We start from the raw sequence: 85,536 nt of genomic DNA, 5'->3' as shown, positions 1-85,536 counted from the left end.
CCCTCTTGTTTTCGTCGCGCGGCGGTGTGCGTGTCTGCGCTCCTCTCTTTTCCCCGGCCCCCCCCCCGCCCCCGGCGCGGGGGGGGGGGGGGCCCCCCCCCCCCCCCCCCCCTTCCGTGCTCCGGGTCAGGGAGTGATCATCACCTTGAGCGCGCTGCGGTCGTCCATCGCGCGGTAGCCGTCCGGGACCCCGTCGAGGGTGACGGACCGGTCGAAGACGGGCGCCGGGTCGATCGCTCCGCTGAGCACGTCCGCCAGCAGCTCCGGGATGTACGCCCGGACCGGGGCGACGCCGCCGCGCAGGGCGATGTTCCGGTCGAACATGACACCGAGGTCGAGGCCGGTGCCGCTGCCGTGCGGGACGCCGACGTAGCCGATGGCCCCGCCGTCGCGGGTGATGTTCACGGCGGTCCGCATGGACTGCTCGGTGCCGACCGCCTCGATGACGCCGTGGGCGCCCTGGCCGCCGGTGAGCTCGCGCACGGCCGCCTCGGCGGCCTCGCCGCGCTCGGCCACCACGTCGGTGGCCCCGAAGAGCTTCGCGATGTCCGTACGGGCCGAGTGGCGGCCCAGGGCGATGATCCGGTCGGCGCCCAGGCGCTTGGCGGCGAGCACGCCGCACAGGCCGACCGCGCCGTCGCCGACGACGGCCACGGTCGAGCCCTTGCGGACGCCCGCGCCGAGCGCGGCGTGGTGGCCCGTGCCCATGACGTCGGACAGCGCCAGCAGTGCGGTGAGCAGGTGGTCGTCGGAGACGGCCTCGGCGGGCAGCTTCACCAGGGTGCCGTCGGCGTGCGGCACGCGGACGGCCTCGCCCTGGCCGCCGTCGTGGCCGACCGAGCCCCAGAATCCGCCGTGCTCGCAGGAGGTGTAGAGGCCCTCGGAGCAGTAGGCGCAGGTGCCGTCGGACCACATGAAGGGGGCGACGACGAGGTCTCCGGCACGCAGGCCGGAGACGGCGGATCCGGTCTCCTCGACGATGCCGAGGAACTCGTGGCCGATCCGCTGGCCGGGCTGGCGCGCGGCCTCGCCGCGGTAGGCCCAGAGGTCGCTGCCGCAGATGCAGGCGCGCAGGACGCGGACGACGGCGTCCTCGGGGCGCTGGATCGCAGCGTCGGGCACCTCCTCCACGCGGATGTCGTGCGGGGCGTGGATGACCGTGGCGCGCATGGTGGTGCAGTCCTCCGGCTAGGGGGTGGTGGAGCCCTGTAGGGCCTCCTTACCGTACGCCTGCACCGGAGCGGCTGCTTCCGCGGCCAGCAGGTACTGGGCCGCCAGGTACGTGGCCATGATCCAGAAGTCCGGGCGGGGCAGTTGCGGCCACTCGGCCACCCCGGTGGCGATGAGCGTGTCGGAGAGCAGGAACAGCGCCCCGCCGAGGCCGGTCGGCCACCCGAGGGCGCTGGAGCGGTACGCCATGGCCGTGAGCAGCAGGCTGTACCCGGCCACGGGGATCCGCAGCTCGGCGGGCAGGTCGCCCCAGAGCAGGGCGACCGTGGAGAGCAGCGCGACGGCGTACACGGCCCCCAGCGCGGGTCCCGTGCGGCGGCGGCCGAAGAGCACGAGGTAGCAGACGTGCCCGGCGGCGAAGGAGCCCATGCCGATCAGGAAGGCGGGGTCGGCGTCGGAGAGCAGGGCCAGGTCCCCGCCCCAGCCGAACAGCAGCGCGGCGACGAGCAGCCGCGGCGCGGCGCCCCGCGCGATCACGTGGGCGACGAGCAGCGGCATCAGCAGCGGCTTGGCGATCACGTGGCCGAGGTGCCAGCCGGCCAGCAGCGAGCCGAGGTCGAAGGCGGTGGCGAGGGCGAAGGCGGCGAGCAGCAGCGGGGCGGCCCGGCCGGTGCTCCGCGAGGCGGCGGGGCGCGCCCAGGAAGGCGTGCGGGAGCGCGCGTCCGCGGCGGGACCGGACTCGGTTCCGGCGCTCACGCGGCGGGTTCCGGGGTCTTGGCGGATGCGGCCGATTCGGCCGGGGCGGCCGGGGCGGGCTGCCAGCCGGGGCCGCGCAGGACGCGGCCGGCGCGCTCGCGCCAGCTGCGGGCGGCCCGGACGTCGCGGGCGATGGAGGCGTACTCGTGGGTGGCGACGCGCAGCGGGTTGTACGTGGAGATGTTCTTGGTGAGGCCGAAGACGGGCTTGTCGGTCTCCCCCACCCAGGAACCGAACATCCGGTCCCAGATGATCAGGATGCCGCCGAAGTTCCGGTCCAGGTAACCGCCTTGGGAGGCGTGGTGGACACGGTGGTGGGACGGGGAGTTGAAGACGAACTCCACGGGGCGGGGCAGCTTGTCGATGCGCTCGGTGTGGATCCCGAACTGGAAGACGAGGTTGATCGAGTAGCAGAACGCGACGGCCGCCGGGTGCACGCCGAGCGCGATCATCGGCAGGTAGAACGGCCACGAGGTGGCGCTCGTCCAGGGCTGGCGCAGCGCGGTGGTGAGGTTGAACTTGCGGCTGCTGTGGTGGACGACGTGACAGGCCCACAGGATCCGGATGACGTGGTGGCCGCGGTGCTGCCAGTAGTACAGGAAGTCCTGGGCGAGCAGCATCAGCGGAACGGTCCACCACAGGACGGGGACGCGGAGCGGGGTGAGCTCGTAGACCGCGGTGTAGATCGCGACGATCGGGATCTTCCAGAGGAAGTCGAAGACGAGGCTGCCGATCCCCATGCCGAGGCTGGTGACGGCGTCCTTGGTCTCGTACCCGGCGGCGTCCTCGTCGGGATGGATGCGGTAGCTCACCAGCTCGATGACGGTGAGCAGTACGAAGGCGGGTATGGACCACAGCACGACATCGGGCAAGTTCGGCATGTCCGCACCATAGAGCGGGGCTCGGGGGCTCGGCTAGAGGTTGTTACCGATCGGTATCCATCGGGGTTACCGGCGGTTCGGAGGATGATGTCCGGTTCGAGGGGGAGGGCATGGGGATGACGGGTATCGAGACGGCCGCCGTACGGGTGGCGAGCGCGGTCGCGGCGGCGGCCGCGGGTGCGGGCACGGGAGCGGCCGCGGCCGCGAGTGCAGGAGCGGGAACGGGTACGGGTGCGGCCGAGCCGACGCGGGCGCCGGCCGGGGAAGGGGCGGGCCCGGAGTTAGCGGGCTTCGCGCGCGAGCTGGCGGCCCGCCTGGCCGCGGCCTGCGCGGGGCTCCCCGAGCCCGAGGCCCTGGCCGCGCTGGCGGCGGCCGGCGAGGCCTTCGCCGTGCCGGGTCCGCGGGACGCGCGGGCGTTCCCCTCGGCGGACCCCGGCCCGGCGGGCCGGCCGGCGGGCACCGACGGCGCGGACCCCGGCCCCGGAGACCCCACGGCGGATACCGCCCCCGGCCCCGGAGACCCCACGGCGGACCCCGGCGGGACCGGCCCCGACGGCCCCGGCCCCGGCCCGGCCCCGGGGGCCGTGTACCGCGAGCTGGTCGCGCTGTGCCTCACGGCCGCCGCGCGGTACACGACGGCCCTGCCGGCCGGGTTCGCGGCCGCGGCCTTCGAGGAGCGGTACGCCCACTACCTGGTCAGGACCCAGGGCCGGGTCCAGCTCTTCGGCCTGACCTTCAGCCAGGCCCGGCAGGAATGGCCGCTGGACCTGGCCTACATCAGCCTCGCGGTCAGCGGCGGGGAGCTCCTGGAGGAGCCCGGTCTGCAGACGCCGATGAAGGCCGAACTGGCCCTGGACGCCGCGGAGCGCGTGCTGCTGCGGGGCCCGGCCGGCTCGGGCAAGAGCACCCTCGTGCAGTGGCTGGCGCTGAACGCCGCCCGCCGCAGCTTCGGCACCCAGCTGCGGCGCTGGAACAGCCTGGTCCCCTTCGTGCTGCCGCTGCGCTCCTTCAACTCCCCCACCGGACTCCCCCGCCCGGAGGACTGGCTGCAGGCGACCGGCGTGCCGCTGGCGCCGCCGCCGGGCTGGGTCGAGGGCCTGCTCTCCGCGGGCCGGGCCCTGGTGCTGGTCGACGGGGTCGACGAGGTGCCGCCCTGGCTGCGCAGCCGGACGAAGTCCTGGCTCCGGGAGCTGCTCCAGGCCTATCCCGCATCCCGCTTCGTGGTCACCACCCGCCCTTCGGCCGTCCCCGAGGACTGGCTGACCGCCCAGGGCTTCTCCTCCCTCGCCCTGCTGCCGATGGAGCGCGACGACGTCAGCGCCTTCATCACGCACTGGCACGACTCCGCCCGCGCGAAGGCGGACGCCGACGGCGCGGACGACGGGGCCGGGGACGGTGCGGACGGCGCGGGCGGCGAAGGCTCGGAGCGGGCTCGGGAGCGGGACCTGCTGGACCGGTACGAGAAGGCGCTCCTCGACGCGGTCGGCTCGCGCCGGGACCTCGGCAGGCTCGCGACGAACCCGCTGATGTGCGCCCTGCTGTGCGCGTTGAACCGGGACCGCCGGATGCACCTGCCCCGGGCCCGCAAGGAGCTCTACGACGCCGCCCTGGACATGCTCCTGATCCGCCGTGACAGCGAGCGGGACATCTCCGGGGTCGAGGGCGTCTACCTCAGCCGGGACGAGCAGACCCTGCTGCTCCAGCGGCTCGCGTACTGGCTGATCCGCAACGGGCAGGTGGAGGCGGCGGCCGACGAGGCCATCGGGATGATCGCCGAATCGCTGGACGCCATGCCGCAGGTCAAGGCGCAGGGCACCGACCCCCAGACGGTGTTCCGGCACCTGCTGATCCGCAGCGGACTGCTGCGGGAGCCGGTCCCGGGATCGGTCCACTTCGTCCACCGCACCTTCCAGGACTACCTCGGCGCCAAGGCGGCGGTGGAGGCGCGGGACTTCGGCGTCCTGGTGCGCAACGCGCACGAGGACACCTGGGACAACGTGGTCCGGATGGCGGTGGGGCACGCCCGGCCCGACGAACGCGCCTATCTGCTGCGCCAGCTGCTCGCCCGGGCCGACCAGTCCGAGCCCGACCGCAGCCGGCTGGTGCTGCTCGCGGCCGCCTGTCTGGAGCACGCGCCCGAACTGGACCCGGAGGTCTGGCGCGAGGTGAAGGCCCGTACGGCGTGCCTGCTGCCCCCGCGCTCCCCGGGCCAGGCCGAGGAACTGGCGAAGGCGGGCGAGCTGGTACTGGAGCTGCTGCCGGAGCCCGCCGGACTCACCGAGGGCGAGGCGGCCGCGACGATCCGTACGGCGGCCCTGGTCGGCGGCGACCGGGCGCTCCAGGTGATCGCGGGCTTCCGCGCGGACGACCGCTACGAGGCCTCGCGCGAACTGTCCGACGCCTGGGGGCGGTTCCCCGTGGACGTGTACGCGGACACGGTGCTGGCGGGCACCCCCCTGCGCGCGGCCCACCTGCACGTGCGCACGCGCGACCAGATGCGGGCGCTGGAGCGGCTGCGGCACGTCCGCCGGCTGCACGTCACCTGGGACGGCCCGATCCCGCCGGAGATCGCGCGGCGCCGGGACCTGGAGTCGCTGATCCTGCACCGCAATCCGCGGCTGGCCGATCTGTCCCCGCTGGCCGGGCACCCCTCGCTGCGGCACCTGGGCGTGCTGGACTGCCCGAAGGTGGCCGGGATCGAGGTGGTGGCCGAACTGGGGGTGGACAGCCTCGCCTTCGGCTACCTGCGCGACTACCTGTCCCTGGCCCCGCTGGAGGGGGTCGCGGGCCTGCGCTCCCTGGTCATCGGCTTCGAGCCGGAGCAGCGGCGGATCGGGGACGTCCCGGCGGCGGACTCGCTGACCGAGCTGCACCTGTGGCAGGGCGCCCGGCGGATGACCCTGGACGGGATCGAACGGTGGCCGCACGTGCGGATGCTGACGGTGGCCGGGAGCGGCCAGTACCGGCAGCTGGTGCGTTCGCTGCCGCTCAGGGGCCTGGACGGCCTGCAGATCCGGCACGCGGCGCCGGTGTCGGCCGGGGCGCTGCTGCCCTACGAGCGGCTCGCCCGGCTCGTGCTGATCCGGTGCGCCCTGGAGGGGTCGCTGAAGCCGCTGCGCGAGTTCCGGGAGCTGCGCCGGCTGGTGCTGAGCGAATGCCTGGGGACCGTGGACCTGTCCCCGCTGGCCGGCCTGGACCAGCTGGTGATCGAGGTGCGCGGGGGCACGCACGTGAGCGGGGCGGAGCGGATCCCGCCGGAGCGGCTCGTCCGCAGGGACTGAGCCGCGCCGGCGGGGTCTCAGACCGTCACCAGACCCGGACCGAGCCGCCCCGGGCGAAGGCCGGGCTGGTGGCGGCCGGCGGGACCTCCGTCAGGGGCTGCGCGATCTCCGAGACGAGGGGACCGTGCTTGGCGGCCACCGCGTCGAGGAGGGCGAGGTCGAAGCCGTACACCCGGGCCGCGTTGCCGCCGACCATGGCGGCCACCTCCTCGCGCGGCAGGCCCGCGTAGGCGATGCGCAGGCCCTCGCGGGAGTAGGGCGTCGTGCCCTCGTCGTGGGGGTAGTCGCTGCCCCACATGATCTTGTCGAGGCCGATCCGGTCCCGCAGCGGGACCTCGTGGGGGCGCATGAAGCTCGCTCCCACGAAGCAGTTGTCGCGCCAGACCTCGCTCGGACCCTTGCCCATGGACTCCGCCAGGCCCGCCCCGAACTTGGCCTCGGCGGTGGCCGAGGCCGCGACCAGGCGGCCGTGGTAGTAGTCCAGCATCTCGACCACGCCGGGGATCCAGCCGGATCCCTGCTCCGTCAGGACCAGCTTCAGCCCCGGGTTGCGGCGGAAGGCCCCGCCGAAGATGAGGTGCCACAGGGCCCGGTGGGAGAACCAGGTGGTCTCCACCATGAAGACGGCCCGCGCCGCCGGTTCGTCGCCGAGCGGCGGCGAGGCCGAGCCTCCGTGGTGGTTGACCGGGACGTCCAGCTCGTCGCAGACCGCCCAGATCGGGTCGTATGAGGCCGAGTAGAGCTCCGGAACGGTGGAGCCGGGCGGGACGCCGGGCAGCAGGATGCCGCCGGTCAGGCCCGCCTCGCGGGTGCGGCGGATCTCCGCGACCGCCGCGTCCACGTCGTTCAGCAGGATCTGGACCACGCCCGCCCGGCGGCCCGGCGCGTCCGCGCAGAAGTCCGCCAGCCACCGGTTGTGGGCCTGGAGCCCGGCCCAGCGCATCTCGTACTCGGCCGCCGTCGGGGGCTGGGCCATCAGTGAGGCCTTGGGGAAGAACGGCGGGATGGTGTTGGGGAAGAGGACTTCCGCGACGATCCCGTCGGCTTCCAGCTCGGTCAGGCGGCGCTGCGAGTTCCAGTTGCGGTCCGCCGTGTCCGCGAGGAGGTCCTCGTACGGGTTCACGTAGGTGGCGGCCCAGGCGTCGAAGTCCGCGTGGTGGCGCTTCTCCAGGTACGGCTTGTAGTCCAGCAGGTCGGCGCCGGCGTGGCAGTCGGCGGAGATGACCGTGTAGCGGTCCTCGGAGCCCGCGGAACCCGCGGCGCTCACGGAACTCGACGAACTCACGGGTTCACCCCCAGCACCGGGAAGTCGTTGTCCGTCAGCCAGTGCCGGCCCACGTCGCGCGAGCGCGCCCAGGAGGCTTCGACGGCCGCCTGGTCCTCGCTCTGCCCCAGCTCGGCCGGGGTGGGTCCGATCCGGCGGGCGATCGGCGCGAGCTTCGCCGTGTCGAAGCCGAAGACGTCCGCCGCGGCCAGGCCCAGCATCCGGCGGGTCTCGTCGACCGGGATGTCGTGGAAGGTGTTCTTCAGCCAGTTGCGGGTGCTCGGCCACGTCCCCTCGGGGTGCGGGAAGTCCGAGCCCCACAGGATGTTGTCCACGCCGATCTCGTAGCGCTGGGCGAGCTCGCGCCGCTTGGTGTTGGTGGCGCAGATGAACACCTGCCGGTCCAGGTACTCGCTGGGCGGCCGCTTCAGCTCCTCGAACGGCGAGAGCTTCTTGCCGCCGTGCGCGCCGAGGTAGAGCCGGTCCATGAACCACAGCTGGTTCGGCAGCCACCAGCAGCCCGACTCGGCGACGCCGAACCTCAGGCCCGGATGCCGCTCGAAGACCCCGGACCAGAGCAGGAACCACAGCGGTCGGGCCGGCCACCAGGTGACCTCGGAGACGAAGATGCCCAGGTGGTCCCCGTACTCGTGGCGCGGCGAGGATCCCGAGTGGGTGACGATCGGCATCTGCGTCTCGGCCGCCGCCGCCCACACCGGGTCGTAACGCCGGTCGTGGTAGGGCGCCTTGTCCACCCACATGGCCGGGATCATCAGGGCGCCGAGCCCGGACGCCTTGGCCCGGTGGATCTCGGCGACGACCTTGTCCGGTTCGCCGGTGATGGGAAGCAGGGCGACCCCGCAGTGCCGCTCGGGGTTCTCGGAGACGAACTCGGCGAGCCACCGGTTGTGCGCCTGCGCGCCGGCCATGCCGAGCTCGGGGTCCTGGTCGCCGGAGAGTCCGAGGCCGACCCCGAAGGGGGCGGCGGTCTGGCTGTCCACGGCGTCGGCGTCGGGGAAGACGACCTCGGCGGCCACGCCGTCGCCGTCGAGTTCCTTCAGCCGCTGCGCGACGTCCCAGCCGCCCTTGAGGCCTTCCTCGTGGTCGTGGAACCACTTCTCGGCGAAGGCCTCGTTGCGCACGCCCAGGCGGGTGGCCTCGGCGCGGCGGGCGTCGCGCTGCCCGAGGAACTCGTCGAACGGAGCGTGGAACGCGCTGTCCAGGTAGGGGCGGTACTGCTCGGTCGGCAGCCCCGCGTGACAGTCGGAGGAGATGATCAGATAAGGGTCTTCGTACGCACTCACGACGACGCTCCTCAGTCGAGGATGAAGCTTTCCAGGTAGGAGGGGTTGGCGCGGTCGAGCATCGACCGCGACCGGGCGCGGATCTGCCGGTCGCTGTGCTCGCTGTCGGGGAGCATCCAGAAGCGGTCGGCGCGGATGCCGTCCACGACGTGGTCGGCGACGTCCTCGACGGGGGTGAAGCTGACCTCGTGGCCGGCCTGCCTCATGGCGGACTCGTACTGGTCGAGGCTGCGGTAGGGGCTCTTGCGCGGGCGTTCCTTCGCGTACCGGTCGGGCCGGTTGCGGTGCGACTCCCACAGGCCGGTGCGCAGCATGTGCGGTCCGGGGAAGAGGACGGAGGCTCCGACGGCCGCGCCCTCCGCCTTGAGGTGGGCGTAGAGCGATTCGGTCATGGTGACCACGGCCGCCTTGGTGACCGCGTACACGGAGGCGGTGGGCAGCGGGGCGATGCCGCCGTCGCCGGAGGAGGTGTTGACGATGTGGCCGGGGGCGCCGGCCGCGATCATGCGCGGGACGAAGGCCTGGATGCCGTGGAAGACGCCCCAGACGTTGACGGAGAAGGCCCATTTCCAGTCGTTGGGCTCGTGCTCCCACATCCGGCCCTCGGCGCCGGAGCCCACGCCGGCGTTGTTGCAGAGCACGTGCACCGCGCCGAAGGCCCCGTAGGCGGCGTCGGCCAGTGAGATCACGGAGTCGCGGTCGCTGACGTCGACGATCTCGGCGAGCACCTCGGCGCCGTCCGCGGCGAGTTCACCGGCCGCCTTGCGCAGGGCGCCTTCCTCCACGTCGGCGAGGACGACCTTCAGCCCCTCGGCGGCGAAGCGCCGGGCCATGGCCCGGCCGATGCCACTGGCGGCTCCGGTGACCACGGCCACCTGTCCTGGTTCGAGTCGCATGTCAGACGCTGCCTTCCGTGCTTCCCGACGGGGGTGCGTCCAGGATCTGCAGGGGGTCGTCGTAGCGCTGGTGGATGTACGGGAGCAGGGCCTGGGCGCTGACGCGTTCGACGACCCGGCCCTTCTGGTCGGTGGTCTTCTCGCCGATGGTGAGCTCGACGAGGCGGCGTACGGGGAGGTCCGCGACCGGGTCGAACATCGACTCCCGGAGCACCACGTCGCCGGTGATGTGCTCCAGCTTGCGGACCTTCTCGTTGCGCGTGCAGTGCACGAGCACCGGGTCGGAGTCGAAGCCCGAGCCGTCCACCGCGGGGAGGAACTTGAAGTAGAAGTCGGTCTTGGTGGTGGGCTCGGGCAGCGGCAGCTCCCGGTCCACCGCCCCGCGCACCTCCACGAAGGCGATGCCGTGCCGGGCCAGGGAGGCGCGGACGACGAGGCCGTCGCGCTCCACGGTGACCTCTCCGAGCTTCTTCGGCTCGCCGAAGACCTCGCGGCCGCCGACCAGGGCCCGCTCGTGGGTCATCGGCATGACCAGCGGGTACCAGCCCTCGACCCCGCCGTGCTGGGCGGCGACGGCCACCGAGCCGGCGCCGAGCGGGTAGCCGGGCAGGTCCACCTTGCTGATGTTGGCCCGCACCAGGGGCCGGTCGGCGGGCTTCAGGGGTGGCGGCAGGACCGCCGCCACCACGTCCGGGTCGCTCTCCCAGACGGCCACCACACCGGTGGACCAGATGTCGGGGAGCTTGGAACTCTTCTCGCGCGACGCCGCGATCTCCGCCTCGGTTCGCGCTCCGTACCGTACGCGTGTCATCTCTCGCATCACCCTTCCGCGGGCCCCTCCCAGCGGTGGCCGGGAGGCTCTGTAACACAGTTACACCGACACCGATGAAGGGTAAAGACCCTTGCACGCAACGGAACTGACGGATCGACAGGAAGTGGGAAGGACGGCTGTCATGGCCAGAACCACGCTGACCCGTGCCGAGGTGCTGGACGCGGCCGCCTCGCTCGTCAAACAGCACGGCCCGGCCGCCCTCACCATGCGCAAGCTCGCCGCCGAACTGGGTACGGCGGTGACCTCCATCTACTGGCACGTCGGCAACCGCGAATCCCTGCTCGACGCCCTCGTGGAGCGGACCGTGCAGGACATGGGCGCGATCCGACCGGCCGGCCGCAGCCCCGGCGACCGGATCCTGTCGGTGGCCCGGACCCTGCGCCTCGAACTGCGCGAGCGCCCGCACCTGATCGCGATGGTGCACGAGCGCGGCCTCACCGACCGGATGTTCCTGCCCGCCCAACAGGCCCTGGTGCACGAGGTGCACGCGGCCGGCCTGCGCGGATCACGGGCCGCGGACGCGGTGCGCGCGATCCAGTTCCAGATCATCGGCTTCGTCCTGGTCGAGCGCAATCGCGAACGCTCCCCGGCCCAGTCCCCCGCCGAGAGCGAGCTGTGGGACCCCGCCGACGCCCCGCACGATCCGCCGCTGGCCCGCGCGCTGGCCCGGCCGGCCGACCCGGAGCGGCTCTTCCTGCTGTCCGTACGGGCCCTGGTCACGTCCCTGCTGGCACCGGCCGGGCCGCCGCGGTAGACCGCCGTGCCCGCCGCCCGGCTCCTCGCCCGGCTCCTCGCGCGGCCCGCCGCGGGAGGCCTCCCCCACCGCCCTGGGCCCACAACCGCGAGGAGGGCCGGCCGACGGGGAGCCGTCATCCCGGACACGGGTGTCGGCGCGGCCCGATATCCTCTGTGACCATGCTCGCCGACCGTACGACCGCAGATGCGATGTGGCCGACCGCGTACCCACAGGGGTACGCGGTCGTCGACGTGGAGACCACCGGGCTCGCTCGCGACGACCGGATAATCTCCGCCGCCGTCTACCGGCTCGACGCCCAGGGCAACGTGGAGGACCACTGGTACACGCTGGTCAACCCGCTCCGCGACCCCGGACCCGTGTGGATCCACGGCCTGACCAGCGACATGCTCCAGGACGCCCCGCTCTTCAAGGACATCGCCGAGGAGTTCGCCGGCCGGCTCGCCGACCGCGTACTGGTCGCGCACAACGCGATCTTCGACTGGCAGATGATCGCCCGCGAATACGCGCGGGCCGCCGCGACCGCCCCGGTCCGCCAGCGGCTGTGCACCATCGCCCTGTCGAAGGAACTGAACCTCCCGCTGCCCAACCACAAGCTGGAGTCGCTCGCCGCGCACTTCGGCGTGGTCCAGCAGCGCGCCCACCACGCCCTCGACGACGCCCGCGTCCTCGCGGAGGCCTTCCGCCCCTCCCTGCACGCGGCCGCGCGGGACAACGTACGGCTGCCCCTGCTGGAATGCCGCGCGCTGACGGAATGGTCGGACTCCCCCGTCACCCCGCGCGTCGGGTACCAGTCCTCGTACGGCGGCTCCGGCGGAGGAACGGGGTGGCGGCCCTCGCGCAAGCGTCCGCCGTGCCCGCACCCGAACCCGGGCCGGTACACGGACGGCGCGCCCCTCAAGCAGGGCATGCGGATCGCCTTCTCCGGCGACACCTCGGTGGACCGTGAGCTGCTGGAGGACCGCGCGGTCGAGGCGGGTCTGCACATCGCCACCAGCCTGTCCCGGCTCACCAGCCTGCTCGTGACGAACGATCCGGACTCGGCGACCTCCAAGACGGTCAAGGCGAAGGCCTTCGGGACACCCGTCGTCGACGAGGCGGCCTTCACCCAGCTCCTGCGGGACGTGGCTGCGGCAGACGGGTGAGCGTCGGGCGACTCGCCCGGCGCCCCCTTTCCCGGCCCGCCGGTCCGGTCGCACCCTGTGGCCCATGGCACGTTGCGAAGTCTGCGGAAACGATTACGGCATGTCCTTCGAGGTTCATGCACAAGGAGCGGTGCACGTCTTCGACTGCTTCTCCTGCGCCATTCACCGCATGGCGCCCATCTGTGAGCACTGCCGGGTCCAGATCATCGGGCAGGGCGTCGAGGTGGAAGGCCAGTGGTTCTGCGGAGCGCACTGCGCCCGCGCCGAGGGGAAGGTGGGCATCACCGACCGGGTCTGACCACGCCCGCGGCCCGCGGCGGCGGGCCGCGCCCGTCCGTCGCCCCCGCGGCCCCGTCGTCCCTCCCTCACCTTCCCCCTCCTTCCCCTCCTCTCCTCCCTCGTTCCCTCCCCCCTGTCCGCCGCGACCCCGGACGGCCACCCGGCCGCCGGGGTCCTCGCCGCTGGGGGTACCGTCGTGGGCGTGTACCGCTTTGTGCTGACCCGGCAGTGGGTGTGCCTCACCCTCATCGGCCTCGCCCTCGTCCCCGCGATGATCAAGCTGGGGTTCTGGCAGTTCCACCGCCATGAACACCGGGTCGCGCAGAACGAGCTGATCGCGGCGAACCTGCGCGCGAAGCCCGTACCGATGACCGAGATCACCTCCCCCGGCCACGTCGTCCCGCGCGCCGATTTCTGGCGCGCCGTGACCGCCACCGGCACGTACGACTCCGCGCACGAGGTCGTCGTCCGCATGCGCACCGCGACCGACGACAAGGTCGGCGTCCACGTCCTGACCCCGCTGGTGCTGGCCGACGGCCGGGTGGTGCTCGTCAACCGCGGCTGGGTCCCGGGCGGCGACGACCCGCGCGCCTACCCGGCGGTCCCGGCCGCGCCGACCGGCGAGGTGACGGTGACCGGGCGGCTGAAGGCCGACGAGACGAGCGGCGGCAGCGGGATCAAGGACCGCAAGGGCCTCCCCGACCGCCAGGTGATGCTGATCAACAGCGCGCGGCAGGCGCAGTACCTGGGCCGGCCCGTCCTCGGCGGGTACCTCGAACTCACTTCCCCCGTACCGGCGGACGGGAAGCCCGAGGTGGTCGCCGAGCCCGACCACGACTCGATCGGCCCGCACATGGCGTACGCCGTGCAGTGGTGGCTCTTCACCTTCGCGGTGCCGGTGGGCTGGATCGTCCTCGTGCGACGCGAGAAGCGCGACCGCCAGGAGGCGGCGGCGGCCGCCGCCGCGGCCGCCGAGCGGGAGTCCGTACCGACGGCGTAGCGTGTCGGCATGGATCTTGGACTGAAGGACCGCGTCTACGTCGTCACCGGCGCCACCAGGGGCCTCGGCCACGCCTCCGCCCGCGAACTGACCGCCGACGGCGCGAAGGTGGTGCTGACCGGCCGGGACGCGGCCCGCGCCGAGTCCGCCGCGGCGGAGCTGGGCCCGAACGCGGTGGGCGTGGCCGCCGACAACTCCGACCCGCAGGCCGCCGCCCGCCTCGTCGCGACGGCCCGGGAGCGCTTCGGCCGCTTCGACGGCATCCTCATCAGCGTCGGCGGCCCGGCGCCCGGTTCGGCGGTGGACAACACCGACGCGCAGTGGACCGCGGCCTTCGAGTCGGTCTTCCTCGGCGCGGTCCGCCTCGCGCGGGCGGCCGCGGCGGAGCTGGGCGAGGGCGGTGTCATCGGCTTCGTCCTGTCGGGATCGGTCCACGAGCCCATCCCGGGCCTCACCATCTCCAACGGGCTGCGGCCGGGCCTGGCCGGCTTCGCGAAGTCCCTCTCCGTGGAACTGGGCCCGCGCGGCATCCGCGTGGTCGGCCTGCTGCCCGCCCGCATCGACACCGACCGGGTGCGCGAGCTCGACGCGCTGTCCGGGGACGTGGCCGCCGCCCGGTCCCGCAACGAGTCCGGGATCCCGCTGCGGCGCTACGGCACCCCGGAGGAGTTCGGCCGCTCGGCCGCCTTCCTGCTGTCTCCGGCCGCCTCGTACCTGACCGGTGTCATGCTCCCGGTCGACGGCGGCTCCCGCCACGGCTTCTGACGCGGGCGGGCGCCGGCTCCTACGTCACCCGCCGCGCCCGGCGGGGGGTGACGCGGAGCCGGGCCTCCGCCGGAAGGACGGGCAGGCCCACCGAGGTCCGGGCCCGGGCCAGGACCGGACCGGCCCGCCCCACCGCGCGGATCGCGCCGCGCACGCCCCGGCGCCACCGTGCGCCGGGGCGGGAGCCGGGGCGGCGCAGAGCAGGGGGCGGCCGGGGACGGCGTCAGTCGGAGAGGCCCGCGAGGTCGCGCAGGCGGCGGGCCTGGGCGGCGCGCTCGGCCGCGCGCTGCTCGTCGTAGGTCCGCGACCCCGCCGCACGGAGCAGGGCCTTGGTTTCGATCACCGCGTCCCGCGGCGGAGCCAGCAGGGCCGTGGCGAGGTCCTTCACCGCCGCGTCGAGCTCGTCCGCCGGGACGACGAGGTTCGCGAGGCCGACCCGCTCCGCCTCTTCCGCGTGGACGAAGCGGCCCGTCGCGCAGATTTCGAGCGCGCGGGCGTAGCCGACCAGCGTCGTCAGCGGCTGGGTGCCGGTGAGGTCCGGGACCAGGCCCAGGCTGGTCTCGCGCATGGCGAACTGCACGTCGTCCGCGACGACGCGCAGATCGCACGCGAGGGCAAGCTGGAAACCGGCACCGATCGCGTGCCCCTGTACGGCGGCCACGGAGATGATGTCGTTGCGCCGCCACCAGGTGAACGCTTCCTGGTACTCGGCGATGGTGGAGTCGAGCAGTTCGTCCGAACCGCGCGCCAGGTCGATGAACGACGGCTCGCCCTCGAAGCCTTCGGGGGTGAATGCCTGCCGGTCGAGCCCTGCGGAGAAGGACTTCCCTTCGCCGCGCAGCACGACGACCCGGACGGTGCCCGGCAACGACCGTCCGGCCTCCGTCAACGCCCGCCAGAGCGCGGGGGACTGAGCGTTTCGCTTGGCCGGATTGGTCAGTGTCACCGTGGCGAGCGTGTCGTCGACGGTGAGCCGTACGCCGTCCTTGTCGAGCAGAGCCATCTGGGTGCCTCCGGTGGGCTGTGCGGTCGGTCGGCCGCAATGTCGGCCTAAGTGACTGCACAGTAACCACCCGGCCGGCCATGGAACCGACCGGGGGTCACCGAAGGCGGTGGAACCTCACTGCAAGTGAAACGGAACCGCAAGTGGAACCCGGACCACTGGGGGAACGGGAACCGGTGAAGCCCAGTACGGAACGACCGCTGGATCCACGGGGGAACCGTCGGTCAGGCCGTAGCCGCCTTCTTGCCGCGCGTCGCGCCACCGCGACCTCGCAGCGTGACTCCGGACTCGCTGAGCATCCGGTGGACGAATCCGTAGGACCGGCCGGTCTCTTCGGCCAGCGCCCGGATACTCGCACCGGAGTCGTATTTCTTCTTCAGGTCTGCCGCGAGCTTGTCACGCGCGGCGCCGGTTACCCGGCTGCCCTTCTTCAGAGTTTCGGCCACCCGTGCCTCCTCTATGGGAAGTGCGCTCTGGACTTCTCATGATCACCCCTCCCCGGCTTCCTGGCCACCCATTCAGCAAGGTCCGTACGACGGCATTTCCCGCGGGGTGGACACCCGAGCAGAACGGAATCTCCTCTTCCGGTGCATGACCTCCGTCACATTCCCTCGTGCCCGGGGCGAATCACCAGGTCAGAGGCAGGGTCGGGAGACGAAGAACCCCGGTCGCGCATCCGTACGGATGCGGCCGGGGACGTCCTCGCATGCGGAACCGGTATGAGACCGTCTCACTCAGATGATGGATCACACCTGAGCCGAATGATCCATAAGCAACTGGATCAACCCGCGGAAGCGGATCAGGCGAGCGACACGAGGTCCCGGTAGTCCGGGCCCCAGAGGTCCTCGACGCCGTCCGGGAGCAGGATGATCCGCTCCGGCTCCAGCGCCTCCACGGCGCCCTCGTCGTGCGTCACGAGGATGACGGCGCCCTTGTAGGTGCGCAGCGCGCCGAGGATCTCCTCGCGGCTGGCCGGGTCGAGGTTGTTGGTGGGCTCGTCGAGCAGCAGCACGTTCGCGGAGGAGACGACCAGCGTGGCCAGGGCCAGACGGGTCTTCTCGCCGCCGGACAGGACGCCCGCGGGCTTGTCCACGTCGTCGCCGGAGAAGAGGAACGAGCCGAGCGTCTTGCGCACGGCGACCAGGTCCAGGTCCGGCGCCGAGGAGCGCATGTTCTCCAGGACGCTGCGCTCCGGGTCCAGGGTCTCGTGCTCCTGGGCGTAGTAGCCGAGCTTGAGGCCGTGACCGGGGACGACCGTGCCGGTGTCCGGCTTCTCGGTGCCCGAGAGCAGGCGCAGCAGCGTGGTCTTGCCGGCGCCGTTGAGGCCGAGGATGACCACGCGGGAGCCCTTGTCGATGGCCAGGTCGACGTCGGTGAAGATCTCCAGCGAGCCGTACGACTTCGACAGGCCCTCGGCGGTCAGCGGGGTCTTGCCGCAGGGCGCAGGGTCCGGGAAGCGCAGCTTGGCGACCTTGTCGGAGACGCGGACGGCCTCCAGGCCGGAGAGCAGGCGCTCGGCGCGCTTGGCCATGTTCTGCGCGGCGACCGTCTTGGTGGCCTTGGCGCGCATCTTGTCGGCCTGCGAGTTCAGCGCCGCGGCCTTCTTCTCGGCGTTCTGGCGCTCGCGCTTGCGGCGCTTCTCGTCGGCCTCGCGCTGCTGCTGGTAGAGCTTCCAGCCCATGTTGTAGACGTCGATCTGGGCGCGGTTGGCGTCCAGGTAGAACACCTTGTTGACGACGGTCTCGACCAGGTCCACGTCGTGGGAGATCACGATGAACCCGCCGCGGTAGTTCTTCAGGTAGTCGCGCAGCCACACGATCGAGTCGGCGTCGAGGTGGTTGGTCGGTTCGTCGAGGAGGAGCGTGTCGGCGTCCGAGAAGAGGATCCGGGCGAGCTCGACGCGGCGGCGCTGGCCGCCGGAGAGGGTGTGCAGCGGCTGGCCGAGGACCCGGTCGGGCAGGCCGAGGGCGGCCGAGATGGTCGCGGCCTCCGACTCGGCGGCGTACCCGCCCTTGGTGAGGAACTCGGTCTCCTGGCGCTCGTACTGGCGCATGGCCTTCTCGCGGGTGGCGCCGGAGCCGGTGGAGATGCGCTCCTCGTTCATCCGCATCTTCTTGAGCAGGACGTCGAGGCCTCGCGCGGAGAGGATCCGGTCGCTGGCCAGGACGTCGAGGTCGCCGGTGCGGGGGTCCTGCGGGAGGTAGCCGACCTCTCCCGAGCGGGCGATGCTTCCGCCGGCCGGGGTCCCCTCGCCCGCGAGGCACTTGGTGAGGGTGGTCTTGCCGGCACCGTTGCGCCCGACGAGACCGATGCGGTCGCCCTTGGCGATACGGAAGGACGCGTTCTCGATGAGGATGCGGGCGCCGGCGCGCAGCTCGATGCCGGTGGCGGTGATCACGGAAATGCTCCAGAGCGGTGGGTACGGCGGAAGGGGGGCAGGACGCGATGCTTCGACGCCGCTAATCCGCGAGGAGATGTGCCATGGGAGTCATTCTACCGGGGATACGCAACTACTTTCGGGCCCGCCCGCCCCGGGCGGGACGGGGTGCGGCCCCTGTTTCGTACCACCCGTTCGGCCCAGCGGGGACGCCCGGCGGCCGAGGGGCGTATGAGGATGAACGGGTTGATACTCACCGCAGGGGCGGACAAGACCCCGTGGCTGCGCGGATGGAGGGCGGTGCGGGATGCAGTTCGACGACGACGCCGGTCTGGACACGTCCGAGGTCAAGGACGTGCGCGGCAGCCGCGTCCCGGGCGGGAAGGCGACCATCGGCGGCGGCATCGTGGGTCTCATCGCGCTCGTCATGGGTCTGCTCTTCGGAGTGGGCCCGGATCAGCTGGGCCTGTCCGACGACGGTCCGGACCCGGCCGCGACCTCCTCCTCCGCCGCTCAGGTGCAGCAGGCCTGCAAGACCGGACGCGACGCGAACGCCCGGGAGGACTGCCGGCTGGTCGCGGTGACCAACAGCACCCAGGACTTCTGGAAGCAGGAGTTCACCCGGCGCGGGGGCCGGTACTCCCCCGCGCAGACGGTGTTCTTCACCGGGAGGGTGAACACCGCCTGCGGGTCGGCCACCTCGGCGGTCGGCCCGTTCTACTGCCCCGGCGACCGGCAGGTCTACCTGGACCTCGGCTTCTTCGACGAGCTGCGCGGCAAGTTCGGCGCGACCGGCGGCCCCTTCGCCCAGGCCTACGTGGTCGCGCACGAGTACGGGCACCACATCCAAAACCTGATGGGCACCCTGCAGAAGGCCCAGGACGGGCGGCAGGGCGCGAACAGCAACGCGGTACGGGTCGAGCTGCAGGCCGACTGCTACGCCGGGGTGTGGGCGCACCACGCGACGAAGACCCCGGACGAGACCACGGGCAGGCCGCTGATCACCAACCTGACCGACCAGGACATCAGGGACGGCCTGGACGCGGCGGCCGCGGTCGGCGACGACCGGATCCAGGAGAAGTTCCAGGGCCGGGTGACCCCGGAGTCCTGGACCCACGGCTCGGCCGAGCAGCGCCAGCAGTGGTTCTACCAGGGCTACCGCACCGGCGACATGGCCCAGTGCAACACCTTCCGCTGACTTCCCCGAGCTCCTGCCATGCTGTGATCCGGGTCACCGTCCACACGGGGTACACGAGGGAGTGATCGTCATGGCTGGCGTTCCGTCCATTTGTCCGACACTGCTCTACGCCGACGCCAAGGCCGCGATGCGGCAGCTCCAGGACGCGTTCGGCTTCACCCAGGTCGCGGCCTACGAAGGGGAGGACGGCTCCGTGATGCACGCGGAGCTGTCCTACGGGAACGGCGTGGTGATGCTCGGCAGCAAGGGCCGCGGCGGGGTCTTCGACCAGGCCATGGCCGCGGCGGGCCCGGCCGGGGTCTACGTGGTCGTCGACGACGTGGACGCCCATCACCGCCGGTCCGTCGAGCACGGCGTGGAGATCCTGATGGAGCCCACCGACCAGGACTACGGCTCGCGGGACTACATGGCCCGCGACGCCGAGGGCAACGTCTGGAGCTTCGGGACGTACGCGCCGCAGGGCTGACCCCGCGGCGCGTGCGCCGGTGGACCTCGCGGCCCCCCGCCCCGGGCGTTACGCGCCGCCGGTGTGGACCTGGAAGGCGGCCCGGCGGACCGCCTTGGCCAGGGCCGGGTCCGGGTGGGCGGCGGCCAGCGCGACCAGGACCTGCACCGTGCGGGGATGGCCGACCGCGCGGACCTCGTCCAGCAGCCGCGGGACCGTGGTGCGCACGGCCGAGTCCAGGTGGCGGGCCAGCAGTTCGGCTTCGCCGTGGTCGGCGATGGCGGCCGCCGTGTCCACCCACAGCCAGGTCTGCTCCTCGGCGGTGAGCACGTCCTGCGCCTCGTCGGGGTCGACCCCGTCGTGCACGGCGAGCCAGAGCAGGGCGTAGGGGCGCAGCGTGGCCTCGCGGGTGGCCGCGCGGACCTCGGGCTCGGCGGGGGCGCCGACCACGCGCAGCGCCTCGAAGGCGAGCCCGCGCAGCAGCGCGTCCTCGCCGCGGGCCGCGTTCAGCAGCTCGGAGACGGCGTGGCCGACCGGCCGGGCGGCGAGCCAGGCCTGGTACTCGGCGCGGGCCGGGCCCGGGGTGAGCCGGGCGCAGCCGCGCAGCATCGCGGCCGCGGACTGTTCGATGTTCCCGGCCGGGCTCTGCGCGGCCACGCAGATCTGCTCCAGCTTGACCCAGACGGCCCAGCTCCCGAGCGGGGTCAGGGCGGCCCGGGCGGGGCCGAGGGTGACCGCGTCGACGGCGGCGAGCCCGCCGAGCGCCCAGCGCAGCAGCCGGGCGAGCGGTACGGGGGCCGCGGGCGGGGCCGGAGCGGCCGCCGGGACGTCCGCCGGTCCGGCGTCCGCGCGGCCGGCGTGGTCCCGTACGGGGCCGGCCGCCTGCGCGGTGGTCTCGTAGGGGACCTCGCACCGCTCGTCGCGCAGTTCCTCGACGCGCTGCCCGAGCAGGTCCAGCAGATCCGGGACGGTCACGGGACCGGCGGAGAGCTGGAGCAGGGACAGGAGTTGGGGCATGGCCTCGACGACCTCGGCGACGGCCGCGGGGGCGATGTCGGCGGGGGCGGGGTGGACCAGCGACCAGGCGTCGAAGAGGGCGACCCAGCCGCGCAGTACGGCGGTGTCGTCCCGGTCCCAGGCGCGCAGGCGCCAGCCGGGCCGGGCCTGGCCCCCGTGCACCTCCACCAGGCCCGCGAGCCGGGAGCGGTCCCAGCCGACCCGGATCTGGCCGGGCGTCAGGCGCAGCTGCGCGGCGGCGCGTTCGACGTCGGCGGCGGGCAGGGCGCCCGCCGGGGCAGGCCTGCCGCCGTCCCCCGCGCCGAGGTGGGCCTCGGCCCAGCGGGCGAGGCGTACGGCATCGGCGAGCGAGGCGCGGGCCCTGTTCGCGAGGTCGGCCGGGGCGGGGGTACCCGCCGGTGGCCTGGGTGCGGTCCGGGTTCGCCGGTCGGTCACCGACGTGCGGGCCGCACCCACGGTTTTCGGGTAGACGAGTCGGAGTCTGGAGTCGCGAGCCAACTGCTCATCAGGCTTTCGGGACGTCACGTGAGCAGTCTCGCCCGTCACCGGCCGAAAGCCCAAACGGAACCGGCCATTGCCACAGACGACCGATGAGACAGATCAGGGCAATTCGCCATCCGTGCCCCGTGCGCACCACGTTCTTCGGACAGGCCGCCGGACGGCGGACCCCGCGGCCCTCCGGACGGCCCGCTCCGCGCGAGCGGACGGCCCGCTACATAAGAGGGGTCAGGAAGCGGCGCAGCGCCTCCTCGTATCCCGCCGGATCGGCGTTCCACATCGCCCCGTGCCCGGCCTGGGGGACGGTCCGCAGGGTGACGAGGCCGGGCCGGGCGGCGGCGAGCCGGCGCGAGGGCTCCCAGGGGGCGAGGGTGTCGTCGGGGCCGTGGAAGATCAGGACGGGGATCCGCAGGGCGCCGGGATCCGATCCCGGCGCCGGGTGGTCCGCGCGCAGGCCCGCCCGGCCCTCGGCGGCCTTGACCGCGAGGGACAGCAGCGGGCCCGGGGTGCGGCGCGCCGCGACGAGGGCGCGCAGGGTGGCCTGCCAGTCCAGGACGGGCGAGTCCAGCACCAGTCCGCAGATCCGGTCGGCCAGCGCCGAGCGCTCGACGGCGTGCAGGGCCATGGTGGCGCCGGTGGACCAGCCGTGCACGACGATCCGGCGGGCGCCGTAGCGCAGGGCGTAGCGGATGGCGGCGTCGAGATCGCGCCATTCGGAGGCGCCGAGGTGGCCGAGTCCGTCCGGCGGGGCGGGGGCGCCGAGGTCTCCCCGGTAGGCGAGGTCCAGGACGGGCAGCCGCTGGCGGTGCAGGAAGGGCATCACCACCATCGGGTGCTCGCGGGTGGCGCCGAGCCCGTGGACGGTGATCACCCAGGTGTCGCGGGCGGCGGGCACGAACCAGGCGGGCAGCGCGCCGAGCTCGCCGGGGACGTCCACGTCGGCGTGGTCCAGTCCGAGGGCCGTGCCCGGGTTGCCCAGGTGGACCTGGGGGGTGAGGGCGACGCGGGTGCCGGGGTCGAGGCGGCCGTGGGTGACGGCGAGGAGCCGGCGCACCACGGTGTCGGGGCCGGACGGGGCCTCGGGGAGGACGGACCCGACCACGGCGTGCACCCCGGGCGCGGTCAGCCCGTACGTACCGGGGCGCAGGGAGGCCAGTGAGCGCGTCAGCTCGACCCCGCCGGCCGCGGCGGAGTGGACGGTGAGCCGCGGGCTGCCCGGGAGCGGGCGCCCCGGCTCGGTCCGCAGGGCCGCGTCGGCGGCACGGCGGCCGGCCAGGGCGGCGGCGGTGACGGCCGCGCCGGCGCCCAGGAGGGTCGTGGTGACGGCCGCTGCCGTCGCTGTGGCGGTACGCACGGCTCCAGTGTCGAGGCGGATGCGGCGGGGGGCCACCGGAGGCGCTCGCTCCGGACCGCGGCTCCGGCGTCTGGCGAGGGGGCCCGGAAGGGCCCTCGGCGAGGTGATCTGGGTCTCCTCCGGAAACTTTCCGTCCGGATCGGCGAGCCGGAGGTCCCGCCCCTCGCGGGGCCGCCGCGCGGTCGTGACGTGCACCGATGGAGGGAACCATTCCGATATCGGGACGAAGGTCCCGATCCGGTCCCGGGGCGATACACCACACGATCGCCGCCAGTTCACCTTCCGTTCACTCAGATTGCCTACGGTCCACGAACCACTGACGTCAAACAGAAGCCTGGGTAAATGGAGCACATAACGCTTCTCCTCGGGATCGTGATCATCACCGCTCTCGTGTTCGACTTCACGAACGGTTTTCACGACACGGCCAACGCGATGGCCACCACCATCTCGACCGGCGCCCTCAAGCCCAAGACTGCGGTGGCGATGTCCGCCGTACTGAACCTCGTCGGCGCTTTCATGTCCGTGGAGGTCGCCAAGACGATCTCCAAGGGCCTGGTCAACGAGGAAGGCATCCAGCCGGAGGTCATCTTCGCCGCCCTGGTCGGCGCCATCCTCTGGAACCTCGTCACCTGGCTGGTCGGACTGCCCTCCAGCTCGTCCCACGCCCTGATGGGCGGCCTCATCGGTGCCGCGGTCGCCTCCGCCGGCATGGGCGCGGTCAACGGCAGCGTCGTCGTCACCAAGGTGCTGATCCCCGCGGTCGCCGCGCCGCTGGTCGCCGGCGCCGCCGCGTACCTGGCCACGAAGGTCACGTACAAGGTCGGCAAGGGCATGGGCGACAAGACGTCGGCCAAGGGCTACCGCGCCGGGCAGATCGCCTCCGCCGGTCTGGTCTCGCTCGCGCACGGCACCAACGACGCGCAGAAGACGATGGGCATCATCACCCTGGCGCTCATCGCCGGGAACGCCCTGCCGGCCGGCTCCAACCCGCCGGTCTGGGTCATCGTCTCCGCCGGCATGGCCATCGCGATGGGGACCTACCTGGGCGGCTGGCGCATCATCCGCACCATGGGCAGCGGCCTGACCGACCTGCAGCCGCAGCAGGGCTTCGCCGCCCAGACCTCGGCCGCCAGCGTCATCCTGGCCTCCTCCTCCCTCGGCTTCTCCCTCTCCACCACCCACGCGTGCTCCGGCGCCGTCATGGGTTCGGGCCTGGGCCGCAGGGGCGGTGTGGTCCGCTGGTCCACCGCCTCCCGCATGTTCATGGCCTGGGGCCTGACCCTGCCGGCCGCCGCCCTGGTCTCCGCGGGCGCCGAGCTGGTCATGCGCACCGGTGACGTCGGCGTCGCCGCCGTCGCGGTCTTCCTGGCCGCCTCCTGCCTCGCGATCTGGTTCATCTCGCGCCGCCAGGTCGTGGACCACACCAACGTGAACGCGGTCCCGTCGGCCGACGCCGAGGAGCCGGGTGTCGTCACCACCGCCATCGCGGCCGTCACCGTCCCGCCGACCGTCGCCGCCGCCGGCAGCACCGCCGCGGTGACGGACGAGGACTTCAAGGCCACCATCCCGGCCGCGACCCCGGCAGCCGCGGCTCCGGCCGCAGCGGTCTGACCCCGAGAACGACAGAGGAATCAGCGGTATGAAGATCGACTGGGAAGCACTCGGCTCCGTCTTCGGTGTCAGCCTCTCCGCCACCGTCGCGCTCGTGACCCTGTTCACCCTGGGTCTGATCGGGCTCTCCAAGCACGAGGCCGCCACCGAGCAGGGCGGCGCCGCCACCCTGGCCCGCAGCGGCGCGTACGCCTGCTTCGCGCTCTGCGCGGCGGCCGTGGCCTACGGGATCTACCTGATCGTCTCCTAGGGGCCCGCGCGGGCACCACGGGTGAAGGCTCCCTCCGGGTTCGTCCCGGGGGGAGCCTTTCGTGCGTCCGGGACCGCTGCTCCCCGACCACCCCGGCGCAGGTCAACTGCAAGTTGACGGGCCTTCGCGCTGCGTGGTGGACTGCCCGAGCCAATACGGCGGCATGGAGAGGAAGTCCGGTGCGAATCCGGCGCGGTCCCGCCACTGTCACCGGAGCACTCGAGCCGAGTGCGACCGGGAGCCAGGAACTCTCGTCGCCGGACACGTCGAACCAGGGCGCGGACCCTGAGTGAGGACCTACCTGCCACCATGCGTGCCGATCGCGTCTTCGCGTACGGCGCCACGGCCGGCCTGATCGGCGACCGGATCCTCGGGGATCCTCGCCGCGGGCACCCCGTGGCCGCCTTCGGACGAACCGCCGCCGCCGTCGAACGCGCCCTGTGGCGCGACGACCGCGCCCGGGGCGCCCTTCACACCCTCGTGTGCGCCGGGGGCGCCGCCGCCGTCGGCGTGCTCGGCGCCCGCGCCGTGCGCTCCCGGCCCGCGGTGGCCCGCATCGCCCTGACCGCCGCGGCCACCTGGGCCGTCGTGGGCGGCACCTCGCTGGGCCGCGAGGCCCGCGCCATCGGCGGGGCACTGGCCGCCGGGGATGCCGAGGCGGCCCGCGCCCGGCTGCCGCACCTGTGCGGGCGCGACCCGCAGGCCCTGGACGAGCAGCAAATGGCCCGCGCCGTCGTGGAGTCGGTCGCCGAGAACACCTCCGACGCCGTGGTCGGGGCCCTGGTCTGGGGGGCCGTCGCCGGCGTCCCCGGGCTGCTGGCCTTCCGCGCCGTGAACACCCTGGACGCGATGGTCGGCCACAAGTCGCCCCGCCACCTGCGCTACGGCTGGGCCTCGGCCCGGCTCGACGACGTCGCGGGCTGGCCGGGCGCCCGGCTGACGGCGCTGGCCGCCGTACTGGCCGGCCCCGACCGGCGGGGAGCCGTACGCGCCTGGCGCGCCGACGCCGCCGCGCACCCGAGCCCGAACGCGGGACCGGTGGAGTCCTCCTTCGCCGGGGCGCTCGGCGTACGCCTGGGCGGGACCCTGGCGTACGGGGGACGGGTCGAGCACCGGGCCGTGCTGAACGGCGGGGCGGGACGGCCGGTGGAGGTCGCGGACATCGAACGGGCCGTACGGCTGTCGCGGCAGGTGACGTGGGTGGCGCTGGGGGCCTGTGTGGCCGCACGGACGCTGCTCTCCCGGACGAGCCGAACCGGCCCGACGGGTCTGCTGGGCCGGACGATTCGCACGAGTCGCACGAGTCGCACGAGGAAGGGACGCGCATGAGCGGCGCGCAGCGCGGCGGGGGGCTCCTCGTCGCCGGTACGACATCGGACGCGGGCAAGAGCGTGGTCACGGCGGGCATCTGCCGGTGGCTCGCGCGCAGCGGGGTGAAGGTGGCCCCGTTCAAGGCGCAGAACATGTCGCTGAACTCCTTCGTGACCCGGGAGGGCGCCGAGATCGGGCGGGCGCAGGCCATGCAGGCGCAGGCCGCGCGCGTGGAGCCGACCGCGCTGATGAACCCGGTGCTGCTCAAGCCCGGAAGCGACCGCAGCAGCCAGGTGGTGCTGCTGGGCAAGCCGGTGGGCGAGATGAGCGCGCGCGGCTACCACGGGGGCAGGCAGGAGCAGTTGCTCGGCATCGTCACGGACTGCCTGGAGCAGTTGCGGGGCACGTATGACGCCGTGATCTGCGAGGGGGCGGGCAGTCCGGCCGAGATCAACCTGCGGCGCACCGACATCGTGAACATGGGCATCGCGCGGGCCGCGCGGTTCCCGGTGGTCGTGGTCGGCGACATCGACCGGGGCGGGGTCTTCGCCTCCTTCTTCGGTACCACGGCGCTGCTCTCCCCCGAGGACCAGTCGCTGATCGCGGGGTACCTCGTCAACAAGTTCCGCGGGGACGTCACCCTGCTGGAGCCCGGTATGGAGATGCTGCGCGGTCTGACGGGCCGTGCGACGTACGGGGTACTCCCCTTCCAGCACGGGCTGGGCATCGACGAGGAGGACGGCCTGCGGGTCTCCCTGCGGGGTGCGGTACGGGAATCCGTGGTCGCCCCGCCCGTGGGCGAGGACGTGCTGCGGGTCGCGGTCTGCGCGGTTCCGCTGATGTCGAACTTCACGGACGTCGACGCGCTCGCGGCGGAGCCGGGGGTGGTGGTGCGGTTCGTGGACCGGGCCGAGGAGCTCGTCGACGCGGACCTGGTCGTCGTACCGGGGACCCGCGGCACGGTGAAGGCCCTCGCCTGGCTGCGCGAGCGCGGGCTCGCGGACGCGCTGGGCCGGCGGGCGGCGGAGGGCCGCCCGGTCCTGGGGATCTGCGGCGGCTTCCAGGTGCTCGGCGAACGGATCGAGGACGAGGTCGAGTCGAAGGCCGGTTCCGTCGAGGGCCTCGGCCTGCTGCCGGTCCGGGTCCGCTTCGCACGGGAGAAGACGCTGGCGCGGCCGGTGGGTTCGGCCCTCGGCGAGCCGGTCGAGGGCTACGAGATCCACCACGGGGTGGCCGAGGTCCTGGGCGGGACGCCCTTCCTCGACGGGTGCCGCGTCGGGGAGGTCTGGGGCACGCACTGGCACGGCTCGCTGGAGTCCGACGGCTTCCGGAGGGCGTTCCTGCGCGAGGTCGCCTCGGCCGCCGGCCGGCGGTTCGTCCCGGCCCCGGACACGTCCTTCGGCTCCCTGCGGGAGGAACAGCTGGACCTGCTGGGCGATCTGATCGAGGAGCACGCGGACACCGGCGCCCTGCTCCGCCTGATCGAGAAGGGAGCCCCGGCGGGTCTCCCGTTCCTCCCCCCGGGCGCGCCGTGACGGCGGGCCGGTCCCTGCGGGGGCCGTCCCCTACCCACCCTTCCGCCGTTCGCCGGGCGCTGCCCGGACCCGGTCCTCAGACGCCGGACGGGCTCCATACAGCCCCGCCGGCGTTTGAGGCGCAGGGTCCGGGGCGGAGCCCCGGGGAACGGCGGAAGGGCGGGTCGGGGACACGGCCCCGCGCAGCGGCAACACCCGAGCCGCCGCACGCCGCCCGCCCGCGCACCCGTACCCGTACCCACGCAGAAGGAGGGGCCACCGCATGAGCACGCCCTACCCGTTCACCGCACTGGTCGGCCAGACCGACCTGCGTCTCGCGCTGCTGCTCAACGCGGTCAGCCCCTCGGTCGGCGGGGTGCTCGTGCGCGGCGAGAAGGGGACGGCCAAGTCCACCGCCGTCCGGGCGCTCTCCGCCCTGCTCCCGCAGGTGGACGTCGTGCCCGGCTGCCGGTTCAGCTGTGCGCCCGCCGCCCCGGACCCGGTCTGCCCCGACGGCCCGCACGAGCCCGGCCCGGCCTCCGCGCGGCCCGCCCGCATGGTGGAACTGCCCGTCGGCGCCTCCGAGGACCGCCTGGTCGGCGCCCTCGACATCGAACGCGCCCTCTCGGAGGGCGTGAAGGCCTTCGAGCCCGGCCTGCTCGCCGACGCGCACCGCGGGATCCTGTACGTGGACGAGGTCAACCTCCTCCACGACCACCTCATCGACCTCCTCCTCGACGCCGCCGCGATGGGCGCCTCCTACGTCGAGCGCGAGGGCGTCTCCGTCCGGCACGCCGCCCGCTTCCTGCTCGTCGGCACGATGAACCCCGAGGAGGGTGAGCTCCGCCCGCAGCTCCTGGACCGGTTCGGGCTGACCGTCGAGGTCGCGGCCTCCCGCGAACCCGTCCAGCGGGTCGAGGTCGTGCGCCGCCGGCTCTCCTACGAGGACGACCCCGCCGCCTTCGCCCTGCGCTGGGCCACCGAGGAACAGGACGTGCGCGCCCGTGTGGTGGCCGCCCGCGCCCTGCTCCCCCAGGTCGTCCTCGGCGACGCCTCGCTGCTGCAGATCGCCGCGACCTGTGCCGGTTTCGAGGTCGACGGCATGCGCGCCGACATCGTGATGGCCCGGACCGCGACCGCGCTGGCCGCCTGGGCCGGCCGGACCCGGGTGCGGAAGGAAGACGTGCGGCAGGCCGCCCTGCTGGCGCTCCCCCACCGGCGCCGCCGCAATCCCTTCGACGCGCCGGGCCTGGACGAGGAGAAGCTCGACCGGATCCTGGAGCAGTTCCCCGACGACGACGAACCGGACCACGACCCCGGCCACGAGCCGGAGCCGGATCCCGAGCCGGAGGGTCCGGGCGAGGGCCCCGACGACAGCGGCCCGGACGGCGGCGGTCCCGACGGGGGCGGCGGCGTACCCCCGCAGGGCTCCGGACCCGACGCCCCGGAGACCGGGCCCGAAGCAGAGGCCGGGGCCGAATCCGATCGGCGGCCCGAGCCCGAGCAGCCCGCCGAGGACCCCGCGCCGCAGCCCTCCGCCAACGGCGCGGACGCGCCCGAGCAGGCCGCCGTACGGGCCGCGGCGCCGTTCCGCACCAAGATGCTCAGCGTGCCGGGGCTCGGCGAGGGCGCGTCCGGCCGCCGTTCGCGCGCCCGCACCGCGCACGGCCGCACCACGGGTGCCCAGCGCCCCCGCGGCCACCTGACGAAGCTGCACCTGGCGGCGACCGTCCAGGCGGCCGCCCCGCACCAGAAGGCGCGCGGGCGCACCGGGCGCGGCCTGGTCGTCCGCAAGGACGACCTGCGGCAGGCGACCCGCGAGGGCCGCGAGGGCAACCTCGTCCTCTTCGTCGTCGACGCCTCCGGCTCCATGGCCGCCCGGCAGCGCATGAGCGCGGTCAAGGGCGCGGTGCTGTCGCTGCTGCTGGACGCCTACCAGCGGCGCGACAAGGTCGGCCTGATCACCTTCCGCGGCTCCACGGCCGAACTGGCCCTGCCGCCGACCTCTTCCGTCGACTCGGCCGCGGCCCGGCTGGAGACGCTGCCGACCGGCGGCCGCACCCCGCTCGCCGCCGGGCTGCTCAAGGCCCGCGAGGTGCTGCGCATCGAGCGGCTGCGGGACCCGAGCCGGCGTCCGCTGCTCGTGGTGGTCACGGACGGACGGGCCACCTCGGCCGGCTCCGCGGGCGGCCGCGCGGACGGCACGCCGCGCGAACTGTCCGGCCGCAGCGCCCGGCTGCTGGCGTCCGAAGGGGTCGCCTCCGTGGTCGTGGACTGCGAGTCCGGGCCGGTCCGGCTGGGCCTGGCCGGGGAGCTGGCCGCCGACCTGGGTGGCCCGGCCATCACCCTCGACGGACTGCGGGCCGACACGCTGGCCGGGCTCGTGAAGAACGTACGTACCTCATCCCAGACCCTCAGGAGGGCCGCGTAATGCCGCAGGGACAGCCGTCCGTCGTTCCGGACGACGGACTCACGACACGTCAGCGCCGCAACCGCCCGCTCGTCTTCGTCCACACCGGACCGGGCAAGGGCAAGTCGACGGCGGCCTTCGGCCTGGCGCTGCGCGCCTGGAACCAGGGCTGGTCGATCGGGGTGTTCCAGTTCGTCAAGTCGGCGAAGTGGAAGGTCGGTGAGGAGAACGCGCTGAAGGTGCTCGGCGCCTCGGGCGAGGGCGGCCCGGTCGTCTGGCACAAGATGGGCGAGGGCTGGTCCTGGGTCCAGCGGGACGCGCAGCTCGACAACGAGCAGGCGGCCAAGGAGGGCTGGGAGCAGGTCAAGCGCGACCTGGCCGCCGAGACGCACCGCCTGTACGTGCTCGACGAGTTCGCGTACCCGATGCACTGGGGCTGGATCGACGTCGACGAGGTCGTCGAGGTGCTCCGCAACCGTCCCGGCACCCAGCACGTGGTGATCACCGGCCGCAACGCCCCGGAGAAGCTGGTCGAGTTCGCGGACCTCGTCACCGAGATGACCAAGGTCAAGCACCCGATGGACGCCGGCCAGAAGGGCCAGAAGGGCATCGAGTGGTGAGGGCGTCCTCGTACGACGTGCCGCGTCTGGTCATAGCCGCGCCCTCCTCCGGGAGCGGCAAGACCACCGTCGCGACGGGCCTGATGGCGGCCTTCTCGGAGCGCGGCCTCGCCGTGTCCCCGCACAAGGCCGGGCCCGACTACATCGACCCCGGCTACCACGCGCTGGCCACCGGCCGGCCGGGGCGCAACCTGGACTCCTTCATGTGCGGGCCGGAGCTGATCGCCCCGCTGTTCGCGCACGGGGCGGCGGGGTGCGACCTGGCCGTCGTGGAGGGCGTCATGGGCCTCTACGACGGGGCCGCGGGGCGGGGTGAACTGGCGTCCACGGCGCAGGTCGCGAAGCTGCTGCGGGCGCCCGTCGTGCTGGTCGTGGACGCGTCCTCGCAGTCGCGGTCGGTGGCGGCGCTGGTGCACGGCTTCGCCTCCTTCGACCCGCAGGTGCGGCTGGGGGGCGTGATCCTGAACAAGGTCGGTTCCGACCGGCACGAGGTGATGCTGCGGGAGGCGCTGGAGGAGGCCGGGATGCCGGTTCTCGGCGTCCTGCGCAGGGCTCCGCAGGTCGCGGCGCCCTCGCGGCACCTCGGGCTGGTGCCGGTGGCCGAGCGGCGGCGCGACGCCGTCGCCTCGGTGGCGGCGCTCGCCGATCAGGTCCGGGCCGGCTGCGACCTGGACGCGCTCATGGCCCTGGCCCGCACCGCGCCGCCCCTGGCCTGCGAGGCCTGGGACCCGGAGCGGGTCCTGGCCCTGTCGGGAGCGGCCTCGTCGGGAGCGGTCGCGCCGGGAACGGTCGCGCCGGGAGCCGCCTCGTCGGGAGCGGCCTCGCCCGCGCCCGTCATCGCCGTCGCCGGAGGGGCCGCGTTCACGTTCTCCTACGCCGAGCACGCGGAGCTGCTGCGCGCGGCCGGAGCCGAGGTGGTCACCTTCGATCCGCTGCGCGACGAGGCGCTGCCCGAGGGAACCACCGGCCTGGTGATCGGCGGCGGGTTCCCGGAGGTGTACGCGCCCGAGCTGTCCGCCAACGAGCCGCTCCGCAGGGCCGTCGCCGCCTTCGCCGCGGCCGGGGGCCCGGTGGCCGCCGAATGCGCCGGACTGCTGTACCTGGGACGCTCGCTGGACGGGAAGCCCATGTGCGGGGTGCTCGACGCCGACGCGCGGATGTCGGAGCGGCTCACGCTCGGCTACCGCGAGGCCGTCGCGGTGTCGGACAGCGTCCTCGCGCCGGCCGGTACCCGGCTGCGCGGGCACGAGTTCCACCGGACGGTGATCGAGCCGGGCGCCGGAGCGGCGCCCGCCTGGGGGTTCACGCACCCGGAACGCCGCGTCGAGGGCTTCGTGGAGCACGGTGTGCACGCCAGCTACCTGCACACGCACTGGGCGGCCGAGCCGTCCGTGGCCCTGCGCTTCACCGCAGCCGCGGCAGCCCGTCGGTGAACGGAAGACCCGCGGCCGAGGCCGCCCGGCCGCTCCGCTCGCGCCCGTCCCGCTGCCCGGTCCGGCCGCTCGGGGCGGCCGGGGCGGTCCGGCCGCTCCGGTCGGCCGGGTCGGTCCCATCGGTGGGGGCGGTCCCGTCGGTCCGGGCGGTCCGGTCGCTCCGGTCAGTCCGCGAGGCCGACCACCAGCCAGATCCCGGCCACCCCGCCCACCGTGCACATCAGCGTGGACAGCGCGGGGTGCTTGTGGTGGGCTTCGGGCAGGATCTCGGCCGCCGCCAGGTAGAGCAGGACCCCGCCGAAGAAGCCGAGGTAGGCCCCGAGCGGTTCCTCCGGAAGGGTGAACAGCACAGTGGACGCGGCGCCCACCACGGGGGCCACGGCGTCCGCGAAGAGCATGAGCTGCGCCCTGCGGCGGTCGTTCCCGTACAGCCGGGTGAGCGTGTAGGTGTTGAACCCGTCGGCGAAGTCGTGGGTGATGACGGCCAGGGTCACGGCCACCCCCATCCCGCCCCCGACCTGGAACGCGGCGCCGAGGGCCACCCCGTCGGCGAGGCTGTGGCCGACCATGGCGGCGGCCGCCGCCAATCCGACCTGGGGGGCCCGGCCCCCGTGCGCGCCGTCCGCGGAACCCTCCGCGTGCCCGCCCCCGTGCCCGCCCCCGTGCAGGTGCCCGTTCTCGTGCCCGTTCTCGTGTCCGTTCTCGGGGGCGTCCCCGTTGCGGCCTCCGTGGGAGGCCTGGCGGACCGCCAGCAGCCGCTCCGCGCAGTGCGCGACGAGGAATCCGCCGACGAAGAGCAGCAGGGCCATCGGGACCCCGAACACCTCCTCTCCCGCGGCGTGCATGGCTTCCGGGAGCAGGTCGAGGCCCACGACACCGAGCATCAGCCCGCCGGCCAGGCCCAGCACGAGGTGGCGGCGGTCGGTGACGCGTTGCGCCGTCCATCCGCCTGCCAGGGTCATCAGGAACGCGCCCAACGCCACGATCACGGCCATGTGCCCCTGCATACCGACTCCTCGCCGCCCGCGCACCTCCGTGCGCGGGCGGTGGACCACCGCCGGTTGACGGCCACGACGCCGATCATGACCATGACCACGACGAGGGAAAAGGGGTGAACCTGGTGGGCGAGTACGCGACGCAGCTGGTGGTCGGGGTCGGTGGCCGGGCGGGGGTGTCCGTGGCGGAGGTCTGTGCGCTGGTGGAGGAGACCCTGCGCGGCGCCGGGCTGTCGGCGGAGGCGGTGACGGCGCTGGCCACGGTGGAGGCGAAGACGGCGGAGGCCGGGATCGCGGGCGCGGCGGAACGTTTCGGCGTGCCGCTGCTGAGCTATCCCCCCGACCGGCTGGCGGCCATCGCGGTACCGCACCCCTCCGATACCGCACGCGACGCCGCCGGCACCCCGTCGGTGGCCGAGGCCGCCGCGCTCGCGGGGGGCGGGGAACTCCTCGTACCCAAGCGGCGGTCGGTGGCGGCGACCTGCGCGGTCGCCACGACGCACGCGCACGACCTGCGCCACCACGGGGACGCGGAGGTGGTGGACGCGGGCTCGGCGCTGGTCGATCTCGCCGTGAACGTACGCACGCACACGCCCCCGCAGTGGCTGAAGGAGCGGATCGCGGCTTCGCTCGACGTCCTCGCCGCCTATCCCGACGGCCGCCCGGCCCGCGCGGCGGTGGCCCTGCGCCACGGGCTGCCGGTCGAGCGGGTGCTGCTGACGGCGGGGGCCGCGGAGGCGTTCGTGCTGATCGCGCGGGCGCTGGGCGCCGAACGGCCGGTCGTGGTGCACCCGCAGTTCACCGAGCCGGAGGCGGCCCTGCGCGACGCGGGCCACCAGGTGGAGCGGGTCCTGCTGCGCGCGGCGGACGGTTTCCGCCTGGACCCGGCGGCGGTGCCGGAGGAAGCCGACCTGGTGGTCGTCGGGAACCCGACCAACCCGACCTCGGTCCTGCACCCGGCGGCCACCCTGGCGGCGCTGGCCCGGCCCGGCCGGATCCTGGTGGTGGACGAGGCCTTCATGGACGCGGTCCCGGACGAGCGGGAGGCGCTGGCCGGGCGGACGGACATACCGGGGCTCGTGGTGCTCCGGAGCCTGACCAAGACCTGGGGACTGGCCGGTCTGCGCATCGGCTACGTGCTGGCGGAGCCCGAGGTGATCGCGAAGCTCTCGGCGGCGCAGCCGCTGTGGCCGGTGTCCACTCCGGCGCTGGTGGCGGCCGAGGCGTGCATGTCGCCCGCGGCGCTGGAAGAGGCGCAGGCCGCGGCCCGGCAGATCACGGTGGACCGGGAACACCTCCTGGCCGGGCTGGCGGAGTTCGAGGAGATCTCGGTGGCGGGCACGGCGCACGGCCCGTTCGTGCTGATCCGGACCGAGGGCGCGACGGAGGTCCGCACCCGGCTGCGCGCCCTGGGCTTCGCCGTGCGCCGCGGCGACACCTTCCCCGGGCTGGACCGCTCCTGGCTCCGGCTGGCGGTCCGCGACCGCGCGACGACGGGCCGCCTCCTCCAGGCCCTGGACATCGCCCTGGCCGCTCGCTGACCCGTCGGTCCCTGCCCCCGGCCCCGGGGGGAGCGGGCGGCGGCGGATCTGACCACCGATCCGATCGTGTCCGGCGAAGCGGAGCGAGCTCAGGCGTGGGGTGTCACCCGGACGGCCCCGCATCCCGGTTCGCCCATGGCCAGGGGGAGCCGCGTGAGCGAGGATTTTCCGCGGGCAGCGGCCGCGTGACACCGGGGGTGCGGGGATGAAGGCAGTCGGCAGGATAGGCGCGGCGGTGGCCGGGCTGGCCGTCGTGGGCGGCGCGGCGTACGGCATGCCGCAGCTGCTCTCCGCGGAGGGCAAGGACGGCGCGGCGGCCGCCGGGCAGCGGCTCCGGGCGAAGCCGGAGGCCTCCTCGGCCGACGCGCCGAGCCCCGCCGGCTCCGCTCCCGCTCCCGCTCCCGCTCCCGCCGACGGGAAGCCGTTCACGCTCGTCGGGACGGGCGACATCATCCCCTACCCCTCGATCATCCAACGGGCCGCCGACGACTCCCCGGAGAAGGGCGGTTACGACTTCCGGAAGATGCTCGCCGGGGTCGAACCCGTCGTCTCCGGCGCCGACCTCGCGCTGTGCCACCACGAGATACCGTACGGCCGGCCCGGCGGCCCCTACACCGGATATCCCCTCTTCAAGGCCCCGCACCAGCTGGCCGACGCCCTCAAGGACACCGGGTACGACAGCTGTTCCACCGCCTCGAACCACACCCTGGACGACGGGTTCGAAGGCCTCGTCCGCGTCCTCGACCACCTCGACCGGGTCGGCATCCGCCACGTGGGCTCCGCCCGCGGCCCCGAGGAGGCGAAGGCCCCGGCGCTGCTCGCGGCCGGCGGGGCCAAGGTCGCCCAACTCGACTACACGTACGGGACGAACGGCATCCCGCTCCCCGCCGACAAGCCCTGGGCCGTGAACCTCATCGACCGGGACCGGATCATCGCGGACGCCCGCGCCGCGCGCGCGGCCGGCGCGAACGTCGTGGTCCTCAGCGTCCATTGGGGCTCCGAGTGGCAGACGGCGCCCGACCGGCAGCAGCTGGACCTGGCGCGGGCGCTGACCGCGTCGCGCGGGGCGGACGGCCTTCCCGACCTCGACCTCATCCTCGGCACGCACAATCACGTGCCGCAGCCCTACGAGAAGGTCAACGGCACCTGGGTCGTGTACGGCATGGGCGACCAGGTGGCCAGTTTCTACGAGGCCGACAAGGCCCGCGGCAACATGTCCTCGATCCCCCGCTTCACCTTCGCCCCGGCGGCCGCCCATCCGGGCCGGTGGGACGTGGTGAAGGCCGAATACCTCACCCAGTACGCGGACATGCGGCCGCCGTTCCACGTCGTCTGCGCCTCCTGCGACGGCGGCGACGGGGCCGGCGGCCGCGCCGACGGCACGTACGCGGCCGTGGACCGTGAGGTCACCGCGGCCGTGCTGTCACGCGGCGCCGGCGAGCAGGGGCTCACCCGCGCCACGCGCTAGTAGTGCTTCCGGCACGGCCCCGCGACTCCCCCCACGGATGGACCCGGGGCCGCGCGGGCTACGAGGTCCTGCCGCGCCGGGTGATGACCAGCGCGACCGCGCCGACGCCGAGCAGGACCAGCGCGCCGCCCGTCACGTACGGGGTGAGCGAGCCGCCGCCGGTCTCGGCGAGGCCGTTCCCGGTGCCGGTGCCGTTCCCGGTCCCGGTGCCGGTGCCGCCCGGGGAACCCGAAGTCCCCGTCTGCACCTTGATGTCGGGCGTCCCCGCGGGGCTGGGGGCGGGCGCGGCCGGGGACTCGCAGCGCGCTTCGGCGAGCACGATCTCGCCCTCCACCTGGGCCACGTTCAGGTCGAGCGGGTTCACCGAGACCTTGAGCCGCAGCGCGGTCGCGGCGGCCGTGGTGGAGGTGTTCTCGGTGGCGGAGAGCTCCAGGCTGACCAGGCCGACCTTGGGGACCTCGACCTTGGTGGGTCCGGCCGCGGAGAGGGTGACCTTCTTGCCGAGCACGGTCACCTTGCCGAGCAGGTTGGAGCTGGCGACCGGCTTCTTGCCGGCCTCGCACACGGCCTTGGAGGTGACCTTCTCCACCTCGATCAGCGAGAGCAGGGGCAGGCCCGGCACGTGCACCCGGGCCTTGGCGAGGTTGGCCTCGGCCTCGGCGCGGTTCTTGTCGGCGGTGGCCTTGGAGGTGGCGACGTCGGCGCGCAGCACGCTCACCGGCTGCCCGCCCTCGACCCCGTCGAGAGTGACGGTCAGCGCCGTCTTCGACGCGTCCGCCGGTGCGCTGACCTCGTTGAGGGTGGCCGTCAGCGGGACGTGGACGGTCTTGTTGAGCAGGCCCACGTCCAGTCCGGCGCGCAGGACGACGGCGCTGGCCTTTCCTTCGCCGGCGCCGTGCTGCCCCGTGGCGGAGGCGGGCGGGGCACAGAGCAGGGCCACCGCTCCCGTGGCGAAGAGCGCGGCCACGGGCATGCGGAAGGTGTTGCTGTTCAAGGTGGTGGAACCCCCAGGGAGATGGGAGCCGTCGCGCCGCCAATGGGGGACATTGCGCGCGCCGACGGCCTCGACCCCGGAATCTTTACGCACTGAGAGTGAACGGGCGCCAACCCGGCGTGAGTTCACCCCAAAGGGTGGTTTCCGGGCGTAGGTTCGAATTGATGCGCCTCGCTCGGAACGAGAGTTCCCTCCTGTCCCGGGCATTGCGGGCATTCGACTCCACGGAGGGCGTGAACAACGACCACGGGCCCGTCGAGGTCACGCCCCGTCAACCCGGATGGTCAACCCGCCGATCCGGCCCGTGACCGCGCGTTTCCGGCCCGCCCGCCGCGCGGGAGCCGGCCTCCCGCCACGCGTTTCCGGCCCGCCGGCGCGGCGTCGCCCCTCAGGCCACCACCCTGCCGTTCACCACCACCCGCAGCGGCTGCGCCAGCGCCCGTACGTCGGCCCGCGGGTCGCTCGCGTAGACGACCAGGTCGGCCGGCGCGCCCTCGGTCAGGCCGGGCCTGCCGAGCCACTCGCGGGCCCCCCACGCCGTCGCCGAGAGGGCCTCCAGCGGCGGGATCCCGGCCTTGACGAGCTCGGCGACCTCGGCGGCGACCAGGCCGTGCGGCAGGGAACCCCCCGCGTCGGTCCCGACGTAGACCCCGATGCCGGCGTCGTAGGCGGACCGGACGGTGTCGTAGCGCCGCTCGTGGAGTCGGCGCATGTGCGCGGACCAGGCGGGGAACTTGGCCTCGCCGCCCGCCGCCATCTTCGGGAAGGTCGCGATGTTCACGAGGGTGGGGACGATCGCCACCCCGCGCTCCGCGAACAGCGGGATGGTGTCCTCGGTCAGCCCGGTGGCGTGCTCGACGCAGTCGATGCCCGCCTCGACCAGGTCGCGCAGGGAGTCCTCGGCGAAGCAGTGCGCGGTGACCCGGGCGCCGAGACGGTGGGCCTCGGCGATGGCCGCCTCGACCTCGGCGCGCGGCCAGCAGGCGGTCAGGTCCCCGGCCTCGCGGTCGATCCAGTCGCCGACGAGCTTGACCCAGCCGTCACCGCGCAGCGCTTCCCGGCCGACGTACTCCACGAGGTCGGCCGGCTCGATCTCGTGGGCGAAATTGCGGATGTAGCGGCGGGTGCGGGCGATGTGCCGGCCGGCCCGGATGATCTTCGGCAGGTCCTCGCGGTCGTCGATCCACCGGGTGTCCGAGGGGGATCCGGCGTCGCGGATGAGGAGGGTGCCGGCGTCCCGGTCGGTCAGGGCCTGGCGTTCGGCGGTCCGCGCGTCCACCGGCCCGTGGGCGTCGAGCCCCACGTGGCAGTGCGCGTCGACCAGCCCGGGGAGCACCCAGCCCGCGACCTCGGTGACCTCGACGGGCCCGCGCGGACGCTCGTAGGTGACGCGGCCGCCGACCACCCACAGTTCGTCGCGCACCTCCTCGGGCCCGACCAGCACCCGCCCCTTCACATGCAGCACACCGCTGTCGCCGTTGACGTCGTCGCTCATGCGGGCACTGTACGTGCGCACTCGGTAGGCTCTCCAGGTCCCCCGGACGACCCGGGGCGACCCGGACGAAGAGAGCAGCACCGTGAACCACCCCCTCCTGGACCTTCCGCCCCTCACCGCCGCGCGGTTCGCGTCGATCGAGCGGGGGGTCGCGGAGCTGCTGCGGACCCGGGCGGACGTGGTGATCACGCAGGGCGAGGCGCTGCTGCCGCTGGAGGGCTGCATCCGCTCGGGCGCGCGGCCGGGCGGGGCGGCGCTGAACGTGGTCACCGGCCCCTACGGGAACACCTTCGGCAACTGGCTGCGCGACTGCGGGACCACCGTGGTGGACCTGGCCGTCCCCTTCGACACGGCCGTGAGCGCCGACGAGGTGGACCGGGCCCTGGCCGCGCACCCGCAGATCGACTTCGTCTCGCTGGTGCACGCGGAAGCGGCCACCGGCAACACCAATCCGGTCGCGGAGATCGGCGAGGCGGTACGGGCCCACGGGGCGCTGTTCATGCTGGACGCGGTGGCCTCGGTGGGCGCGGAGCCGCTGCTGCCGGACGAGTGGGGCGTGGACCTGTGCGTGATCGGCGCGCAGAAGGCGATGGGCGGCCCGGCCGGTGTCTCCGCCGTCTCGGTCTCGGAGCGCGCGTGGGCCCGTTTCGCCGGGAATCCGGCCGCCCCGAGGCGCTCGTACCTCTCCCTGCTGGACTGGAAGGAGCGCTGGATCGACGCCGGACGCAAGGCGCTGCCGCACGCCCCGGCGCAACTGGAGATGCTGGCGCTGGAGGCCTGCCTGGACCGCATCGCGGCCGAGGGCCTGCCCGCGGTGACGGCCCGCCACACGGCCGCCGCGGCGGCCACCCGCGCGGGCGCGGCGGCGCTGGGCATCGCCCCGTACGTCACCGAGGACGCGGCGGCCGCCCCGGTGGCCACCACCCTGCGGGTCGCGGAGGCCTCCCTGGTGACGGCCAAGGCCCTGGCGGCGGATCCCGCGGCTCCCCTCGCGGCGGGCGGGGGCGCACTGGCCGGCGAGATGATCCGGGTCAACCACTACGGCGCCGCGGCCCGCGCGGACTCCGTCCGTTCCGCCCTGACGGCCCTGGCGACGGCCCTGTCCGTCTCCCCGGCCCCCGCCCTCGAAGCGGCGACGGGGGCTTGGCGGGCGGCCCTCTCCTAGATCTCCCCTTCCGGAGCGTGCCGGGCCCGCGGTGTCCGGCGCCTGGGCGGCACGGCCCTCGCCTCGGCCCCGTCGCCACGCCGTCCGGCGTCGGGGGCGACCGCCGTCCCGGCGCGTGGGGGGTCAGCCCGCGAGGACGTCCAGCAGCCGGTCCACGTCCGCCTCCGTGTTGTAGAGGTGGAAGGAGGCCCGCAGGTTGCCCGCGCGGGCCGCCGTGACGACGCCCGCGGCCAGGAGGGACGGCTGGCGGTCCGCCAGGCCCGGGACCGAGACGATCGGGGCGTCGCCGGGGACGGGTTCGAGGCCCAGGCGGGCGAGTCCGGCGCGGTAGCGGGCGGCCAGGGCGGTGTCGTGGGCGTGGACGGCGCCGATGCCGATCCGCTCCAGCAGGGCCAGCGCGGGCTCGGCCGCGTGGTAGCCGAGGAAGGCCGGGGACTCGTCGAAGCGCCGGGCCCCGTCGGCCAGTTGCCGCACGGGTCCGTAGGTGGCGTCCCACATGGACGCGGCGGCCACCCAGCCGGCGTGCAGCGGGGTCAGGGTGTCCTGGGCCTCCTCGGAGACCGTGAGGTACGAGACCCCGCGCGCGCCGAGCAGCCACTTGTACCCGGCGGTGACCGTGTACGCGTAGGGCGAGGCGTCGAAGGGCAGCCAGCCCACCGCGTGGGTGGCGTCGACCAGCATCCGCGCCCCGTGCGCGGCGGTCGCGGCGCGGACCGCCGCCAGGTCCGCCGTACGCCCGTCCGCGGACTGCACGGCGCTCAGCGCGACCAGCGTCGTGTCCGGGCCGACGGCTTCGGCGATCGACTCCAGCGGGGCGAAGCGGACCTTGACGTCCGCGCGCACCACGAAGGGGTTGATGACGGAGGCGAAGTCGCCCTCGGGACAGAGGACTTCGGATCCGGCCGGGAGCGAGGCGGAGATCATGCCGACGTGGGTGGAGACGGCCGAGCCGACGGCCACCCGGTCCCGGGCCACGCCGACGAGGCGGGCGAAGGCGTCCCGGGCCCGGTTCACCCGGTCGAAGTCGCCGGAGCCGGCCGGGATTCCGGCGCCGGCCGCGTCGGCCAGCCGGTGAACCTCGGCCACGGCCGCGAGGGGCAGGACTCCGCAGGTGGCGGTGTTGAGGTAGGTGGTGGAGTGCGCGAACTCGGCGCGGACGGCTTCGGGCGGCAGAAGATCCATGGCGTCCACTCTCCGCCAGGATCAACCCAAAGTCCATTACCTTGTTTTGCGCACTCCACCAAAGAATTACTTATATGAGGCGCCCGCACCCGGCCGGGGCGGCGGGGCCGGGCGACGGGGCCGGGCGACGGGGCCGGGCGACGGGGCCGGGCGACGGGGCCGGTCAGGCCTGCGGTACCGCGCAGGCGCCGTCGGGCTCGCAGACCTCGCCGTCGGGGGCGGCGGGCACGAGCACCTCACGGCCCGCCCAGGCCTGCTCCAGCGCCCGGGTGAACACCTCGGCGGGCTGGCCGCCCGAGATGCCGTAGCGGCGGTCGAACACGAAGAACGGCACGGCGTTCGCGCCCAGTTCGGCCGCCTCGCGCTCGTCGGCCCGCACCTCGGCGGCGTAGGCGGAGTCGTCGGCCAGCACCGTGCGCGCCTCGGCCTCGTCCAGCCCGGCCTCGACGGCGAGCGCGACGAGGGTCTCGGAGTCGAAGACCGAGCGCTCCTCGGCGAAGTTGGCACGGTAGGCGAGGTCGAGCAGCTCCTCCTGGCGGCCGCGGGCGGCGGCCAGGTGCAGCAGGCGGTGGACGTCGAAGGTGTTGCCGTGGTCGCGGCCGTCGGTGCGGTACGTCAGCCCCTCGGCGCGGGCGCTCGCGGCGACGTGCTCCTCCATGCCCCGGGCCTCGTCGAGGGTGCGGCCGTACTTCTTGGCCAGCATCTCCACGACGGGCGCCACCTCGCCCTTGGCGCTGTTCGGGTCGAGCTCGAAGGAGCGGAAGACGACCTCGATCTCGTCGCGGTGCGCGAACTCGGCCAGGCCCTTGGTGAAGCGGGCCTTCCCGATGTAGCACCAGGGGCAAGCGATGTCGCTCCAGATCTCGACACGCATGTTCCTTCTTCTCTCCGTGGTCCGGGGCACCCCGGGGATCGCCCGGGGAATGAACGGTTACGTGTTCAACCAACCAGTGTCCGGCCTCATTCCCCGGCGGGCTCATTCCCGGCGGGCCCACTCCCCCGAGGGCTCATTCCCCGGCAGGCTCCCGGGCGGGCTCATTCCCCCGCGGGCTCCCGCACCGTGAGCCAGAGGACCCGGTGGGAGCCGGCCGGGGCGGCGGAGGTGTCCGGGACCCAGCCGAGGGTGGCGTAGAAGGCCTGGGCGCGGAGGTTGTGCTCGTAGACCTCGAGGCGGACCCTGCGGATGCCCGCGCGGCGCCAGGCGTCGAGGCAGGCCGCGTGCAGGGCGGCCCCGGTGCCCCGGCGCCAGTGCACGGGGTCCACGTGCAGCTGGGTGAGGGTGGTCTCGCCGTCCTCGGTGCGGAAGGCCGCCACGCCGGTGACCTCGCCGTCCCGCTCCGCGCAGAGGACCCCGCCGTCGGCGCTCTCGCGGGCGACCGCCCGGGACCAGCCCTCGCGGGTGCGCTCCAGCTCGGCGGCGCCGCCGTAGGCCTCCTCGGGTATCCGGCCCCGGTAGTAGGTCGCGCGGGCCCGGGTGTGGAGGGCCGCTATGGCGTCGAGGTCGGCGGGGTGTGCTCTCCTGATCATGGAAAAGAAAACGCACCGGGAGCCCTCGCGGTTCCCGGCGCGTCTCCCGCATCTGCGGCACGCTCCCGATTCGGCCACGCGTACGAGGCGTTCGGCGCGGCTATTTCTTCAGCCACGCCTCCATCATCTTCTGCGCGACGGGCGCGGCCAGCTTGCCGCCGCCGATCTCGGAGCGGTCGGTGTCCGACCGCTCGATCACGACGGCCACCACGATCTGCTTGCCGTTCAGCTTTCCGTACGAGGTGAACCAGGCGAGCGGCGACATGCTGTTGTTCACGCCCCGCTGGGCGGTACCGGTCTTGGCGCCCACCTCGGCGCCCTGGACCAGCGCGTTCTTGCCGCCGCCCTCGGTGGCCACCGTGATCATGGCGTCCTGGATCATCGAGGCGGTCCTCGCGCTCATCACCTGCTCGGACTTCGGGTTCTTGAAGCTCTCCAGGACGTTGCCGTTGGAGTCGGTGACCTCGGATACCTCGTACGGGGAGACCAGCTTGCCGCCGTTCTCGATCGCGGCCGTCACCATCGCCATCTGGAGCGGAGTGGCCTGGACGTCGAACTGGCCGATACCGCTCTGCGCGACCTGGTCGACCGACATCTTCTTCGACGGGTACTTGCTGGCCGGGCGGGCCTCGACGGGGATCTTCTGCACCACGTTGAAGCCGAACTTCTCCGCCATCGCGCGCATCTTGTCCTGGCCCAGCGTGTGGGCGAACTCCGCGAAGACGTTGTTGCAGGACAGCTTCAGCGCGGTCCGGGGGGAGACGTTGTTGCAGGCCGCGTCCCCCGCCTCGCTGGGCAGCTTGGTCCGCGTGCCGGGGATCGTGTAGTCGCCGGGGACCGAGGTGGGCGTGTCGATGTTCGTGACCAGGCCGTTCTCGATGGCCGCCGCCAGGGTGACCAGCTTGAAGGTGGATCCGGGCGCCTGCGGCTTGCGCAGCGCCACGTTCTCCATCGCCCTGCCCTCGTCGGCGTTGAGTTCCTTCCAGGCCGCCTCGTCCGTGGCGCCCGTGATCCGGCCCGGGTCGAAGGAGGGGTTGTTCACGATGGCCAGGATCTCGCCGGTGGCGGGGTCGATGGCCACGGCGGAGCCCTGCTTGCCCTGGAGCGCGTCGTACCCGGCCTTCTGGACGGCGCCGTCGATCGTGGTCAGGACGTTGCCCGGGTCGGCGCGCTTGTTGGTGAGCGTGTCCATGATGCTCTTGAGCCGGGGGTCCGAGCCGTTGAGGACGTCCTTGTAGACGCCCTCCAGCATGCTCGAACCGTAGGCCTGGGAGCTGTACCCGGTGATCGGCCCGTACAGCGGGCCGTCGGTGTAGGTCCGCTTGTACTGGAAGTCCCGCCCGCCCGTCTTCGTGGACCCGGTGACCGCCTCCCCGCCCACGATGATGTTCCCCAGCGGGTTCTCGTACTTCCCGATGAGGTTCCGCCGGTTGTTCTGGTCGTCTGCGAGGGCCTGGCCTTGGTACGCCTGCACCCAGGTGACCCGCACCAAAAGGGCCAGCACCAGGAGCAGACAGAAGACCGACGCTCGCCTGATCGTCTTGTTCATCCCCCAGAAGGACGTCCCAGCCGTCCCGGCCGTTCCGCTCTGCCCCGATTGTGGCGGAGTTCTCAGCTTTTCTTCATGAGGAAACCTCCCTCGTACGCCGCGATGACCGCCTGGGTGCGGTCCCGCGAGCCGGTCTTGGCCAGGACCGCGGCCACGTGCGTCTTGACCGTCTGCGGGCCGACGCCGAGGCAGCGGCTCACCTCGTGGTTGGAGAGCCCGGTGGCCATCAGGCGCAGCACGTCCGCCTCCCGGTCCGTGAGCCGGGCCACCCAGGGCGCGGGAGCGGGACCGGCCCCGGCCCCGGCCGGGACGCGGGCGGCGGCCAGGGAGCGGACGGCCGCGGGGAAGAGCAGCGAGTCGCCGCGGGCCACCAGCCGGACCGCACCGGTCAGCTCGTCGGGACCGGCCCGCTTGAGGAGGAACCCGGCGGCTCCCGCGCGCAGCGCGTCGTACACGTACGCGTCGTTCTCGAACGTGGTGACCACCACGATCCGGGGCGGCTGCACCATGGTGGCGAGGATCCGCTCGATGGCCCGGATGCCGTCGACCTCCGGCATCCGGACGTCCATCAGCACCACGTCCGGGGCGAGCGCGCGCACCACTGTCACGGCCTCGGCGCCGGTGGCCGCCTCCCCGACGACCTCCATGTCGGGCTCGGCGTCGAGGATGACCCGCAGGGCGGTGCGGACCATCCGCTCGTCGTCGGCCACCACCACGCGCAGCGGCTCGCGGACCGGCGGGGTCACCGGGCGCCCCCGCCGAGCGGGAGGACGGCCCGCAGCCGCCACCGGCCCTCGTGCGGCCCGGCCTCGACGTGCCCGCCGAGCAGCACCGCCCGCTCGGTGGCCCCGCGCAGGCCCCGGCCCCCGGTGGTGCGCGCCTGCGGGGCGGTGCCCCGTTCGTTCGTCATGGTGATCTCCAGTTCGGTGTGTCCGCCGCGTTCCCCTACGAGGATCCGCAGGTCGACCGGGCCCGCCCCGTGCCGCAGGGCATTGCTCAGCCCCTCCTGCACGATCCGGTACGCCTCGCGCGAGACGATCGCCGGGAGCCGCTCCCAGTCCCCGGCCGGTCCCGGGTCCCGGCGGGCGCTGATCGGGATCCCGGCGGCCCGGCTGCGGTCCAGCAGCCCGTCGAGGTCGGCGGCGAGCGTCGGCCCGGGCGCGGACCGCCGTGCCCCGCCCGCCGTCCCGCCCGCCATCCCGCCGGCCGCACCGTCGTTCTCCGCGTCGCCGTCCCCATCGCCGGCCCCGTCCCCGTCCCGCAGCAGGCCGAGGACGGCGTCCAGCTCCCCCACCGTGCGCCGCGTGGTGTCCTCGATCGCGGCCAGCGCCTCCCGGACGAAGCCGGGGTCGCTGTCGAGCACCCGCCGGGCGGCGGCCGCCTGGAGGGTGACCGCGCTCAGCGCGTGCCCGACCGCGTCGTGCAGCTCCCGCGCCAGGCGGCCGCGCACCGCCAGCTCGGCGGCCCGCTCCTCGGCGGCCGCCAGCCGGTCCGCCGTCGTCGGCCCGAGCAGCACGGGCGCGAGGCGGGCCAGCAGCGCCCCGGCCCCGGCGGCGCACAGGACGACCCCGGCCAGCAGTGCGACCCCGGCCAAGGGCGCCAGGTACATCGGTGCACCCGTACCGAACCGGCCGGGGCCGAACGGGAGCTCGCGCAGCGCGCTCACGAACGGCAGGGCGATCAGCACCACCGCCATGGGCGGCGCCGCGAGGCTGATCCCGCTGACGAGCGCGCCGACCCCCAGGTGCACGGTCCACCAGAGCGAGGTCCGGGCCCGGGCCGCCCAGGTCCGCGCCGGCCCCTCGGCGAACCGCTCCCCCGGCACTCCGCACAGGGCCCGCGCTGCGGCCACCGCCATCGGCCGGACCAGTGCGAACAGCCCGGTCGCGGCGACGAGCGGCAGGGCCACGGCGTAGGCGCCGAAACTGAGCGGCAGCGAGTCGGGTGCGTTGGCCCCGCCGCAGACGACGCCGACGGCCACCTGCGCCAGCAGGTAGTACGGCATCAGCAGGGCCCCGCCGAGGATCAGATGGATCCATCGGAGAGGAAGCCGGCGCGGGAGCGGGCGGCTCCGCCTCGGCCATGACCGGCCCGCCCGTGTCCGGGCACCCGGCCGCTCCACGCCCGTCTCCTCAGACCGCGCGGCGGCCGGCGAGGAACCGGCCCATGACGGCGGTCGCGAGGAGGGCGGTGACCATCTGGCCAGCGTAGATCAAGTAGGCGGCGGCGGTGGTCCGTTCGTCCGGGCCGGTGTCCCCGCCCGCGAAGGCGGCCAGCATCCACATCCCCCAGCACAGGGTCGCCGCCGACCCGGTCCACGCGACGGCCAGCGGCCACCCCGCCCGCCGGGTCCCGCCCCTGGCGAGCAGCACCGCGCCGGCCGCCGCGGTCAGCGCGCATATCCCGTGGACGGCGGAGCCCACGCCGGTGTCCGAGGAGTACTGCGCGATCTGCTCCCCAGTGAGCCCGGCCGTGCCTCCGAAAGCCCAGTAGAAGTGCGTCGCCGAGACCACCAGGGCCAGCGCCGCCGCGGCTCCCGCCACCACCCCCGTGGGTGACGGGAGCCGCGTGCCGAGGGGGCCTTGCCAGCGCCGTCCCCAACGCTCCCGCGCGTAGGGCAGGAACAGGCCGGCCAGCGCGAGCGCCTGGACGATGAAGCCCGTATAGACGACGTGGAAGACCCACGGGTCGAGGAAGGGCTCCTGGGCCGCCCGCACGGCCGCGTCCGGGCCCAGGCCCAGCGCTCTCAGGAGGAGTTGGCCGGGGAAGGCGAGGCCTATGGGGGTGAGGAGGCCGGTGGCGACGAAGGCCGGTACGACCAGCAGCCATGACGGCACCCGCGCGCCCCAGGGTCTGGTGAGCACCAGCACAAGCACGATCACGGTGGCGTCCATGAGCACCGTGACGGCGTTCGCCACGATGATGAACGGCCGGGGCTCCAGCAGCACGCTGCCCGCCGGTATCCCGAGGTGACTCCCGGCCAGCCAGGCGGTCTTCAGCGCCAGATAGGGCACGGTGGCGGCGACGGCGGCCGTGGCCAGGACCGTGCGCCGGACCCGCGGGCGGGCGGAGGGCGGCGGTGCCGCGTCGTGCGTCGGCCGTGGGGAGCGCCGCGTCTGAAGGGCTCGTGTGGTCATGACCCAACGGTCCCGTGTCCGCGCCCCCGCCACCTCCCCCTTGAAGGGGAACCGCCTCCCCCGCGCGGGGGAGGCACCCCGCCCTCCACCGCGCCGCCCCCGCCTCCACCGCGCCGCCCCCGCCCTCCACCGCGCCGCCCGCGCCTACATCCGGCGCGTCACCACCGACAGCCGGTCCCGGGCGTCGAACAGCGCCGCCTTGATGACCTGCTCGTGCCCCGGCGTCAGTCGCGCCACCGGCACCGAACAGCTCACCGCGTCCCGCGCCGGCGTCCGGTACGGCACCGCCACCCCGAAGCACCGCAGTCCGAGCGTGTTCTCCTCCCGGTCCACCGCGTACCCCTGCTCCCGCACCAGCGCCAGCTCCTCGATGAGCCGGTCCCGGTCGGTGATGGTGTGTTCGGTGACGGATTCCAGCCGCCGCGGCAGCAGCCTCCGCACCTCCTCGTCGGTGTGCGTGGCCAGCAGCGCCTTGCCGAGCGCCGTCGAGTGCACCGGCAGCCGCCGTCCGACCCGGGTGAAGGGCCGCAGGTAGTGCTGGGACTGCCGGGTCGCCAGGTAGACCACGCTCGTCCCGTCCATCCGGGCCAGGTGGATGGTCTCCGTCGTGTCGTCGGAGAGCCGGTCCAGCGTCGGCCGCGCCGCCGCGACGACCTCGTCCCCGTCGATGTACGAGCTGCCGACGAGCAGCGCCCGGACGCCGATGCCGTACCGCGTGCCCGTCGCGTCCGTCTCGACCCAGCCCAGGTTCACCAGGGTGCGCAGCAGCATGTAGAGGCTGGATTTGGGCAGGGAGAGGTCGCTCTGGATGTCGGCCAGGCTGTGCAGCCCCGGCCGTGACGCGAAGTGTTCCAGCAACAGGACCGTGCGTACCGCCGATTTGACGGCCGCAGGTGCGCCCGAGCCCCCCGGCTCAGCTGTCGTCGTCATGCGCCTTTGTGCCCCTCTGTCGCTCGCTCGGCTCCCGCCCGCTCCGGTTCGTCCCTTGTCAACCCGGAAGGCGTGGAAATAGAGTCCACGGTGGATGTGATCATTCATCCACCGGAACGGCGTTCACCATACTGAACGCGACCGCGCGGGTCAGCGGAGATCCAGGAGGCAGTTCGCCATGGCAGCAACACCAGTCTGGAGTGTGGACCCCCGCACCGGGAAGCGGCGCGAGCAGGTTGCGGTGGAGGCCACACGCCGGGAGGTGGACGAAGCCGTGCGCGCGGCCCACGCCGCCCGCGGCGCCCTGGCCGACGCCACCACCCGCGCCGCCTTCCTGCGCGGGGCAGCCGCCCTCCTCGACGAGGCCGCCGCCCACGTCGTCGAGGCCGCCGACGCCGAGACCGCGCTCGGCCCCGGCCGGCTCACCGGCGAGCTGGCCCGCACCACCGGCCAGCTGCGCGCCTTCGCCGACGCCGTGGAGGAGGGCTCCTACCTCGACATCCGCATCGACCGCGCCGATCCCGCCTCCGCCCCGCCGCGCCCCGAACTGCGCCGCTACAAGGTGCCGCTGGGCGTGGTCGCGGTCTACGCCGCGTCCAACTTCCCGCTGGCCTTCTCCGTTCCCGGCGGGGACACCGCCAGTGCGCTGGCCGCCGGCTGCCCGGTGGTGGTCAAGGCTCACCCGGACCACCCCGCCACCTCCGAGCTCTGCGCCTCGCTGCTGCGCCGGGCGGCCGTCGCCGCCGGGCTGCCGGCCGAAGTGGTCGCCGTGGTGCACGGGTTCGAGGCGGGCCTCGAACTGATCGGGCACCCGCTGGTCACCGCCGCCGGGTTCACCGGCTCCATCCGGGGCGGGCGGGCCCTGTTCGACGCCGCGTCCGCACGGCCCGTTCCGATCCCCTTCCACGGGGAACTGGGCTCCCTGAACCCCGTCGTGGTCACCCCGGCGGCGGCCGCCGAGCGCGCCGAGGAGATCGGAGCCGGGCTGGCGGGCTCGGTCACGCTGGGGGTCGGCCAGTTCTGCGTCAAGCCCGGCCTGGTCCTCGTACCCGAGGGAGCGGACGGCGACCGGGTCGCGGGCGCGCTCACCAAGGCGCTCGGGGAGACCGAGCCGGGGGTGCTGCTCGACCACCGGATGCGGGAGAACTTCGTCGCCGGGGTCCGCGAGCGGGCCGCGCTGCCCGGGGTCGACGCGCCCGTCACCCCCGGCTCCGGCGGTGAGCACACCGTGGGAGCGGGCTACCTGAGCGTGCCGGCGCGGACCCTCCTGGAGGGAGGGCCCTACGAGGTCCTCCTGGAGGAGTGCTTCGGCCCCGTCACGGTGCTCGCCCGCTACGCCGGCCAGGACGAGGCGTCCGCCCTGCTCGGCCGGCTCCCCGGGAACCTCACCGCGACCCTCCAGCTGTCGGCGGCCGAGACCGACGGCGGCCCGGGTCCCGCGGCGGAGCTGCTCTCCCAGGCCACGACGCTGGCCGGCCGGGTCGTGGTCAACGGCTGGCCGACCGGTGTCGCGGTGGCCCCGGCCCAGCACCACGGCGGCCCCTACCCGGCCGCGACCTCGCACTCCACCTCGGTCGGCGGCACGGCGATCGAGCGCTGGCTGCGGCCGGTGGCCTACCAGTCGGTCCCGGACGCCCTGCTCCCGCCGGAGCTGCGGGAGGCCAACCCGCTGGGGCTGCCGCGCCGGGTCACGGGCGACCTGACGTCCTAGTCGCGGGCCGCCGCAGGGGCGGGGGACGGGACCGCCGGGGAGGGGCGGGGCGGGCTCGACCGCCCCGCCCCTCCCCGCTGCCGCGAGCGGGCGGACGGGCGGACGGACGGACGAGCGGACGGGCGGTCTGCCGCGCGGGCGGACGGGCGGGGGCGGGCCTACGCTGGTGGCCTGTGCTGTCGCCCTGGCCCTCGTACGACAGGAGGCCTTGCCGTGAGGCCGAACCGGATGCGGCTGCGCCGGGCCTGTGTGGCCGTCGCGGCCGCGAGCGTCCTCCTCGCCCCGGCCGCCGCGGGCTCCGCGTACGGGACGACCGTCCCGCCGCCCTCCGCCTCCTCGGCTCCCTCTCCGGACAGCGACACAGACTTCCCCCAGCTCACACCGGCCGTCGCCGCGCAGCTGGACGCGGCCGTCCGCCGGGTCATGCGCGAGACGGGGGTGCCGGGCGTGACCGTGGGCCTGTGGGCCCCCGGCAAGGGAAGCTACGTGAAGAGCTTCGGCGTGGCGGACAAGGCGACCGGCGCGCCGATGGAGCCCGGCCTGAACATGCGGATCGGCAGCGAGACCAAGACGTTCACGGTCACCGCCCTCCTCCAGCTGGTCGACCAGGGGAAGGCCGGCCTGGACGACCCGATCGGCACCTACATCGCCGGGGTCCCGAACGGGGACCGCATCACCCTGCGCGAACTGGCCGGCATGCGCAGCGGGCTCTACAACTACAGCGAGGACGAGGACTTCAACAAGCGGCTCGACACCGGCTCCGACCGCCCCTTCACGCCGCAGGAGCTGCTCGGCTACTCCTTCAAGCACCCGGTGCAGTTCGCGCCGGGCGAGGAGTTCGAGTACTCCAACACGAACCTGATCCTGATCGGCCTGCTGATCGAGAAGGTCACCGGCCGTCCCCTCCACGAGGTCATCCAGAAGGACGTCCTGGAGCCGGCCGGACTGCACCACACGCTCTTCCCGACCGGGGCGGAGTTCCCCGATCCCCACGCACACGGCTACACCGACCAGTCGGCCTCGGGCAAGATCGTGGACTCGACCGACTGGAACCCCTCCTGGGGCTGGGCCGCCGGAGCGATCATCTCCGACCTCCAGGACCTGCGCAGCTGGTCCCGCACCCTCGCCACCGGGGCGCTCCTGACGCCCGCGACGCAGGCCCAGCGCCTGAAGACCTCCCCGGTCGGCATCCCCGGCGCCGGGTACGGGCTGGGCATCTTCGACGTCCAGGGCTGGATCGGCCACAACGGCTCGCTGCCCGGGTACGAGAGCCTGGCCGTCTACCTGCCCGAGGCGCGGGCGACCCTGGTCGTCCTCCTCAACACCGACGTGCTGCACGACGGCAAGGAGCCCAGCGCGTTCTTCGGCGAGGCGGTCACCGCGCTCGTGACCCCCGACCACGTGTACCCCGGCCACAAGGCGTCCGTGCCCAGGAACCGCTGACCCGGCGGGCCGGACGGTTAATGCGTTGCCGCCAGCCCCGGGCCGCGGCACGCTGCCTCCCATGCCGAAACCGCACGGATTCTCTTACGAACAACTGGGCGACCACGTCGTGGCCATCACCCACCGGGGCCGCTCCGCGACCACGCTCCGGGGCGCCCGGGCCGACAAGTTCCTGGCCGAGGTCGAGGCCGGTGACGCGCAGCTGGTGATGGCCCGCTGGACGGGTGCCTACAAGTTCGGCAACGAGCGGACGGCCAGGAACCACCCCCGCAACCGGGGCTGAGCGGACGCGGATCCCGCGGGCCGCGCGACGTCGAAATCTTTGGCGAAAGCAAGGGAACGGCAAAGCGGCCTCGGTCGTTCTCCGGGCATGACCGCTATGACCCCTGGTTCCAATCTGCCGCTCAACACCGTCCGCGTCACGGTCGACGTGGCTGCCCCGGTGCGGCTCGACGTGTCCGGGCTCCTCCTCGCCGCCGACGGCAAGGTGCGTTCCGACGCGGATTTCATCTTCTTCAACCAGCCGGCGGGACCCGGTGTCAGCTACCGCTCCGGCGGCGGCACGACCCCGGACTCGATCACGGTGGACACCGCCGCGGTCCCGCCGGGGATCGAGCGGATCGTGATCACCGCCAGCCCGGACGCGGCCGGGCAGACCTTCCAGGGCATCGAGCCCACCGCCACCGTCCGGGACGCGGCCGGCGGATCGGTGATCGCCACCTTCACCCCGCCGCAGCTCGGTACGGAGACCGCCCTGGTGGTCGTCGAGGTCTACCAGCGCGGCGGCGTCTGGAAGGTCCGCGCGGTCGGCCAGGGGTACGCGAACGGCCTCGCCGGCATCGCGACCGACTTCGGGGTCTCGGTGGAGGACGAGCCGGCTCCCGCCCCGGTGGCCGCGCCCGCCGCCCCGCCCGTGCCGCCGGCTCCGCCGGCGCCGCCCGTGCACCCGGTCTCCCCCTGGCTCGGCGGCCAGACGCCCGCGGCGCCCCCGGCGCCCGCGCCGGCCCCCGCGCCGCAGGCCGCCGCCCCGGGCGCCGGGAAGATCAACCTGGACAAGGGCCGGGTGAGCCTCCAGAAGAACCAGACCGTCTCCCTGGTCAAGGGCGGCCGCCCGCTCCTCTCCCAGGTCAAGATGGGTCTCGGCTGGGAGCCGGCCTTCGGCGGCCGGGACATCGACCTCGATGCCTCCGTCATCGCGTACGGCCCGCAGCGCAACCACATCGACAGCTGCTACTTCGGCAAGCTGTCGATCCTCGGCGGCTCCGTCAAGCACTCCGGCGACAACCTCACCGGCGAGGGCGCGGGCGACGACGAGGTGATCGTCGTGGACCTCGGACGGCTCCCCGCCGACACCACGGGCCTGGTCTTCACGGTCAACTCCTTCTCCGGGCAGAAGTTCTCCGAGGTGGCCAAGGCCTACTGCCGCCTGATCGACGCCGCGAGCGGCGAGGAGCTGGTGCGCTTCGACCTCACCGGCGCCGAGCCGCAGACGGGCGTCATGATGGCCAAGCTGATCAAGCAGTTCTCCGGCGAATGGGAGATGACGGCCATGGGCGAGTTTGTGAAGTCGCGCACAGTGCGGGGCATGGTCAAGCCGGCCGCTCAGGCACTCTGAGCAGGTGAGCGGGCACATGGAGCGACCGTGCGCCGCTCCGGAGCGTGCCGGGTGATTGATTCCACCCCGAAAGCGGAGGTCTCTGTCAGTGCCCACCCGTAGCCTTGGAACCATGCACCAGACACTCCAGCCCGCGGGACCCGACCGCCCGTCCGCCGCCGAGGCGAACGAGGCGATCCGGCGACTCGTCGAGAGCCGGGTGGACGGCGAGTGGCCCTCCGAGGCGTACGAGTTCCTCCTCGAGGAGTGGGCCGCGGCCAGCCACGCCGAAGACCTCCCCTAGCCAGACCCGCGGCGCCCACCGCCGCCACGAACGACATGAGAGAGCCGCCGGGGCCCGTGGGCCGCGGCGGCTCTCTCATGTCCGGGGGCCGGGAGCCCGCCGGTTCAGTGCGCGCGCCGCCACGGGCCCGTGATGGCCAGCATGATGCCCGGGTCCTGGATGTTGGCGAACAGCGTCCGCTCGTCCGGCGAGAAGCAGACCCCGGTGAACTCCGAGTACTCCGGCTCCTCGGCCGTGCCCATGTTCATCTCGTTGCGGGCCAGCGGGTAGGTGCGCCCCGACTCGGTCGCGCCGAACAGGTGCTGCAGGCCCGAGCCGTCCTCCGCGATGACCAGACCGCCGTACGGGGAGACCGTGATGTTGTCGGGGCCGTCGTAGCCGCCTTCCACCGTCGTGTCGGCGTTCACCCCCATCAGGACCATCAGCCGGACCGTGCGCCGCTTGGCGTCGTAGAACCACACCTGGCCGTCGTGCGCCGCACCCGGGCTCTCCTCTCGGGCGTAGGAGGAGACGAAGTACGCACCGCCGTCGGCCCACCACATGCCCTCCAGCTTGCGGGCGCGGGTCACGGCCGAGGCCCCGAACTGCTTGCGCACGGGCACGGTGCGCGCGTCGCGGTCCGCGACCGGCACCCAGTCGACCCCGTACGTGGTGCCGATCTTCGTCGCCCGCGAGAGGTCGTCGACGAACCGGCCGGAGCTGTCGAAGCACTTGGCGGCCGCCAGCACGCCGGCGTCGTCGGCGAGCGTACGGAGCTTGCCGCGCCCGTGCCGGAAGCCGCTCGGCGGGGACCAGCGGTAGAGCAGCCCGTTGGGGCCGGAGGCGTCCTCGGTCAGGTAGGCGTGGCCCTGGCGCGGGTCGATGACCACGGCCTCGTGCGCGTACCGGCCGAAGGCCTTGACGGGCTTCGGGGCACGGTTGGCGCGGCGGTCGTGCGGGTCCACCTCGAAGACGTAGCCGTGGTCCTTGGTCATCCCGTTCTTGCCGGCCAGGTCCTCGGTCTCCTCGCAGGTCAGCCAGGTGTCCCAGGGGGTCGCGCCGCCGGCGCAGTTGGTCGACGTGCCGGCGACGCCGACCCATTCGGCGACCTCGCCGCCGCGCCGGACCTCGACGACCGTGCAGCCGCCGGCCGCGGCCGGGTCGTAGACCAGGCCCTCGGCGAGCGGGACGGGGTGCGCCCAGCCCGAGCGCGGGCCCTTCAGCTCGTGGTTGTTGACGAGGAGGGTGACTCCCCGGTGGCCCGCGAAGGCGGCCGTACCGTCGTGGTTGGACGGGGTGCTCTCGCCGGAGTCGAGCTTCGTGACGCCACTGTGGGTGATCACCCGGTACGTGAATCCCGCGGGGAGGGCCAGGATGCCGGCCGGGTCCGGGACGAGCGGGCCGTAGCCGGGGACGTGCGGGCGGCCGTGGCCGCCCTGCGACGCGCCGTCGTCGGCGGCGAGGGCACCGGGGGCGGTGGCGAGTGCGCCGACCGTTCCCGTGAGGGCGACTCCCGCCCCGGCGAGGACGGTGCGGGCGGTGAAGTCTCTGCGGCTGAGCGGCATCTGGTCTCCAGGGGTGGGGAGGTGGTGCGCATGTCATGCGGTCGTCGGCGCACACGCTCCCGCCCGCACGTGAACGCCGACTGAACTACCCGGGAAATCGAACCGTCCCCTTCCCCGCGCCCCCGATGGCCGACTCCCCTGGAGGAACGGCTGGTTACCGCCGCCTCACGCGGCGCGCGAGCGCGCTTTGAAGGCCGCCTTCCGGGCCTCTTTCGCGGCCTTCTTGTCGGGGTGCAGCCGCCCCATCGCCTCCAGGACGTACGCCGTCGCCGGGTGGTCCACCCGCCACGCCTGGTCGAAGAAGCCGGTGTGATGGACGGTCAGCGACTCGATCAGCAGGGGCAGTTCCCGCGCCTCGGCCTCACCGTCCGCGGCGAGCTGCGCGGCGATGGTGTCGATCGTCAGCCAGAACACCATCGTCTCGCCCGGAGCCGGTACCTCGGCCGCCCCGCGCTCGGCCAGCCAGACCCGGGCGAGCCCCCCGAGTTCCGGGTCGTCGAGCACCGCGCGGACCGCCGGTTCGGCCTGCTCCCCCGCCGGGGCGAGGGCCTGCTGGCAGCGCAGCCGGCGCAGCGGGGCGCCCTCGTCGGCGCCGCGGGCCGCGGCGAGCAGCTCTTCGGCGGCGCTGGACACCGGGCGGCCGGACAGCCAGTGGTCGATCTCGGCCTGGGCCGCGGCCTCGGAGTAGTGGGAGACCACGTCGAGCAGCACGTCGGCGCCCTTGTCCGCCAGTTCCCCGAGGGCCGGGGCCTCGACCCCGGCTTCCAGCATCCGCGCGCGGATCCCGTACAGGCCGAGCGGGGTCAGCCTGACCATCCCGTAGCGGGAGACGTCCTCGTCGTCGGCCACGGCCCTGCGCGGGTTCGCGCCCGCCGCGAGCTCCTCGTCGTCGGCCTCCGCCATCAGCGCCTCGTCGACGGGGCGGAACTCCACCAGTCCGATCGGCTCCAGCTGCCGGAACTGGTCGTCGAGGCGCATCATCGCGTCCGAGACCTGCTCCAGCACGGCGTCGGTCGGGTCCCCCATGTCCTGCGGCACCACCATCGAGGCGGCGAGGACGGGCAGCGGGACCGGCTCCTCGGCCGCGCCGCCCTCGGCGACGGTGAGCAGGTAGAGGTTGGCCAGGACCCCGTCCAGGAAGTCGGCCTCGTGGCGCGGGTTCCAGTCGAGCTGGTCGAAGTCGATCTCGCCGCCCGCGTCGAGGGCGTCCACGAGGTCGTCCAGCGCGGGTACGGCCGCGTCGGCGAGGACGGTGTCCAGGGCGGCCAGCCACAGGTCGAGCACGTCGCCGGGGGAGCCCTCGGTCACCAGGGCGAGGTCCTCGCCGGGCTCGGCCGTCCCGTACGCCGCACCCGCGTCGGCCGGTTCACCGGAACCGGAGCCCTCGTCGGAATCGGAGCCGGGGCCCGGGCCCGGGCCGGAATCCGCGCCGGAGTCCCAGCCCTCCTCCTCCGGTTCGGTGACGTCGACCAGGCCGGTGTCGACGGCCACGCGCCAGGCCTGGCTCGCGTGCGCGGCGGAGTCCTCGTCGGCTTCGTCGAGGCGGAGCACGGCCACGGCCTCGGGCAGCTGCGCGGCGACGAGTTCACCCCCGGCGTCCACGCGGGTGTCCGGGCCGGCCCAGCGGGCCAGCCGTACCGCGCGGGCGAACAGCGGGGCGGCGAGGGCGTCGCGGGCCAGTTCCGCGTCGGAGAGCAGCCGTACCGGCGGCAGCGTGGGGTGCGAGTCTGCGGACATGGGGGCGGTTCTCCTCGCGGGCACGGATGGTTCGGGTGTGCGGGCGGCTCCGGCAGCCGGGGCGGCTCGGGCAGCCCGGTCGGTGCGGGCCGTACGGCGCCCCAGCGTAGACGCATTTCGGGCGCGCCCGGCGGGTGATCCCTCTTGGTTCATCCCACAGACAGCCGCCGTATTCCCTGGAGGGCTTGACAACTTTGCTGACCAAGAAGGAAATTGACGCGCGTAGATATTCGCTTCCCCCTCCTCACACCGGAGTTCCCGCCCATGCGCTCCTCGCATCCCCGTTCCGCCGCCGTCGCGGCCCTCGTCGCCTCCGCCCTGGCCACCGGCCTGCTCGCGGGTACCGCCGAGGCGGCCGAAGGCGCCGCGTCCGCCGATCCGATACGCATCCACGACATCCAGGGCGCCACCCGGATATCCCCGCTCGTCGGCAAGCAGGTCACCGACGTCGAGGGCATCGTCACCGGTGTCCGCACGTACGGCTCGCGCGGTTTCTGGATGCAGGACCCGGACGCCGACGACAACGACGCCACGAGCGAGGGCGTGTTCGTCTTCACCAGCTCCGTCCCGACCGTCGCCGTCGGCGACGCGGTCAAGGTCTCCGGTCTGGTCGGCGAGTACATCCCCGGCGGCGTCTCCTCCGGGAACCAGTCGGTCACCCAGATCTCCAAGCCGGTCGTGACCGTGGTCTCCTCGGGCAACGCGCTGCCCGAGGCCACCTCCGTCAACGAGTACTCGGTCCCGTGTGCGTACGCCCCGGCCGGCGACCCCGCCGCCGCCGGCAGCATCAACGGCCTGACCCTGGAGCCCTCCCGCTTCGCCCTCGACTACTACGAGTCGCTGGAGGGCATGAACATCAAGATCGGCACCTCCCGCGTAGTCGGCGCCACCGACCCGTACGCCGAGCTGTGGGTCACGGTGAAGGGCTGGGAGAACACCGCGAAGCGCGGTGGCACGCTCTACGGTTCGTACGAGTCCCAGAACACCGGCCGCCTGCAGATCCAGCAGCTCGCGCCGCTCGCGCAGCAGCCGTTCCCGGTGGCCAACGTCGGCGACAAGCTGGTCGGCGTCACCGAGGGCCCGATGGACTTCAACCAGTTCGGCGGCTACACGCTGGCGGCCCGCACCCTCGGCACGGTCAAGGCGGGCACCCTCGCGCCCGAGAAGACCAAGGCGCAGGCCGCGAACGAGCTCGCGGTGGCCACGTACAACGTCGAGAACCTCGACCCGAGCGACCCGCAGGAGAAGTTCGACAACCTCGCGAAGGCCGTCGTCGAGAACCTCGCCTCCCCCGACATCGTGGCCCTGGAGGAGATCCAGGACGACAACGGCGCCAAGAACGACGGCACCGTCTCGGCCGAGGCCACGCTGACGAAGTTCACGGCGGCGATCGCGGCCGCGGGCGGCCCGGCGTACCAGTGGCGGACCATCAACCCGGAGAACAACAAGGACGGTGGCGAGCCCGGCGGCAACATCCGCCAGGTGTTCCTCTTCAACCCGGCGCGCGTCTCCTTCACCGAGCGCGCCGCGGGCGACGCGGTGACGGCGACCGGTGTGACGACGGAGAACGGCAAGGCCGCCCTGACCCACTCCCCCGGCCGCATCGACCCGGCGAACCCGGCGTGGGCGGACAGCCGCAAGCCGCTGGCCGGCGAGTTCGTCTTCCGTGGCAAGACGGTCTTCGTGATCGCCAACCACTTCGGTTCCAAGGGCGGCGACGAGGGCCTGACCTCCGTGCACCAGCCCCCGGTCCGCTCCTCCGAGGCCAAGCGGCTGCTGCAGGCGCAGGCGGTGAACGGCTTCGTGAAGGACATCCTGGCGGTGGACAAGAAGGCCTCGGTCCTCGCCGTCGGCGACATCAACGACTTCGAGTTCTCGGGCACCACGACGGCGCTGGAGGACGGCGGGGCGCTGTACTCGGCCATGAAGTCCCTGCCGAAGGCCGAGCGCTACTCCTACGTCTACCAGGGCAACGCGCAGGTGCTGGACCAGATCCTGACGAGCCCGGCGATCAAGCAGTTCACGTACGACAGCGTGCACATCAACGCGGAGTTCGCGGCGCAGAACAGCGACCACGACCCGCAGGTCGTGCGCTTCCGCCCGTAGCGGGGCCGTCGAGGGGGCCGGGCCGCGGTGCGGCCCGGCCCCCTTGGCATGATCCAGGCATGATCTTCCGTACCGCGACGCGCCAGGACCTGCCCGCCGTACTCGCCCTGCTGGCACAGGACACCGCGGCCGCGGCCGCGTCCGGCACAGGCACAGGCACAGGCACCGAAAGCGGCACCGGGACCGCCACCGGCACCGACGTCGCGGTCACGGAGGCCCACGCGCGGGCCTTCGCCGCGATCGACGCGGACCCGCGCAACGAGTTGCTGGTCCTCGAGGAGGACGGGACCGTCCTCGGCTGTCTGCAGCTCACGTACATCCCGGGGCTCGGACAGGGCGGGCGGGACCGGGTGCTCGTGGAGGCCGTACGGATCCGCGCGGACCGGCGCGGCGGCGGGCTGGGGGCCGAGCTGATGGAGCGGGCGGTGCAGCGGGCCCGCGAGCGGGACTGCGGCCTGGTGCAGCTGACCAGCGACAAGAGGCGGGACGCCGCGCACCGTTTCTACGAGCGGCTGGGCTTCGCACGGAGTCACGAGGGCTTCAAGCTGAAGCTGGCCTAGGGGCCCGGCGGGCGGGCCGGAGGGGCCGCACCCGAGGGACAGCAGGACCTTTGGCCCTGGCGTGACACTCGGCACATCCCTACCCATTCGGGCGGTTCTGGTGTTGAGTGTCCCCACGCCCGATCTTGCACCGCACTCCTCGGGAGGACCGCGTGTTCCCCTCCATCTCCCTCGCTCAGGAAATCGGCATCGCCGTCCTGCTCGTGGCAGCCCTCGTCTGGCTCATCGGCCTGGGCCACATGCTGTGGGACAGCCGTTTCCACCAGCCGGAGCCAGGCGCCTTCGAGGGCCTCTCGGTCATCCCGGCCCAGCGCGGCTCCGCCGCGCACCCACTGGAAACGGTGGAACTGACCGAGGCGGAACAGCAGGCCTTCGCGGGCCTGATCCGCACGATCCCCCTGCACTGACGGGCCCCGCCCGGACCCGCGCAGGTGCGTACCCTCCCCCGCTCGGGTGGGGAGGGCGCGCGCGGTCGGTAGGATCGCGACATGACGTCACATCAGGCGGATGCCCCGTAGCTCCCCGCGCACGCTGAGGGCCCGCCGCCCCGACGGCACGACCGGCGCCCTGAGCACGCTGCTCGTCACCGCGTGTCCCGGTCCACCGGTGTGCGCCGCGGTCCACACCTACCTCTTCGTCGACGGCCTCGATCTGGTGGCGCGCAGCGACGGCGCCATGGCCGGCCTCGATCCGAGCCGGCTCCTGCGCCCGGGCGGACCGCTGTATCCCGCGGACGCGCCGCGCGAGGCGGTCCTGGCGGCACCGCGGGGCCCCGATCCCGGGCCGAACACCTCCCTCGGCGTCGTTCCGCAGGTCGGGAACAGCGTCGGGATCGTCGCGGACCACTCCGGCATGGTCCTCGACGTGGCCGGAGCCAGCCAGAACCACGCCGCCCCCGTGGTCCAGGCGGCTCCGCCCGGCGGCGAGCCCAGCCTCAACGAGCAGTGGCAGTTCCGCCCGCCCGTCGGCTAGCCGAAGGCCGCCGGCGGCGGCCGGGTCCCGCCCGGGCCGGCGTGGAGGAGCAGCACGACGGCGAGCGCCCTCCCGGGCGGCCTCGGCGGGCCGTGGGAGGGCGCTCAGCGGTGAGCTGGTGGTGACGACGGGCGAGTGGCCCGTGGCGACGGCTCGTCCGCCGGCCGGCGCCTCGGCCGTCGACCCGGTCGCGGGCCGGGCGACGGGGCGTCAGTTGTGGCTGTGGAGAACCTCGTTCAGGCCGCCCCAGACCGCGTTGTTCGGGCGGGCCTCCACGGCGCCGGTGACCGAGTTGCGACGGAAGAGGATGTTGCTGGCGCCCGAGAGCTCCAGGGCCTTGACGATCTGGCCGTCCGGGAGGGTGACGCGGGTGCCCGCGGTCACGTACAGGCCGGCCTCGACGATGCACTCGTCGCCGAGCGCGATGCCCACGCCCGCCTCGGCGCCGACCAGGGTGCGCTCGCCGATCGAGATGATCTGCTTGCCGCCGCCCGACAGGGTGCCCATCGTGGACGCGCCGCCGCCGATGTCGGAGCCGTCGCCGACCACGACACCCGCGGAGATGCGGCCCTCGACCATGGAGGTGCCCAGCGTGCCGGCGTTGAAGTTGACGAAGCCCTCGTGCATGACGGTGGTGCCCTCGGCGAGGTGCGCGCCCAGGCGGACCCGGTCCGCGTCGGCGATGCGCACGCCCTTGGGGGCCACGTAGTCCGTCATCCGCGGGAACTTGTCGATCGAGGTGACCTGGAGGTGGAGTCCCTCGGCGCGCGCGTTCAGCCGTACGGTCTCCACCTGGTCGACGGCGACCGGGCCGAGCGAGGTCCAGGCGACGTTGGTCAGCAGGCCGAAGACGCCGTCCAGGTTCTGGCCGTGCGGCTTGACCAGGCGGTGGCTGAGCAGGTGCAGGCGCAGGTACGCGTCGTGCGCGTCCAGCGGCTTGTCGTCGAGGGAGGAGATCACGGTGCGGACGGCTACGACCTCGACGCCGCGGACCGCGTCCCGGCGCAGCGCCTTGGGCGCGGTGGCTCCGAGCAGTTCCACGGCCTGTTCGGCGGTGAGGCGCTCGGTGCCGGCCGGGCCGGGCTCGGCGACCAGCTGGGGGGCGGGGAACCAGGTGTCGAGGACGGTGCCGTCGGCGGTGAGGGTGGCAAGTCCGGCGGCGACGGCGCCGGTGGTACGCGTAGCAGTCATGCCCGAAACCTAACCGGCGACGGGCCGCTGTCGCGAACCGGTCTCATGTGCCGGGCGCGGCTCGGGCCGCGGCTCCTCCCCCACGGCCCCGACGGCGCCCGCGTCCCCCACGGCCCCGAGGACCTCCGCGTCCCCCTCGGCCCTCGCCGCCTCGCCCGCCGACGGCTCCGACCGGACCGAGGGGGCTGACCGGGCCGACATCCACAGCACCGCCCCGCCCGCGGCCGCGGCCAGCGTCGCGCACAGCGGCCACAGCAGGCCGGGCGCGGCGGAGTACAGCGCGCCGCCGAGCGGTGCGCCGAGTACGACGCCGCTGACCGAGACCCCGGCGTACAGGCTCTGGAACCGCCCGATGGCGTGCGCGGGCGCCTGGTCGGCCACGTAGGCGATGGCGGTGGTCTTGTACAAGATCTCGCCGAGGCTCAGCAGGACCATCATCGAGATGACCGCTCCGGTCCCGGCACCGGACAGCAGCGCCGCGTATCCGGCCCCGACCAGCACCAGTCCGGTGCCCACGATGCGCAGCGGCGGCCGGGTGCGCAGGGCGACGGCGGCCGGCAGTTCCAGGACGAGGATGACGGCGCCGTTGAGGGCGATGATCAGCCCGTACGCGCCGGTGGCGAGGCCGTGGTCGGCGAGGAAGAGCGGGAAGGTCGAGTACTGCTGGCGGTAGATGACGTCGACGACCAGGATCGCGCCGAGCAGGACGAGGACCGCGGGGCGGGCCCGGAGCTCGCCCCAGACCCCGCCTCGCCGGGATCCGCCACGAGCGCCGCCGGGGATCCCGTCCGAGGCCTCGCCGGGGGTCGTACGAGGGGTCCCGTCCGAGGGCTCGCCGGAGGTCCCGTCCGAGGCGTCCGCGGGGGTACGGGCGGCGCCGCGCGCCGGGACGACGCGGGCGGTCCACAGGGCGAAGACGAGGGTGCCGACGCCGTCGGCGACGAAGAGCCAGTCGTAGGAGAGGCCGGTCGCGATCAGACCGCCGAGCGGGGCTCCGAGGGTGAAGCCGCCGTTGGCCACACAGCGGACGACGGCGAAGGCCTGGCGGCGCACCCCTTCGGGGACGATCACCGCGACCAGCGCCGATTGGGCGGAGCGGACGACCCCGAGGGCGTACTGGGCCAGCGGCAGGACGGCGTAGAGCGCGGCGGCGGGCAGCAGCGGCAGCAGCGAGAGGGCGGCGCCGGCCAGGACCGAGGCGGTGAGCAGCACGCGGCGGTGGCCGAAGCGGTCTCCGTACCACCCGCCGGTGAAGTTGCCGGCGACCGCGCCGATCCCGCCGAGGCCGGTGATCAGGCCGGCCACGGGGATGCCGAGCCCGCGCGGGCCGGTCAGGTAGACGAAGACGAACACGAAGGTGAAGCTGGCCACGGCGTTGACGAACACGCCCGCCGAGAGCAGCCAGACGGCTCTCGGCACCTCTTTGAAACCTCGCAACACGCCCACCCCCGGAGTGAGTTCCCTTTGGGAACGGACTATGTCAGCATGGCAGCCCCCGGTCAAAGGACTAAGGAGCGCCCATGACTCAGCGCACGCACCTCGGCGACTCGGACTGTTCCATCGCCCAGGCCCTCGACGTCGTGGGCGACTGGTGGACGCTGCTGATCGTGCGGGACGCGGCGCGCGGCCTGGCCCGCTTCGAGGAGTTCCAGCGGGAGCTGGGCATGTCCCGCAAGGTGCTGACGGAGCGGCTGAGGCTGCTGGTCGAGACGGGCGTGCTGACCCGTGAGCCGTACCAGGAGCGGCCCGTGCGGCACGCGTACCGGCTGACGCCGCGCGGGCGCGGTCTGCTGCCGGTGCTGGTCGCCCTCCAGGACTGGGGCGACAGCTGGGTCCTACGAGAGGGAGAGACGACGGCGACGACGGAAGAAGTCTCGCGGGAGGCGGCGCGGGTGCACGCGCTGCGCGGCACCCAACTGCCGCACATGCTGCTGCCGGACCGCTTCGGCGAGCTCCGCGACCCGGTCGCGGACTCGCCCTTCACGGTTCTGTACTGCTTCCCGGGCGCGTTCGCGCGGGCCGAGTCCTACCCGCCCGGATGGGCCGGGATCCCCGGGGCCCGGGGATGCACCCTGGAGTCGTGCTCCTACCGGGACCAGTTGGCGGAGTTCACCGGGGCGGGCGCGACCGTGCACGGGGTGTCCACGCAACGGCCGGACGAGCAGCGTGAGTTCGCGGAGAAGGAGGGGCTGCGCTTCCCGCTCCTGTCGGACGCGGAGCTCGGACTCGTGGCGGCGCTGCGGCTGCCGACGTTCCGGGCGGGGGGCGTCAGCCGGCTGAAGCGGCTGACGCTGGTGGTGGACCGGGAGCGGACGGTCCTCGACGTCCAGTACCCGATCCGGGACATCGAGGCGAGCATCGCCTCGGCCCTGGCGACGGTCCGCGCGGCGGGCTCGCAGACCCCGTAGACCCACCGGCCCCGCGAGGACCCGCAGCGCGACAGAGCGGCAGAGCGGCAGAGCCGCGCACCTGCGGGCCCGCGGACCTGCACATCCGCGGGCTCGCGGACCTGCACATCCGCGGATCCGTGGGCCCGCAGGACCGCGGGCCCACAGCCCCGCAGGCCCCAGCGAGCCGGGGCCCCGGGCCGGGCGGGTCTCATCCCCGCAGGACCCGCCCCAGGATCTCGCGGGCGTACGCCTCGTCGTACTCCGCCCCCGTCAGCAGGGCCTGCAGGCCGAGCCCGTCCATCACCGCCACCAGCGCGCGAGCCGTCACCGGATCGACCCGTTCCCGGAGGGCCTCGGAGACGGCCTCGCCCCACTCCGCGGCCACCGGGCGCAGCGCGGGCCGGCGCAGGGCGGCCAGGTAGAGCTCGTACTCCAGTTCCGCCCGCGCCCGGTCCGCCGACAGCAGCTTCCCCAGCAGGCGCGCCAGCGCCTCCGCGAGGTCGGCCCCCGGCTCCAGCACCGGCGCGAACGCCTCGTTCGCCTGCCGCAGCGCGGCCACCAGCAGGTCGTCCAGGGTCGCGAAGTGGTACGTGGTCGAGCCGAGCGGGACGTCCGCCTCCGCCGCCACGCTCCGGTGACTCAGCCCCGCGATGCCCTTGGCACCGACCACCCGGATCGCCGCGTCGATGATGCGCTGCCTGCGCTCGGGGTCGTAGCGGCGGCCCATCAGTGGCTCGCCCCGCCGACGTTGAGCAGGACGACCCCGGCGATCACCAGGGCTATCCCGCCGATCTTCGCCGCGGTCGCGGCCTCGCCCATGAAGACCATGCCGATCGCGGCGATCGCCGCCGTGCCCACGCCCGCCCAGATCGCGTACGCCGTGCCGACCGACATCGATTTCAGGGTCTGCGCGAGCAGGCTGAAGGCAATGACGTAGCCGGCCAGCGTGATCAGCGAGGGCCACAGTTTCGTGAAGCCCTCGCTGAACTTCATGGCGGTGGTCCCGGCCACCTCGGCGACGATGGCGGCGGCGAGCAGTACGTAGGGCATGCGTACAACTGTACACAACAATGGGTACGGGCGTACACATCCCTGCGGACGCCGCCGCCCCTCCACCCGCGCCCGGCGCTCCCCGCGCCCGCCACCCTCGCCCGCCGCCCTGCGGCCTAGCTCACCGTCCCGGCCGGGCGGGCCGGTTCAGGGTGAACCAGGCCGCCCGCGCCTTCTTCCACTCCGGGTGGGTGAGGTCCTTGGCCTCGGTCCCGTCCCCGTACAGGTCCGCCGATCCGCTGTCGGTGTTCAGCTGCACCCGCGCGCCCGGCGCCGACAGGTCCGGGACCGCGACGATGGCCTCCCAGCCGCCCGGGTCGGTGGTGGGCAGGTCCGCCCGCTTGACCGGGGCGTGGCCGGCGATCCCGTCCCACTGGTAGAGCGCGTACGGGTCGGAGTTGTCGTCCGCCGCCCAGGAGCCCGCCAGGATCAGGTACTGGCCGGCCGCGTTCTTTCGGATGTCACGGATCGCGAGGCCGCCGAGGTCGAGCTCGATGCCCGCGCCGAAGGTGGCCCTGGAACCGGTGGAGAGCACCTCGTCGAAGTTGGTCACCGGCACGATCAGCGCCTTGCCGCCCGGCACGACCGGGGCCAGCGGGGCGCGGAAGCCGAGGTACGCGGTGCTCGTGGAACCCGGCGCGAACTCCAGGCCCTCCACGTTGAAGCCGTCGATGCTCTTGGGGACCTTGCCGGCGGCCGTGCCCGCCGCGAAGCCGTAGCGGTTGCCGTTCGCCGTGTCCCAGGCGATCAGGTCCTCGCGCAGGCCCTTGTAGGCCGAGCCGAAGACGATCTCGGTGGCGGCGCCGGAGCCGATGAGCTTCGTGGTGAAGACGGTGTTGCGCTCCGCCTTGTACTTGCCGTCCTTGTTGTTGCCGAGCGAGCCCGTCCAGTAGACGGTGTCGCCGGCCCGGGCGGCGGCCTCGATGTCGGCTTCCTTCTTGATGCCGAGCGCGGCGCCGAGGTCCCAGGTCTTCACCGGGGCGCCCGAGCGGGAACGGTCGTACAGGCGCAGCACGTTGGTCTCGTCGTCGGCGACCAGCGCGTAGCCTCCGCCCACGTCCACGGCGGCCGAGGCGTCGGAGGAGCCGGTGAGGTAGCGGGTGGTCAGGGTGGTGAGGGGGCCGCCGCCCACGCGCGCCGAAGCGGCGTAGGAGAGGGTGGCCGTGGCCGTCCTGCCGCCGCGGCCGGTCACCCGGACCGTGAGGTCGGTGTAGCCGCGGCCGCGCGCGCGGACGGTCAGCTCGCGGCCGGTACGGGTCCGCTCGACGCGCACGTCGCCGGGGCGGGCGACCGCCGGGTTGCTGGAGGAGACCACGGTGACCTTGAGGGAGGCCGCGGGCGTCCCGGCCTGCGCGACGTCCAGCGCGACTCCGGGATCCGCGACCGCGCCGACGGCCCCGGACAGGTGGGTGGCGGAGAGCGCGATGGTCGGCTCGGCGGCGGCGACCTGGCCGGCGTACGCGGGCGCGGTGAGCCCCGCGACGAGCAGCGCGGCGGCCCCGGCGGCTCCCACCGCACCCAGGCGACGGGCCGGTGAAAGGCGAACGGTCACGGAAGGATCCTCTCGAGTGCGCCGTCACGTCGTGACGGCCGTCGAAAAGATTCGGCCATCGCGGCCAACTCCCGGTGCACGCGGCCCGTCCGGCGGGAAAACAGACGACCCCCCGCACACCCGTGCGGGGGGTCGTCGGTTCACCCTGCCGTCGGAAGGCGCTCAGCCCTCGGACCAGCTGGGATCAGACGTTGAAGCCGAGTGCGCGGAGCTGCTCGCGGCCGTCGTCCGTGATCTTGTCCGGGCCCCACGGCGGCATCCAGACCCAGTTGATGCGCAGTTCGTTGACGATGCCGTCCGTCGCCGACTTGGCCTGGTCCTCGATGACGTCCGTCAGCGGGCAGGCCGCCGAGGTGAGGGTCATGTCGAGGGTGGCGATGTTCGCGTCGTCGACGTGGATGCCGTAGATCAGGCCCAGGTTGACGACGTCGATGCCCAGCTCGGGGTCGACCACGTCGTAGAGGGCCTCGCGGACCTCTTCCTCGGTGGCCGGCTTGATGGACGCCTCGGGCGTCGCGTTCTCGGTCATGCCGTCTTCCTCTCGGCGTCGCCCAGTGCCTGGGCGGTCGCGTCCTTCCACGCCATCCAACTCAGCAGAGCACACTTCACCCGGGCGGGATACTTGGAGACGCCGGCGAACGCGACCGCGTCCTCCAGCACCTCCTCCATGGCCTCGTCGGGCTCCAGCTTGCCCTTGGACTGCATCAGCTCCAGGAACACGGCCTGGATCTTCTGCGCCTCGGCCAGCTGCTTGCCGACGAGCAGCTCGTTCAGTATCGACGCGCCGGCCTGGCTGATGGAACAGCCCTGGCCCTCGTAGGAGATGTCGGTGAGCGTCTCGCCGTCGTACTTGACGCGCAGCGTGATCTCGTCGCCGCACGTCGGGTTGACGTGGTGCACCTCGGCATCGCCGTCGCGCAGGCCACGCCCGCGCGGGTGCTTGTAGTGGTCCAGGATCAGTTCCTGGTACATCGATTCCAGCTTCACTGCGCCCTAGCCGCCCTCGTCGCTTCGCTCGGCTTAACCGAAGAATTTCCGTACGTTCTCCAGCCCGACGACCAGCGCGTCGACCTCGGCGGGAGAGGAGTACAGATAGAAAGACGCTCGCGTGGTCGCCGGAATTCCGTACCGGAGGCAGACCGGGCGGGCGCAGTGGTGACCCACGCGGACCGCGATGCCCTGCTCGTCCAGTACCTGGCCGACGTCGTGCGGGTGGATGTCACCGAGCACGAAGGAGATCGCGGCGCCGCGGTCCTCGGCCGTGGTCGGGCCGATGATGCGCAGGTCCGGGACCTCCAGGAGACGCTTGATCGCGTACTCCGTGATCGCGTGCTCGTGCGCGGCGATCTTGTCCATGCCGATCGCGGACAGGTAGTCCACGGCCGCGCCGAGGCCGACGGCCTGGGCGATCGGGGGCGTACCGGCCTCGAACTTGTGGGGCGCGGGGGCGTACGTCGAGGAGTGCATCGAGACGGTTTCGATCATCTCGCCGCCGCCCAGGAAGGGCGGCAGGTCCTCGAGCAGCTCCTGGCGGCCCCAGAGGACGCCGATGCCGGTCGGGCCGCACATCTTGTGGCCGGTGAAGGCCACGAAGTCGGCGCCGAGCGCCTGCACGTCGAGCGGCATGTGCGGAGCGGCCTGCGAGGCGTCGATCAGCACCAGGGCGCCGACGTCCTGCGCGCGCCGGACGATCGCCTCGACCGGGTTGACCGTGCCCATGATGTTGGAGACCAGCGTGAAGGAGACGATCTTCGTCTTCTCCGTGATGACCTCTTCGATGTTGGACAGGTCGAGCCGGCCGTCGTCGGTCAGGCCGAACCACTTCAACTTCGCGCCGGTGCGCTGCGAGAGCAGCTGCCACGGCACGATGTTGGAGTGGTGCTCCATCTCCGTGATGGCGATCTCGGTCTCGCGGTCGACCCGGTAGGGCTCGTCCGCCCAGCCGAGCATGTTGGCGACCAGGTTGAGCGACTCCGAGGCGTTCTTGGTGAAGATCACCTCGTTGCGGCTCGGGGCGTTGATGAAGGCCGCGACCTTGTCGCGCGCGCCCTCGTACAGCGCCGTGGCCTCCTCGGCGAGCACGTGCACGCCACGGTGGACGTTGGCGTTGTGCTGCTCGTAATACTCGTTCAGCGCATCGAGCACCTGGCGCGGCTTCTGCGAGGTCGCCGCGTTGTCCAGGTAAACGATCTTCTTCCCGTCGTGGACCACACGATCCAGCAGGGGGAAGTCCTTGCGGATCGCCTCGGTGTCGAGGAGGCCAGGCAGCTGTGTCACGCGGTCGCGCCACCCTTCGTGCTGTACGCCTCGTAGCCTTCCGCCTCCAGCTTGTCGGCGAGCTCGGCGCCGCCGGACTCGACGATGCGGCCTTCGGAGAAGACGTGGACGAAGTCGGGCTTGATGTAGCGGAGGATCCGCGTGTAGTGCGTGATCAGCAGCGTGCCGACCTCGCCCGTGGCGCGGACGCGGTTGACGCCCTCGGAGACCTGGCGCAGCGCGTCGACGTCGAGGCCGGAGTCGGTCTCGTCGAGGATCGCGATCTTCGGCTTGAGGAGCTCCAGCTGGAGGATCTCGTGGCGCTTCTTCTCGCCGCCGGAGAAGCCCTCGTTGACGTTGCGCTCGGCGAAGGCCGGGTCCATCTGGAGCTGCTCCATCGCGGACTTGACCTCCTTCACCCAGGTGCGGAGCTTGGGCGCCTCGCCGCGGATCGCGGTCGCCGAGGTGCGCAGGAAGTTGGAGACCGAGACGCCGGGGACCTCGACCGGGTACTGCATGGCGAGGAAGACGCCGGCGCGGGCGCGCTCGTCGACGGACATCTCCAGGACGTCTTCGCCGTCGAGGGTCACGGTTCCACCGGTGATGGTGTACTTCGGGTGACCGGCCAGCGAGTAAGCCAGCGTGGACTTGCCGGAGCCGTTCGGACCCATGATGGCGTGCGTCTCACCCTGCTTGACGGTGAGGTCGACGCCCTTGAGGATCTCGCGGGCGCCGTTCTCGGCCTCGACGGAGACGTGCAGGTCGTGGATTTCAAGCGTTGCCATGGATACCTCAGGACTCCTGGGTGAGGGAGACGAGCACGTCGTCCCCTTCGATCTTTACGGGGTATACGGGGACGGGGCGCGTCGCGGGAAGACCGGACGGCTTGCCGGTGCGCAGGTCGAAAGCCGATCCGTGCAGCCAGCACTCGATCATGCAGTCTTCGACCTCGCCCTCCGAGAGCGAGACGTTCGCGTGCGAGCAGATGTCGTTGATCGCGAACACCTCCCCCTCGGTGGAGACGAGGGACACCGGCGTGCCGTCGAGTTCCACCCGCTTGGGGGTGTTCTCCTCCAGCTCGCTCAGCGCACAGGCCTTGACGTAATTCATCAGACGGAACCCTGGAGCTCGGTCTCGATCTTGGAGAGCAGGCGCTCCTCGATGTCGTCGACACCGATCTGCTGGACGAGCTCGGCGAAGAAGCCGCGCACGACCAGGCGGCGGGCCTCGTCGGCCGGGATGCCGCGGGACTGCAGGTAGAAGAGCTGCTCGTCGTCGAAGCGGCCGGTCGCGGAGGCGTGGCCGGCGCCGACGATCTCGCCGGTCTCGATCTCCAGGTTCGGCACCGAGTCGACCCGCGCGCCGTCCGTGAGGACGAGGTTGCGGTTCATCTCGTAGGTGTCGGTGCCCTCGGCGGTCTTCTCGATGAGGACGTCACCGATCCAGACGGCGTGGGCGCCGTCGCCCTGCAGCGCGCCCTTGTAGACCACGTGCGACGTGCAGTGCGGGGCCTTGTGGTCGACCAGGAGGCGGTGCTCCTGGTGCTGACCGGCGTCGGTGAAGTACAGGCCGAGGAGCTCGGCCTCGCCGCCGGGGCCCGCGTAGTTCACGCGCGGGTGCAGGCGGACGACGTCGCCGCCGAAGGTGACGATGATCGACTTGAAGGTCGCGTCGCGGCCGACCAGCGCGTTGTGCTGGGAGCAGTGGACGGCGGTGTCGTCCCAGTCCTGCACGGAGACGACGGTGAGCTTGGCGCCGTCGCCGACGAGGAAGTCGACGTTGGCGGCGCGCACGCCGTCACCGGTGTGGTCGATGACGACGACGGCCTCGGCGAAGGCCTGGACGTCGAAGACCGTGTGGCCGAAGGTGGTGCCGCCCTCGCCGTGCAGCGAGACGCGCACGGGCTCGGTCAGGACGGCCTCCTTGGGCACGGTGACGACCGTGGCCTTGGCGAAGGACGAGAACGCCTGGGCGGCGATCCGGTCCACCGGGATGCCGGCCTTGCCGATGCGCGCGTCGCCGCGCTCCACCGACTCGACGGTGACGCCCTCGGGCGCGTCGATCTGGGCCTTCATGGTGCCGTTGGCGACCGCGGTGCCGTCGTGCAGGCCCTTCAGGCGGGCGAGCGGCGTGAAGCGCCACTCCTCCTCGCGGCCGTGGGGCACGGGGAAGTCCGCCACGTCGAAGGACGGGGGGGCACTCATCCGGGTGGCGACGGTGGACTCGGCGGCCACCGCGATCGCGCCGGCGGTGGTCGAACCCGCCGGAATGTTCTGAGCCTCAGCCATGGCTGTCGTGTTGCTCTCTTCCTAAAGAATCTGCTGTGGGACGTCGGGCGGGCCGGTACTAGCCGACCGAGCCCTCCATCTGCAGCTCGATCAGCCGGTTCAGCTCCAGCGCGTACTCCATCGGGAGCTCACGGGCGATCGGCTCGACGAAGCCGCGCACGATCATGGCCATCGCCTCGAACTCCGTCAGACCGCGGCTCATCAGGTAGAAGAGCTGGTCGTCGGAGACCTTGGAGACGGTCGCCTCGTGGCCCATGGACACGTCGTCCTCGCGGACGTCCACGTAGGGGTACGTGTCCGAGCGGGAGATCGTGTCGACCAGGAGCGCGTCACACAGGACGTTGGACTTGGAGCCGTGGGCTCCCTCGCCGATCTCGACCAGGCCTCGGTACGAGGTGCGGCCGCCGCCCCGGGCCACCGACTTCGAGACGATGTTGGAGGAGGTGTTCGGCGCCATGTGGACCATCTTGGAGCCGGCGTCCTGGTGCTGGCCCTCGCCCGCGAAGGCGATGGACAGGGTCTCGCCCTTCGCGTGCTCGCCCATCAGGTAGACGGCCGGGTACTTCATGGTGACCTTGGAACCGATGTTGCCGTCGATCCACTCCATGGTCGCGCCCTCGTACGCCACGGCGCGCTTGGTGACCAGGTTGTAGACGTTGTTCGACCAGTTCTGGATCGTCGTGTAGCGGCAGCGGCCGCCCTTCTTCACGATGATCTCGACCACGGCGCTGTGCAGCGAGTCCGAGGAGTAGATCGGGGCGGTGCAGCCCTCGACGTAGTGGACGTAGGCGTCCTCGTCCACGATGATCAGCGTCCGCTCGAACTGGCCCATGTTCTCCGTGTTGATACGGAAGTAGGCCTGGAGCGGGATGTCGACCTTGACGCCCTTGGGCACGTAGATGAACGAGCCTCCCGACCACACGGCGGTGTTCAGCGACGCGAACTTGTTGTCGCCGACCGGGATGACCGTGCCGAAGTACTCCTCGAAGAGCTCCGGGTGCTCCTTCAGCGCGGTGTCCGTGTCGAGGAAGATGACGCCCTGCTCCTCCAGGTCCTCACGGATCTGGTGGTAGACGACCTCGGACTCGTACTGGGCCGCGACACCGGCGACGAGGCGCTGCTTCTCCGCCTCGGGGATGCCGAGCTTGTCGTACGTGTTCTTGATGTCCTCCGGCAGATCCTCCCAGGAAGCGGCCTGCTTCTCGGTGGAACGCACGAAGTACTTGATGTTGTCGAAGTCGATGCCGGAGAGGTCGGAACCCCAGTTCGGCATGGGCTTCTTCCCGAAGAGCTTGAGGCCCTTGAGGCGGAGGTTCAGCATCCACTCAGACTCGGACTTCTTCGCCGAGATGTCGCGGACGACCTCTTCGGACAGACCCCGCTTGGCGGTCGCACCGGCCGCGTCGGAGTCGGCCCATCCGTATTCGTAGGTGCCCAGGCCATCGAGCTCAGGGTGAGCAGTCTCCGTGGTCATGCGGGGTTCCTCCCGGCCGTACTTGCAGATACTGAGGTGTCGGTCTGTGTGGCGTCCCTGACGGGGGCGCCGTTCGCGCTGCGCGGAATGAACGTCGTGCACACCCCGTCGCCGTGGGCGATCGTGGCGAGCCGCTGCACATGCGTCCCGAGCAAGCGGGAGAAGATCTCCGTCTCCGCCTCGCAGAGCTGCGGGAACTGCTCGGCTACGTGCGCGACCGGGCAGTGGTGCTGGCAGAGCTGTTCACCGCTGTGCGGACCGGGAGCGTTCTTCGCCGTAGCAGCGTACCCGTCCCCGGTCAACGCCCTGGCAAGGGCCTCGGTGCGGTCCGCGGGCGCGGCGGCCTCCACGGCTTCCCGGTAGGTCTCCGCCTGAGCCGCCAGCCGCGCCCTGGCGAAGGCGGTCACGGCCGCCTCTCCCCGCTCCCCGCCGCCGGCGGCCTGCGCGATCCAGCGCATGGCGTCCGCGGCGAGGGAGTCGTAGGACTGGTCGAAGGCGTCGCGGCCGCAGTCGGTGAGCGCGAAGACCTTGGCGGGCCGGCCCCGGGTGCGCGCGCCGTACACGCGCTGCTCACGGGGTTCGACCACGTCGTCGGCGACGAGCGTGTCGAGGTGGCGGCGTACGGCGGCCTGGGTGAGGCCGAGACGCTGGGCGAGGTCGGCGACGGTGGAGGGGCCGTGGTCCAGGATCGACCGCGCGACCCGGTTGCGGGTCGACCGCTCCCCGGTCGCGAGTTCGCCCTGTGGGGCCTCGCTCATCCGTTCGCCGTATTTCACAACGCCATTGTTGCGTAAATAGCCGGGGCCCGACAAGCCGTGACGGAGGCCACTCCTGGTGGCCTCCGTCACTAAGGGTTACCTAATCTGCCCACGGAGCGTGAGGCGGAGGACCCTCTCCGATCCCCGCGGGGCCCCGCCGTCGGACCGCTCGACGGCTCCCACCAGCGGTCCTCCGCCCACGACGTGCCCCGCCACGGGGAGCACCGGACCCCGGAGAGGATCTCCGGGTCCGGCTGGGCCATCCGGGACCGCGGGGCCGAAAACCGCCCCGTCCGCCCCGCGCGTCCGCCTCCGACGGCGACGGAATCGGCCCCACCGCCCGCGCGAGTCGTAGGAAAACATCAGGAACGTACGGGTCTGTGACCCTTCGGCGGCGGGACCCACGACCCCGTCCCGGCAGCCTTCCGCGGCTCCGTAGACTCGACGTCCATGAGCAACGACCCCGCCGTGGACATCCGCGGACTGGTGAAGCGGTACGGCGCCAAGACAGCGGTGGACGGGCTGGACCTCACCGTCCGCAGGGCCTCGGTCACCGCGGTCCTCGGTCCCAACGGCGCGGGCAAGACGACCACCGTGGAAACCTGCGAGGGCTACCACCGCCCCGACGCCGGAACCGTCCGCGTCCTCGGCCTCGACCCCGTCGCACAGGCCGACGCCCTGCGCCCGCGCATCGGCGTGATGCTCCAGTCCGGCGGCGTCTACTCCGGCGCCCGCGCCGTCGAGATGCTGCGCCACATGGCCAAGCTCTACGCGAACCCCCTGGACGTCCCCGCCCTGGTGGAGCGCCTCGGCCTCGGCGGCTGCGGCCGCACCGCCTACCGCCGGCTCTCCGGAGGCCAGCAGCAGCGCCTCTCCCTCGCCATGGCCGTCGTCGGCCGCCCCGAGCTGGTCTTCCTGGACGAGCCGACCGCCGGCCTCGACCCGCAGGCCCGTCGCGCGACCTGGGACCTCGTACGGGAGCTGCGCGCCGACGGCGTCTCCGTCGTCCTCACCACCCACCACATGGACGAGGCCGAGCAGCTCGCGGACGAGGTCGCCGTCGTCGACGCCGGCCGGGTCATCGCCCACGGCAGCCCCGAGCAGCTGTGCCGCGGCGGCGCCGAGAACACCCTGCGCTTCACCGGCCGCCCCGCCCTCGACCTCCCCTCGCTGCTCAAGGCCCTGCCCGACGGCAGCCGGGCCGCCGAGCTCACGCCCGGCGTCTACCGGGTCGACGGCGAGGTGGACCCGCAGCTGCTGGCCACCGTCGCCGCCTGGTGCGCACAGCACGGGGTGATGCCGGACAGCCTCTCGGTGGAACGGCACACCCTCGAAGACGTCTTCCTCGAACTGACCGGCAAGGAGTTGCGCGCATGAGCACCGGTACGTTCACCCCCGGACCGGGGGCCGCGCCCGTGTCCCGCATGATCCTCGCGCAGGCCTCGCTGGAGACGCGGATGCTGCTGCGCAACGGCGAGCAGCTGCTGCTCACGGTGATCATCCCGTCGCTGCTGCTGGTGCTGTTCTCCGCGGTCGACATCATCGACGTGCCCCTCCAGGAGGGGGGCTCCGGCAAGTCCGTGGACTTCCTCGCTCCCGGCATCCTGGCGCTGGCCGTGCTGTCCACCGCCTTCACCGGCCAGGCCATCGCCACCGGCTTCGACCGCCGCTACGGGGTCCTCAAGCGCCTCGGGGCCTCGCCGCTGCCGCGCTGGGCGCTGATGGCCGCCAAGACGCTGTCCGTGCTGGTGACCGAGGTGCTGCAGATCGCCCTGCTCACGGTGATCGCCCTCGCCCTGGGCTGGTCCCCGCACGGCGATCCGCTGTCGGTCGCCGTCCTGCTGCTGCTCGGCACCGCCGCCTTCTCCGGTCTGGGCCTGCTGATGGCGGGCACCCTCAAGGCGGAGGCGACGCTGGCCGCCGCCAACCTGGTGTTCCTGCTGCTGCTGGTCGGCGGCGGGGTGATCGTGCCGCTGGATAAGTTCCCGGACGCGGTCCAGAGCGTCCTCGGCCTGCTGCCGATCTCGGCGCTCTCCGACGGGCTGCGCGAGGTGCTCCAGCACGGGGCCTCGCTGCCCTGGGGCGACGCGGCGGTCCTCGCCGTCTGGGCCGTACTCGGCCTGGGCGCCGCCGGACGCCTGTTCCGCTGGCAGTGAATCCCTTCCCCTGAACCTCGCCCCGGCAGGAGGATGGACGCGTCCACACGACAGCGCACCACCGACGCCGGGGGGCGGGCATGGCGCAGCGGGAGGCCGTTCTGCGGCTGGACGAACAGTGGTCACGGGTCCGGTCGGGCGCCGCGCGGGCACAGCCCGCGGAGGCCGACGCCCTGCTGGCCGAGCTGATCGGCGCGCTGCGCGAGCCGGCCCGCACCGACGCCGAGTGCGCGGCCCGGCTGGGCCTGCGGCTCGGCGACCTGGCGGCCCGCCGCTTCGCCGCCGGCGACCGGGGCGGCGCGCTGGCCGCCGTCGAGGAGGGGCTGCGGTTCTCGCAGCAGGCCGCCGGCCACACCCCCGAATTCGCCCGCTGGTACGCCCGCGGCCTGATCAACCAGGGCGTCTGGCTGTCCTGGCCGCTCAGCGACGGGGAACGGCTGCCGAGGTACCCCCTGGGGTCCGGCTCCGAGAGCGGGCCGAGCGCCATGGAGCGGGCCGCCGGCGAGCGCGCCCTGGACCTGACGCGCGGCGCCCTGGAGGTCTGGGCGGGCCTGGACCAGGCGGATCCGGTCAATCAGCGGGGCCTCGCGCAGGCGAAGGTCTTCCTCGGCGACCGGCTCGCGGAGCTGGGCCTGGCCGAGGACGCGGTGGCCTGGGCCGTGGACGCGGAGGGCTCCTTCCGGCGGCTGCTGCTCGCCGGTCCCGGCGCGGAGGAGTCCCAGGAGGCCGAGGAGGCCCTGGACCACATCGGCCGACAGCTCGAACTGCGGCTGCGCTACCTCACCTTCGACGCGCTGGTGAGCCTGCGCGCCCGGGGGCTGCTGCCCGAACGGCTGCTGCCCCAGGCCGTGGTGGCCGCCCGGATCCAGGGCGTCACCGAGCCCGGGATCGCCGCCCGGCTGCGCCTGGAGGCCGACCAGGTCCGCACGATGCTCGAGGTGACCCCCTGGCTCGCGGTCTGGCGCATCGAGGTCCGCGGCTCCGACGGACTGTGGAACGTACAGTCACATCCCTGGCACAGCAGCATGGAAGTAAGAAACAGGACGGCTGAGGACATAGGCGCCGAATTAGTACGGGGCTTCGCGGCCTCCACCGACTACCCGGGCGAAGCCGCCCCTTGGCGGATCCGCGTCTGGTGGCACACCGAAGGCGACCCGGCCGGAGCCCGGTTCCACGCGGTCATCGGCCCGGAAGCCGCAGCGGCCACCCCCTCGTGAAACTTTGCACAAGGGTCCGCGTACGATAAGGGCCGTGTTGACCCCCCTCGCTTACCTCTCCCGCCGCTGGACTCCGTCACCCCGGACCGTCCGGCGGGCCGCGTTCGCCGCGGTGCTCATGAGCATCGCCATCGTCGTCACCGGCGGCGCGGTGCGGCTGACCGGATCCGGTCTCGGCTGCGACACCTGGCCCAAGTGCACGAGCGACAGCCTGATCGTCACCCAGGAGCAGGGCTTCCACGGCGCCATCGAGTTCGGCAACCGCATGCTGACGTACGTGCTCTGCGCGGCCGTTGGCTGGACGATCGTCGCCGCCCGCTGCGCCAAGCCGTGGCGCCGCTCGCTGACCCGGCTCGGCTGGCTCCAGTTCGCCCTCGTGATGGGCAACGCGGTCCTCGGCGGCATCACCGTCCTGACGGGGCTCAACCCCTACAGCGTGGCCGGGCACTTCATGCTCGCCACCTCGCTGATCACCGTGACCACGATCACCTGGCAGCGCACCCGCGAGGGCGACGGCCCCGTCCGGCCGCGCGTGCCGGCTCCCGTGCGCAAGCTGTCGTGGGCGCTGGTCGCGGCCGCCGTCGTACTGATCGCCGCGGGCACCGTGGTCACCGGTTCCGGCCCGCACGCGGGTGACAGCAGCGAGATCAAGCGGATGCCCTTCGACTGGTCGGCCGCCGCCCACGTGCACGCCGTGTCCGCCTGGCTGGTGTGCGCGCTCGCCGTCGCGATGTGGCTGGTGCTGCGGGTGGTCGACGCCCCGGTCGACACCCGGGCGCGCGCCCGCGACCTGCTGATCGTGCTGCTCGCCCAGGGCGGCATCGGCTACGTGCAGTACTTCACCCAGGTTCCCGAGGCCCTGGTGGCCGCCCACATGCTCGGCTCCTGCCTGGTGTGGATCGCGGTGGTCCGGGTCGCGCTGAGCCTGCGCGAGCGCCCGGCGGAGCAGGCCGGCATCCCGGCCCAGGGCGACGTCCGGCTCACCACGGTCTGAGCCGACCGCGCCGGGGCCGCGCCTCCCCGGCGGCCCCCGGCGCCGCGCGGCCCCCGGCGCCGCGCGGGACCTCAGGTCCGCTCGTCCAGCCGGTAGACGCGGCGCGCGTTGCCCGCCGCGACCATCGCCGCCACCCGCTCGGCGTCCCGCCAGGACCAGGAGCCCTCGGCGACCCATCCGCCCAGGACCCGGCCCAGCGCCTCGCGGAAGACCCGGGCGCCCACCACGTGCAGTTCGGCCAGCTGCCGTCCGCCGCCGCCGAACATCAGCTTTCCGAACGGGGCGCTCTCCAGGCACTCGGCCAGCACCCCGGCGGCCCGTTCCCCGCTCTGCCCGGGAGCCGCGCCGAGCTCGGCGTACACGTGCGGGAAGAGCGTCGCCAGCCGCGCGGCCTGGCGGTGGTACGGGTATCCGCCGAGCAGCACCAGCCGGGTGCCGAGCCCCGCGGTGGCCCGCAGGAAGTCCGTCAGCCGCTCCGGCTCCCCCGCGCCCCCGCCGGTGTGCAGCTGGAGCGGCAGCCCCGAGGCCACCGCGCTCCACACCAGGTGGCGCAGGAGCACGGGGTCCCGTACGGCGCCGCCCCTGGGCCGCCCGGCGAGCCAGCGCCCGGCCGCACCCCGCACCTCGCCCGGGCCGGGCGGCTCCGGCGAGCGCGCGAGGGCGGTGCTCCAGGACAGGGCCGCGGCCCCCGCCTCGCCGCCGCAGGTGAAGCCCACGGCACCGGCGGCGGCGTGGTGGACGGCCTCGGAGAGGTTGGCGAGGAAGGCGGCCGCGGTCCCGGAGGTGTCGGCGGCTTGTTCGGCCAGCAGCTCCAGCCGCACGAGCTCGAAGGCCTCGCCGCCGCCCGCCAGGGCCAGCTCCTTGGGCCCGGTGAGGTCGCCGGGCACTCCGGTGTCGACCAGCCGGACGGCGACCCCGGAGCCGCGCAGCAGTCTGCGGGCCGACTCGGCGGCGCCCAGTTCGCGGCGCCGGGCGAGGTAGCGGGCGGGTGCGCAGTGCGGTTCGAGGCCGAGCAGCGGCGGGCACCAGCGGCGCAGGGCGAAGCCGGTCTGGGTGTCGAAGAACGTGGTGCCGGCGGCGGGTGGGCCGGCCGGGCGGATCAGCTGGGCCTCGAAGGTGGCGAGGCCCAGCTCCGTGCGGAGCACTCCCTGGCAGTACTGGTCCACCAGGGGCGGCGTTTCGATCATCCGGGCATCCCGTTGCGGACGTGAGGAAGGGGCTTCCACACGTCCTAACGGGTGCGCGGGGTGTGAGGTGTTGCTCGGGCTGTTGACCGAGCGGGTGACACGCCCGGGACCGTGACCATCAAGCCAATGATCCGCAGGGATCCGGCCGCCCCGTTCAGGCCGCCGGGCTCGCCGGGCTCGCCGGGTTCGCCGGCCCGCCGAGCTGCATGCCGGCCATCCGGGTCCACTCGTACGGCCCCGTCCTCACGCGCGCGGCGAACTCGCCGTCGAACTCCTCGTGGAGGGTCAGCCCGGCCTTCTCGGCCGCGAGCCGCGCGGTGTCGTACGTCGGGGCCACCAGGTCGCCCCAGCCGCCGTCCGTGCCGACGAGGACGATCCGGGTGCCCGCCTGGCCGATGTGCGCGAGCTGGCCCTCGGCGCCGCCGTGCTGCTTGGCGAACGCGCCGATCTGCTTGGCCAGCTTCGCGGCCGTACGGTCCTGCTTCTTGTCCGCCGTGGCGGCGGTCTCCTCGGTCTCTGCCATGGAAGGCATGCTACCGGTGAGTAATCAACGGAGGAAGGGATCCACGGCGACGGCGACGAAGAGCAGCGACACATAGGTGATCGACCAGTGGAACAGCCGCATCTCCTTGAGCTTCGCGCCCGTCACGCCCGACTTGGCCCGCGCGTTGAGCGCGTGCGCCTCCCACAGCCACCAGCCACCCGCGACCAGCGCGACCGAGGTGTAGAACCAGCCGGTGTAGCCGAGCGGGGTCAGGAGCAGCGAGACCGCCACCATCACCCAGCTGTAGAGGACGATCTGCTTGGCCACGGCCTTGTTGCCCGCCACGACCGGCAGCATCGGCACGCCGACCCGCGCGTAGTCGTCCTTGACCTTCATCGACAGCGGCCAGTAGTGCGGCGGCGTCCAGAAGAAGATGACGAGGAAGAGGATGACGGCGGCCCAGGAGACCTCGTTCTTCACCGCCGACCAGCCGATGAGCACCGGCATGCAGCCCGCGATGCCGCCCCAGACGATGTTCTGGGAGGTGCGCCGCTTCAGCAGCATCGTGTAGACGACCACGTAGAAGAGGAGCGCGCCGAGCGAGAGTGCCGCCGACAGCCAGTTGATCAGCAGGCCGAAGAACAGGGTCGAGATCACGGCGAGGCTGATGCCGAAGGCCAGGCACTCCGCCGGGCTGACCATGCCGGTCACCAGGGGGCGCTGCGCGGTCCGGTCCATCAACGCGTCGATGTCGCGGTCGATGTACATGTTCAGCGCGTTGGCGCCGCCCGCGGACAGGTAGCCGCCGAAGCAGGTCGCGAGGACCAGCCACAGGGACGGCACGCCCTGCTCGGCGAGGAACATCACCGGCACTGTGGTGATCAGCAGAAGTTCGATGATCCGCGGCTTGGTCAAAGCCACGAAAGCCATGACCCGGGCCCCGAACGGCCGGTGACCGGGGCTCGTCCCGAGCACCCCCGCTGGACGGGATTCGACGGCCGTCACGCACACCCCTGACAGAGAATCCAGCAAGCCCCCGGCCTTGTCCCCGCGATGCGTGGGGGTTTGGTGAGGCTTGCGCGTACCACGCCACTCTAGACGTAGCGCTTACCCCGCCCTGCGCGGGGGTCGCCCCGTGTTGGTCCGATCGGCGCTCAGACGTCACAACTCGACCGCGGGTACTCGAATAGCTGCACGCTGTGGCGGGGGTAGGCTCGGAATCGCCGGTGCACCGTTCGTCACCGGGACTAGACATGTGGAGAGGAGCCCTGACCCACGGTGAGCACCAAGCCGACGACCACAGAGCTCGACTGGACCGAACTGGACCAGCGTGCTGTCGACACCGCCCGGATCCTGGCCGCCGACGCGGTCCAGAAGGTCGGTAACGGCCACCCCGGCACGGCGATGAGCCTGGCCCCCGTCGCGTACACCCTCTTCCAGAAGGTCATGCGGCACGACCCGGCGGATCCGGAATGGGTCGGCCGCGACCGTTTCGTGCTCTCCGCGGGTCACTCGTCGCTGACCCTCTACACCCAGCTGTACCTGGCCGGCTTCGGCCTGGAGCTGGACGACCTCAAGGCCTTCCGCACCTGGGGCTCCAAGACCCCCGGCCACCCGGAGTACGGCCACACCGCGGGCGTGGAGACCACCACCGGCCCGCTGGGCCAGGGCATCGCCAACGCGGTGGGCATGGCCATGGCCGCCCGCTACGAGCGCGGTCTGTTCGACCCCGAGGCCGCCCAGGGCGCCTCGCCGTTCGACCACATGATCTACGCGATCTCGGGCGACGGCTGCCTCCAGGAGGGCATCTCCCACGAGGCGTCCGCGCTGGCGGGCCACCAGAAGCTCGGCAACCTGGTGCTCCTGTGGGACGACAACCACATCTCCATCGAGGGCGACACGGAGACGGCCGTCTCCGAGGACACCCTCAAGCGCTACGAGGCGTACGGCTGGCACGTCCAGCGCGTCGCGCAGCAGGAGAACGGCGACCTCGACCCGAAGGCGCTGTTCGCCGCCCTCCAGGCCGCCAAGGCCGAGACGGAGCGCCCCTCCTTCATCGCGGCCCGCTCGATCATCGCCTGGCCGGCCCCGCACGCCCAGGGCACGGAGGCCTCGCACGGCTCCGCCCTCGGTGACGACGAGGTCGCCGCCACCAAGCGCGTGCTCGGTTTCGACCCGGAGCAGACCTTCGAGGTCTCCGACGAGGTCATCGCGCACACCCGCAAGGCGCTGGACCGGGGCCGCGAGGCCAGGGCCGCGTGGGAGAAGGACTTCTCCGCCTGGCGCACGGCCAACCCGCAGCGCGCCGCCGAGTTCGACCGGATCAACGCCAACGAGCTGCCCGCGGGCTGGGAGGACAAGCTCCCCGTCTTCGAGACCGGCAAGGGCGTCGCCACCCGCGCCGCCTCCGGCAAGGTCCTCGAGGCGCTCGGCGCGGTCATCCCGGAGCTGTGGGGCGGCTCGGCCGACCTGGCCGGCTCCAACAACACCACCATCGACAAGAACTCCTCGTTCCTGCCGGTGGGCAACCCGCTGCCGGAGGCCGACCCGTACGGCCGCACCGTCCACTTCGGCATCCGCGAGCACGCCATGGCCGCGACCATGAACGGCATCGCCCTGCACGGCCACACCCGTATCTACGGCGGCACCTTCCTGGTGTTCTCCGACTACATGCGCAACGCCGTGCGCCTCTCCGCCCTGATGCACGTGCCGGTCACCTACGTGTGGACGCACGACTCCATCGGCCTCGGCGAGGACGGCCCGACGCACCAGCCGGTCGAGCACGTCGCCTCGCTGCGCGCCATCCCGGGCCTGAACGTGGTCCGCCCGGCCGACGCGAACGAGACCGCCATCGCCTGGCGCGAGATCCTGCGCCGCCACACCAAGGTGTTCGGCAAGGGTGCCCCGCACGGTCTGGCGCTGACCCGCCAGGGCGTGCCGACCTACGACCGCAACGAGGACGCCGCCAAGGGCGGGTACGTGCTCTTCGAGGCGACCGGCCCCGAGGGGCAGAGCGCGGCCGCCCAGGTCGTCCTCATCGGCACCGGCTCCGAGGTCCAGCTCGCCGTCGCCGCGCGCGAGGCGCTGCAGGCCGAGGGCGTGCCGACGCGGGTCGTCTCGATGCCGTCCGTCGAGTGGTTCGAGGAGCAGGACCAGGCGTACAAGGACAGCGTGCTGCCGCCGTCGGTCAAGGCTCGGGTCGCCGTCGAGGCCGGCATCGGCCTGACCTGGCACCGCTACGTCGGCGACGCCGGCCGGATCGTCTCGCTGGAGCACTTCGGAGCCTCGGCCGACGCCAAGGTGCTGTTCCGCGAGTTCGGTTTCACCCCCGAGGCCGTGGCCGCCGCCGCGCGCGACTCGCTCGCCGCCGCCGCCCGCTGACGCCCCCAGACCAGTAGGAGATGCAATTCCCATGACAGACGCACTGAAGCGCCTTTCCGACGAGGGCGTGGCGATCTGGCTGGACGACCTGTCCCGCAAGCGCATCACGTCCGGCAACCTGGCCGAGCTCATCGACCAGCAGCACGTCGTCGGGGTCACCACCAACCCGGCGATCTTCCAGAAGGCGATCAGCGGCGGCGAGGGGTACGAGCAGCAGCTCGCCGACCTGGCCGCCCGCAAGGTCACCGTCGAAGAGGCGATCCGCATGATCACCACGGCGGACGTCCGCGACGCCGCCGACATCCTGCGCCCGGTGTACGACGCCACCGAGGGCCAGGACGGCCGGGTGTCGATCGAGGTCGACCCCCGTCTGGCCCACAACACCCCGGCGACCGTCGCCGAGGCCAAGCAGCTGGCCTGGCTGGTGGACCGCCCGAACACGCTCATCAAGATCCCGGCGACCAAGGCCGGCCTGCCGGCGATCACCGAGGTCATCGGCAAGGGCATCAGCGTCAACGTCACGCTGATCTTCTCGCTGGAGCGCTACCGCGAGGTCATGGACGCGTACCTGGCGGGTCTGGAGAAGGCGAAGGCCGCGGGCCTGGACCTCTCCCGGATCCACTCGGTCGCCTCCTTCTTCGTGTCCCGCGTGGACTCCGAGATCGACAAGCGCCTGGACGGCATCGGCTCCGACGAGGCCAAGGCCCTCAAGGGCAAGGCGGCGCTCGCGAACGCCCGTCTGGCCTACGAGGCGTACGAAGAGGTGTTCTCCACCGAGCGCTGGGCCGCGCTGGACAAGGCGCACGCCAACAAGCAGCGCCCGCTGTGGGCCTCGACGGGCGTCAAGGACCCGGCGTACAAGGACACCCTGTACGTGGTGGACCTGGTCGCCCCCGGCACGGTCAACACCATGCCGGAAGCCACCCTGGACGCCACCGCCGACCACGGCGAGGTCTCCGGCGACACCATCCGCGGCACCTACGACGCGTCGCGCGCCGAGCTCGACGCGGTCGCGAAGCTGGGCATCTCGTACGACGATGTGGTGCAGCTGCTCGAGGAAGAGGGCGTCGAGAAGTTCGCGGTGTCCTGGAACGACCTGCTGAAGTCGACCGAGGCGGAGCTCCTGCGCCTTGCCCCCACGGAGGCCTGAACACTTTGTCTGTAAACGGAGCGAACCCGCTTCGTGACGCACAGGACCGGCGGCTCCCGCGCATCGCGGGGCCGTCCGGCCTGGTCATTTTCGGCGTTACGGGTGACCTGTCGCGCAAGAAACTGATGCCTGCCGTCTACGACCTCGCCAACCGCGGGCTGCTCCCGCCGGGCTTCTCGCTGATCGGCTTCGCCCGTCGCGAGTGGCAGGACGAGGACTTCGCGCAGGAGGTCCACGACGCGGTCAAGGAACACGCGCGCACTCCCTTCCGCGAAGAGGTCTGGCAGCAGCTCGTACAGGGCTGCCGCTTCGTGCAGGGCGACTTCGACGACGACCAGGCGTTCGAGACGCTGAAGTCGACGATCGAGGAGCTGGACAAGGCTCAGGGAACGGGCGGCAACTTCGCCTTCTACCTGTCCGTCCCGCCGAAGTTCTTCCCCAAGGTCGTCGCCCAGCTCAAGAAGCACGGGCTGGCGGACCAGAAGGAAGGCTCCTGGCGGCGCGCGGTCATCGAGAAGCCCTTCGGGCACGACCTGACCAGTGCACAGGAGCTCAACCAGCTCGTGCACGACGTCTTCCCGCCCAACGAGGTCTTCCGGATCGACCACTACCTGGGCAAGGAGACCGTCCAGAACATCCTGGCGCTCCGCTTCGCCAACACGATGTTCGAGCCCATCTGGAACCGGTCGTACGTCGACCACGTGCAGATCACCATGGCCGAGGACATCGGCATCGGCGGCCGGGCCGGCTACTACGACGGCATCGGCGCGGCCCGTGACGTCATCCAGAACCACCTCCTGCAGCTGCTCGCGCTGACCGCGATGGAGGAGCCCGGCTCCTTCCACCCCAAGGCGCTGGTGGCCGAGAAGCTCAAGGTGCTGACCGCCGTGGAGCTGCCCGAGGACCTGGGCAAGCACACCGTGCGCGGCCAGTACTCGGCGGCGTGGCAGGGCGGCGAGAAGGTCGTCGGGTACCTCGAAGAGGACGGCATCGACCCCAAGTCGAAGACCGACACCTACGCGGCCATCCGTCTGGAGATCAACAACCGCCGCTGGGCGGGCGTCCCGTTCTACCTGCGGACCGGCAAGCGCCTGGGCCGCCGGGTGACCGAGATCGCGGTCGTCTTCAAGCGGGCCCCGTACCTGCCGTTCGAGTCGGGCGCGACCGAGGAGCTCGGGCAGAACGCCCTGGTCATCCGGGTCCAGCCGGACGAGGGCGTGACGGTGCGCTTCGGCTCCAAGGTTCCGGGCACCTCGATGGAGGTCCGCGACGTCACGATGGACTTCGCCTACGGCGAGTCCTTCACGGAGTCGAGCCCCGAGGCCTACGAGCGGCTCATCCTCGACGTCCTGCTCGGTGACGCGAACCTCTTCCCGCGCCACCAGGAGGTCGAGCTGTCCTGGAACATCCTCGACCCGATCGAGAAGTACTGGGACACGCACGGCAAGCCCGCGCAGTACCCGTCGGGCACCTGGGGACCGGTCGAGGCGGACGAGATGCTCGCACGAGACGGACGGAGCTGGCGCCGGCCATGAAGATCGACCTCACGGAGACCAACTCCAGCAAGATCAACGCCGCGTTGGTGAAGGCGCGCCGGGACATCGGCACGCCTGCCATCGGCATGGTCCTCACGCTGGTGATCGTGACCGACGAGGAGAACGCGTACGACGCGCTCAAGTCGGCGAACGACGCGTCCCGCGAGCACCCTTCGCGGATCGTCGTCGTCATCAGGCGGATCAGCCGCTCGCCGCGCAGCCGGCAGGGCGCCCGCCTCGACGCGGAAGTCCGCGTCGGGACGGACTCCGGCACGGGCGAAACGGTTGTGCTCCGCCTGTACGGCGAACTGGTGGACCACGCCCAGTCGGTGGTCCTCCCCCTGCTCCTGCCGGACGCGCCCGTCGTCGTCTGGTGGCCCGAGGGCGCCCCGCAGGATCTGGCGGGCGACCCCCTGGGGACGCTCGGCCAGCGCCGGATCTCGGACACCTACTCCGCCGAGGACCCCATCACGACACTCGGCTCGCGGGCCGAGGCGTACGCCCCCGGGGACACGGACCTGTCCTGGACCCGGATCACCCCGTGGCGTTCCATGCTGGCGGCCGCGCTGGACCAGCAGACCCACTCGGTGACCTCGGCCAACGTGGAGGGCGAGGCCGACAACCCCAGCTGCGAGCTCCTGGCCATGTGGCTCGCGGACCGGCTGCAGGTCCCCGTCCGGCGCACCTCCTCGACGGGCCCCGGCCTCACGGCGGTCCGCCTGGAGACCCAGGGCGGCGAGATCGTCCTGGACCGCGCGGACGGCTCGCTGGCCACGCTGTGCATGCCGGGCCAGCCCGACCGTGCGGTGGCGCTCAAGCGCCGTGAGACGGCCGAGCTGCTCGCGGAAGAGCTGCGCCGGCTGGACCCGGACAACACGTACGAGGCCTCGCTGAAGTTCGGCGTGGCGAAGCTGGCGGCCTCCCAGCCGGCGGCCGAGGCAGAGGCCGAGGCCGCCCAGGCTCCGGCCGCGAAGCCCGGAGCCGAGGCTCCGGCCGCGAAGCGGGCTCCGGCGAAGCCGGCCAAGAAGGCCGCGGCCAAGTAGCACGAACGGCGCCGCCGGTCTTGGGATCCGTGCACTCCGGGATGTCCACGATGGTGTCGCGCGGCACGGAGGTGACCGAGGCGTTCTTCCGGTCGGCGGAGATGTGGA

General features: G+C 73.0%; 76 protein-coding genes, 1 pseudogene and 1 riboswitch. Of the genes and pseudogenes, 36 read left to right on the top strand and 41 right to left on the bottom strand.

Going from position 1 to position 85,536, the window contains the following annotated elements:
* Positions 1-126: 126 nt before the first annotated feature.
* From ACWF9Z_RS21995 to ACWF9Z_RS21985, 3 genes are all read right to left on the bottom strand, one after another.
* Positions 127-1,170: a zinc-dependent alcohol dehydrogenase family protein gene (locus ACWF9Z_RS21995; RefSeq protein WP_453604420.1), complete on the bottom strand. Its 1,044-nt coding sequence runs from the start codon at positions 1,168-1,170 to the stop codon at positions 127-129.
* An 18-nt stretch (positions 1,171-1,188) separates the two neighbouring features.
* Positions 1,189-1,824 carry a lysoplasmalogenase gene (locus ACWF9Z_RS21990; protein WP_453604475.1) on the bottom strand — a complete coding sequence of 212 codons (636 nt, stop codon included), beginning with the start codon at positions 1,822-1,824 and terminating at the stop codon, positions 1,189-1,191.
* A gap of 98 nt (positions 1,825-1,922) precedes the next feature.
* The gene (locus ACWF9Z_RS21985; RefSeq protein ID WP_453604419.1) at positions 1,923-2,807 is read right to left on the bottom strand and encodes a sterol desaturase family protein; all 885 of its coding nucleotides are present in this window, start codon (positions 2,805-2,807) and stop codon (positions 1,923-1,925) included.
* A gap of 116 nt (positions 2,808-2,923) precedes the next feature.
* Between ACWF9Z_RS21985 and ACWF9Z_RS21980 the strand changes: the two genes are divergently transcribed.
* Positions 2,924-6,088, top strand: a complete 3,165-nt coding sequence (locus ACWF9Z_RS21980) for an NACHT domain-containing protein (protein WP_453604417.1) — start codon at positions 2,924-2,926, stop codon at positions 6,086-6,088.
* A gap of 25 nt (positions 6,089-6,113) precedes the next feature.
* On the opposite strand, the gene ACWF9Z_RS21975 is transcribed toward ACWF9Z_RS21980, so the two are convergent.
* From ACWF9Z_RS21975 to ACWF9Z_RS21960, 4 genes are read right to left on the bottom strand one after another with little or no spacing between them, the layout of a single operon-like run.
* Positions 6,114-7,373, bottom strand: a complete 1,260-nt coding sequence (locus ACWF9Z_RS21975; RefSeq protein WP_453604415.1) for an amidohydrolase family protein — start codon at positions 7,371-7,373, stop codon at positions 6,114-6,116.
* Positions 7,370-8,656 (bottom strand): amidohydrolase family protein, encoded by a 1,287-nt coding sequence (locus ACWF9Z_RS21970; protein WP_453604413.1) that lies wholly within the window; start codon positions 8,654-8,656, stop codon positions 7,370-7,372. Before ACWF9Z_RS21970 ends, ACWF9Z_RS21975 begins: the two co-directional genes overlap by 4 nt.
* Positions 8,657-8,667: 11 nt before the next feature.
* Entirely contained in the window at positions 8,668-9,552 is an 885-nt protein-coding gene (locus ACWF9Z_RS21965) for an SDR family NAD(P)-dependent oxidoreductase (protein WP_453604412.1), read from the bottom strand.
* A gap of 1 nt (position 9,553) precedes the next feature.
* A complete protein-coding gene (locus ACWF9Z_RS21960) occupies positions 9,554-10,363 on the bottom strand; it encodes an acetoacetate decarboxylase family protein (RefSeq protein WP_453604410.1) in 810 nt (269 codons plus the stop codon).
* A 142-nt stretch (positions 10,364-10,505) separates the two neighbouring features.
* On the opposite strand from ACWF9Z_RS21960, the gene ACWF9Z_RS21955 reads away from it, so the two are divergent.
* The 5 genes from ACWF9Z_RS21955 to ACWF9Z_RS21935 all read left to right on the top strand — a co-directional run bounded on the left by ACWF9Z_RS21955 (position 10,506) and on the right by ACWF9Z_RS21935 (position 14,327).
* On the top strand, positions 10,506-11,138 hold the full coding sequence (locus ACWF9Z_RS21955; RefSeq protein WP_453604408.1) for a TetR/AcrR family transcriptional regulator: 633 nt from the start codon (positions 10,506-10,508) through the stop codon (positions 11,136-11,138).
* A gap of 155 nt (positions 11,139-11,293) precedes the next feature.
* Positions 11,294-12,283: a DEDDh family exonuclease gene (locus tag ACWF9Z_RS21950; protein WP_453604407.1), complete on the top strand. Its 990-nt coding sequence runs from the start codon at positions 11,294-11,296 to the stop codon at positions 12,281-12,283.
* Between the two features lie 64 nt (positions 12,284-12,347).
* A complete protein-coding gene (locus tag ACWF9Z_RS21945) occupies positions 12,348-12,581 on the top strand; it encodes a hypothetical protein (RefSeq protein WP_215031936.1) in 234 nt (77 codons plus the stop codon).
* 183 nt (positions 12,582-12,764) lie between these two features.
* The gene (locus tag ACWF9Z_RS21940) at positions 12,765-13,562 is read left to right on the top strand and encodes an SURF1 family cytochrome oxidase biogenesis protein (RefSeq protein WP_453604405.1); all 798 of its coding nucleotides are present in this window, start codon (positions 12,765-12,767) and stop codon (positions 13,560-13,562) included.
* Between the two features lie 9 nt (positions 13,563-13,571).
* A complete protein-coding gene (locus ACWF9Z_RS21935; RefSeq protein ID WP_453604404.1) occupies positions 13,572-14,327 on the top strand; it encodes an SDR family oxidoreductase in 756 nt (251 codons plus the stop codon).
* Between the two features lie 223 nt (positions 14,328-14,550).
* On the opposite strand, the gene ACWF9Z_RS21930 is transcribed toward ACWF9Z_RS21935, so the two are convergent.
* The 3 genes from ACWF9Z_RS21930 to ACWF9Z_RS21920 form a co-directional block, all read right to left on the bottom strand.
* Positions 14,551-15,330: an enoyl-CoA hydratase/isomerase family protein gene (locus ACWF9Z_RS21930; RefSeq protein ID WP_453604402.1), complete on the bottom strand. Its 780-nt coding sequence runs from the start codon at positions 15,328-15,330 to the stop codon at positions 14,551-14,553.
* 224 nt (positions 15,331-15,554) lie between these two features.
* Complete coding sequence (locus tag ACWF9Z_RS21925) at positions 15,555-15,776, bottom strand: helix-turn-helix domain-containing protein (protein ID WP_018518904.1); 222 nt, start codon at positions 15,774-15,776, stop codon at positions 15,555-15,557.
* 353 nt (positions 15,777-16,129) lie between these two features.
* Complete coding sequence (locus tag ACWF9Z_RS21920) at positions 16,130-17,728, bottom strand: ABC-F family ATP-binding cassette domain-containing protein (RefSeq protein ID WP_453604400.1); 1,599 nt, start codon at positions 17,726-17,728, stop codon at positions 16,130-16,132.
* A 286-nt stretch (positions 17,729-18,014) separates the two neighbouring features.
* On the opposite strand from ACWF9Z_RS21920, the gene ypfJ reads away from it, so the two are divergent.
* Complete coding sequence (ypfJ, locus tag ACWF9Z_RS21915; RefSeq protein ID WP_453604398.1) at positions 18,015-18,905, top strand: KPN_02809 family neutral zinc metallopeptidase; 891 nt, start codon at positions 18,015-18,017, stop codon at positions 18,903-18,905.
* Positions 18,906-18,975: 70 nt separating this feature from the next.
* Positions 18,976-19,371, top strand: a complete 396-nt coding sequence (locus ACWF9Z_RS21910) for a VOC family protein (RefSeq protein WP_453604396.1) — start codon at positions 18,976-18,978, stop codon at positions 19,369-19,371.
* A gap of 48 nt (positions 19,372-19,419) precedes the next feature.
* On the opposite strand, the gene ACWF9Z_RS21905 is transcribed toward ACWF9Z_RS21910, so the two are convergent.
* Together ACWF9Z_RS21905 and ACWF9Z_RS21900 are read right to left on the bottom strand one after the other, a co-directional pair.
* Positions 19,420-20,892 (bottom strand): hypothetical protein, encoded by a 1,473-nt coding sequence (locus ACWF9Z_RS21905; protein WP_453604395.1) that lies wholly within the window; start codon positions 20,890-20,892, stop codon positions 19,420-19,422.
* A 187-nt stretch (positions 20,893-21,079) separates the two neighbouring features.
* Complete coding sequence (locus ACWF9Z_RS21900) at positions 21,080-22,219, bottom strand: alpha/beta hydrolase (protein ID WP_453604393.1); 1,140 nt, start codon at positions 22,217-22,219, stop codon at positions 21,080-21,082.
* Between the two features lie 342 nt (positions 22,220-22,561).
* Here ACWF9Z_RS21900 and ACWF9Z_RS21895 point away from each other — a divergent pair, with 342 nt between their 5' ends.
* From ACWF9Z_RS21895 to ACWF9Z_RS21865, 7 genes and pseudogenes are all read left to right on the top strand, one after another.
* The gene (locus ACWF9Z_RS21895) at positions 22,562-23,830 is read left to right on the top strand and encodes an anion permease (RefSeq protein ID WP_453604391.1); all 1,269 of its coding nucleotides are present in this window, start codon (positions 22,562-22,564) and stop codon (positions 23,828-23,830) included.
* Between the two features lie 28 nt (positions 23,831-23,858).
* Positions 23,859-24,080: a hypothetical protein gene (locus ACWF9Z_RS21890; protein WP_356653913.1), complete on the top strand. Its 222-nt coding sequence runs from the start codon at positions 23,859-23,861 to the stop codon at positions 24,078-24,080.
* A 128-nt stretch (positions 24,081-24,208) separates the two neighbouring features.
* A riboswitch (cobalamin riboswitch) is annotated at positions 24,209-24,352 on the top strand.
* A gap of 37 nt (positions 24,353-24,389) precedes the next feature.
* The gene (locus ACWF9Z_RS21885; protein ID WP_453604390.1) at positions 24,390-25,409 is read left to right on the top strand and encodes a cobalamin biosynthesis protein; all 1,020 of its coding nucleotides are present in this window, start codon (positions 24,390-24,392) and stop codon (positions 25,407-25,409) included.
* A pseudogene (locus ACWF9Z_RS21880) lies at positions 25,406-27,192 on the top strand (cobyric acid synthase). The gene ACWF9Z_RS21885 and the pseudogene ACWF9Z_RS21880 overlap by 4 nt, the downstream one beginning before the upstream one ends.
* A complete protein-coding gene (locus ACWF9Z_RS21875) occupies positions 27,189-29,336 on the top strand; it encodes a putative cobaltochelatase (RefSeq protein ID WP_453604389.1) in 2,148 nt (715 codons plus the stop codon). Before ACWF9Z_RS21880 ends, ACWF9Z_RS21875 begins: the two are co-directional and overlap by 4 nt.
* Positions 29,336-29,935: a cob(I)yrinic acid a,c-diamide adenosyltransferase gene (cobO, locus tag ACWF9Z_RS21870; protein WP_453604387.1), complete on the top strand. Its 600-nt coding sequence runs from the start codon at positions 29,336-29,338 to the stop codon at positions 29,933-29,935. The genes ACWF9Z_RS21875 and cobO overlap by 1 nt, the downstream gene beginning before the upstream one ends.
* Entirely contained in the window at positions 29,929-31,368 is a 1,440-nt protein-coding gene (locus tag ACWF9Z_RS21865; RefSeq protein ID WP_453604385.1) for a cobyrinate a,c-diamide synthase, read from the top strand. Before cobO ends, ACWF9Z_RS21865 begins: the two co-directional genes overlap by 7 nt.
* A gap of 164 nt (positions 31,369-31,532) precedes the next feature.
* Here ACWF9Z_RS21865 and ACWF9Z_RS21860 read toward each other — a convergent pair whose 3' ends face one another.
* Complete coding sequence (locus ACWF9Z_RS21860) at positions 31,533-32,363, bottom strand: ZIP family metal transporter (RefSeq protein ID WP_453604473.1); 831 nt, start codon at positions 32,361-32,363, stop codon at positions 31,533-31,535.
* Positions 32,364-32,479: 116 nt separating this feature from the next.
* Between ACWF9Z_RS21860 and cobC the strand changes: the two genes are divergently transcribed.
* The gene (gene cobC / locus ACWF9Z_RS21855; protein ID WP_453604383.1) at positions 32,480-33,904 is read left to right on the top strand and encodes an Rv2231c family pyridoxal phosphate-dependent protein CobC; all 1,425 of its coding nucleotides are present in this window, start codon (positions 32,480-32,482) and stop codon (positions 33,902-33,904) included.
* A 274-nt stretch (positions 33,905-34,178) separates the two neighbouring features.
* On the top strand, positions 34,179-35,372 hold the full coding sequence (locus tag ACWF9Z_RS21850) for a CapA family protein (protein ID WP_453604471.1): 1,194 nt from the start codon (positions 34,179-34,181) through the stop codon (positions 35,370-35,372).
* Between the two features lie 58 nt (positions 35,373-35,430).
* Here the strand turns inward: ACWF9Z_RS21850 and ACWF9Z_RS21845 are convergent, their stop codons facing one another.
* Together ACWF9Z_RS21845 and ACWF9Z_RS21840 are read right to left on the bottom strand one after the other, a co-directional pair.
* Positions 35,431-36,366, bottom strand: a complete 936-nt coding sequence (locus tag ACWF9Z_RS21845; protein ID WP_453604382.1) for an SCO1860 family LAETG-anchored protein — start codon at positions 36,364-36,366, stop codon at positions 35,431-35,433.
* Between the two features lie 388 nt (positions 36,367-36,754).
* Positions 36,755-37,861, bottom strand: a complete 1,107-nt coding sequence (locus ACWF9Z_RS21840; protein ID WP_453604381.1) for an amidohydrolase family protein — start codon at positions 37,859-37,861, stop codon at positions 36,755-36,757.
* 82 nt (positions 37,862-37,943) lie between these two features.
* Here ACWF9Z_RS21840 and ACWF9Z_RS21835 point away from each other — a divergent pair, with 82 nt between their 5' ends.
* On the top strand, positions 37,944-39,026 hold the full coding sequence (locus tag ACWF9Z_RS21835) for a pyridoxal-phosphate-dependent aminotransferase family protein (RefSeq protein ID WP_453604379.1): 1,083 nt from the start codon (positions 37,944-37,946) through the stop codon (positions 39,024-39,026).
* A 123-nt stretch (positions 39,027-39,149) separates the two neighbouring features.
* On the opposite strand, the gene ACWF9Z_RS21830 is transcribed toward ACWF9Z_RS21835, so the two are convergent.
* The 8 genes from ACWF9Z_RS21830 to ACWF9Z_RS21795 all read right to left on the bottom strand — a co-directional run bounded on the left by ACWF9Z_RS21830 (position 39,150) and on the right by ACWF9Z_RS21795 (position 47,351).
* Entirely contained in the window at positions 39,150-40,208 is a 1,059-nt protein-coding gene (locus ACWF9Z_RS21830) for an aminotransferase class V-fold PLP-dependent enzyme (protein ID WP_453604377.1), read from the bottom strand.
* 163 nt (positions 40,209-40,371) lie between these two features.
* On the bottom strand, positions 40,372-41,082 hold the full coding sequence (locus ACWF9Z_RS21825) for a DsbA family oxidoreductase (protein WP_453604376.1): 711 nt from the start codon (positions 41,080-41,082) through the stop codon (positions 40,372-40,374).
* Between the two features lie 161 nt (positions 41,083-41,243).
* Positions 41,244-41,735, bottom strand: a complete 492-nt coding sequence (locus ACWF9Z_RS21820) for an N-acetyltransferase family protein (RefSeq protein WP_453604374.1) — start codon at positions 41,733-41,735, stop codon at positions 41,244-41,246.
* Between the two features lie 100 nt (positions 41,736-41,835).
* Positions 41,836-43,284 (bottom strand): penicillin-binding transpeptidase domain-containing protein, encoded by a 1,449-nt coding sequence (locus ACWF9Z_RS21815; RefSeq protein ID WP_453604372.1) that lies wholly within the window; start codon positions 43,282-43,284, stop codon positions 41,836-41,838.
* Between the two features lie 62 nt (positions 43,285-43,346).
* Positions 43,347-44,030, bottom strand: a complete 684-nt coding sequence (locus tag ACWF9Z_RS21810) for a response regulator (protein ID WP_453604370.1) — start codon at positions 44,028-44,030, stop codon at positions 43,347-43,349.
* Positions 44,027-45,289 (bottom strand): sensor histidine kinase, encoded by a 1,263-nt coding sequence (locus tag ACWF9Z_RS21805; RefSeq protein ID WP_453604369.1) that lies wholly within the window; start codon positions 45,287-45,289, stop codon positions 44,027-44,029. Before ACWF9Z_RS21805 ends, ACWF9Z_RS21810 begins: the two co-directional genes overlap by 4 nt.
* Positions 45,290-45,416: 127 nt before the next feature.
* Positions 45,417-46,421, bottom strand: a complete 1,005-nt coding sequence (locus ACWF9Z_RS21800) for a hypothetical protein (protein ID WP_453604367.1) — start codon at positions 46,419-46,421, stop codon at positions 45,417-45,419.
* 144 nt (positions 46,422-46,565) lie between these two features.
* Positions 46,566-47,351 carry an IclR family transcriptional regulator gene (locus ACWF9Z_RS21795; protein ID WP_453604366.1) on the bottom strand — a complete coding sequence of 262 codons (786 nt, stop codon included), beginning with the start codon at positions 47,349-47,351 and terminating at the stop codon, positions 46,566-46,568.
* A gap of 178 nt (positions 47,352-47,529) precedes the next feature.
* Between ACWF9Z_RS21795 and ACWF9Z_RS21790 the strand changes: the two genes are divergently transcribed.
* The 5 genes from ACWF9Z_RS21790 (at position 47,530) to ACWF9Z_RS21770 (ending at position 52,403) form a co-directional block, all read left to right on the top strand.
* Positions 47,530-49,062: an aldehyde dehydrogenase (NADP(+)) gene (locus tag ACWF9Z_RS21790; RefSeq protein ID WP_453604364.1), complete on the top strand. Its 1,533-nt coding sequence runs from the start codon at positions 47,530-47,532 to the stop codon at positions 49,060-49,062.
* 213 nt (positions 49,063-49,275) lie between these two features.
* Complete coding sequence (locus ACWF9Z_RS21785; protein WP_453604362.1) at positions 49,276-50,505, top strand: serine hydrolase domain-containing protein; 1,230 nt, start codon at positions 49,276-49,278, stop codon at positions 50,503-50,505.
* A gap of 61 nt (positions 50,506-50,566) precedes the next feature.
* Positions 50,567-50,788 carry a hypothetical protein gene (locus ACWF9Z_RS21780; protein ID WP_453604360.1) on the top strand — a complete coding sequence of 74 codons (222 nt, stop codon included), beginning with the start codon at positions 50,567-50,569 and terminating at the stop codon, positions 50,786-50,788.
* An 87-nt stretch (positions 50,789-50,875) separates the two neighbouring features.
* Positions 50,876-52,120 carry a TerD family protein gene (locus ACWF9Z_RS21775; protein ID WP_453604359.1) on the top strand — a complete coding sequence of 415 codons (1,245 nt, stop codon included), beginning with the start codon at positions 50,876-50,878 and terminating at the stop codon, positions 52,118-52,120.
* Positions 52,121-52,232: 112 nt separating this feature from the next.
* On the top strand, positions 52,233-52,403 hold the full coding sequence (locus ACWF9Z_RS21770; protein WP_453604358.1) for a hypothetical protein: 171 nt from the start codon (positions 52,233-52,235) through the stop codon (positions 52,401-52,403).
* A gap of 104 nt (positions 52,404-52,507) precedes the next feature.
* Here the strand turns inward: ACWF9Z_RS21770 and ACWF9Z_RS21765 are convergent, their stop codons facing one another.
* Positions 52,508-53,947 (bottom strand): alkaline phosphatase PhoX, encoded by a 1,440-nt coding sequence (locus ACWF9Z_RS21765; protein ID WP_453604356.1) that lies wholly within the window; start codon positions 53,945-53,947, stop codon positions 52,508-52,510.
* A gap of 165 nt (positions 53,948-54,112) precedes the next feature.
* Positions 54,113-55,684: a hypothetical protein gene (locus tag ACWF9Z_RS21760; RefSeq protein WP_453604354.1), complete on the bottom strand. Its 1,572-nt coding sequence runs from the start codon at positions 55,682-55,684 to the stop codon at positions 54,113-54,115.
* A gap of 264 nt (positions 55,685-55,948) precedes the next feature.
* Here ACWF9Z_RS21760 and ACWF9Z_RS21755 point away from each other — a divergent pair, with 264 nt between their 5' ends.
* The 4 genes from ACWF9Z_RS21755 to ACWF9Z_RS21740 all read left to right on the top strand — a co-directional run bounded on the left by ACWF9Z_RS21755 (position 55,949) and on the right by ACWF9Z_RS21740 (position 59,322).
* On the top strand, positions 55,949-57,790 hold the full coding sequence (locus ACWF9Z_RS21755; RefSeq protein ID WP_453604353.1) for an endonuclease/exonuclease/phosphatase family protein: 1,842 nt from the start codon (positions 55,949-55,951) through the stop codon (positions 57,788-57,790).
* A gap of 59 nt (positions 57,791-57,849) precedes the next feature.
* On the top strand, positions 57,850-58,350 hold the full coding sequence (locus ACWF9Z_RS21750) for a GNAT family N-acetyltransferase (protein ID WP_453604352.1): 501 nt from the start codon (positions 57,850-57,852) through the stop codon (positions 58,348-58,350).
* A 152-nt stretch (positions 58,351-58,502) separates the two neighbouring features.
* On the top strand, positions 58,503-58,757 hold the full coding sequence (locus tag ACWF9Z_RS21745) for a hypothetical protein (RefSeq protein WP_453604350.1): 255 nt from the start codon (positions 58,503-58,505) through the stop codon (positions 58,755-58,757).
* A gap of 100 nt (positions 58,758-58,857) precedes the next feature.
* Entirely contained in the window at positions 58,858-59,322 is a 465-nt protein-coding gene (locus ACWF9Z_RS21740; RefSeq protein ID WP_453604348.1) for an RICIN domain-containing protein, read from the top strand.
* Between the two features lie 210 nt (positions 59,323-59,532).
* Here the strand turns inward: ACWF9Z_RS21740 and dapD are convergent, their stop codons facing one another.
* Both dapD and ACWF9Z_RS21730 read right to left on the bottom strand, forming a co-directional pair.
* Positions 59,533-60,513 carry a 2,3,4,5-tetrahydropyridine-2,6-dicarboxylate N-succinyltransferase gene (gene dapD / locus ACWF9Z_RS21735; protein WP_453604346.1) on the bottom strand — a complete coding sequence of 327 codons (981 nt, stop codon included), beginning with the start codon at positions 60,511-60,513 and terminating at the stop codon, positions 59,533-59,535.
* A gap of 9 nt (positions 60,514-60,522) precedes the next feature.
* The gene (locus ACWF9Z_RS21730; protein WP_453604344.1) at positions 60,523-61,959 is read right to left on the bottom strand and encodes an MFS transporter; all 1,437 of its coding nucleotides are present in this window, start codon (positions 61,957-61,959) and stop codon (positions 60,523-60,525) included.
* Positions 61,960-62,033: 74 nt separating this feature from the next.
* On the opposite strand from ACWF9Z_RS21730, the gene ACWF9Z_RS21725 reads away from it, so the two are divergent.
* Positions 62,034-62,921, top strand: coding sequence for a winged helix-turn-helix transcriptional regulator (locus ACWF9Z_RS21725; protein WP_453604342.1), 888 nt, complete (start codon positions 62,034-62,036; stop codon positions 62,919-62,921).
* A gap of 190 nt (positions 62,922-63,111) precedes the next feature.
* Here the strand turns inward: ACWF9Z_RS21725 and ACWF9Z_RS21720 are convergent, their stop codons facing one another.
* The 11 genes from ACWF9Z_RS21720 to ACWF9Z_RS21670 form a co-directional block, all read right to left on the bottom strand.
* Complete coding sequence (locus ACWF9Z_RS21720; protein WP_453604340.1) at positions 63,112-63,630, bottom strand: TetR/AcrR family transcriptional regulator; 519 nt, start codon at positions 63,628-63,630, stop codon at positions 63,112-63,114.
* Positions 63,630-63,953 carry a DMT family transporter gene (locus ACWF9Z_RS21715; RefSeq protein ID WP_453604339.1) on the bottom strand — a complete coding sequence of 108 codons (324 nt, stop codon included), beginning with the start codon at positions 63,951-63,953 and terminating at the stop codon, positions 63,630-63,632. The genes ACWF9Z_RS21720 and ACWF9Z_RS21715 overlap by 1 nt, the downstream gene beginning before the upstream one ends.
* Positions 63,954-64,074: 121 nt before the next feature.
* Positions 64,075-65,505 carry a DUF3616 domain-containing protein gene (locus tag ACWF9Z_RS21710; protein ID WP_453604337.1) on the bottom strand — a complete coding sequence of 477 codons (1,431 nt, stop codon included), beginning with the start codon at positions 65,503-65,505 and terminating at the stop codon, positions 64,075-64,077.
* Between the two features lie 184 nt (positions 65,506-65,689).
* Positions 65,690-66,034 (bottom strand): metal-sulfur cluster assembly factor, encoded by a 345-nt coding sequence (locus ACWF9Z_RS21705; protein WP_215020285.1) that lies wholly within the window; start codon positions 66,032-66,034, stop codon positions 65,690-65,692.
* Positions 66,031-66,492 carry a Fe-S cluster assembly sulfur transfer protein SufU gene (gene sufU / locus ACWF9Z_RS21700; protein WP_356653841.1) on the bottom strand — a complete coding sequence of 154 codons (462 nt, stop codon included), beginning with the start codon at positions 66,490-66,492 and terminating at the stop codon, positions 66,031-66,033. Before sufU ends, ACWF9Z_RS21705 begins: the two co-directional genes overlap by 4 nt.
* A gap of 33 nt (positions 66,493-66,525) precedes the next feature.
* Positions 66,526-67,782, bottom strand: coding sequence for a cysteine desulfurase (locus ACWF9Z_RS21695; RefSeq protein WP_453604335.1), 1,257 nt, complete (start codon positions 67,780-67,782; stop codon positions 66,526-66,528).
* Positions 67,779-68,546: a Fe-S cluster assembly ATPase SufC gene (gene sufC / locus ACWF9Z_RS21690; protein WP_266630406.1), complete on the bottom strand. Its 768-nt coding sequence runs from the start codon at positions 68,544-68,546 to the stop codon at positions 67,779-67,781. Before sufC ends, ACWF9Z_RS21695 begins: the two co-directional genes overlap by 4 nt.
* A gap of 7 nt (positions 68,547-68,553) precedes the next feature.
* On the bottom strand, positions 68,554-68,871 hold the full coding sequence (locus ACWF9Z_RS21685; protein ID WP_356653837.1) for a bifunctional 3-phenylpropionate/cinnamic acid dioxygenase ferredoxin subunit: 318 nt from the start codon (positions 68,869-68,871) through the stop codon (positions 68,554-68,556).
* Positions 68,871-70,049, bottom strand: a complete 1,179-nt coding sequence (gene sufD, locus ACWF9Z_RS21680) for a Fe-S cluster assembly protein SufD (protein WP_453604333.1) — start codon at positions 70,047-70,049, stop codon at positions 68,871-68,873. The genes ACWF9Z_RS21685 and sufD overlap by 1 nt, the downstream gene beginning before the upstream one ends.
* 58 nt (positions 70,050-70,107) lie before the next feature.
* Positions 70,108-71,523: a Fe-S cluster assembly protein SufB gene (gene sufB, locus ACWF9Z_RS21675; protein ID WP_453604331.1), complete on the bottom strand. Its 1,416-nt coding sequence runs from the start codon at positions 71,521-71,523 to the stop codon at positions 70,108-70,110.
* Positions 71,520-72,281, bottom strand: coding sequence for a helix-turn-helix transcriptional regulator (locus tag ACWF9Z_RS21670; protein WP_453604329.1), 762 nt, complete (start codon positions 72,279-72,281; stop codon positions 71,520-71,522). The genes sufB and ACWF9Z_RS21670 overlap by 4 nt, the downstream gene beginning before the upstream one ends.
* A 450-nt stretch (positions 72,282-72,731) precedes the next feature.
* On the opposite strand from ACWF9Z_RS21670, the gene ACWF9Z_RS21665 reads away from it, so the two are divergent.
* From ACWF9Z_RS21665 to ACWF9Z_RS21650, 4 genes are all read left to right on the top strand, one after another.
* Entirely contained in the window at positions 72,732-73,658 is a 927-nt protein-coding gene (locus ACWF9Z_RS21665) for an ABC transporter ATP-binding protein (protein ID WP_453604327.1), read from the top strand.
* A complete protein-coding gene (locus ACWF9Z_RS21660; protein WP_453604325.1) occupies positions 73,655-74,437 on the top strand; it encodes an ABC transporter permease in 783 nt (260 codons plus the stop codon). The genes ACWF9Z_RS21665 and ACWF9Z_RS21660 overlap by 4 nt, the downstream gene beginning before the upstream one ends.
* Before the next feature lie 80 nt (positions 74,438-74,517).
* A complete protein-coding gene (locus tag ACWF9Z_RS21655) occupies positions 74,518-75,654 on the top strand; it encodes a hypothetical protein (RefSeq protein WP_453604323.1) in 1,137 nt (378 codons plus the stop codon).
* A gap of 4 nt (positions 75,655-75,658) precedes the next feature.
* Positions 75,659-76,648, top strand: coding sequence for a COX15/CtaA family protein (locus tag ACWF9Z_RS21650; RefSeq protein ID WP_453604322.1), 990 nt, complete (start codon positions 75,659-75,661; stop codon positions 76,646-76,648).
* A gap of 71 nt (positions 76,649-76,719) precedes the next feature.
* Here the strand turns inward: ACWF9Z_RS21650 and ACWF9Z_RS21645 are convergent, their stop codons facing one another.
* The 3 genes from ACWF9Z_RS21645 to ACWF9Z_RS21635 form a co-directional block, all read right to left on the bottom strand.
* Entirely contained in the window at positions 76,720-77,835 is a 1,116-nt protein-coding gene (locus tag ACWF9Z_RS21645) for an amidohydrolase family protein (protein WP_453604320.1), read from the bottom strand.
* Positions 77,836-77,989: 154 nt separating this feature from the next.
* Positions 77,990-78,367, bottom strand: a complete 378-nt coding sequence (locus ACWF9Z_RS21640; RefSeq protein ID WP_453604318.1) for a hypothetical protein — start codon at positions 78,365-78,367, stop codon at positions 77,990-77,992.
* 15 nt (positions 78,368-78,382) lie between these two features.
* Positions 78,383-79,330, bottom strand: coding sequence for a heme o synthase (locus ACWF9Z_RS21635; RefSeq protein ID WP_453604470.1), 948 nt, complete (start codon positions 79,328-79,330; stop codon positions 78,383-78,385).
* 267 nt (positions 79,331-79,597) lie between these two features.
* Between ACWF9Z_RS21635 and tkt the strand changes: the two genes are divergently transcribed.
* Genes tkt through opcA form a run of 4 tightly spaced genes read left to right on the top strand, consistent with a single transcriptional unit; the run spans position 79,598 to position 85,428 of the window.
* Positions 79,598-81,700 carry a transketolase gene (gene tkt, locus ACWF9Z_RS21630; RefSeq protein WP_453604316.1) on the top strand — a complete coding sequence of 701 codons (2,103 nt, stop codon included), beginning with the start codon at positions 79,598-79,600 and terminating at the stop codon, positions 81,698-81,700.
* Positions 81,701-81,731: 31 nt separating this feature from the next.
* Positions 81,732-82,850, top strand: a complete 1,119-nt coding sequence (gene tal / locus ACWF9Z_RS21625) for a transaldolase (protein WP_453604314.1) — start codon at positions 81,732-81,734, stop codon at positions 82,848-82,850.
* 5 nt (positions 82,851-82,855) lie between these two features.
* On the top strand, positions 82,856-84,385 hold the full coding sequence (gene zwf, locus ACWF9Z_RS21620) for a glucose-6-phosphate dehydrogenase (RefSeq protein WP_453604312.1): 1,530 nt from the start codon (positions 82,856-82,858) through the stop codon (positions 84,383-84,385).
* Positions 84,382-85,428 carry a glucose-6-phosphate dehydrogenase assembly protein OpcA gene (gene opcA, locus ACWF9Z_RS21615; RefSeq protein WP_453604311.1) on the top strand — a complete coding sequence of 349 codons (1,047 nt, stop codon included), beginning with the start codon at positions 84,382-84,384 and terminating at the stop codon, positions 85,426-85,428. Before zwf ends, opcA begins: the two co-directional genes overlap by 4 nt.
* The last annotated feature ends 108 nt before the right edge of the window (positions 85,429-85,536 follow it).

It is taken from the genome of Streptomyces sp. NPDC054961 (genome assembly GCF_053609145.1).
This window is presented reverse-complemented; position numbering and strand designations above follow the sequence as displayed.

Coding starts and splice junctions, on each gene's coding strand:
- ACWF9Z_RS21995 (WP_453604420.1), bottom strand. CDS start 1,170: ATGCGCGCCACGGTCATCCACGCCCCGCACGACATCCGCGTGGAGGAG.
- ACWF9Z_RS21800 (WP_453604367.1), bottom strand. CDS start 46,421: ATGACCACACGAGCCCTTCAGACGCGGCGCTCCCCACGGCCGACGCAC.
- ACWF9Z_RS21645 (WP_453604320.1), bottom strand. CDS start 77,835: ATGATCGAAACGCCGCCCCTGGTGGACCAGTACTGCCAGGGAGTGCTC.
- ACWF9Z_RS21765 (WP_453604356.1), bottom strand. CDS start 53,947: ATGCCGCTCAGCCGCAGAGACTTCACCGCCCGCACCGTCCTCGCCGGG.
- ACWF9Z_RS21760 (WP_453604354.1), bottom strand. CDS start 55,684: ATGTCCGCAGACTCGCACCCCACGCTGCCGCCGGTACGGCTGCTCTCC.
- ACWF9Z_RS21795 (WP_453604366.1), bottom strand. CDS start 47,351: ATGACGACGACAGCTGAGCCGGGGGGCTCGGGCGCACCTGCGGCCGTC.
- ACWF9Z_RS21850 (WP_453604471.1), top strand. CDS start 34,179: ATGCCGCAGCTGCTCTCCGCGGAGGGCAAGGACGGCGCGGCGGCCGCC.
- ACWF9Z_RS21985 (WP_453604419.1), bottom strand. CDS start 2,807: ATGCCGAACTTGCCCGATGTCGTGCTGTGGTCCATACCCGCCTTCGTA.
- ACWF9Z_RS21885 (WP_453604390.1), top strand. CDS start 24,390: ATGCGTGCCGATCGCGTCTTCGCGTACGGCGCCACGGCCGGCCTGATC.
- ACWF9Z_RS21890 (WP_356653913.1), top strand. CDS start 23,859: ATGAAGATCGACTGGGAAGCACTCGGCTCCGTCTTCGGTGTCAGCCTC.
- ACWF9Z_RS21955 (WP_453604408.1), top strand. CDS start 10,506: ATGGCCAGAACCACGCTGACCCGTGCCGAGGTGCTGGACGCGGCCGCC.
- cobO (WP_453604387.1), top strand. CDS start 29,336: ATGCCGCAGGGACAGCCGTCCGTCGTTCCGGACGACGGACTCACGACA.
- tal (WP_453604314.1), top strand. CDS start 81,732: ATGACAGACGCACTGAAGCGCCTTTCCGACGAGGGCGTGGCGATCTGG.
- sufD (WP_453604333.1), bottom strand. CDS start 70,049: ATGGCTGAGGCTCAGAACATTCCGGCGGGTTCGACCACCGCCGGCGCG.
- ACWF9Z_RS21665 (WP_453604327.1), top strand. CDS start 72,732: ATGAGCAACGACCCCGCCGTGGACATCCGCGGACTGGTGAAGCGGTAC.
- ACWF9Z_RS21660 (WP_453604325.1), top strand. CDS start 73,655: ATGAGCACCGGTACGTTCACCCCCGGACCGGGGGCCGCGCCCGTGTCC.
- ACWF9Z_RS21640 (WP_453604318.1), bottom strand. CDS start 78,367: ATGCCTTCCATGGCAGAGACCGAGGAGACCGCCGCCACGGCGGACAAG.
- ACWF9Z_RS21825 (WP_453604376.1), bottom strand. CDS start 41,082: ATGCGTGTCGAGATCTGGAGCGACATCGCTTGCCCCTGGTGCTACATC.
- ACWF9Z_RS21750 (WP_453604352.1), top strand. CDS start 57,850: ATGATCTTCCGTACCGCGACGCGCCAGGACCTGCCCGCCGTACTCGCC.
- ACWF9Z_RS21830 (WP_453604377.1), bottom strand. CDS start 40,208: ATGGATCTTCTGCCGCCCGAAGCCGTCCGCGCCGAGTTCGCGCACTCC.
- ACWF9Z_RS21910 (WP_453604396.1), top strand. CDS start 18,976: ATGGCTGGCGTTCCGTCCATTTGTCCGACACTGCTCTACGCCGACGCC.
- ACWF9Z_RS21945 (WP_215031936.1), top strand. CDS start 12,348: ATGGCACGTTGCGAAGTCTGCGGAAACGATTACGGCATGTCCTTCGAG.
- ypfJ (WP_453604398.1), top strand. CDS start 18,015: ATGCAGTTCGACGACGACGCCGGTCTGGACACGTCCGAGGTCAAGGAC.
- sufC (WP_266630406.1), bottom strand. CDS start 68,546: ATGGCAACGCTTGAAATCCACGACCTGCACGTCTCCGTCGAGGCCGAG.
- ACWF9Z_RS21755 (WP_453604353.1), top strand. CDS start 55,949: ATGCGCTCCTCGCATCCCCGTTCCGCCGCCGTCGCGGCCCTCGTCGCC.
- ACWF9Z_RS21720 (WP_453604340.1), bottom strand. CDS start 63,630: ATGGGCCGCCGCTACGACCCCGAGCGCAGGCAGCGCATCATCGACGCG.
- ACWF9Z_RS21655 (WP_453604323.1), top strand. CDS start 74,518: ATGGCGCAGCGGGAGGCCGTTCTGCGGCTGGACGAACAGTGGTCACGG.
- ACWF9Z_RS21820 (WP_453604374.1), bottom strand. CDS start 41,735: ATGATCAGGAGAGCACACCCCGCCGACCTCGACGCCATAGCGGCCCTC.
- ACWF9Z_RS21790 (WP_453604364.1), top strand. CDS start 47,530: ATGGCAGCAACACCAGTCTGGAGTGTGGACCCCCGCACCGGGAAGCGG.
- opcA (WP_453604311.1), top strand. CDS start 84,382: ATGAAGATCGACCTCACGGAGACCAACTCCAGCAAGATCAACGCCGCG.
- ACWF9Z_RS21740 (WP_453604348.1), top strand. CDS start 58,858: ATGCCCCGTAGCTCCCCGCGCACGCTGAGGGCCCGCCGCCCCGACGGC.
- sufB (WP_453604331.1), bottom strand. CDS start 71,523: ATGACCACGGAGACTGCTCACCCTGAGCTCGATGGCCTGGGCACCTAC.
- ACWF9Z_RS21930 (WP_453604402.1), bottom strand. CDS start 15,330: ATGGCTCTGCTCGACAAGGACGGCGTACGGCTCACCGTCGACGACACG.
- ACWF9Z_RS21775 (WP_453604359.1), top strand. CDS start 50,876: ATGACCGCTATGACCCCTGGTTCCAATCTGCCGCTCAACACCGTCCGC.
- ACWF9Z_RS21935 (WP_453604404.1), top strand. CDS start 13,572: ATGGATCTTGGACTGAAGGACCGCGTCTACGTCGTCACCGGCGCCACC.
- ACWF9Z_RS21960 (WP_453604410.1), bottom strand. CDS start 10,363: ATGACACGCGTACGGTACGGAGCGCGAACCGAGGCGGAGATCGCGGCG.
- ACWF9Z_RS21715 (WP_453604339.1), bottom strand. CDS start 63,953: ATGCCCTACGTACTGCTCGCCGCCGCCATCGTCGCCGAGGTGGCCGGG.
- ACWF9Z_RS21860 (WP_453604473.1), bottom strand. CDS start 32,363: ATGGCCGTGATCGTGGCGTTGGGCGCGTTCCTGATGACCCTGGCAGGC.
- ACWF9Z_RS21725 (WP_453604342.1), top strand. CDS start 62,034: ATGACTCAGCGCACGCACCTCGGCGACTCGGACTGTTCCATCGCCCAG.
- ACWF9Z_RS21685 (WP_356653837.1), bottom strand. CDS start 68,871: ATGAATTACGTCAAGGCCTGTGCGCTGAGCGAGCTGGAGGAGAACACC.
- ACWF9Z_RS21965 (WP_453604412.1), bottom strand. CDS start 9,552: ATGCGACTCGAACCAGGACAGGTGGCCGTGGTCACCGGAGCCGCCAGT.
- ACWF9Z_RS21670 (WP_453604329.1), bottom strand. CDS start 72,281: ATGAGCGAGGCCCCACAGGGCGAACTCGCGACCGGGGAGCGGTCGACC.
- ACWF9Z_RS21805 (WP_453604369.1), bottom strand. CDS start 45,289: ATGCCGTACTACCTGCTGGCGCAGGTGGCCGTCGGCGTCGTCTGCGGC.
- ACWF9Z_RS21980 (WP_453604417.1), top strand. CDS start 2,924: ATGACGGGTATCGAGACGGCCGCCGTACGGGTGGCGAGCGCGGTCGCG.
- ACWF9Z_RS21875 (WP_453604389.1), top strand. CDS start 27,189: ATGAGCACGCCCTACCCGTTCACCGCACTGGTCGGCCAGACCGACCTG.
- ACWF9Z_RS21840 (WP_453604381.1), bottom strand. CDS start 37,861: ATGAGCGACGACGTCAACGGCGACAGCGGTGTGCTGCATGTGAAGGGG.
- ACWF9Z_RS21815 (WP_453604372.1), bottom strand. CDS start 43,284: ATGAACAAGACGATCAGGCGAGCGTCGGTCTTCTGTCTGCTCCTGGTG.
- dapD (WP_453604346.1), bottom strand. CDS start 60,513: ATGACTGCTACGCGTACCACCGGCGCCGTCGCCGCCGGACTTGCCACC.
- ACWF9Z_RS21705 (WP_215020285.1), bottom strand. CDS start 66,034: ATGACCGAGAACGCGACGCCCGAGGCGTCCATCAAGCCGGCCACCGAG.
- ACWF9Z_RS21770 (WP_453604358.1), top strand. CDS start 52,233: ATGCACCAGACACTCCAGCCCGCGGGACCCGACCGCCCGTCCGCCGCC.
- ACWF9Z_RS21895 (WP_453604391.1), top strand. CDS start 22,562: ATGGAGCACATAACGCTTCTCCTCGGGATCGTGATCATCACCGCTCTC.
- ACWF9Z_RS21780 (WP_453604360.1), top strand. CDS start 50,567: ATGCCGAAACCGCACGGATTCTCTTACGAACAACTGGGCGACCACGTC.